Origin of the sequence: Paenibacillus thiaminolyticus (assembly GCF_003591545.1) — a bacterium.
Taxonomy (GTDB): domain Bacteria; phylum Bacillota; class Bacilli; order Paenibacillales; family Paenibacillaceae; genus Paenibacillus_B; species Paenibacillus_B thiaminolyticus_A.
The window spans coordinates 1-115,343 of the sequence record NZ_QYZD01000014.1; the positions used below are offsets into that span (position 1 = coordinate 1).

Here is a 115,343-nt window from a genome sequence, read left to right on the forward strand (position 1 = left end):
GATGGCCCGGGCCTGTCTATGTTTGCGTGGCAGCCCGCGCATGGACGGCAGGCCGCGCCCCTCTTGCAGGCTCCTCGATCTCCGTCTTGCAGCCAGTTATGAAAGCATGCAATAACGTCCATACTACCTCTATAGAGGAGGTCGAGAGGATGAACAGACATCAGCAGCCGAATGATGGCCTTCCCGGTACGCAACCATCAGCCCTGACGGCCGGCCCGGTCGCCCCGGTTAGCGGCTCGATCATGCGCTCTGCCGCGAATTCCTGGCCGCTCTCGTCGCGCGCCATGCCCGGATCGCTGTCTATCGTGACGGATCGCGACTGGCTGGAGGAGCTGTCGGCCCGCATCGACAAGAACGGTCCATGGGATGACTGGACGCTGTTCCAGCTCGCCTATGAGGCGGAGCAGGCCAAGCGCATTCGCGCGTTCGACGAGTTGCAATGCCTGACCCATATTACGAACGTAGAACCGCTCCCCCATCAAGTAGATACCGCCAAAAAGGTGCTTCACGAGATGCGCGGCCGCGCGATTCTCGCGGATGAGGTCGGTCTCGGCAAGACGATCGAAGCGGGACTCGTGCTGAAGGAATATTTGATTCGCGGGCTTGTCAAGCGCGCGCTTATTCTCGTCCCCGCCTCCCTGGTGCTGCAGTGGGTGCGTGAGCTGCATCACAAGTTCGGCATTGCGGCGGTAGCTCAGAAGAAAAAATATCAATGGCAATCTGACATCGTCGTCGCCTCGATGGATACCGCCAAGCGCGATCCGCATAAATCGATTCTGATGGAGCAGGAATACGACATGCTTATCGTCGACGAGGCGCATAAGCTCAAAAACCGCAAAACGACCAATTACCAGTTCATACAGCATTTGCGCAAAAAATATTGCCTGCTGCTGACGGCCACGCCGGTCCAGAACGATATGAACGAGCTATATAATCTGATCACCCTTCTGAAGCCCGGACAGCTCGGGGCGCAGGGCGAATTCAGCAGCAACTTCGTCGCCGACAAGCGCCTTCCGAAGAACGAGGGCCAGCTTCAAGGCGAGCTGTCCAAGGTGATGGTGCGCAATCGGCGCGGCGAGGGCAGCGTGCAATTCACGCGGCGAATCGTCCGCAACGTGCCCTTGACGCTGTCCTCGGACGAGCAGGCCTTGTACGAGGGAGTCACCCGCTTCATCAAGGAGCAGTATCAGATGAACGGCCGCGATATCGGCAGCATGTTCTCGCTCATTACGCTGCAGCGGGAAGTCTGCTCCAGCCGCGATGCGGTCTTCCTGACCCTCGTCAACCTCGCCAAGAAGCTGCCCGAGGATTCGCCGATCCGCGATCATATCTGGGACCTCGTCGATCTGATCAAAGCGATTACGTCCAACACGAAGGCGGAGGCCGCCATGGACATTATCCGGCAGACGAACGAGAAGGTGATCGTGTTCACCGAATACCGGGCAACGCAGGAATATTTGATGCAATATTTTCGTAAGGCCGGGATCGTGGCGGTACCGTACAGCGGCGGCATGAACCGGGGCAAGAAGGACTGGATGATGGATCTGTTCCGCGGCCGGGCCCAGGTGATGATCGCGACCGAAGCCGGCGGGGAGGGCATCAATCTGCAATTTTGCCACCATATGATCAATTTCGACCTGCCCTGGAACCCGATGCGCGTCGAGCAGAGAATTGGGCGGGTGCACCGCCTCGGCCAGACGAACGATGTGCGCATTTACAATTTGTCGACCTGCGGCACGATCGAGGAGCATATTTTGAACCTGCTGCATGAAAAAATCAATATGTTCGAAATGGTCATCGGCCGGCTGGATATGATTCTGGAACGGTTCGAGAAGCAGGACTCCCTGGAGAAGAGCCTGACCCGCATTCTGCTGGAAGCGGGCAGCGATGACGAGATCCGCCATCATGTCGAGCATCTCGGATCGTCGCTGAACGCCATCCGCGCGGAAGTGGAATCCGAAGCGGACGACGAGAAGAAGGCAGCGATCGGACAACTGCTGGACCAGATCAGTACGGAAGCGGAGGCTTGACATGATGAACACCGAGCAAGTGCGAGATTATGTCTTGCGCTATTTGGAGGCGACGGACTGCCATATTCTCGAGAAGTCGCCCGCCCATGTGACCGTGAAGCTGTCCGAGCGCGCCGATCGCGTGCTGACGAACCGCCCCTATTATTGGGGCTTCATCGATCGCACGGGAGCGGAGGCGGAGACGATGCGCTTCACGTTCGTGTTCGATCCGGCCGCGATGCCGCCGGAGCCGCCGCGCGCCGTCTCCTATGGATCGGCGCCTGCGCCCGCAGCCCCCGGGCCGGCCGCATCGGCTGGCGGAACCGGCCCGCTTGCCGCCGCCGGAGCCGCTCCGCAAGCGGCGCCCGGCGAGTCCGTGCTCGGGCGCTACTTCGGCGTGGCGCCCGCCTTCACCGGCGGCGGGGGCGGCCCTGGGCGCATCCCGCGCGACGACGTCACCTACGGGAGCAAGCGCCTTGAACAGATAATGCAGGCGGCCCATACCGAGGGCCGCTTCATTCAGCTGTTCGTGGAGCCGCCAGCCACCGGCCCCGTTCGCGGAGGGCGCGGCGTGAAGCAATCCGCCCCGTACGAGTCATGGCTGCTGCTGAACTTCAAGCTGGAGTTCGCCTGCGATCTGAAGCGCGAGGAGATCCATTCCTACGGCATCTCGCTCGTCAGCGGGAAGATGCGCCTCGATTATATGGAGGAGGTGCTGCGGATGGACGTGACACCGAAGCTCCCGCCCCATGTCCATGTTCTGCCGTGGCGGCTAACGCTGCACGCGGCCTTGTCCTATGTGGAGGAGCATCTCGCGGAGGTCATCTCGCGCCATGACGATGCTTGGGCGCGGGAAGCGCGCGTCCGGCTGGAGGAAGAATTGAGCCGCCTCGCCTCCTACTATGAGCCGCTTATCCGCGAGGAGAGCCAACAGCCGGGCCGCATGCGACAACAAGAAGCTCCCCCTCCGCCTTCGAACGGGGAGGATGGAGAGGAAGAGGCGCGGTCCATGACTATCGATGAGCAATATGAGGTGCGCCAGCAGGAAGTGCGATGGCAGTTCGAGCCGCGCATCGAAGTAAGTCTCATTAACGCCGGGCTCGTTCATGTGCCCATGCTCCAATAGAGCGGAGGCGGGAGGTTCTGTTGACCGGCCGACAAGGTGCTGATGATCTGCCGCCGATATACTGACAAGGCACCGACGAGGCAGCGGCAAGGTTCTGCACCGCCCGCTCCGCCCGGCCTTGTCAGATTGTCGGATCGAGATGTCCGTGACGGTCAGCTATATTGCGTGGCTAATTGCCATTTTGCGGCAAAAATAGAACCAGCTCTGCAAGGCGTCCCATCCCCTGTTCCGACAGCCTTTTTATAGCTTGTCCCTTACAATGAAATGGTTGAAACATGGAGCCGGATGGGTAGTAACGTATATATTACCGGACCGGTGCACGGCAGCAAGAGAAGGCAAGCATGTTGGAATGTCATAGCCAAGAGAGGTGTTGGAAATGCAAAAAACGCCTTGGTGGACAAGGTTCGCCAGTCTGATAACGACGGCGGCGCTGACCTCGCTCGCCGCGGGAGGGGTCACCTTCGCAGTGTTGGCCGCATCGGATTCGCTGTACCCGCTTCGCGGCGAACAGCCTCCCGTAACCTTGGCGAAGGCGCAGTCCGCTTATGTGGAAGCGGAACAAGCGCCAAAAAATGTCTATTCGCTGATGCTGGTTGCCGTGCGGAGCAGTTCGGATCTGCATCATCCGGAACGCAGCTTCGCCGGGAGCCTGCAGGGACGATCCGTCCAGGACATCGCGGATCGCTTCAAGCGGCAATTGGCGAAGAACGAACCGTTCACCGACTGGAGCGGGGCCCGGCTGGAGACGCTTCCCCTCGGTCCCGGCATGCACGGGTGGCTCGTTCGCGTCTTATCTGGCCAGGAACAGATAGGATATATGATTCTGGAATCGACCGAGCAGGGAGATATCCGGCTGGCGGAATACGGCCGCGGCAGCGCCATGCCGTACCAGGAGACCACGCTGCATCAAGCGCTTACCCATCGGCTCCAGGTTGAAGATGCAGCTTCTTCGGCGAGCCATGACATGTTGGCGGATGTCCAGCCGTATTTCATCGACCCGCTGGTCACGGTGTGGCGTCTGGAATGGAGTAGCGGAGCGGTGGAATGGCTTGATGCGCAGAGCGGAGAATGGCTGCCTCCTTCCTTCGAGCCGGATCGGCTGGCAGCGCCTTGGAGCACGGACGTTCGGGCCGTCATAGCCTCCAGCGCGGCCCAACCGAAGGGTACAGCCGCGGCTGTACTTCTGCTGGAGACCGTTCCCGGGCGCAAAGAGAGCCGCAGCCTGGCGGGCGGCGGAGAGAGCCGCGCTCCGGCGGACGGGGAAGGAGAAGACGCCGTCCCTGCCCCGAGCTCCTACCGGGATCCGTTCGACCCGTACCACAATATTTTGTGGATGGCCCGGCAGCCGCAGCTTCGCAAGCCGGAGGCCGGCGCCCCTGCCGATTACAAGACGAAGCGGTGGGTCTATGTGCAGCAGCGCGCCGGACTCGACATGAAGATGCCGTTCGCATATCTCGGAATGCAACGGTGGGAGCCAGCCGGAGAAGCGGACGAACAGGGGGTATCCAAGTACGTCATTATTTCCAGCAACGATATGGAAGCGATGCGCTGGATTCCAGCGGATGACGCGCTCGCGAACGGTTACTTCGTTCCGCAATCCTAATCTCGATTCGTCCTCAACATACCAAAAAGGCACCCTCTGCCCTCAGGAGTGTGCCTTTTCATCTTGGGGAGGCCGGGTCCTTAGCGCCAGCGCATCAGCTTCAGGCGAGACGCTCGGCGAAGGAGCGGCTGCCCCGTCCGTCTCCACTTCCCTGCCCACATCTGCATGCTGAACGGCACCATACCGAACCATTTGGTCTGCCACGGCTCCTTCACACGGCTTTTGCGCTCCAATCTGCGTTCGCGCCGGGCCTCCACAGGGGTATCGATATAAGTGACGACCCGCTGCGTAATATATTTGATCAGGTCTTGACCTTTGGCCATGACGGCCACCTCCTCCTGTCCCTGATGATGTTAGTCTGCCCTATTCCCCTTCTGGCCAAACGCGGCCGCCCCGGCTCGGAATGAAGCTTTGTCTTATTGCACACCATAAGAACAATTGATTCCATACAATGAAGGTGGTCACGCGATATGCCTAATCTCCTCTGGTCCCGGCGGACAAGGCGATGGCTGCACGCCATCATAGCGGTGCTCATAGGCGTGTCCTTCCTGCCCCTGTCCGTCTCCGCGCAGCAGGAAGCCTCTTGGAACACGCATCTTCCCGAACCAGCAAGCGCCAGGCCGGCTCCCAAGAGACCCCCGCTCTACAGGGGCGTGTTCCCTACCAGGCACGTGCTGATTGATGCGGGTCATGGCGGAATTGACGGCGGAACCAGCTACGGGGATATTTTGGAGAAAAACATCAATCTCGCCATTGCCCGCAAGCTCTATTTATTGCTCAAGGCCCGCGGCGTTCCGGTCATTCTCAACCGTACCGGCGATTACGCCCTGAGCGATGACAACCGCTGGTCAGGCGCCCGCTCTCGCCATTCCAAGGATTTGGCGCAGCGAAGGCAGTTGAGCAGAGAAGTGCCGGTGTCGATGTTCATCAGCCTTCATGTCAATTGGTCCAGGAGTCCGAGGGCGACCGGTCCGCTTATCCTGCATCAGAATGAAGGTCGGAGCCGCTTGCTGGCTTCCCTCCTCCAGGATTCATTGAATCCGCTTTTCTCTACACGCACGCTTCCCCAGCATGGGAAGACGTATTACCTGCTGAAGCACGTCGATCAACCGGCTGTCATCGTCGAGCTCGGTTATCTGAGCAACGCCAAGGATCGCCGCATGCTGACGGATCCCCGGTCGCAGACGGCAATTGCGGCCCGGCTCTGTGATGCGATCGTGCACTATCACGCCATATATTGACTGCACAACGCCGGAAGGAACGATTTCCTTCCGGCGCTTTGCACACGATATCGACGGCCGTATCCGACGCTCCACCATCCCTATTTGCATGTTGTTGGGCTCAGCGCTGGTGAATCTCCGCCGCATGCTGCGGCGCGGGAATATGTTCCTTACCGGTATCGGCCGACTGCGAACGCAGTTCTTCCCCCGCCGCCCATCCATGGGCGTCTCCAGCATATCCGGCTACCGGAATCATCAGCGCGAGGCCGATGGCAAGGCGTCTCATTCCTCTGCCCTGAAGCAATTTTCGCAATATTTCTTTAGCCCGTTTACCTATCCCCTTTTTCATCATCATCCCTCCATACCTTAGGCCAGATTCTGCATATCTTTACTATGCGTCATTTGCGCCAAGGCTATCCCGAAGCGGAGGTGAATGACTGGATGCCCATAAAAATAACCCCTGTAGGATGCGCTATCCTAAGGGGTTATCAGTATTCCTGAATCATGATTAAGTTCACCCAATCGTGTAAAATGAAATGCATGAACGGAGGGCTTACCCATCCGTGAGATGACAGGCTCATATCCAATTCTTCGAATTCCATGTACAGTGAATGACGTAAATCGCATAAATGTCCTTGTTATAAAAGACCGGTTGCATCACTTCAAGATCAACCGCGGTTACGCCGTGCGTTGATGAACACGATGCATAATGACGTAGCCTTCGACGATACGGTATTGTATCGTGCCTGCTTGCTCCATCGCCTGCAAGACGAGGGCCAAAGCGTCAACCGCATCCGAGATGACATCCAGTTCGATGCCGCGCGTATCCTGCAAGTACCGTTTGTTCAATACTTCCCGGTACGGAACAGGGAGTCGAGCGCAGGCTTCCTGGAAAATCATTTCTTGCTCCTTCGCACGAGAGATCGCATGACAAATGCGTTCTTGCTCCCGGCGCGTGCCTGGACGCTTGGCGTCCTGGATGTAGGACATCCGGTAGGTCAAGCGGCGTTCGTTAATCGCGCGGCTTGCCCGGTATCCGCCCAAATGGTTCAACCAATTGTGCACGAGTTGTGTATTCATTTGTATTACCTCCAAACCTTTCAACCTGCCGGACATTCTGCTGCCAGCAGGAAAGCTCAAATTATTGTCGTTGTGTACAGTCCCCTTTGTGATAGACTATATTCTTTGACTTCATTATAGTAACCGTAATCGAACACGGTGAAACAGACTCGCTTATCGTGAGCTTCAAGCGAGCGCAGCGGATATTGCTTACAACAATCTTGATGGCATGACAGACGGAATGGGCAGCAGATAAGGGTGATTCCGAAGTGAGATGTGGCAAGGTGTGTAAGATTCTAAAATGCGTAGGAGAGTGAAATTTACGATTATAAGTTATAATTATATACGTTCATTCATGAAATGTCAATAAATATAAATGAAAAAGAAAAAAAGGAAATCCGCTTCCTATTGCGGGGATTTCCTTGTTCTCCGATCCTGCTTCAGACACATATAAAGGCATATCCCACCCACGACAAACAGCGCCGCCGTCATGACCTGCTGCACAATAACCATTGGTTCCACCCCGGTTTCATCCTGATTTAACGCAAACACAATTAGAAATGATAATCATTATCATCATTATACAAAGGGATGCCCCTTTTTTCAAGTGACTTGCTCCGTTTTGATGTATTTTTCCCAGTTATGAGTTTGACATTCACCAGGCTCCAGCATATAGTTTTAGTATCAAACTATTTCATTATGAAACAATATAGACAACTCTGTCGTGCATACACTCATGAGGAGGAAAAACATTGAATACCAATGCCAATTCCAAGCAATGGATTGATCGTTATATCGCTGCCTACTTCGATGTAACGAAGCATCTGTTCGCCGATATTCGGGAAGCCATTCAAGAAGAATTGACCCCTGAACAATTCCAGATTCTTCTGTTCATCAGCGAATGCCGCCGCTGCAATCCCACCGAGCTGGCGGATGCTTTTCTCGTCGGCAAAAGCTCGATCACCGCGATTATTACGCGGATTGCCGATCGCGGGCTCATCGACCGGACCCGGGATGAATCCGATCGAAGGCAGGTATATCTGTCCCTCACCCCCCGCGGCGAATCCGTGCTGAAGGAAGCGGAGCAGAAAGTGCAGGATATGGTATCTTCCTATCTGGTTCACTTCGAAGAACAGGAGGTGGAAGCCTTCATCAGCACCTTCGAGAAATTAGCCTATCTGATAAGGAGAGAGGAGTAGCGCTTCATGAAATTCATACTGAAGGCAAGATGGGCGATTATCGCCGTCTGGATTATCGCTGCGGCAGGACTGATGGTAGCCGCCCCGTCCCTGAACGATCTGGTCAAGCAAAAAGGGACGATCACCGTCCCTGACGGCTACCCTTCGACGGAAGCACAAGCTATTCTGGATGAAGCCGCCGCACGGAACGGCGTCAAGGAACAATCTCAGATTGCGCTCGTCTTCCATAACCCGGACGGGCTGCAAGCCGGTGAGATCGCCGAAGTCAAGGAGACGATTCAGCGCCTGGAGCAGCATAAGGCCGATCTGGGCATCGAGTCGATCCTGAATCCGTTCGCGCAGCCTGAGCTGGAGAATAAGCTGGTCTCCCGCGACGGCAAGACCGTCATGACATCCATCGGGGTGGCGGCCGGAGAGAACTCTACCGACGATATCATCAGCCGCGTGAACAAGGATATGGAGTCCGTCAGCGTCGAGCATTATATTACCGGCAGACACTCCATTGACAAGGACACGATTCAGAGCTCCCAAGACGGTCTTAAGAAGTCGGAATATATTACGGTCGCCTTCATTCTTATTATTCTCATTCTCGTCTTCCGTTCCGTGATTGCCCCGCTCATCCCGTTAGTGGCCGTCGGCGTCAGTTATTTGATATCCCAGTCCATCGTTGCCTTCCTGGTTGATTCGGCGGACTTCCCCGTTTCTACCTTCACGCAGATCTTCATGGTCGCCGTCATGTTCGGGATCGGAACCGATTATTGCATTCTGCTCCTTAGCCGCTTCAAGGAGGAAGTGCCGCGGCATGAACATATCGGCGATGCGATTGCCGCCACGTACCGCACCGCCGGGAAGACGGTGTTATTCTCCGGGCTGGCCGTACTGGTTGGCTTCACCGCCATCGGTCTGTCCACATTCATTCTGTACCGGTCCGCGGTGGCCGTAGCCATCGGCATCGCAGTCATGCTGATCGCACTGGTCACGATCGTTCCGTTCTTCATGTTCGTAATGGGCACCCGCATCTTCTGGCCGAGCCGGAACAGCTCGCTCGAACATAAGGAGAGCCGCATCTGGGGAGCGGTCGGTTCCTTCTCGCTGAAGCGTCCATGGGCGGCCCTGCTCCTCGTGGCCGCGGTAACCATTCCGTTCCTGGCCACCTATGACGGGCAGCTCTCCTATAACAGTCTGGAAGAGATTGGCGACAAATACGATTCGGTCAAAGCCTTCAATATTATCGCTGACAGCTTCGAGCCGGGCGAATCGCTGCCGACCCAGATTGTCGTTCAGAATGGGAAGCCGCTCGACATTGCCGAGCATATGGCCTTGGCCGAAAAGATCAGCCGGGAGGTAGAGAAGGTTCCCGGAGTCGCGAGCGTACGGAGCCTGAGCCGGCCTTCCGGGGAGGCTATCCCCGATCTGAAGATTACGGAACAGGCCAAGACGCTGGAAAAAGGACTTGGCGAAGGGAACCAGGGTCTGACCGATATTAAGAGCGGACTATCCCAAGCGAGCAGCGCTTTGTCCGAGAATGCGCCGAAGCTCAAGGAAGCCGCTGACAGCGCCGGACAGCTCACCGCAGGCACGAAGGCGCTCAAGGAAGGCATCAGTGAGCTGAATGCCGGTCTGAGCCGAATCCAGCAAGGGATTGCGGACGGCTCGTCCGGCGCCGGACAGCTGAAGACCGGCTTGTCGCAGGCCAAGGCCAGTGCCCTGCAATTGGCGAACGCCAACGAGAAGCTGCTCGCTTCGTACAGAACGATCGGCGACGGCATTCAGCAGGCGGACGATGGCCTGAAGCAAATGCAGCAGCAGCTCGACAGCGTCGCGAAGGCGCTGCAGTCACTGGACAGCCGCTTCAGCCGCCTGGAAGAGAACTATCCCGATCTGCTGCGCGATGAAGATTACTTGACCATTCGCGGCACCGTCACCGAGACTGGCAAGGGAACCGCCCAGCTGGCAGGCGCTCTTGGCGAACTGAGCGGCCGCTTCGGCCCATTGTCCGCCGGATTGAGCCAGGCCAATGAGGGCTTCGCCCAAGCCGTTGCCGGGCAGAAGGCGCTCGCCTCCGGGCTGGATGAGCTCATTGCGGGCCTGAACGATCTGGAGAACGGGCTCACCCAGGCCGCTCATGGCCAAGGCCAGATTATTGGCAAGGTCCCTTCGGTTATCGAAGGCTTGACCCGAATCGAGGACGGCCAGCAGCAGATGGGCGATGGCTTCCAGCAACTGACGAGTCAATTGACGGAGCTGACCGATGGTCTTCAGCAGGGAATCGACGGACTGGAGCAAGTCTCCGGCGGCCTCAATTCCGCCTCCCGGTATTTAAGCGAGGTCGGCAGTACGGCAGACAGCGATTTCAGCGGCTGGTTCGTGCCGAAGGAAGTGCTGGAGAATCAAGACTTCCAGCAAGCCGTCGAACTGTATGTCTCCCCGGATCGCACCGTCATGACGCTCGACGTCGTATTCTCGGTCAACCCGTACGGCATCGAGGCGATCGAGCAAATGCCGCATGTGCAAGCGGCGGCAGAGCGGGCAGTAGCCGATACCGCTTGGGAACAGGCAGATATCGCCATCGGCGGCGTATCAAGCACCTTCGCCGATCTTAAGCAGATCTCAGGGGAAGACTATACCCGCACTGTCATCTTCATGATGGCCGGCATTCTGATCATTCTCATTCTTCTGCTGCGCTCCATCATTATGCCGCTATATTTGATCGCCTCGCTCATCTTGACGTACTACACGTCTCTGGGCGTAACCGAGCTCATATTCGTTGATATGCTTGGATATTCGGGCATCAGTTGGCCGACGCCGTTCTTCAGCTTCGTCATGCTTGTCGCGCTCGGTGTCGACTACAGCATCTTCTTGATGGACCGCTTCAACGAGAATAAGCATATGGATGCCAGCGCAGCCATTCTGCATGCGATGAAGAATATGGGGACCGTCATAATATCGGCCGTAATCATTCTTGGAGGAACCTTCGCCTCCTTCTATCCGTCTGGCGTGCTAAGCATGCTGCAGATTGCGACCGTCGTTCTGTCCGGCCTGCTGCTCTATGCCATTCTGCTGCTGCCGTTCTTCGTGCCCGTCATGGTCAAATTGTTCGGTTCGGCCAACTGGTGGCCGTTCCGGGCAAGCCAGGCAGACGAGGCCAAACGGGATCGGATCGCGATGTGACGCCTCAATACGTTCTCCCCTCCCCGTCCGGAATCGATTGTTCCGGACGGTTTTTTCATGCATACCCTCTCTTCCATCAGGCAATCGTAGTTCCTAGGAGGCGATATATGTGAAAATCGTACTGGTCGCTGCGTTCATCGCCGTTCCATTCGTGATGGCGGGGCTTGCCCATCGGTATCGTGTGCTTGGCACGGTGTTCCATCTGTTGGCTGTGCTGGGCTTCTTCGTCGCCGGCTCTATCTTCGTGTCCGTCATCTATGACGTGATTAAGCAGGGCGCCGAGTTAACGACGCAAGTGCATGCCGTTTTTTTATATCCGTCATTTCGGATTGCAGGAGCTTATGCAGGACTGTATTTTCCTTACCGGCTGCTGCGGGAACTCTTGCTCCATCTGGACAATAAGGGGAGGCGTCCGATCTAGGGAAGCTTGCCGAACCCGGCACGCTTCCTCCGATTATTCCACCTATATCCTTAGATTGACAGCAAAGCATCATACGCATACCGGGTTGAAAAAGCACTTAGCCATTCTAGTTGAAGTGGCGGCCGGCACGCCAGCCGACGGGATCCTAGCCGTGGGCGACATCATTACTGACATCAATGGGATGCCCGTGCACAGCTACGATGACCTCGAAGCGGTGGTCACCCGGACCGGGACAGGTGGTGAAGATGGGGCTCTTGCGGGACGGCAAGCGGCAAGAGGTGCGGCTGACTACGGTTCCGTTCGGCGCCAAGCGGAACTCCTCCATCCCTTCGTGATCAGCGTCAATACTCCCCTCGCTGCCGGCTGGAAGATCCGTAAGCTCATCCCTTGCGGATCTCCCCGGCGCCCGTTATGCCTTATTTTTCTTCCGATATGACCGTCGCATTGTAAATGACAATCCGCTTCCCGTCCAAATCAAACAGCACTTTATTGCCATATTCCGTATCCTTAATGTCAATCTTGCCCTCATACTCATGAATCAATGTTCCGTCACTGCTGTAGACCTTCACCGTTCTCTCCAATCCCCCGGCATTATTCGACTGAAAATTTTTAAGCGACCGCTGTCCAGCCGCCGTGTTGAAGTACCAGACAATCATCAACCCAATAAACGCCACGATGGCTGCCGCTATGCCAAGTCCGATCTTGGTCCCTTTGCTCATCCGATTCCCTCCTTTTTCTCCTGTTAGTTCATACGTAATTCCCCTATCCCGGTTTCTCTCCTCTCTTTCCATGGCACTCGAATAAAATCGTTCCCAGTGAGCCAGACTTCTCACATATGAACAATCGTGAGGGTGAGCAAGGATGTCAGCACAACAAGGAAAAGTGAATGAACAGATGTCGGTCAATGTGCAGCGGCTGCAATCCATCTTCTCGCAAGCTCCCGACCTGATCTTCCGGAGCATCGATTCGCCGAACGGGCCTGAAGCCATGCTTGTCTATTTCGAGGGCTTGGTCGATAAGAATTCCATCAACAATCATATTCTGCAACCGCTGATTGAAGCCCTGTCCAGTGTGGAAGATACCCTGCCTGTCACGGTCGGCAATCTAGAATCGACATCCGACATGAACCAGGTGGAGAAGATGCTTCTTAACGGCAACAGCGTGCTCTTCCTGCCAGGTGCAACCGTGGCCTACATATTCGATACGAGCGGATGGCCGCAGCGGTCGATTACCGATCCGTCGATCGAGGCATCCGTCAAAGGCTCCCACCAAGGATTCGTCGAGACCGCAAGCCAGAATATAGCTCTTATTCGTCGCTATATCCCGAACCGGGAGCTCAAAATCAAGCAGTTGAAGGTTGGGACAAGAGGAGAAAACACCTTATCCATCATGTACCTTCGCGATGTGGCCGATCCGGAAGTGCTGCAGGAGCTCACAAACCGAATCGAGGGACTGGATGTTGATAATGTGATCAATACGGGCGAGCTCTCCGAGCTGATCGAAGACGATGCCTACTCGCCTTTTCCGCAGCTGTTGATGACGGAACGGCCCGATTCGGCGGCCTCTCATATTTTGCAGGGCCGCTATGTTGTCGTGGTCGATCGTTCGCCGAGCGTCCTTATCGGTCCGGTATCGTTCGTGTCGTTCTTCCAGAGCGTGGATGACTACAGCATGCGCTGGATCAATGCTTCCTTCATTCGGCTGCTGCGTTTTTTTGCGTTTTTCATCGCCCTGTTTTTGCCTGCGCTGTATATCGCGTTCATTACGTTCAATTTCGAGGTCATTCCGATCCAGCTTATTTTATCCGTGGCGGAGTCAAGAGAGCGCGTTCCGTTCCATCCGTTCTTGGAGGCGTTCATTATGGAAGTGACCTTGGAGATGATGCGTGAAGCGGGAATCCGGCTGCCGGCGCCTATCGGCCAGACGGTCGGACTCGTTGGCGGCATTATTATCGGGCAGACCGCAGTTCAGGCGGGCATCGTCAGCAACATCATGGTTATCGTCGTCGCCTCCACCGCGATCGCTTCCTTCATCATCCCGAACATCGATATGGGGACAGCAATCCGCTTTCTACGCTTCCCGATGATGCTGATTGCATTTCTGTACGGCTTCGTTGGCATCGTATGCGGCGCGATGCTTCTTATCTCTCACCTCTGCTCGCTGACATCGCTCGGGGCCGCTTACGGAAGCCCATTGGCTCCCGTCCGCTTTGCCGATCTGAAGGATACGTTCCTTCGCTTCCCGCTGTGGTCGATGAAGACGCGCCCTACCGGGCCGGGGTCACAGCAGCTCAAGCGGCAAGGGGAGAGTACACCTGAAGGAGGCGGGTCGAATTGAATTCATACCGCATTACCTTCATGCAGTTCGCCTTGTTGGTTCATTGCATTCAAGTAGCGACAAGCGTTCTGTCTCTCCCCCGCCAGCTCGCGGAGATCGCATCGACGGACGGATGGATTTCGATTATATTGGCGTGGCTGATCAACCTGTTTTTCAGCGTGCTTATCGTTATCGTCATGAGGAAATATCCGGAAGATACGCTGCCGGAATTGCTGGAGCGGCTGTTCGGAGGGGTGATCAGCAAGCTCGTGCTGGCGCTGGTAGGCTTGCATCTTGCCTTTATGTTCTGGTCGACATTTGTCGCGACGATGCTGTACATTAAATCGTGGTTCCTGGTGATGACACCGGTTCCGTACATTTTGCTCCTGTTCGTCATACCGGCCTATATGACAGCGCGGAAGCATATTACCCATATCGCCAGATATTGTGAAGTCGTGTTTTATTTGACGATTTGGATGGCCCCGGTGCTTTTGCTTCCATTGCGAGAAGGGTATCTCATCCATTTCCTGCCGGTTCTCAAGGAAGGCTGGGGACCCGTCATTCAGGCGATCCCGACCACGACTACGGCCTATCTCGGGTTCGAGATCATATTCTTCGTCTATCCATTCTTAACGCGCAAGGATCTGGCCATCCAAGGCGTCGTGCTCGGGAATGCATTGACCATGCTGGTTTATACATTTACCACGATTATCTGCTTCGGTTTTTTTAGCCCGGACGAGATCATTCAATACAATCAACCGATTTTGAACCTGTTGAAAGTGATCGAATTCCGGTTCCTGGAACGGTTCGACATCATTTTCCTGGCCATCTATTTAGTCGTCATTTCGACGTCGCTGGTTCCGTTTTTGTACGTAGCTTCCATCAGCGGCGCGAAGCTGTTCGGGACGAAGAACCATGGCCCGTATGCGCTCTTGATTTGCGCGGGTACGTTATTGATAGCGACTTGGATTAAGCCTTCCTGGCTGGAGTCCCTTCGCTATAAGGAATGGGCCAGTTATTCCGGCACGGTCATCTCGTATCTGTTGCCGCTTCTCTTATATCTGTCTATCAAAGTTTATCAGAAGCTGACACCGAAGGAGGCGAGCCATTAATGCGGCGTGCCGTTACCATTGTTATCCTGCTGCTAGTTGTGCTCCCGCTTCATGGGTGCGCAACCTATACAACCATTGAGAACATGACGCTGTCGCTGCTGATCGGCCTCGATCTGGATGAAGAAGGCAATCTGTTGCTGGTGATGTCGAGTCCCGTCTTCTCGAAGGAGGCGAAGGAGAATGAAGAAGATTTCGAGGTCCGCTCAACCACCCTGCGCCATTCCCGCGAAGAGTTCGACAAGCGGGCTCTGGGAATAACTACGGCAGGCAAGACACAGAGTATTGTCATCGGCAAGCGGCTTGCCGCGCAGGAGAATTGGTCATCATTGCTTGATTCGTTTTATCGGGACACAAAGAGCACCGCATCCGCTCGGGTCGTATACTTCGACGGCGACCTTAGCGACCTGATTCAATTTTCAGCCAAGGACAAGCCGCGCCTGCCCTTACATCTATCGAAGCTAGTGGATTCGGGTCTGCTTCGGAATGAGACGACCAAAACGACCGTCCAGGAATTCCACCGTCATCTGCATGAGAAAGGGATGACGCCAAGCATAACCGGCCTGAGCAAAGAGGATGGCCTAGCCTTGACAGGCACCGCGCTGCTGGATAAATCGTCGCGCTTCAAAATGATGGCCAATTCCGACGAGACGAAGTTGATCTACATACTAAGAAATAAAACGAAGGGCGAATTTCCCTTTACGCTCCATCTTCCGATGTCGCCAGGGAAGGGACCCGATAAAGTAGACATGAAGCAGGTCAGCATCAATCTTCAGAGGATTAAGCCAAAGATTCATGCACGGTACGCCCAAGGACGCTTCGTATTCGATGTGAACGTTCGCTCCATCGTATATGTGACGGAACGTCTATTCCCATATGATGTGATGCAGCCGTACGATGAGCTTGAGCAGAAAATTGCCGCTAATCTGGAGCAGCAGTTCAACACTCTGATTCGCAAGCTGCAAAAAGCGCGCATCGATCCGGCGGGGTTCGGCATGTACGCAAGGGCCTACGCTTATCCACACTGGAAAAAGGCTCAAGACCATTGGGCGGATTATTTCGAAGACGCAATTGTGGATGTGAAGGTCAAAGTGAAAATTATCGGAATGGGATCCACAAAATAAGCGGCACTGAAGGAATACAGGGCTGATTCGCCGCACCGTCTAACGTTCGGCGGCGAATCAGCCCTGCCTTAGATCAACTACATATTTACACTGTTTTTCTGCTCCGCGTGCATCTCGTCGGACCTCTTGAACAGCATCTTCAGCATCGGCGGAGTGACAAGCGTCGTAATAATGACCATGATGATAATCTCCGTGAAATATTCCGGCTGGAGCAACCCGGACTGCAAGCCTGTGGCCGCAATAATGAGCGCCACCTCGCCGCGTGAGATCATGCCTGCGCCAATCGCAAGCGAAGAGCGGCTGTCGAACCCGGTTACGCGTGCGCCCAGCCAACCCCCGGCCAGCTTCGTTACGATCGCCATGATTGTAATGACAGCGAGCATACCCAGATTGCTCCCGATGCCGTCGAACGACACGTTCAGCCCGATGCTGACGAAGAACACCGGAACGAAGAGCGAATATGCAATCGGCTCGACCTTATGCTCGACATCATGCTTGTATGGGGTCAGGGACACGGCGATACCGGCGGCGAAGGCGCCGATTATACCGGCCATCTGCATCCATTCGGCAAAATAGGCAAAGGCAAAACAAATAATTAACGCTGCGCTGATAACCGCTTCGGTAACTTTGAGCGGAGCCAGCCACTTCATTACACGAGGCACGACAAGCCAACCAGCAACGAAAATAATGACAAAGAACAAAACCTTCTTTCCAATAAGCAACCCGAGGTTGACGTCTCCGCCTTGACCGATGATGCTCATAATGAACGCCAGCAGGATGACGACCAGCACATCGTCGACGACGGCGGCGCCAAGTATCGTCGTCCCTTCTCTCGAATTGAGCTTGTTCATTTCTTTAAGCACCTGGACGGAGATGCTGACGGAAGTCGCGCAAAAGATAACGCCGAAGAACAGCGCATAATTCGGAGAAAAACCAAACGCGATCGCTGCGCTGTATCCTCCAATGAAAGGCAGAATAATGCCGCCAACGGCAACCGCAAACGCTGATTTCCAATTTTTGCGAAGCTGATCGACATCCGTCTCCAGGCCAGCAATGAACATCAGCAGCAAGACGCCGATTTCAGATACATGGGTGATAAAGCTGTCCTTCTCAATCCAGCCCAGCACAGCCGGACCGATCAGGATACCGACGATCAGCTTCCCCAATACGGCAGGTTGTCCCAAGCGGACCGAGATATCACCGGCTACCTTGGTGCATAGCAGAATCAGAGCTAGATACAGAATAAATTCCATTGTTAATTCCACAACCCTTCCATAATTTATCATTTCTAAAAAAAGACAAAGAGGAGCCCTAAGTTGTCAGGCTCCTCCAAAATAAAACATATTTTTTTAGACGAATAATGTCTATTATACTCCACTTTCTCGTAAGTTGCAAACCATTTCTCAGTAAAGGATTTAAAAAGGCTGTCCTTCGTCAATCGACGACAGGACAGCCCCAAAACAAAAGCGGATAAAATGGGTGAAAATGAAACTTGTTACTTGAACAACGAGAGGCGTTGGGACGGGATGATGGTTGAGACAGCCGATTTGTTAATAAGGCTATACTTGGAATCGATTTTGAGCACAATCGTATAGACATCGAATGACGTAATCATGCCCTTCATCTGGATTCCATTTTTCGTAATAAGCGTGACGGGCACTTCCTGCTGTATCGCTTCCGTAAGAAACTGCTCTTGCAAGCTTCGATCGGTCGATTTCTTCAAGTGCAATCATCCCCTTCCTTATAAAGTCAACCTACTGCTAAGTTTACCAGATTTCAGACGGATAGAAAAATAGTTCACAAGATGTCTTTCTGTTCTACGCCAAAACGTTACTGTATCCTATATCGACAGATTCGGCAAAATCGTTTGGCGGAAATCCATTTTATTTCTCTGGCTTACTGATTTCCCCATACATAATCTCCGTATACACTCTCATACTAAGTGAGGGGGGTGAATACAAAGTGGAAACAAGAAGTCTGGGCGCGCACGAGACGTTGGAGCTTCATGAGCTCCTCACTTTTAAAAATGCATGCATGACCAAAACGGCAACGATGTACAACCTGGTGTCCTGCCAGGAGCTAAAAGGGCTAATGCAGCAAGACATTCAACAATCGTCCCAAGCGATTAAAGACTATCAAGGACTGCTGTCCAGAGCTTACAGCTAATGATGAAAGGAGGCCAACGATGAATACGATTATTGAAAATGTGACCGGCATGGCAGGCATGACCGATCAGGTCGTGGCGACGGACATGCTGATTGCAGCCAAGTCCGGAATTAAAGATCTGGCTACCGCGCTAACCGAAGCAGCAACTCCAGAGGTGCGGACGGTCTTGCGCAATCACCTCGATACCGCCATTCAGGCCCATGAGCAATTAACCGCGTACATGATGAAGAATGGCTATTACCACCCCTATAACCTGCAGGAACAGCTTCAGATCGATATGAACAATGCCAATACGGCACTAAACATGGTACAGCGGAACGGTTAACGCCCGTTCGAGATTGGGGATCGGTCCTGTCGCATCGGGGCTCTGTTCCCCTTTTTCCTTTCTTTTGCCAAGTAGCCGGCATGCCTACAGATATTCAAGTCCTCCCCTCTCTTTAAAATTAGTACCGTCATTCGTAACTGAGCTGGCACCCGTCACGATCCGGAATTCGGTATATTCATCCAATTATTATACGAAAAGGCAATGATCGTCAACCTCAACATGATTTTGGCAGAGACGGATACTCAATTTCTCCTGTCTTGTCCGCACTTGTTGCCGCATAGAATAAGAACAAAGCTGAAGTGCGTGGAGGTGATGAATGCTATGCTGTCTGCCACAAGAGGCTGCCTCTTCTTGATTGCCGTAGCCTTGTTCATACTCATGCTGGCCATTCTGGCGAGCAGCGCTCTCTTCCTGTCCTTATTCTTCGTGCTTCCGCTCTTATTCCTCGCCATCTGGAAAGCGTCCCGTCGAAGATGATAAGCGAGCCTTAATTCAACCGAATCAGATCCTGGATTCTGCCCAGGGCTATAAATTGGTGAAAGGCGCCAATCGCCCGAAACTTGTTCTGCTCGGTCACTTTCGTCTCACACAGGCTGAGCCCCACATAAATTGTCGCAAGACGACGTGCTTCTGATAAGACGCTCCCCCCACCAGCTCGACTCCCCAGTCCATCAGCACATTGTCGGCTTCCTGCTTGATTCGATTTTTATCCAAGAAGCGTAATCATCCTGCTTCGGCACCGTAAGCACGGCCAGCACCACTACGAGGACAAGTGCAATTGCTATGTATTTCTTCATTGGCCTCCCCTTCCTTGAATGAGATTCTCAGGAAATTATACCCAGGTATAGACGGGATTGCTATGGAATGTTTCATGCTGCCATCGCCAGGATCGGGACAGCATCGCGTCCATCCGGGTCAAGGTGCTGCTCCTGGCGGCGGAATCTCGAAGGTGAGGGAGCGTTAACATAAATAAGAGGCTGGTGAACTCTCCAGCCCCTCTTCATGTAGAAATATGGAAGTATCCGCATAAACGATTCAGTGTGAGCAAGGAATGATTTGCTGTGGGATTAAGCTTGTTGGTATGCGCCTTTTACCGCTTTTACGTCGTAGACGGCATGCTCCGATTTAATAATATGTTCCGGCTTTGGCTTCCCCCGACTCTGTCGATGCCCTTCCAAATGCACTTCGCTCGTCTCCCAATTTTTCCACGCTTCTTCGGATTCCCAGCGAATCATGACGATGACTTCCTCGTCACCTCTTCTCACTTTTTTGACGAGAACGCTCAAGTCGATAAATCCTTCAAATTTTTCGATCGCGCCTTCTCCCGAGAATCGCTGCACAACCAAGTCGGACGTGCCTTCTTTCACGGTAATCGTTTTTGTTTCAATAAACATTTATTTTCCTCTCCTTCTAAATAAATCATATCACGCTTCTTCCATTATAATTGATGATGATTATTATTTTCAATTAAGTTTCCTATGCAGACGCTCTCTTGACCGTTGGAGATAGCGCGAGAATACACTAAAAGCCCTTTGCATCTACGCGCAAAAGGCTTCTCGACTGAGGAATCATCTCATATTATTCATGGGCATGCTTGATCATTCTTCGCAAATCCAAGTTCAGGATGTAGTTGTATTTGTCGGCATGCTTTAATTCGTCCGTCAAAATCTCGAATACCATGTCACGGTAATAACGGTTCGGCAAACCGGCACGGATATCGCGGTAACGCTCCATCGCGGCGAGTTCTCCGAACAGCGCCCGCCGCACTCCATCGATATATGATTTTGGCTTCTCGAAGCTCTCGCCTCCATCGGCCATAATCGTCTGTCCGGTCAGGTCCTTGTATATTTTACGGAACATGCGGTTATGCTTCCGTTCATCCTCCCGAATGCTAGCAATGATAGTCTTATCTTCGGCAGACGGTGCGATGCTAATCAAGTAGCTGTAAAATAATTCATCCTCCCGTTCCCCCGAGACAGCTTGCTTAATGAGCTCAAGCGCCTCCTGGAGCGACTTATAAGATGGAATCTGATCCCTCATCTGCTCATAAGGATACAGATTCGGCATGTGCTCACGGAAATGAGGCAGCAGCGGCATACCAGGCATGATACCGTACAAATTATCCCCTCCGATTGAGTTGTTCTTCTGTATCTTATTTCAGAGGGGGGGCATTTGTACCATGTCTATAGGTGATAGCCGTTCCCGCACCTTGTCCGCCTACAGCCGCGACCGGCATTCGGATTGGAACTGCGGGACGGGTCAACAGAGGATGTGGAGGCGGGAAAAACGGCAGCCGGCATAGCGACAGAAGATAGATCAGGGAGTGTAATCCTGCGTTAATGCATCAATTTACGTTAATTAGGCCGCTATTTGATGAAATTCCTGCAAAAGTACATTATTTTCATCGATTTTGTCTTTTATATATTGGATAGTCTGATAATTGATGCAGTTTTACAGGATTCCCTGTAACGGAGTGCACGTGATCAAGGAAAGCTGCATATTTGCAGTTTTTCGGCAAATCAAGCTTTGAGAATCAGGGGGACTGTCACATTGTAGCTATGTACTACTTTTGGGCCCCCTTCTACCTACTCTAAAATCAGGCATTAAGCGCAGAATGTCTGCTGAATATCCGCCTCGCTGACCGGCAGCGAGATGGCCAGCTTCGCCGGGGCGTTCGGGGAATAAGTAACGTTGAGCACTTGCCCTTGCTGGACGCGCGGCAGGGCGGAAGGAAGCATTTCCTTCTCTACCGTCACGTCGAATGTTTCCCCGTTCGGCTTCGTGACGGCCAGGGTCAAGCTCTTTGCGGGTGATGTCTTTTTTTCGGCAAGGGTATATGGGCCCGTTTTCGGTGAGCCGCTGGACCTGTTGTCTCCCCTGCCCCGACGCGATATACTTTGGGATTGAGAAGAGACGGACGCCCAGTTGATGCGGAACGTCCAGACTGAGGACAAGGGGGCACGACGATGAACTACATATACCTCAAGATCGATGATCCTGACAATGGGTTCACCTATTATTTTGAAGTGGACGGCGATCGAGTCGCCTACAGACAGATCGAGCTGTCGGAGAACAACGGATGCAGACTGTCGATCGCGCCTGACTTCCATTTGAGCGAAGTGCTTATCGATTACGAAGAACAAGACCTTATCGCAAGGGAAGAATTCGAACAGGCATGGACGGCGGCCGTGCTGCCCTATCAATCCGCCTGGGAGCAGACGAAGCGGGAATACGGCATAGGGGATGCGGTCACCGGCGGAATTGCGATGTTCTATCCGCAGGGGGTCATCATCCAGATAGGCCCGGGACGGTACGGCGCCGCCCGCCGCGAAGACCTCGTTCCCGCTCTCCTGCCGGAATACTTGTATCCCGGCCACCGCGCCGACGGTATCGTGCTCGGGTACGATGAAGACAACTTCTGGCTCGTACTGGGGGATGTCCGAGTATCGGAAGAAAACATCGCCATCGAATGGGGTTAATCCGAGGCCTACAGCACCAGCCACTCAGCTGATGATCAGGCATCGCTCCAGTACCTTGCAAAAACGTAATGTGCTCGTCACCTAATTGCATTCCGCATGGAAGCGGCATGGCTTATGATGAATGTACCGCATAAGCATACGAAATTGAAGGTGAGGCATTATGAAGAAATTTACAATCATCATCGTCTCCATTGTCGTTGTCGCATCGATAGTAGTGGCAGGCTTTCTTATTTTCGGAGTCGATGCAGCCAAAATGAAGGCTGAGTGGGGCACAACCAAAATGTATGTACATATTACCGAAAACGGCAAGGAAGAAACGATCGGCGCGGACACAAAAGATCCGTTTTCGCGTTACTACTACACACTGACCGCCTATGACGAGCATGGCAATGAAGCGACGGTTTCCTTCAGCGCCCATAAAAATTTGCGGCTCGATTCGTTCCTCCTCGTGTATGTCAAGGATGGCGAAGACGGCAGCGGGATTCGGGACATCGGACGATATGACGAAGTAACGAAGGAGGACATTCCGGTCAAGGCGAGAGAGCAACTGGGTGTGGAATAAAAAGAACCAAGCCCTGCCGGGTGCGGCAGGGCTTACGTCGTCACTCCACGTTCAGCCATTCCCCGCAATGCTGCGCCAAGTCTTCCAACTCATTCAGAAAAACGCTGGCATGATATCCATCACCAACAGCATGGAAGCTGGAGGCGCTGAATCTGAGAGGTGTTAATGATTTGAACCCCTGGCTCATCTGAAGAAGCTGCGCAGTCTGGAGCTGAGAAGATCGTCCGGAACCAACGATCTGCGCCCGCTCTCCGGACTTACCCGATTGGAGGATCTGTCGCTCGTCGACAATGTCGGCGGAATTGACGAGGCCGGCTCTATTTTCAAGCTGAGCAAGCTCAAGCGGCTGCGGCTCATGGACAGCAACGTATATGGCGACATGTCCGGCATCAGCTACTTGCGGGAGCTGGAGGAGCTGCGCATCCAGATTGACAGTGCACAAGCAACAGGGTTATTATAGAGCTGCGAAGTCTTTAAATTGGAGCGGCTTTTTACGACTCCCCCGAGCCCTGTTCCATCACTCTAATTAGACCCTTCACCCCACTTTTATTCTTGCACATCGCTCCACAACAACCTGAGTTCCCGGGATCATGAGAATAAATGAATTACAGGAGGCTGGTATGGATGACAAGCTCATGGCATGAGCGTTTTCATTCAGAGGACTATTATTATGGAGAAGAAGCGAATGTATTTATTCAACAACAGGCCTTTCGGTTAGACGCAGGCAAGAAGATCATCGCATTGGCAGAAGGAGAAGGCAGGAATGCGGTGTTTTTGGCAACACGAGGGCATGATGTGACCGCCCTCGATTATGCGGAAAGCGGTTTGCTCAAAACGAAAAAGCTGGCCCAGAAGCATGCGGCCCACGTTCATACCGAAAAGGTGGATCTCTTGACAGAAAGCGTGCCTCACGAGGAATACGATGCAGCCATCATGGTATTTGGACATTTTCATCAAGAGGACCAGAAAACGGTGCTAGCGAAGCTAAAACAATCGGTAAAACCCGGCGGGATGATCATGCTGGAAGTATACTCCAAGGAGCAATTGCATTATGGAACGGGCGGCCCCCGGGATCCGGGCATGCTATACGAGCCGCAAGATCTGCTTGGATGGTGCGAAGGTCATAAAGTCATCCATTTCTTCTATGGAGAACAAGAGCGGGTGGAAGGAAAGGGACACACCGGTCTGGCCCATGTCATTCAGCTTGTAGTAAGGAAATAAGGTGCGAACCTTTACCCTATCCTTCCATATCATCATAATGCAAGGTGCAGAAAGGCGGCTTATGCTGCCTTTCTTTTTTATGCACTTCAGCCAAGACCAAGACATCAACGGCTGAACAGCTCGTCTTCCGTCTTGCATAGGGGCAGTCCGATCCGGGCGTGCAGCTTGACGAGCCAAGGCTGGGTCAGTCCGGCCGCTTGCACCAGGGCTGCCTCGGTGAATACCTCGGTCTCCGCTCCCTCCTGCAGGACGCGCCCTTGCTTCAATATATACACGTAATTGCAAATTTCATAAATCAAATCAATATCATGACTCGAAATCAATATTTTTTTCCCTGCTTCGGCCAAATCCCGAATCAGCTCCATCATCATCTGTCTGCCCTCCGGATCGAGCCCCGCCGTAGGCTCATCAAGCAGCAGCCATTGCGTATCGAGCACCAGCGCCCCGGCAATCGCTACCCGCTTCTTCTGCCCGTAGCTCAAATACTGCACCGGCTTATCCCGGAAGCCCGCTGCGCCAACCGTCGCCAACGCTTGATTGACCCGTTCCGCGATCTCCTCTTCTCCCCTCCCCAGATTCCGGAGAGCAAAAGCGACATCATCCGCCACGCTCGAATAAAAAATTTGTTGATCCGGATCCTGAAAAACAATTCCCACTTCGGTGCGCAAAGACAACAGATCCTTCTTGCCGTAGCGGAGCGGCCGCCCATGGAACAGCACTTCCCCGCTTGACGGCTTCAACAGACCGAGCAGCAGCTTGAACAGCGTCGATTTCCCCGAGCCATTGGCGCCGACGAGCCCGAGAATATTTCCTTTCGCCAGATCAATCGAGACATCATCGAGCGCCCGCTGGCCGTCTTCATATTCATAGCAGAGATGATTCGTGGATAACATCCGTCCACCCTCTTTCATAATCGAGGCAACTCCAGTGTCCAAAAAGGCCGGTTGTCAGCGCCAAGAAGGTTGCTTGAATTGCCTCTTACACGTGGAAGTCGCCTTGGAACAGCTTCACATCAAGCACAACCGACATGTCGCGATAGCGTAACATCACGCGCTGGAATAATATATTCACCAGCATGGCCAGCGATCTGTAGCTGTTTTTGAGCCCATGATAGCCGAACCGGAGCTGCTGCGCGTGGCGAATGGCCGCCGCTTCCTCGATAAAAATAAAGATAAAACGGTAAATCAGAACCATTAATTCGATCAGAAGAACGGGAATATGGATGCTTCTCATCACCTTGATCAGCTGCTGCACCGGAACAGTTAAGACAAAAAAGAGGGTGCAAGCCAGACAAGCTGTGCTTCTGAACAATACATGCGCAGCCGCTTGCATGGTCGCATCTGAAATGCCCAAATATAAGGACCCGGCCTGCACCTTCCATAACAGTCCATCCACAGATGGCGACACGGATATGAGAATCGAGATAATGCTGAAGAGTAAAAAAGAAAACGGCAGCATAAACCATTTTATATAGTGGCGGCACTTCATTTTGGCGACATACATGGTTAGCGGAACAAGCAGCAGACAGATGGCAGCCTGCAACACAGCCGGACCGCTCAAGGACAGAATCAGCAGCAGCATATACCCGGATGTTTTGATGTAGGGAGATACGCCGATCCAGCGGTTGTGATAGGCATATTTATCAATGGTCAGCATGTTCCTGCTTCCGCTTGCCTCGCTGCACTCCGATGACGTAGGCGATAATCCCGGTTCCGATACAGCCTTGCAGCGTGAACAGCAAGCTTTCGATCTCGCCGCTCTTCGGCTCATATACGGGAGTGAACCATGGTTCATAGTCCGGATGGAGTTCCGAGATTGCCGCTTCCGCCTCCCCGTCCGATCCTTCATACGCGGCATCTCGATTCAGGATAAAAGGACTTACGATTAAAATAACGACCAGCAGCAAGAGAACGAGATTGATATTGATTTTTTTCATTGCCATTGCGCCGCCTTTGCCGGGAGATTTTTCTGAATCAGATTGTACATCATGGTCGTGAGCAAGCCTTCCGCAATCGCGATCGGCACCTGAGTAGTGCAGAAAATGGCCATGAACTTGAAAATCGAGGCCATCATGCCGGAGGCCGGGTCCGGGAAAACGATCCCAAGCTGCACCGAAGTCACCAAATAAGTGGCAAGATCGGCGATGAATGCACACAGGAAGATGGCCAACCCTTGACGGCAGCCCATTTTCCGGGCCAGTCGATAGACGAGAAACCCGACGATAGGTCCGACGACAGCCATCGACACCGCGTTGGCTCCCAGGGTAGTGATGCCTCCATGGGCAAGCAGCAACGCCTGGAACAGCAGCACAATCGCGCCAAATACGCTGACGACAAGGGGCCCGAACAGCACGGTTGCCAGACCTACGCCGGTCGGATGCGAGCAGGAGCCCGTCACGGACGGAATTTTGAGAGCAGACAGGACAAAAATAAAGGCGCCGCATAAGGCAAGCAGCAATTTATTATGGGGATCGGCGGCCACCAGCTTGCGAATGCGGAACAAGCCGGCAATCAGGAACGGAATAAACGCGACGCTCCAAAGGATGGACCACGTTGGGGGCAGGAAGCCTTCCATAATATGCATCGCATGCGCCGTCTGCGGATTCGTGATGGCAAAATAAATAACAGCAACGAGTACAAACGGGATAAATTTGAAATATTTAGCCGATAACCGGGTTCGCATTTCATGTCCCTACCTTTCTTTTTTCACAATAATTGTAGAAAAATAAGAAAGCTTTTCATCGTCATGCAGTTCGTTCAAGCCAAATGTTATCTTTTCGGAAGCCATCGATGCATCGCTGACAAGCACCGCCTGCTCCAGCAATTGGTGCTGATCCAGAAGCCGGAGCACCAGCGGTAGATTACTGGCTGCCTTCATTAATACAATCGTGTCAAAGCTAGTCAACGCCTGCTGAAGCGCCTCCTCCCCGGAAGTGACCGGAATGACCGCCAGCGATTCCTCATCCATGACAAGCGGCCAGCCGACACGCGAGGCCATATACGAGAAGGAGGAGATCCCCGCAATCGTTTCCGCCTCGATCTTTGATCTCAGCAGCTCCAGCAAGTAGCTGTACGTGCTATAGACCATAGGATCGCCGAGCGTAATAAAGCCGGCATTTTGGCCCGCTAGCACATCCGCTTGAATCTCCGCCGCGATGCGTTCCCAGGCCTGCTCCTTTTCCTCCTTGTTGTAGGTCATGGGAAAATGGCGCTGCTTCACCGTCAGCCTCTCCGGCAAATACGGCGCCACAATCTTGAGCCCGAGGCTGGCTCCGCCCTTTTTCGCTTCCGGCGTATAGAGCACATCCAACTTCCCAAGCGTATGAACGGCTTTCATCGTCAATAGCTCGCTGTCTCCCGGACCTGTCCCGATGCCATAAAACTTAGCCATGCGCTGCCATCTCCTTCTCCATCGCCATGCGGATATGCTCGATAAATTGCGCCTGAATAAGCGGGTTCTCGCCCAGTCCCTGCAAATAAGCGGCCGCTTCGAAGCCGTGCTGCGTCAATTGCGATTTCCAGGAGTCCTCTTCGTCCGATGCCATATCGTTGATCGCATGATCTCCGGCCACCAGCATGAACGGCATCAAATGGACCTTCCGGACCTTCGCCGCCTTGAGTTGTTCGATGACGCGCTCCAGCGGGGGATAACCTTCCACGGTGCCCAAGTAAATGGGCTCGCCGTCCAGCATATGGTCGAGACAAGCGTATGCGCTGAACGCATGATGCTCCGACCCATGCCCCATCAGCACCAGCGCTTCATCCGCGGCCAGGCGCGGCGCTTGCTCCTTGACGGCCTGAATCGCTTTGCCGTAATCTTCATAGCTGTCGAGCAAAGGCTTGCTAATCAGCAATTGTTCAAATTGGTCCCGGTATGGCAGAGCCTGAGAAACGATTTTCTCGAACTCTTCGCCGTTAATGAGATGCAGGGATTGGATAATGACCTTCGCATAACCGGCCGCTTTCAATTTTTCGAGCGCCTGCGCGGGCGCGTCGATATACAGCCCATCGCGCACCGCCAGTTTTTTCCTAATTTTGTTAGACGTAAAAGCTCGGAACACATCGTAGTCGGGAAACATGTCCCTGATCTTGTTTTCGCAAGCTTCGATTGTTTTGGCGCGCGTCTCCGGATAGCTTGTTCCGAAGCTGACGACCAGTATCGCTTGTGTCTGATTCATGTCGGCATAACCTCCCCGGCTTCTTCTAACAGCAACGTAATCAGCGAATCCGGCTGCGCCGCTTCCGCCTCCCGATAGACCTCCAGGCCCTGCTCGCGTATCGTCCGGCTCGTCATCGGGCCGATGGACACCAATTTCATCGAGCGGAGCAAGTCTTGTTCTTCCGCGCTCAATACGGAGAGCAGATGCTCTACCGAAGCTGAACTGGAAAAGCAAACGGCATCAAACTTGCGCAAATCAAACGGCCGCTCTGTCTCCAACACTTCCCGATACAGCGGCAAAGCAGCGAACTCGGCTGCTCCGCCCAGCTCAGCGGCCAACTGAGCCGTATGCTTCTCGCTTCCGGCGAGCAGTACCTTCGTCCCCGGCCGCCAATTCCCGGCGCAGGCTTGGCGGATGAGGTCCGCCGATCGTCTCGACACGAGGATGTCAGCGGCAAGTCCGTAGTTGCGCAGCTTCTCCTTCGTCTGCTTGCCAATCGCCGTCAGCCGGATCCCTCTCAGCGCACGGTTATCCTTCCCGGACTCCAACATCGTCTCGATGAACAAGGAGACGGCTTCCGCCGAAGAAAACAGGATTTCTTCGCACTCCGGCAAATAAGCCGCCACGGTGTTCGTGAGCGCCAAATTATTGAGTTTTTCAATTCGAATACCCGGATAAAGAGTCACCTCTCCGCCCAAGGCCGTAATCTTAGCGGCCAGTTCGCTTCGCCCGGCACGCGCGCGCGGAAGGAGAATATGCTTCCGGAACAGCGGAGTATTCTCGAAAAAGTTCAATTTATCCCGCAGCTTCACCACATCGCCGACCACGATTAAGCCCGGCGCCCCGATGTTGGCTTCCGCCACCCTGGCGCAGATTGTCTTCAGATCTCCCGTAACCGTCCGCTGACGGGAACGGGATGCCCATTCAACCACGGCTGCAGCCGTGTCGGGGCGGCGTCCATGCTGGATCAAGTTCGCGCAGATCGACGGAAGCTGGGTCATCCCCATCAGGAAGATCAAGGTGCCGTCCAGCCGGGCCAAGCTCGTCCAATCGAGCGGATCTCTGCCTTCCTTCAAGTGTCCGGTGATCACGTGGAAGCTGGAGGCGCAATCCCGGTGCGTCACCGGGATGCCGGCATAGGCCAGCCCGCCGATCGCCGAGGTGACACCGGGGACGACTTCGAAGGGAATGCCTGCCGCATGCAGGGTCTCGCCTTCCTCGCCTCCGCGCCCGAACACATAAGGATCGCCGCTTTTTAGGCGAATGACCAATTTGTTCTGTCTCGCCTGAGTCACGAGAATTTGCTCGATTTCCGCTTGCGGAATCGGATGGTGAGAAGGCTCTTTGCCTACGTAAATCAGATCGCAGTCTGGTTTGCGCTCCTTCAGCAGCGCCGGATTCACGAGGCGGTCGTAGACGATCACATCCGCCTGCCGTATGAACTCCGTTGCTTTCACGGTTAACAGACCGGCTTCACCGGGTCCGGCTCCGACAAGAACCACCTTGCCGCTCATCGGTGTTCCCCCTTTATTTCATATATATTGTGTGTTGTGTTAACTCGCCGATGTCTGTAATGACGTTCGGATATTGCAGCGGCGGCCGCCGAATGACGACGCAAGGGATGCCAAGCTCCTGGCATGCGGCGATTTTCTCGGCAAAGCCGCCCTTCGGCCCGCTTTCCTTCGTAATCATCACTTCCGCGCCGGTCTGACGAAAAAGCTCTGTATTCAATGCTTGGGAGAACGGTCCCTTCATCGCGATAATCTGGTCGGCCAGCAGACCGATCTGTTCGCAGGCCGCGATGACTTCCGCCACAGGCAGCACTCTCGCGATGACATGCTTGCCGGAGAGCTTGGCCACATACTCCGGCAAGTTTTTGCTCCCGGTCGTCAGAAAAATCCGGTCGCCCAACGCCGCTGCGGCGCGGCACGCTTCATCAATGTCGCGGACGAGATGAAGATGGTTGGCCTCACTCGATGACCTCTCATATCGAACATAAGGTATATTCATGCTGCCAGCGGCGTTCATCGCATTCGCGGACACTTCCACCGCGAACGGATGGGTCGCGTCGATGACCAGGGAGACCGCCTTCTCGCGCATCACCCGGCGCATGCCGGCTTCATCCAGCCGCTGGCAGATGACCTGCTCGGCATGCTGCTTCGCCAGTTGTTCCCCATATTCGGTGGCCACGGACACGATATATTGATGCCCGCGGGCATGCAGCCAATCGCAAATATCGAGACTATCCGAGGTCCCGCCGAATATCAGAATCATAGCGTATAGCCCCGCGGCGTGATCATGCGGCCATTGGAGACATAGGTTTCCTTGTTGCCGACGATCACCATCGTCGTCATATCCACCTCTTCATAGTCGATGTCCGCCATCGTCGTCAGTATTTGTCGCTCTTCCTTGCGGCCAACGTCCTTCACGATGCCGACCGGAGTGGAAGGCGATTTATAGGCCATCATCAATTCCAGGGCATACTCCAGATGATTCGCCCGGCCCTTACTTCTCGGATTGTAGAAGCAGACGACAAAATCGGCTTCCGCCGCCAGCTTCACCCGCTTCTCGATGACCTCCCAAGGCGTCATCAGATCGCTCAAGCTGATATGGCAAAAATCATGCATCAGGGGCGCTCCCAGTCTTGCCGCCGCGCCGATGCTCGCCGTGACGCCAGCCACGATTTCGACTTCGATCGGTGCTTGCTCTTTGTCCACAATCTCGATAATGAGGCCGGCCATGCCGTAAATCCCGGCATCTCCGCTCGATACGACCGCCACCGTCTTGCCGGTCTTCGCAATATCGACGGCTTCCTGGCAGCGGTCGATTTCCTTCCGCATTCCCGTTTTGACGACTTCTTTCCCCTGGATCAGCTCTTCAATCAGCCGGATATACGTAATGTAGCCCACGATCACATCCGCTTTTTGAATGGCGGCGAGCGCCTCTCCGGTCATCATGTCTCTCTCGCCCGGCCCAATTCCTACCACATAAATCATGCCTTCACCCCATCGTTTCGTGTCGTTCTCTCTCCCATCGCCATCGTGATCCCATCAACGGCGAACCTTGACGTCAGCACCCGGCCCCCGCTGGCCAGATCGGCCGCGGATAACGCGACGCTGCCTACCTGCACGGTTTGTCTGACGAACTCGGATACCGGATATTTACCTTCCACTACACGCAGTTGATCGGCCGTATACGTGATGAAGGGACAATTCCATTGCTCCGCCAATTGCTTGATCGCCGGTTCATCCTTTTTGACATCGATACTGGCCATGACCGCAAAGGAATGCGGATCGGTATCATACTGGATGCAAAATTCAGTAAACGCCTGCCTCATCTGTTCAGGCTCCGTTCGCTTGCGGCATCCGACTCCAAGCACGCGAGTCTTCGGAACCAGCTTCACCGAGTGCATACTCAATTCCGGCAGGCGGTACCGATGCGTGACCCACACCAGGGCTTCTGCCTGTTCCGGAAGCTCGTGCGGATTCGTGACCGGCGTGAAGCCCCGCCGATCGATCTCGATCGGCACTTCCTCATACAAGCACACGGTTTTCCCGGCGGCCAGCAGCCCGTTGATTCGCTTGCAGTTCTCGCGAAAATCCGGGATCCACCCCGGCACGGACGGCACGATCATATCGAGCGCCGCCACCTGCTGAACATCCGTTGCTGTCGTGATAACGGCTGCAGCTCCCGTCAGCTCCGCCAGCCTGCGGGCCAAGTCATTGGCTCCGCCCACATGTCCGGACAATAGGCTGATGGCGTGGAGTGCTTTCTCATCCATCACGACCACCGCCGGATCATACAGCTTGTCCGAGATGACGGGAGCCAGCGTCCGAACGGCAATCCCTGTCGCCATAATGCAGACCAGCGCATCATACTGCTGGAAAAGACGGCGCATCCCCGTCGCGAAATCCGGTTGAAGGGCAGCAAACCCTTCGGATTGCAGCTTCGCTGGCACATAGCAATCAGCCGCCAGCGCCTCCTTGATGGAGGCGGCAAGCGCTTTGCCGATGGCCGTAACTGCAATAATGGCAGTGTTGTTATCTGTACTCATGCGAGAATTCCTTGTCGTACAGCTTGGAGTAATAATAGGTCTCGCCCAGAAAATCCCCTACCATAATCAACGCCGTTTTCGTGATGCCCTGCTCCTTGACTTTGGCGGCAATATTCCGCAGGGTTCCGGTCACTTGCTTTTCATCCGCCCAGGTCGCTTTGTAGATGACGGCCGCCGGCGTATCCTCCGGATATCCGCCTGCCACCAGCTCTGCCACCACGTCCTCGACCGCTTGCACCGACAGGAAGATAACCATCGAAGTGCGGTGCGCGGCGAAGGATCGCAGCGACTCTCTGTCCGGAACCGGCGTTCTTCCTTCCATGCGCGTTATAATCACGCTTTGGCTCACTTCCGGCACGGTATACTCAACGCCAAGCTGCGAGGCAGCCCCGAGGAATGAACTTACCCCAGGCGTGCAGGTGAACTCGATATCCCGCTTTTTCATTTCCTCGATTTGTTCCCGGATCGACCCGTAGATCGAGAAGTCTCCGGTCTGGAGACGAACAACTTCCTTCCCGGCCTTCACACTTTGTTCCATGCAATCGATAATCTCCATCAAATCCATCATGGCGCTGTTGTAGATTTCGCAGCCTTCTTTGCAGTAGTCCAGCAAATCCGGGTTCACCAGCGAACCGGCATAAATGACGACATCCGCCTCTTTAAGGAGATTGTACCCTCGCAATGTAATAAGTTCTGTATGTCCGGGTCCCGCCCCGACAAAATGCACTTTCGTCATGCTGTCCCGCCCCTTTCTTTATGGCAAGCGATGATGAATGTCGGATTTTGAGGCTTAAAATAATGCCCTTGTCCAAGCTCCTGCCACTTCGACACCTGCATTTGAATGATCTCGACTTCCTGCCAAGGTCCTTGTTCGAGATAGGCTGCCGCTTCGAGAGCATTTTCCATCAAGATGAAATTGAGTACAAGCTGACCGCCCGGCTTCAGCAAGGCATAGCTCCAATCGATAACCTCCGTTAATTGCCCCCCGCTCCCGCCGACAAAAATAGCGTCGAACACGGTATTGTCGAGCCGGATAGGAGCCTCTGCCGCCACAATTTCCACATTGTCCAGCCCGAACTGCCGCCGGTTCTGTTCGATTAGGGCCAGCGCCTCTTCGTTCCGTTCTATCGCGGTTACCGCCACATGGGGGAACATCTTCGCGACCTGCAGCGCGACGCTGCCCGTTCCGGCTCCAACGTCGAGAACACGGCGGCTTGTCTCGTCCAAGGCCAATTTGTCAATAGATACGGCGCGGACCTCCGCCTTGGTCATCGGTGTCTTGCCGCGAATAAATGCTTCATCCTTCATCCAAAATCACCACTACATTCATCTCATAGTGAGCCGCAACTTGCTCCGGCTTCAACCGATGCAGCCGTTCCTCGGGATAGCTGAGGTTTTCTCCGATAATGAGCGTTTTACGCAGCTGCCGCCGCACAATTTCCCGGGCAATTTCGGCCGGTCCAATTTTGCTGTCCGTGACCATCGCCACTTTCGAGTGCGCGAGCAGAAAGTCGAAGTCAGGCTGCTTGCCGTGGCTGCTCGTAATGTATAGGTCGTTCATGGCAATGCCACAGCGGCTGCATAAATATTGAATCGAGCTGATCCCGGGCACAATCTGAAGCTGTTCCTGTGAAAATCGGTCCAACGCCCATTTTCCGATGCCATACATTAACGGGTCACCGGAGGCAAGCAGCACGATCTCCTGGCCGATCCTCTCGCGCAAAAAGGCTTCCAGCTCCGCGAGCTGCGAGGGCAGCAGCTTGCGTTCGGCCGGGTTGTCCGGCGGGATCTCGCTAAGCTGCCGCTTCGAGCCGGCAATCACGTCCGCTTTCTGGATAAGCAAGGCGCCCGCACCGGTCAGCAGCTCCGGACTGCCTGGACCAATTCCGACAATATGAATCATGGCCATGCCTCCTTGATGGTTGAGATGTCACAGGTGGAAGCCAGCATTCCGCGATCCGTCGAGAACGTGATGACGTCGATATCCACCGCCGGTTTGCTATATTTCAAAAACTGTTCTGCCCGTTGTTTCACTTTGTCCGTGATGGTCTGAAAAACCTCGCCATACCCTTCCGCCACCATAATTTCTCCTGCCGCTTCCGTCGTCGCGCAGGCCGCAATTTGCTGGAGCAGGGGAAGGGGCGCGCCAGCCAGCGCCAGATTCGCCACCAGGATTTCTGCCCGCGCATCCGCGTCTTTGCTGTACGTGGTGAAAATGCCGGCGGACACTTTAATTAACTTGCCGAAATGGCCCACCATCAGCACATGCTCGAACGCGAGGCGCTGCGTCTCCTTGAGCATGTAGCCGACGAAGTTGCTCATCGAGACCACGTATTTGCCGTCGATGCCAAGCTGCTCCTCGACGAAGCGCTCCCCGTAGTTCCCGGGAACGAGAATGATTTTGCGGAAGCCCTGCGCTTTTTTCATTTCCAGCTCGATGGACAGCGACTGCTTCCACCCTTCATCGGACATCGGCGTTACGATTCCGGTCGTTCCCAGAATAGATATTCCGCCGATAATCCCGAGGCGGCTGTTCATGGTGCGCTCGGCGCGCTCTTCGCCTTCCGGCGCGAAAATCACCACGTCCGCACCGCGGTCCAGGCCAATCTCTTCCCGTACGGCCGCAGTAATCATTCGGCGCGGCACCGGATTGATCGCCGCTTCCCCGATCGGGACCGCGATGCCCCTCTGCGTCACGCGCCCGATGCCTTGCCCGCCATCGATGCGGATCTCCCCGCTGGCATTCAAGGTGACCTGCGCGAAAATCCACATGCCATGCGTCGCATCGATATCATCGCCGCCGTCTTTTTGCACCGCGGCTGTGGCCGTATGCCGATCGAACTGCTGCTTATCCACCGGAAGCTGCAGGGTTGTTCCGTTCGGCGTGATGATCGTCACCCCGGCGCTCTTCTCCTGCGTGACGATCATGGCCGCTGCCGCCTTCGCTGCCGCTGCCGCGCAAGTTCCTGTCGTATAGCCCTTGCGCAATTTTTTCCCCTCATAGTACACGTAATCTGCCATCGGGCCACCTCTTCTTACATCGCGTACAGCACGGCATTCATGATGGCTGCCGCCAGATTGCTTCCGCCCTTCCGTCCGCGGGCCACGACCGCCGGAATGTCGCTTTCATAGAGCGCTTTTTTCGATTCGGCCGCCCCGACGAATCCAACAGGCACGCCGACGACAGCCTCCACATCCAACTCACCGGCAGCCGCCCTCTCCAGAATTTGATAGACGGCGGTAGGCGCATTGCCGATGACAAACAATTTCTTGCCTTCTTCTGTGGCGGCAAGCTGTATCCCGGCCATCGAGCGGGTGATGCCTTGCTGTTGGGCCACCTCGGCCGTTTCCGGCTCATTGACGTAGCAGCGGTAGCGACAGCCGTATTGCTCCAGCAGCTTTTTATTCATACCGCTCAGGGCCATATTCGTATCGGTAAAAATGATGCCGCCCTGCCGGATCGTCTCGCGTATTTTCGTCAAGGCATCATGCGTGAACACGAGATTATCCAAATAATCAAAATCCGCCGTCGTATGAATCGCCCGCTTCATGACCAGCTCCTCTTCCCGGTTGCGGAACGTATAGTCCGGTCTTGTTTCCGTAATGATGTCCTGTATGATTTCAAAGCTTTTTTCTTCAATCCGCTTGGGGTTTTTGATGTAGTCCATCTTTCCCTCTCCTTTTCGTGGGTTTCAATACAACCTCTAAAAGGGAACAAAAAAACACGAGACCTAAAGGTCCCGTGTCCATACGAAGAAAAAGGCAGTATCCAAGTGTGTTCGCCAAATGAACATACTGGTGCCTGGGTTCTCTGCAATAGACAACTGTTCCCTTAGAAGTTGCTGCAAGGCTGAACAGAGGAGGTCTCCTGACTTGACATCATTCTACTTTCCCGCCTTCCCAGAAATAATTCCAGTGACATGAATGGGATTTCGTCCGCTTTACAGTAGCTAGGGCCTGTAGAGGAATCGCACCTCTTTCCCTGATCTCCGCTCAGTTTTCTATTCAATTTTTATCAAGATTAATTTTTTCCAATTGAATTGCGTGAATCTCTTAGATGAATCATAGCTTGACTTCCATCATGCCGCCTGTGACAGAACTCACTGCATATCGATTTCCCGGACAATAAAAAGAGCGCTTCAAGCCTGCTGACTGGCTCGAACGCTCTTTTTGAATATTCTATGCGATAGGAATGTTGTCCAACCTTCGTTATACCATTACACTCAATGTTTTCGCCTGCGTATCCAGATTCTCCGCTGCCTTGCCGATTTTGGCAAATTCCTCAGTAGCTAAGTTAATTTGATGCTGACATTCGACGATTGCATTCCGAGAATTCTTCGTCCCCCCGCCGACATGTCCTACCTTATCGGCGATTCCCTCGATGGCGGCTTGGACTTCCTTGGCCGCCTTTTGGACATGAGACTTGTACTCATCCTCCAATTGCCGCAGGAGGGTTAAGTTGTCTTCACTGTCCGTCACCGCGCGCTGAATGGATGCAGCAACCTGCTGGTTGCGCTCCACGCCTTCTTCCGTCCGCTTCAGCAAATCTTCCGCCATCAGCCGCAGCTCGTCCTTCATTCGGGAGGCAGCGTTTTCCCTTGGCGTGATGTCGGTCGCCATCTTCAAGACAGCTACCATGTGACCGGTATCATCCAAAACCGGCATATATGTTGCTTCAAGCCACACTAGGTCGCCATTTTTCGCTACCCGGACGATTTTCTGTTGAAACTTGATACCGTTCCGTAAATCCTCCCAAAATGCATCATACTCTGCACTGCCGATAAACTGTTGCGTGCAAAACATCCGGTGATGTTTTCCGGCAAGTTCTCCCGCCGTATACCCCATTGTCTGGGCAAACAGATGGTTCGCCCAAAGTACTTCACCCTCGATGTTAAACTCGATCATAGCGAGCGACTGCTCCACTGCGGCGAGCACCGCTTTCTCCTCCAGCACTTGTGTACTTTTCTGGCTCATCCCACTTTTCATTCATGTGCATCTCCCTTTTTTCATGCCATTGCAGCAGGCGTGCCATCCCTACCTGCTTGCCCCCGGTTGATTTCGACCTCTATATCCCTGCCCATGAGATGGCGCAACCGCTGGCTGATGGCCAAGCCCCAGTCCGGCACCTCGATATTTGCACATTAATGAATGATCAGCTCGCGCGAATAAGATCTACCAATTTTTATGTTAATAACACTCTATTTTTATGAATTGGCATTACTTTCTTTCTGTTTTCTAAGCTGATGTTCAATATGCGTGAGGACCTTTTTATTATATAACATAGATCTCCACCATTTTTGAAACAAAAAATTCCCCGCCTGCTTGGCAGAAGAGGAGCGTCATAGGGTTTGTAGTAGATAATCTGGCTTTTGTGGCCTATCGCGGAACCGCTTTGAAGGAACAGCAAGGCTCCAGATCCGGTTACTGTTGAAGCTTATGTATCTACGCATCCGGGTAGGATGCGACGTTGGATGTTCTCATAAACCAGTACGAGTATTTAAAAATTTCAATCCACGCATCCGCGTAGGATGCGACTTGTTCGGTGCCTTGTTCACGTTATATCTCCTAACGATTTCAATCCACGCATCCGCGTAGGATGCGACGGTAATCCTCCAGCGCCTCCGATACCTCACTATATTTCAATCCACGCATCCGCGTAGGATGCGACCGGATTACGGACGGCGAAACAGCCCTCCTTCTGATTTCAATCCACGCATCCGCGTAGGATGCGACGTCGATGAGAGCCTGAAGGGCTTTTTTTTAGGCCATTTCAATCCACGCATCCGCGTAGGATGCGACGAGATGTTTTACATATGGAAACCCGGTATTATCTCATTTCAATCCACGCATCCGCGTAGGATGCGACTGTACATATGTTCTTGCATAATCAGTATATATCGATTTCAATCCACGCATCCGCGTAGGATGCGACGAGCGGCAACCGCGTCATACTCCGCCTTGTTAAGTTCATTTCAATCCACGCATCCGCGTAGGATGCGACGATCGCGGGCAATGATGGTATAGCTGCCGTCGCCCGATTTCAATCCACGCATCCGCGTAGGATGCGACGCTGGCATGCTGAGCGCTCCAAATTTACAAGTATTTCAATCCACGCATCCGCGTAGGATGCGACGATCTCTTCTTCTGTTTGATCCTGTAAATATACCGATTTCAATCCACGCATCCGCGTAGGATGCGACTTTTTGTTTTTGAGTTGCCGGGTACGGCAGACGTGATTTCAATCCACGCATCCGCGTAGGATGCGACGATCGTCGGTCTCGTTGGACTATCCATCCTTGGTGATTTCAATCCACGCATCCGCGTAGGATGCGACCAAAGTTGATGAGTATATAATAGATTTACTTAGATTTCAATCCACGCATCCGCGTAGGATGCGACGGGGCGACCTGCCCCTTCTCGTTTACCACCTCGTATTTCAATCCACGCATCCGCGTAGGATGCGACGCCTCCATTTGGATTATTCTTGTGTATTTTCCTAATTTCAATCCACGCATCCGCGTAGGATGCGACACATTAAAACGCCAAGGGGAGACGATGCAAAATGATTTCAATCCACGCATCCGCGTAGGATGCGACAGCGAAAAATAACATAAAATATAACAATGCAATCAGTTTTTTCCTAAAATCACGAAGCAAATGAGAGATTTAGCTCAAAATAATCATAAAACAATTAACTTTCATGAACTTAAATGGATAATATTTCAATAATTTTGGTGCGAATCCCCCAGGGATTTCATGTGCACTTCACATTCGCACCGATTTTTCATTTATTTTTCAGTCCATTTCAAACGGGTTCTAAACTCCTTTTTTCAGTATACCACAGAGGGATCTAAATGATGGATAATTTCAAGCTATTCTGAACAAGCACAGAGTTAGATCGCCCGCGACAAAAAAAGAATCAGAAAAATCGGAAACTCCTGTGGAATGGATGTAACACCATAGACTCGACTAGATTCCCACCCTATTCCCCACCACTTATAATCAGGTATAATTAAGGAAAAGATGGTAGGAAGGAGAGGCATGTATGGGGACGGAAACCGATGAACACCATACGGTACACCACCGCCACGATACGTCATACCGCTTCCTGTTGTCCAGCAAAAAACTCTTTGTAGAGTTACTTCGCTCCTTTGTTCAAAAAGAGTGGGTAGAGCGCATCGATGAAACGAATGTACAGGAAATCCCCCACTCGTTTGTTCTTCAAGACTTCAAGCGCAAGGAAGCCGATTTGGTGTACCGGGTGAAGCTGAATGGACAGGATGTCGTGTTTTATTTACTACTGGAAATGCAGTCCAAAGTGGACTTCCTCATGCCATACCGCCTTCTGCTTTATCAGGTGGAGATCTGGCGGTATCTTATGAAAGATCAGGAACAAGCGAAGGGAAAGCCTAAAACATTCCGGCTACCTCCCATTGTGCCGATTGTGCTGTACAATGGGAAGAGACGCTGGACCGCCAGTCGCCAATTTCGCCAGTTGTTAGCCAATGAAACGATGTTCGGCTCGGAACTCCTGAATTTTGAATATGTCCTTATTGATGTTGCTCGATATACAGAAGAAGAGTTGTTGGCTCTTTCCAATACGATCGGTTCAGTCTTTTTGCTTGATCAGACAGCGGATCGGCTCGGCAAGCTGATGCATAGGACAGCCATCAGCAATTAATCGCCTGGATGGCGAATATATTAAGTCAGAAATTGCCGGAAAATGAACCGCAGGTGCGCGAGCTTATTCAAAACGTAAAAGGAGGCGTATCGGTTATGGGGCTTGAAAAAACCTTGGATGCCATTAAGCGCGAGGGAAGACGCGAAGGCAGAAGAGAAGGTTTACGGGAAGGTTTACGAGAAGGTGTATTAGAAGGGAAACAAGAAGGCAAGCGAGAAGCAAAAGAAGAAGTTGTTAAGCAAATGATTGCCGAAAATCTGGATCCTGACTTGATCGCCAGAGTCACGGGTTTTCCATTAGATATTATCACGCAGTTAAGGGAAAAATCCCACTGATTTATATTACGGGCCATTTCATTTCGAAACGGCTCTTTATTTTGTTCCTTGGCACTTGAAACCTTCTGAACCGCAGTTGCGCGAGCTTATTCAAAACGTAAAAGGAGGCGTATCGGTTATGGGGCTTGAAAAAACCTTGGATGCCATTAAGCGCGAGGGAAGACGCGAAGGCAGAAGAGAAGGGTTACGAGAAGGTATATTAGAAGGCAAACAAGAAGGTAAACGCGAAGGTATATTAGAAGGCAAACAAGAAGGCAAGCGAGAAGCAAAAGAAGAAGTTGTTAAGCAAATGATTGCCGAAAATCTGGATCCTGACTTGATCGCCAGAGTCACGGGTTTTCCATTAGATATTATCACGCAGTTAAGGGAAAAATCCCACTGATTTATATTACGGGCCATTTCATTTCGAAACGGCTCTTTATTTTGTTCCTTGGCACTTGAAACCTTCAGGACAAAATCAAACTCCTATTGTCGATGTCAGAAAACTGTTTACTTTGAAAGATGAAGCCGACACGTTACAATATTATGGTAAGGGAGAGGAGAGGATGTAATGACAGCCCAACAACAGGCGGCACTGCAATCTATGATAGAATGGCTGGCTGATGAACATGAACTCGGCCGCAATCCTAGCAAGATTGAGATCGCAGGTGAATTTGATCTGCACAACATGCACTACTCTACATATTCAAGTACAAAAAGACAATGCTCGGAAAATGGCTTCTTGCCGTCTGCGGTGGCTATGAAAGTCCATCTGACACGGAGCATTGCGGCCATGTGTTCAGTGAGATGCAGCCCTATGATCCGGCTACTGCGGAGCAGGAAGCGATTGCGATGGTCGAAATGATCCGCGAGTATTGGATGAAGCAAGCGGCAGCACTTGAAGCAGAGCAAGCGCAATCTGACCCTTCCGAGCCGAAAAAGGAATCATCCGGCATTTTTAACGGTTTCGTGCTGCTGAATTCTTCGGAATGCGATCTTCAACAGATCAAGGCGAACCTGCTGCAGGACTGGAACATCTCCTGTTCGCCGGCAGAGGAAGAAGGTCAGAATTCCGAGGAAGAAAAGGAGGGAATCCTGGTCTGTGAGGTAGAGGGCTTCACCTTGGCCGTAAGCTTTGTCGATGCTCCCATACCGGACGGCGAAGCCGAGCATTACGCGCAAGGCAACTACCTCTGGAAAGAGGCCGCCGAGATCACCAAAACGCATGTGGCCCAGATCATATTGGCTGTATTTACCCGCTCCGGTTCCCCGCTGGACAGCGGAAGAATGTATACCAAGCTGGCAGCCAGTTGCTTGAAGCTCCCGAATGCAATCGGGCTTTATTCATCCGGCACCGTCTTTCAGCCTGAACTCTTTGTGGAGCTGGCCGAGATGATGAAGTCGGACGACGAATTTCCTTTACTAAATCTGGTTTATTTTGGCCTTGTCGGAACGGAAACTGGGTTGTGCGGATATACAGTCGGGCTGGAGCATTTCGGCAAGGATGAAATCGAAGTGCTGGACAGTCAGGCAACCCCTGCCGAGCTGCGCAACTTCCTGATTGATATTTCCGCTTATGTCGTAGAACAGGACGTCAGTTTACGAGATGGCGAAACGATTGGTTTCACGGCTGAACAAAAGCTGCCGATCACCCGTTCTGAGGGCGTTTATGTCAGCGGAGACAGCCTTAAAATCGAATTCTAAGACAGAAAAAAGAGCAGTGAAGCGAGAGGCTTCCTGCTCTTTGTTGTGGTCCCGATGTGTCTGTTTCAATCCACGCATCCGCATAGGATGCGACGTGCTGCAGATGATAACCCGGACGACGGTGAATCGATTTCAATCCACGCATCCGCATAGGATGCGACGATATGGGTCGGTGGAGTCACACCGCCCAATCTGATTTCAATCCACGCATCCGCATAGGATGCGACGTCGGATATGATATCCAGCCGATTCGAGACCTGAAATTTCAATCCACGCATCCGCATAGGATGCGACGAGCCTTGAAGCTCATTCCAATTTCCGGGGCGATAATTTCAATCCACGCATCCGCATAGGATGCGACCGTGCGGGTCCCCCATGGTTCTACCCCCTCAAAAATTTCAATCCACGCATCCGCATAGGATGCGACCCCAACCGCAAACGGGGCTGGGGATGGAATCCACATTTCAATCCACGCATCCGCATAGGATGCGACGTCCGCTTTTCGTACAACTCCTTATCATCCAGGATATTTCAATCCACGCATCCGCATAGGATGCGACTTATCCGGTTATTTGTCTGGTCGATTGGATGACAATTTCAATCCACGCATCCGCATAGGATGCGACTTGAGGAAAGAATCCCACGGCTCTTTTCACATTATATTTCAATCCACGCATCCGCATAGGATGCGACCAATTAGAGCTTTAAACGATGTATATCAAGACGTATTTCAATCCACGCATCCGCATAGGATGCGACATGTTTTCATGGCCAAGGATATCGGCCACTCGCTATTTCAATCCACGCATCCGCATAGGATGCGACAACGAAAAATAACACAAGATATAACAATTCAATCAGTTTTTCACTGAAAATTCATAGGAACCGAGTAAATTAGATTGAAATAAGCTTCAACTTATCAGTTTCCACTAACTTAATTGGATAATATTTCAATAAAATTGGTGCGAATCCCCCTGGGTTTTCATGTGAGCTTCACATTCGCACCTGTTTTTTTCAGTATTTTTATTCTATTTTTAATATATTGATACTCCCTCGTTTACTCATGCCACGAGTTTATCTCTTTTTCAGTATATCACAAGCAACTATTTTTAAAATATGTGGCCACACAACATCTAAATCAGGAAGCTGGACTTTCAGAATGGGAGGTAAGTGATGAAAAGAGGAACGGAACGGCCCCTACCTGTCTCCGTTCCCCACTCAACGAAACGCCGCTAAACCGCCGTACCCTACGAAGCCAGGAACGATCCCATAATCTCTTCCATATCGAACGGAGTGATTCCGCGCTGGACCGAAAATACGGTCTGCGCCTCCCCTTCCCGCTCGACAAGCTGTCCACGCGCCAGCGCATGCAGCCGGAACAACTCATACAGATTCGGCTTGGCTATCGTTGTCATAGCCTTACCCATGGCAACAATTCCCGACTGATGTCCTTCCACATTGTTATTGAATTGAGGATTGCGGGTCAACGCCAGATCACACCAAATGACGGTGCGCTCCGCCAAATCCAGTATAGCCGGAATGGCTATCTGCATGTTGGCCGTCAAATCAAGGCGATCAACTACGGTCTCCGGCTCGAACAGCTCGCCCGAATTCGGATGCTGACGCATCATCCAGCCAGCGAAGCATTCCGGCAGCTCGCTATATGCTTGCCCCGTGAAGGAATGCAGCGTGGCCACAATATACCGTCCGCCGTACTGGAGGACAGAGGGAATGTCGATATCGATGAACTCGCAGGCGCCATGCGGTGCCGATACGATATCGCCGCTATGGGCCGCCTTATAGCGCGCAGACCTCAAATTCGTATACGAGATATGCTCCTTGTAGTTCCAGGCATCATCATACAAGGCGGCAGAGAGATCGATATCGGTGCGGCCTGTCGCCTTTCCATCGATTACCCCTTCTTTCCACCACAGGAAAAAGCGAATCGTCTCCCCTGCCGGCATGGCCAGCTTGCTGCCTCGCACGAGCGTACGCAAGGACTTGCTGGCGGAGCGCTGGGAGAAAGGCACCATATAGTTCTGCAATTGCGGATCAAGATAGACCTTGCCGAGATCAGGCTGCTTGGCGAAGCGATCGATTAGCGCCTTTTCACATGTCTCCACTACGGTAGCGCAAGCATCCGGTGCGACGGGAGGCCGCGTATCCGGTGAAGAGAACGCTTTGGCCACATTGCCTTTCGGGAAAAACAGCCGCAGTTCATTGGCATACTGGCGATACTTGAAATGCGTCATCACCTGCAGCAAGACCGGGGTCGCCACCCGATCTGCCACCGATGCAAAAAACGAGGCAATCCAGGCCGCCGCCCCTTCCAGGCGCAACAGGTGATCCAAGCGCCGGGCAAACTCGCCCGGCCGCTCCAATAGCTGCTCCACGGCCTGATCGGTATCGAAATAGCGCAGCGACTCCTCAAGACGATGGCCAAAGCTCGCATAAGGCCGATTGTTGCGCAGTACATCGAACGCTTCCTGGCTGCGCGGATAACGGCTCTTATATTCCGAAGGATGCAAGATCTCGCCCAGACGCACCCAGCGGTCGCGGTAGCGCAGCATATCTTCGATAGAATTCTGGCATTGCTCCAACAGGCCAAGCAGCAACCTCCGTTCTGCCCGCGTGAACTTGCGGAAGGGCGTGCTCGCGGCCAGGCTGACATCGCCATCCGACCAGGCAACCGCCAGACGCAGCACATCTGTCGCCGTCCGCACATAGCGTTGAATGCGAGTCACGTCCGCCTTGCCGGCGCGCAGCAAAGCAGCGGCGATAAAGCCGACCTGCTCCTTATGCGGGATCACATCCGGCAATAATGCGTCAATGTCATGATCATGCTCAATAACCCAGGCCAGATCCTGTTTGTCCGTGTCTGAGATGGACGTATTCGCCTGCATCAGCTCACGCATGACTTGGCGGAAGTGCTCCTCGCTGCCGAGCTCGATGATTTCCAGCTTCGTCTTGCCCCGAAAAATTTCCCGAGTGATCGACTCTATCTCCGGCACTTCATTCGTCACATAGTGATACCATGCATTCAAATACAGCTCAGCATCGCTTGCGTCCATGACTTGCTCAGGGAAATTCGGATACATCGGCGGATAGGCAACATGCGCGCCGACGAGCTTTTTCAAGCTATGGATCAATGCTTTGTACCATCTGAAAAAAGAAACCTCCGACAGCGTGCGAAGAGCCGCAAGCAGCGCGGGAGAGCAGGTGAAGCCGAGTGCCGCTATATTTTTCATTGCCGTCGCCAACTGCGCGTCCGGAAGCTTGGATTGTTCCGGGACCACGATTACTTTTCGGCTTCTGCGCAAATAAATCTCTTTCTGCATCATGTCATACCCCTTTTCATGGAACTGCATCGCCAGGAAAGCCGCCCCTCTAATCACCCAAGTTGTCGTAGAAGGAAGAAAGACGATAGCCTGGCGACTGCAGTCTGGTCTCTTCCGGAAAGCTGCTACCCTAAATCCAGGGTAAAGGTAGTAGAAGGAAGGTTAGCAATAGCCGGAAGACGGGAGCGCCGCTCAAGCTGTTGCCCGCTCGGCCTCTTGGTTATTATCTTCGCATCATTGGGAACTCGCGAACAGGGCGCAAGTATGGCGAACTTGGAAAAATGATGCATGGATAGGTTTTCCCTTCATTTGCCAGTGGCGATCCGCAACTGCTATACTGAAGGCATAATGAACAAAGGAGTGAAGGGGAATGACGCAGAAGACGCGCATCGGCAAGACGGACTTATGGGTTAATCCGATTGGGCTTGGCGCCAACGCGGTCGGGGGACATAACATTCACCCGAACTTGAAAGATGAGACAGGCAAGGAGGTCGTCCGTACGGCCTTCGATCAGGGCATCGACTTTGTGGATACGGCGTTCATCTATGGGCCGGAGCGCTCCGAGCAGCTCATCGGCGAAGTGATCAAGGAGAGGGGCAACCGTTCGGACATCGTAATCGCCACCAAGGGTGCGCACAAGCTCGTGGACGGCAAGATGGAGCTCGACAACTCTCCCGCCTTCCTGACCGCCGCTGTAGAGAACAGCCTGCGGCGTCTTCAGACCGACTACATCGACTTGTTCTACATTCACTTTCCAGACGAACAGACGCCGAAGGACGAGGCCGTGGGTACGCTGAAGAAGCTGAAGGACGAGGGGAAAATTCGGGCAATCGGCGTATCCAACTTCACCATCGAGCAATTGCGGGAAGCGAATAAGGACGGCTACGTCGACGTCATCCAGGACGAATACAACCTGATCAAGCGCGACAAAGAGCGTGATCTTCTTCCTTATGCGGCGGAGAAAGGCATTTCATTCATCCCTTATTTCCCTTTGGCTTCAGGCTTGCTGGGCGGCAAGTATACGAAGGATTCGCAATTCATGGATGGACGCGCCAACAGCCCGATGTTCCAGGGCGCGGCGTTCGCCGAGAATCTGGAGAAGGTGGAGCAAGTCCGGCAGATCGCGGAGGCGAAGCAGGCAGAAGTGGCCCATGTCGTGCTGGCTTGGTATTTGACGCGGGACGTTATCGACGCGCTCATCCCGGGCGCCAAGCGGCCGGATCAGGTGCTGAACAACCTGAAGACCTTATCCGTCCGGCTGACTCCGGAGGAGATCGAGCGGATCGATCAAATTTTCAAAGCATAATTGCATATTGATCTCCGAGGGCTGTCCCACAAGTCATAGAAAATGACGAAGGGCAGCCCTTTTTGACAGGATTCGCAGCAGCTCTGCTCTCATTCGTCTCCAGTCTTCCAACCACCAACTGTCATCATTGTAGAGTGGTTTACATTAAATAGTTATTTTGTCATGTCCTGTTTACAAAATGAGAAGGTGATGGTTAATTATAGGTGATATATTATTGAAATGGGGAGAAGGTACTTATCGGATAGCACAAATATTGTCCATTGGTGAATTAATACAATGTCACAGATATGATAGAGGCATGACGTTAGCGCAATTGTCAGAGTTGACAGGCATACATAAGGGGACCATCTCCAAAATTGAAAACGGTGACGTGAAAAGACCGGAATACAAGACCATCCGTCCGCTTGCAGACTCACTGCAGATCCCGCTAGAGACTTTAGTTGAACTGCATATCACCGTGGACAAGAGGGCAGACACCCTACTATTTGTGTTGCAGGACGTGATTCAGCATTCGGGCACTGCCGAGTTGGTAACCAAAGTAGGCAGAAAATTTTTAGAATCACCCAGTGACGATAGTCACGCCTTGGTGGAACGGCTTTATGACTTCGCGGGCCACGTAGAAAATAAGGAGATTCAATTCGCCCTATATCAACTCATTGTTGATAGCTGGATTTGAAGGAATTGGTCCTGCCTCTGGTCGTTATCGACAAGTCCAAAGAAGCGGAAGCGAACCATGACTATGCGCTCGGCGTAGAAGACATTTTGCAATTTGAAGCAGAGCACGGCACCATCGTGGTGGGCTCCTACGTCGCACTGCGAACTGATTGGAGTTAGCCGAGTATTACGTCCTCGAACAAGACGCCTACCAAGTCGAGCTTATGAAGAATCTCGATAAAGTGCCGGCCACAGGCGCCATCATCTTTAACATTGTGCCCAAGCCGGAGAAAGCATCCGGATTTCCGGTGCGCTCCTTCGCCATCTTGCCCTAATCGAGTAAGGATACTGGACGGGCTTCCGCAAGTTATAATAGCAATGCGGCCGCCAATTATACCTGTAAGCAGATGTCACCGGTATATACCATGTAATGCTTGGAGTATCTCTTGACCTCGGTTTACTTTATTTGACAAGCCAGCTTTCCGCGTCTTCTCTGGTTGCAAAAACCCCAAAATGATTGCTGCGGTTGGATTCGGCCACCATTTCCTGGAACCTGCCTTTGTTCACCGATGGATCGGGAATGACGACGGCCGTTTTTACACCGTAGTTGATTAATTTCTGCATCATTCTTCCTGCTACGCCTGTTCTCAGATTGAAAAAGTCCTCCGACAGCGCCTCCCCATGCAGCATCAGAACATCGATAGCATGTTCTCCGCACAGCGCAACCAGATCTACGGCATCCTGCTCTGTACTTAGCGGGGTTTGGCTAGAGAGCAATTCGATATACTGTTTCGTTCCGTTCTCCACAATTTTATAGTTCACTGTCGTTCTCTCCTCCATTTGTGTTCTGTCATCGAGTTCCTTGCGAATTCCTTGCACCCATTTTAGTTCGTTGTGATAGAAGGACAACTGGTTTTCGGCAATTTTATCCCACAAAAAGATTTCCCGCTCGTTTCGATTGGGCGCCTGAACTCCGCGCTTTATTTTTTCCTGCTGGTATAAAAGCTGCATGTTGATCCTGCTTTCATATCGATCCAGCAGTTCATGCAATTCCTCGTCGCTCAGTTGATCCGCCCACGCCAATTGAATAAGGAATGTGTTCTTGAGCTCGGGAACTTCCGTTTCTTCAAGAACCCATTCTTTCAATCTCGCTAGCCCTTCCTCGGTAATACTGTAAATTTTCTTGGATGGAGATCTTTCCTGATGCTTAATCTCGTTCGTCACCAAGCCTTCATTCAAGAGCTGAACAAGGGACTTGTAGATCTGATTGTTGTTGCCGGACCAATACATTGCGGAAGAGTCTTCAAAAATCTTTTTTAGCTCATATCCGGTACCAGGCTTCCAGCTAAGAAGTCCAAGTATGGCATATTTGATCGACATAAAAGCCACCTCATTAGGTTACTTGTAACATAGGTTAATGGTAACCTATATAGCTCGTCATGTAAACATGGAATATGTAATGGCAATATGCAATATGCAATATGCAATATGCAAGTTATGAGTATAGCTTTAACGTCTCGTAAACGGCATCTTCAAATTTTGCGAAATCCAGCTTCACCGCCACCTCTGCATTGGGTTTTTCCCCTGTAATGCCAAAGTAATCGCACAGTGTTCGCCCATAGCATGCCTCGCTTCTCAGTTCAACCGCCACATGCATAGGCTTGGTTTGAATAATGGATGGGTCCACCAGGTAGATCAATGTCGTTGGATCATGCAGCGGCGGGCCCTCCCAGCCGTATATTTCCTTCTGCCTTACCCCCACCCAAGACATGATGTCAACGAAAAGCTTAGAGGCTTTATTATTCAGACTGGCAATGCGGTCCCTCATGCTGTTGACAACCAACGCTTGGCGGGTAAGGTCAAGCCCAATCATAACGATCGGTCTGCCGCATGTAACAACAACATGTGCCGCATCCGGGTCCGCATAAATATTGAACTCTGCCGCCGGGGTTACGTTTCCAAGCTGATATGCGCCGCCCATCAATACGATTTCATTAATTTTAGGTACGATTCTCGGTTCTCTCCGAATAGCCATTCCGATATTCGTTAACGGTCCGGTCGGTACTAATGTTATATCCCCTTCCGAGTTCATAAGCAGCTCAATGATCAGATCTACCGCATGCCGCGTATCCAATTCAAGAGTGGGTTCGCCAAAGCTCGGACCATCCAACCCTGTTTCACCATGAATCGCATCGGCTATTACCTGCTTTCTAATCATCGGCTCAGCCATGCCGGCCGCAATAGGCACATCGCTAATATCAAGATAGGAGCAGATATTTACAGCATTCCTGGCCGTTTTCTCCAGGGTTTGATTTCCCGCCACAATCGTTATGGCCAGCAAGTCAAAAATGGGGTGCTTGGCAGCCAGCATAATGGCAATCGCATCATCGTGTCCCGGATCACAGTCAAGAATAATCTTCTTTTTCATACCTTCTGCCATAGTTTATTCACTCTCCCATTGTTTGTTTATAAAACACCTCTTTGCGAATTATTATCTTATGAATGATATATCTACCCCTTCAGGACGGTATAGTATAATATGCAGGCTTACAAATGGATATCAAGAAAGCGAGAGTGAAAATTGTGAATATTCGAGCAGCCACGGAAAGAGATTACCCTGATTTGAGAATAATATATCTGGAGTCGCGCCGTAGAACTTTTCATTGGGCGGAGACAGAAAAAATGACCATAGACGATTTTGACAGGGATACGGTAGACGAGTATATCCTGTTAGCCGAGGAGGATAATCATATCCTTGGGTTCGCTTCCTTGTACTTGCCCGATAACTTTATTCACAATTTATTTGTTCATCCTGATTTCTTAGGCAAGGGTATCGGCGGTCTGCTGCTGGATGCCTCCATAGCACAAATGAATCCCCCCATACGATTGAAGTGCGTATCGGAAAATCACAACGCGATGAAGTTCTATGAGAAGAACGGATGGAAAAAAGTTGTGGAAGAAGGGACGCTGGGGGAAAAATATTGGGTTCTGGTGTATGAATGGGGGAGCAGCTTGACATAAAAAATACAAAGATGAAATAATTTAATCACTTTCCTTTTTTATCTAATTAGTGCTACAATAATTTACAGATAGTGACAAAATCAAACTACGGAGGGGAGAAAAGGCGGAACTCATATTCTTGTTGCTATCAGTAATGAACGATATATCTATGAAGGAGGATGTTCACATGAAGAAAAGATTTTTTGCCGTATCGTTGTCTCTGATTTTTGCTCTTGCTGTCATTGTCTTTCCTTTCTCCGCCTCGAATGTAGAAGCTAAGGGTGTAAGCGGCACGATCAAAATCAATAACGAAACCTATAAATATATCGAAGAATCGTTCGGAAAAAACCGGGGCATTACATTCAATCCGGGTAATCACACGTATACAATATCTCCAAATCCACACAATAATCCTAAATATAATAAAAAACAAGTTCAGTTCTATGCCGAGATTGCAAATGGCGTTAAAGCCCAGGTGGAAAGATCCGGGTGGAAAAACTCCTTTACCGGCATTCAAGCGTTAGGGGAAACCTATACATTAAGCCCGCGTTAAATAAAGCGCTATAACAGCAACCTGAACTGTGACCTTTAACGTAGACAGTACCGCATTTTCAGACTCCGTTCTCTATTAATAAATTTAATTGTAAACGCAAAGAACCCGAGAGAGGGCACTTCGTATTATCAGGTCAGCCAGAGACTTCTGGTTGGCCTATTTTCATAGGTGTCTTATATCTGGCAGTCCAATATGGATTAAGACGTGGCACGAACCCGAAGCTAAAGGGATATTACGATAAAAAAAGACAAGAGGGCAAACCCTACAAGGTGACGGTGATTGCTTGCGCCAACAAGCTATTGCATCACATTTACGCCATCCTGAGAAAGGGCCAGCCCTACCAAACATAAACCATAATTAGCCAAAATCCTCCACGCCAATGGAGGTTATTTGGTGTGCTGCCTCGGATCACAGTTCACTTCAGACTTCGGGGTATTGATTTATTCAGCTCCTTTTTCAATGTAGCTAGTGTCATTAAATGTAAGAATTTCAAACTTCCCGTCTACATACTTGATTTTGGTCACTGCGGCGTTGGCAATTGGGACTGTCTTTTGCCCGGGATTGATATTTTTCACAATAGCGTTGATAGTAAGGCCATGCGCCACCACAAGAACATTGCCGCCGCCGTTTTCACTCACCTCTTGCGCAATCGCCCGAAATCCTGCATCGGTGCGTCCGGAAATTTGTTCCCAATTTTCGGCCGCGCCCGTTTCGTCGGCTTTTGCAATCGCATCTGCAAGTTCCGAGAGATCAAGGGCGGACCGGACATCTTCTTCGCCCTTGTAGCCGGTCACTTCGATAACCGCGTCAATCATATGGTCGTTCAGGTCACCCTCAAAGATCCCAAAGTTCCATTCCCGCAGTTCTTTCATTTGGTTCAATTCAAGCTGGCCGAACTGCCCGCCTTGCTCTAACACGATATTGGCGGTTTCGATTGCCCTGCCGCTGTCGCTGCTGTAAGCCGCCACAAATCGCACACCTTCCAAATTCAAACCTCTGCCAAGCTGCTGCGCAACCTCCACGCCGGCTTCGGTAAGCGGAGAATCCGCCCATCCTTGTACCCGCTCGGTGGTATTGAGCATGGTTTTTCCGTGGCGGGTGAGGTAGATCACAACCTCGCCCGCTTCGTTTACGGCAGATTCATCCGGCCGTGTCTTTTCATCCGGTGGGATGGCAGGGCTACAAGCGGTCAATAGTAATGTGAACACCAACAGGATACTAATTATCTTTTTCATTTTACAGCACCTCTCCATGACAGATAATAACATCCTTATACCAGAAAACGATTTCTTTCCAACGTACCGCCGCCGCCACAAGGTGGCTTTGCATATAGGCGATACGGTAATCATCCCGAATGCTTCCGTAGGTGAATAGTTTGAAGACACACTCTAGCCTACGCTGTTAAGCGTGTTTGACTCAAATCCAATTTCGGGGCTTAAAAGTCTTAACCCTTCTTAATTTTATCTTCATATCCCAAAACGACCGTAAGAAGAGTTGCACCCACAAAAGCTACCCCCACACCAATAACATATAATCCCATAGGGGTAAAAGCAGGGATTGCCAAGACGCTTGGAAATGCGAATGCAGTAGCTTTTGCTCCAAATAAACCGTTAATTGCACCCCCAACGGCACCGGCGATAATGACATAAATAATCGTTCGCTTAAAACGGACCAGCAACCCATAAATAATTGGCTCTGTTACACCGGACAACAGACCTGGCAACAATGTGGAGCCGCCTAATGTTTTCAAATTTTTGTCTTTTGCTTTTAAGAATATGCCAAGTGCCACCCCCATCTGTGCAAAAGGAGCCGCAGCGAGCATTCCGGAAAGCGGATCTCCGCCGCTTCCTAAATTGGAAATAATAATAGGCACAACTCCCCAATGGAGGCCGAACAATGTCAGAAAAGTCCATCCCGCTCCCATAACAGCACCCGTTAAAATCCCGCTTTTTGAACTCAAGAAGCCGATTCCCGCACCAATCGCATCTCCGACATATACGCCGAACGGGCCAAATATTAATACAGTCATAGGTACAATGATTATTAAAGAAAGCAGCGGCAGCATAAACAGATGCAGGTCCTTATGAATGATCTTCTTCAGTAAATTATTAAGAGCGGCGTAAATACAAACTGCTATAAATACCGGAAAAACAGTGGATGAATAATCCATCAATAATACAGGGATGCCTAAAAAATCAGATCTGTCACCGTTTTCTAATAATCCTGCAAAGTTAGGTTCAAGTAGTGCAGCGCCTATCGTACCCCCAACATATGGGTTCGCCCCAAGCTTCGTTGCCAACGTAATCCCAAGGAAAATGGGAAGAAAATAAAAGACGGCATTTGCAGCAGCAGACAGAATAAAATATGTGCCGCTCTCTGTAGATAACCATCCAACCATTGTCAGTACCGTTAACAGCGCTTTCAGCATTCCGGCTCCGGCAAGGGCTCCCAACAACGGCGAAAAGCTGCGAGAGATGACTTCAAAAATTCGGTTTCCCAGGGAAGCCTTTGGTTCATCTACCGGCTCAGCAGTTTCAGTTGAGCTGATCACTTTTTCTATTTCTTTATAAGCGTCCTCTACATGTTTTCCTACGATAATTTGAAATTGTCCACCGCTTTCAACAACACCCAGAACGCCCTCCAATTTTTCGATCGCCGGCTTATCTGTTTTTGCAGAATCATGCAAATTAAAGCGTAACCGTGTTGCGCAATGCACAAGACTGGATATATTTTGTTTCCCTCCGAGTAATTTGACTACATCTTTGGCAAAGCTTCTGTAGTTCATGTCTTCCTCCTCAAAGATGATTTTCTAAAGCGTTTACATACATAATATTAAGGAATTCATTTTCACATTTCCTACCCTTTCTTAGCTAAATTCCGGTCAAATACTGAACTTTTTTCGGGACTAAGACAAAACAAAGAGGCCTTCTGCACTTTGAAGGGATAGATGGCCTGCACGGTTATTATTCTGCTCCGTTTTTCGTCAGTTTAAACGTCATCGGCATTTTTCTTATACGCTTGAAGCTTTCCTTCTCGTCCCTTGTTCTCTTTACGATACTGGCTGGGAGTGACATGATACGCAGCTTTAAAGACTCTATTAAATGATTTCTCGTTTGGAAAACCGTTTTCCAATGCAATTTGCAATATGGATAGATCCGTGTTCATAAGAAAATGATAAGATCGTTCAAGTCGAATAGCGTTGATATAATCAAATACAGTGGTTCCAATATATTTCATAAAAAGGCGTGAAAGATAGGTTGGGGATAACCCAAATTCAGAGGAAATGATATCAATGGATAGCTTCTGCTTATAATTTTCTTTTATAAAATTTGTAATCCGCGTTAGCCGTTCCAAATATTTAGTTGACTTAATGACACCAACGTATTTTTTTTCTTTTTTAAAATAGGTTAGCAAAATGTATATCAACTCATAAGATAAGCTTGTTATTTTTATAGGAGCCAGATGATCACTTTCTTTATTTATGAACACACTTACGATTTCGTCTAAATTCTCCCTCATCTGATCAAATTGCATGATTTTTTGTTCATTCTTTTCATTTATTGAGATACAATCAAATGCATATTGATCAATGTTGTAAAAATTAGCCTTAAAAAAATCGTAAGGAATTAAAATCGTAACATCCTTCCGTTCCTTTCCCGGGTCCAGAGAAAAAGAATGGGTGGCATTCGAATTAATGACGACGATATCGCCTTGGTTGGCTGTATGTTCAATGCCATCTATAAAGATTTTATCAACTCTTCCGGAGAGTACATATAAAATTTCTACACTATTATGCCAGTGCCTTGGTATAAATTTTCTGTTGTTCGTGCTACGAACGATTATTTTGATAGGCAGATTTTCATCTCTTGTAATAAGTTCATGCTTGTATTTCATCATGCTATCGCCCCCCATCCTATTATCGGTCATTTCTCTGCTCATTATTTTACCCCTAGCCTGACAAATGAAAAAGGCTCACAAATCGCCACAGGAGCAATTTACAAGCCTGTTCCAACCAGCTTAATCGCCTTTTGCTAATGACTCAACGCTTTAGGCTTTTTCCGTTAGTGGCAATAACCTCCTTGTACCAATAAAAAGATTTTTTGCGATAACGCTCAAGCGTGCCGGAGCCATCGTCATGGCGGTCTACATAAATAAAGCCGTATCGCTTCTTGAGCTGAGCCGTCGAAGCGCTGACAAGGTCAATACAGCCCCAGGTCGTATACCCCATCACTTCCACGCCATCTGCAATGGCCTCCGCAACCTGAACGAGGTGATCGTTCAAATACTGAATGCGGTAGTCGTCTTCAACCGTTTTTTCTCCCGCTTCGTTTACAATCAACTCATCAACCGCTCCCAGTCCGTTTTCAACGATAAACAGCGGCTTTTGATAACGGTCATAGAAAGCGTTCAAGACTACCCGCAGTCCTTGAGGATCAATTTGCCAGCCCCATTCGCTGGCCGGCAGATAAGGGTTGGGCACGCCCCCGAACAAATTTCCCTGACCGGCTACGTTTTTCTCCGGATCAGCCGTCTGGCAAACGCTCATATAATAGCTAAATGAGATAAAATCAACGGTATGAAGCAATGTTTCTTCATCGCCGGGCTCAAATTTAATTTCGATCCCGTTCTCTCTAAAGTAACGCTTCATGTATCCCGGATAGACGCCTCTTGCATGTACATCCCCAAAGAAATAGTTCTGATGTTCGAACTCCATCACTTTAATAACATCATCCGGATGCGGCGTCAGCGGATAGGCAGGCATACTCAGAATCATGCATCCGATTTTGGCCTGCGGATCAATCTCATGGCAGAGCTTGACCGCCGCCGCACTGGCCACGAGCTCATGGTGAACGGCTTGATACAGATCCTGTTTGCTGAGTTTGTCTTTCGGTGTATAGATGCCTCCGCTCATAAACGGAGCCTCCAGAATGGAGTTGATCTCATTAAAGGTTAGCCAGTATTTCACTTTTCCTTTGTAACGATGAAAGACCGTGGTGACATAGTGTTTATAGAAGTCCACCAGCTTCCGGTTAACCCAGCCATCGTATTCTTTCGCAAGGTGCAAAGGGGTTTCATAGTGGGATAAAGTCACTAGCGGCTCAATCCCGTATTTCAGGCATTCATCAAACAAATCGTCGTAAAATTGCAGACCTTTTTCATTCGGTTCCGCCTCATCGCCTTTTGGAAAAATCCGCGACCAGGCGATGGAAGTGCGAAACACTTTAAAACCCATTTCCGCGAACATCTTGATATCTTCCTTGTAACGGTGGTAAAAATCAATCCCTGCCAGCTTCAGATTGTCAGGTGTAGGAGCTTCCGTTATCGGGCCGGCAAGTCCATTTGGGCTCACGTCCTGCGTAGATAATCCTTTGCCGTCTTCGTTATAGGCGCCCTCCAGTTGGTTGGCCGCAACAGCCCCTCCCCACAAAAAATCTTTTGGGAAATTGATCTCGATCCCGCTGCTCTTGTTCATTTGCTACACTCCGTTCCATCTATGATTTTATGGTACACTAGATAAAGCCTTGACTTAAATCAAATAAATCATAAGTGTTGGAACGGGTTACATGTCAACTTTAACTTTTTAGAAAGGGAAACTTACATGTCAAAGTTTGAACAGATCATGTTACTCTCCGGCTATTCCAGGGCAACGGTGTCAAGAGTCATCAATAATTCGCCAAATGTAAACAAAGAGACGCGAGAAAAAATTTTACAAATCATGGAACAACTTGACTACGCCCCCAACCGGAATGCTGTAGCGCTGTCGATAGGCCGAACCAATCAAATCGGGATTGTCATCGTATCCCTTATTGAGATTACCATTTCCTTTTTGAACCATTTTATAGAAGCTGCTTTGCGTTATGGATTCCAGACGATTATCTATACTTCTCAAGGGGATAAAGCCAAAGAGATGCAGGCCTTCGAAGATCTGCGGAGCAAGCGGGTAGATGGCTTATTGATTATTACCTGCGTAAATGATCCCGGGAAACTATCCGCTTACAGCCGCTATGGGCCGATCATTTCTTGGCAACGTATGCGTAAAGGGCAGATTCCTTCCATATCAATGGATCAAGGTGAAGGATACAGGCTTGGTCTGGAGCACTTGCTGGCTAAAGGATTTACGCGCATTGCGAATATTTTTGGCAGATCCGGCAGTTTGAACACCAGAAGTCGAAGGCTGGCGTATGAATCGACCATGAAGCAACAGAGCTTGCCGGTCAGATCCGATTGGTATCGGTATGAAGTTTATGGCATGCTTGACGGCGAGGAAGCTTGGCGTTCCCTCTCCGCTATGAAAGAGGTTCCCGAGGCAATCCTATGCTCTAATGATTACGTGGCCGCAGGCATTTTGAATGAAGCTCACCGCCAAAATCTGGACATCCCGGAGCAGTTAGCCATTATTGGCTTTGACGATACCGAGTTGTCCGCCTCTCTGGGGATAACGACCATTCATAATCCGATCAAGGAGCAAGCATGGAATGCTTTCTATCATTTATGGAATCAAATTGGAGGGGAAGCCTTGGAACAGTCAAAGTTAAGTTTTCAGCTTGTTGAGCGTCAAACAACCTGAACAATATGGCAGGACTTGCAACTCCCTTCATGATAGTGTGAACGAATGCAAGACCAAGTCAAACAATAATCGAGCTATCGAACCTTGCCGCTTGTTCCCGTCTTCCTGGAACTGCTGCTGCGGCTTCCGGAAGAGCGAGCGGGTTAAAGGGATTTTCGTGTTAATAGGTCAACCAGAGATTTCTGGTTGGCCTATTTTTCTGGTCGTATTACGATGGCGATAGCCGGGAGAACGTAGGGGTCTTAGGGGCAAGGACACCGTCAAAAAAACTGTTCTCCCACGATCACCAATGACCATGTGTGAGCTGGCGTAATACAAATTCCAGACTTACAGATTATTACGTTGTCATTGTGTTGACAGACATATATTAGAATAAGTATATTGTATTTACCGACTATGTAGTCGGTAAATACAATGAGAAATGGGTGCATTTCATGGAAAAGAATTATGGGCTCCAACCGCCGATACCATTCAGCTTCAAATCTTTAGCAGGGTTTATCGTCATTTTCATTATTTGGCAAGGAGGCACTTTATTATGGTTAAATCTAATTCATGCTTTAATTCCCGCTACTCGCTCAGGATTACCTAGTTTGATCACGCTATATTTGTCCTTTTTTTTCCTAATTCTCGGAGTCTGCATCGTCACCAGATATTTTTTCAAAATTCGTTTTAGAGCATTTTTGTTTGAAAGTAAAAGGCCTAATTACCGAAAATTTGCGATTTATTTTTCACTGTACGTATTGGCACTTATCCTGTATTTACTTGTCGATATCGCTGTGCATCCTCAAGCCTTTACGCTTCATTTCAATCCGCTTCCGTGGGTAGGTGTACTCATTGTTACCGCACCTTTGATTTTGATTCAAAGTGCTGCTGAAGAGATTTTGTTCAGAGGGTATATGTACCGTATGTTCAGATCATTAAGAGGCGGTGTATTCTGGTCCATCCTCCTCACTTCCCTGACATTTGCCCTGGTCCATGGACTTAACCCCGAAATGCTAAACTACGGAATTTTTGGACCGTTGTATTACCTGCAAGGAGCATTCTTTCTGGGAATCGTTGCTTACCACACCAATGGATTGGCGGCTCCCATCGGGATTCATTTTGCCACGAACATTTTCAATACATCTATTTGGGGATATGGATCATCGGCTTTGGAAAACATGGGGCTGCAAAGTATTGTTTACCGCCACACGTTAGATATGAGGTTTGCATTCTTTGGGATTTTTGCTATCGTTATCTCATATAGCACTTTTCAATTTTTCAAACATAAAAGGAACCGTTTGTAAGGTTCCCTGGAGGATCTTATGAGCAGAAGGCGATTGCCGGCAGAAGAAGCAAAAACGATTATTTTAAACCATGCCAAGTTGTTATTTATTGAAAAAGGTTATGATCGAGCTACAATGGACGACTTATGTGCCTTGACACAGATGAGTAAAGGCAATTTGTATCATCATTTTAAAAACAAAGAGGTGCTCTTTCTCCAATTGCTTACCCAGCATTCGGAACAAATGTCACAAAAGTGGCTTCTTTTGGCCGAGCAATCCAAGTCTCCCAGCCAGCAGTTGCTTGAAATGGCTGATTTATTCGGAAGAGATTGTGAAAGTCCATTACTCCAAGCGCTCGAAGAGTATGCCAGAACACTTTCCAGCGAATCCGAAGCATTGGCTACATTGAGAGAGATCACAGATGTAGCCTACCGTGCAATAAAACAGGTGCTACAAAAAGGGATCGACCAGGGCGTTTTCATTAATGAAGATATCGAAACGTTGAGTTTCGGTGTAATGTCCACATTGGCTGGCGCAACTCAGCTCTGCCTAACGATGCCAAAATTAAGCGGGGAAGAATATGCAGCCCTGCATGTCAAGGCGATCAGACTGCTTTTGAAGGGAATATCGATTGATGATCCCAACTAAAAAATGAGAAGATACTTACTTTAGTACAACGTATCAGATGACAAGTACATGATCCCATTCCCGGATCTCAGAGCATATCAAAAACCATCGCTAGGTTAGCGATGGTTTTTCACAACGATTGCACCTGGTTAGCTGGCCAGGATGGTTGATTAACGGTTTCTATTGCCGGCATCTACAAGATTACACGTTCAACAATAGGTTTTCGTCGTTCACCCCGATGTCCTCCCGCTTCAGGACCTGCTGCCAGATCGTCAACAAGCCAGTGAATCATGTGACTCCTTCACCTGTGACAGCGAATGGCGGTTAATCTTACCCTTCCCCTCAGCGACAGATACTTCGTCGCTAGCAAGCTAGGTAGTTTACAGTCTGGCAGCTTTCGCGCCAGGACTGCGCCGTATCGCTTCCAAATCAGGCACGCTGCCCGCCGGCACATAACGGCCGATGTCGCCCATCCGGTACATTGTTTACTCATGCTCCAAAATACATGGGTACAGAATAACCAAACTTGGCAAGTAATCCGCGCACCTGCCGGGAGTATGCCACGCTAGCTCAATCATCTTATCGGCCAAGTATAAGTCCTTGACATTGGGGTACGACAAATCTTTATTATCTAGTCGTTCAACGTCTGTCTGTTTACCGGATGCTCCTTCTAAGTCATTAATCCATTTACTTCTCTATCCATTCCGACTTCTGCAGCAGGTTCAGAACGATCACGGCGACTTCGTCGCGAGTAATCGCCTCTTCGGAAGATTCGTAAAACCTCCGATTCACGGGTTCGCGCTCCCGCTGTATGCTGGGTTCTTATAGCAACGAATATAAAAATTACATTTATTTAGATTCCAAGCTTTCTTCTGCCCAGGTAATGAGCCCCAGCTTAAAGATATTGAATAATAAAAAGGTTCCTGCTCTGCCAGAAACAGCAGATCAGAAACCTATCATTGTTAAGTATGGTGCGGTCAAGAGGACTCGAACCTCCACGGGTGTTACCCCACTAGAACCTGAATCTAGCGCGTCTGCCAATTCCGCCATGACCGCATATGCATGTTATGTAATGTTACTGTCAAAGCCGTTATCATCGCCTCAACAATCATTAGTATATCCTATCTAACATCTGATGTCAAGCATTTGAACACGTAAAAATTATTTCCCTGTCAAAATGTCACCCTGTGGACAGCAGGGAAGAACCACGCCTGGAGAACGTGGTTCTTCGTCATTGAGCGGAAGCTCTTCATGCGCTCATCCTGCCCGCTTCTCCCCAGCGAATTGCTGTCCGTTCATTGGAGAGACATCCGGTTCAATGATACACTGCCTTCATACGCAGACGTCACGAACCGGCAACAATGGGGAATAGCGCGCCCAGAACCATGGCGCCAATAATCGCGCCGCCGGCAATCGGCTTTTTGAAGTAATAAAAAATGCCTGCTCCGATCGTCGCGCCGATCCCGACCGGAATCGAGGCCATGACGGCCGATATGACGATGAGCGGCCCCAAGTAACGGCCTGCGGCGTTGCCTGCTCCCATCATCACGTCCGCGCCGAATGTTGAATTCGCCGCGTTGATCGTAAATTTGCGGATCATAATAATGACCGAACCGACGAGGGCGCCCAGCCCGGCTCCCGTTAATAGCGCGAGCGGGAACGAAGTAAGCGGAGCGGTAATTCCAGCCCCGAGCATCAATGCCGGGACGCCGATGCCGAGACCCGTCTGCAAGGCGCCGCCGATATCCAAAATGCCAACGAGCGGGCCCTCAAGAATGCGGGCGAACAAGAAGCTGGCGCCGAAGGCTGCGGCCGCGCCATAACTGCCGCCCTTCATGCCCGCCTCCAGCAGCGCCACAATCGCAATATCGTTGAATGCGCCCACATGATAGACATAATATAAATGCGTCCCCGCAAAAATACCGGAAGACAAGCAGGCGACAAACCATACGAACGCCCATTCCGAATACCAAAAGCCTTGTTTTGCCGTCTCCATGCTAACGAACCTCCGATCCGAAAAATGCGTGCAGATCAATGAGCCATTGCGGAATGTTCTCCACATGCAAGCTGCGGAGGAGTTGAATATCGAAGCCGCGGAAGAAGGCGCTCAATGTGAATAATAGCACAATCGCCGCAACAAGCGTCTTCGTAATGCGGTTCCAGCCGCTGTCGTCCAAGCCTTTGCCGACCAGTATCCCCAGAACAAGCCCCGGCACGGCATTGCCCATAATCATATGAGCGAATCCGCCAAGCACAGTTGCCCATAAGCCCGGACGCTTGCCAGCGTCCATTGCCGCGGTCCAGAACACGATCGGCATGATCGGATTAATGAGCCAATTCGCCGCCGGTACCAGAACTTGCGTCGCAACGGATTGCAACGATGCCGGTATGGCTGCGGCCGTGGAATTCAACAGAGGCACAAGGATAGCGCCGACCAGCGCTCCGGCATACGCCATTTTTTTCGGATTGTGCAGCGTATCCTCCACATTTTTATTGCGAATCATCAGGAGCGCGGCCGACCAGTTCGGAATGATGCGGTGATCCACATCCTGGGTCAGTCCGCCGGCACCGACAACGGATGCCCATGCGTTGAACAGAAAGCCGAGTCCGAAGGAGAAATGTGCCACTGGATACCCTTCGCATGCATTCAACTCGCCGAAAGTGCGGAACGCTCCCATTCCTTGCACCTTCGGGGCGTGGAACATGCGCGCCGCCCCGGCCCCAACGCCATACCCGACCAACAGACCGATAATGATAGATTCCACAATAATCGTAACGGTTTCCATCGGAATCCTCCCCACTCGGATGTAATGCTTGCAAGCCGCTTACCATACTACCGCAAATGAAGAATGCGCTGGGGCGGGGACAAAGATTCCGTCTGCTGCTCGAACGCAATTTCGTCCAGCTTTACGGCGCGGATTTTGATATGGATGCGAACTCGAATCTCGTAACGCGCCCTCACTCTCGGAAAAAACAGCCCGAGAAACCGTTCCGTATAACGTGCCTCCTTCGCCGACAGCACTTCGACATTTTGCGGCTCAATCTGCAGCAGCACATCGGGAATCTCCTGCGCGAGCTTCTTCTTTATGCCGGAGAGCGCCTGCTGGAAGGCTGCGGCCTTCGAATCTCCCTTCCCTTCGATCTCGATCTTCTGCTCCCATACGTGAAACATGACGTCTCACCCCCTATATTGCTGAATATAGGCTTCCGTCAGCCTTCGGCCCAGTTCCTCCACATCCATGAAGCCGAAGCCAATCACCTTCTTGCCTTCCCGAATAGCCGTGATACCCGCATCAATGGAACGCAGGCCGAACTCCATCGGAAACTTATATTTCGTATTGGCCGTAACCGCTCCGGCTCCCCCGCTGCCGCAGAACGAAATGCCGAAGTCCGCCTGCTCCGCGTGCATCACGTCGCCGACCTTCATATCCGCCCCTACGCCCGGGATGAGGATCGCTTCCCCGCCGGCCGCCTCTACTCCCTTCGCCACTTGCTGTCCTTTGCCCAGACGATCTCCAATCACGACTTTCACTTTGTTCTCCATCGTATTCACCCTTTCTTATTGATTCCTGGCAGCTTCGAAATGAACCGTCAAATAAAAAACTTCCGCATCATCAATTGCTTCCTCTGCGAGCTCCCCGTAACTTCGCAGCGTGCGGTGACTCAGCTGTACCAGTTGCGGACTAACCTCGTCCAACATCGATTCCTCCAGCTCGGGCAGCGGCTCTCCTTGCTTCAGCCTGCGCGCGAACCCGAGCAAATGGATGGCAATGACGAGCAGGCGGTCATCCGTCAGCGGCAAGCCGATCCGTTCACTATCTGCCAGCAGGCAGTACAGCATGGGCCGCAGCTCTCCCAGTTCGTCTTGGTCTGCCTTCGTCTTGGCGGGAATTTCCTGAAGTATTCGTTCGACTCTATCCATCTGCTGATCGCTCTCCATCATTCAAGTTGTCGTTACACGGTTCCAAATATCTCAATATGGCAAAAATCTCTTCCTCTGAAGCGCTTACATTTCGTTCTTTAAGCATCTGTTCAATCTCAACCTTCATCGTCCGTTGCGCTTCATCCAATATCGGAAGCTCCCTGCTAACCGCGAAGGAGCGCCCGCATGCCGCGCGGTTCACCATTAACATAAGGTGAAGCCGCAGTCCTTCCTCCCGCTCCCGCGACAGATAGCGCTTGAAGCGCGCGATGACAGCTATTGACAATTCATAGCCCGCATAGATCACATCGCGAATGCGGCTTTCCAGCCTCGCATCACACGAAGGGTGCGCCTTCGCATCGCCGAAGATATGCCCACCGCGCTCCGTGCGTGCCGTGCCGCGATTCAATCGGCCAAGCTGCATTCGAATCGCCTCGACATCCCTGGTTCCCGGAATCGAATGAACGACGACGACCGGAACTTCGGCCGCAACGGGCAAGTTGCTAATGATCAAATCGACTTCAATGTTCTGCAGCACCTTGTTGACATCCATTACCGAGCAAGTGGCGACGAATCGGATATGCTTCAACTCGCTCTCGATAACGGTGGTGAGCAGCTCGGCCGTTCCCCTTCCTGTACCGCACACTGCCAGCGCTCTCCACCTGTGCTGATCGATTCGGCGCTCATACGCCGTCTGGAAATGCAGCACGATGAACGCAATATCCCCATCGGTAAGAAAGATCTGATGCTCGCGGAGCACGTTCGTGCACGCCGCCTTGACATGCCGGAACATCGTCTTGTACTTCAACATCACATCCTTCGTCAACGGATTCGGATCGGCAACCCCTAGGCTATGCTTTGAGATGCGGCTCGACATATGTGCGAACAGACTGTTCAACAAATCCGGATTGTCTTGGAGCGGGAATTGCATCTCTCGCTCTACATGCCGAATCAACTCCATCGTGAGCATATACACATCGGGAAGCGGCTTTTGTTGTCCCGCTTGAGCTTGCGGAGCGGCAAGCCCTTCCGCTTGCAAGCCGATGAACCACAAATCGCCGTCCGTAAAGGATATCGGATACCGTTCCGATAATGGCTTCAGTCTCGTTCGAATAATAGAATGAATCATCAGTCTGATCTGCGGGGCGTCGGCGCAATCCGCAGGAAGCGGGTAAGCTGAACCGCTTGCCGATCGGCATCTCTGAATCGCAATGCACAGCCGGATAAAAACCCCGATCATGACACGATCAGACAATGTTGCCCCAAGCTCCCGCTCGATATCCCGCACGATGTTCGCTACCATCACGAATAGCATATTCACGTCGACAACGGACTCAAGCAAGCGATCCAACACATAGACGGCGAACGTGTCCGGCTTTCTCCGCAGCGCAACGCCCTGAACGATCTGCAGCATATCGGCTTGATCCAGTTGCACATAAATAACGCTTTCCAATACAGCACGCCGCTCTTGCTCGCCAGCCTTCAGCTTGATGCCCCGCCGCGTACGCTCGATCGCAAGTCGATGTTCCGCGAGGAGGCTCTCTGCCAGCGCCACATCCGACACAATTGTATTGCGGGTGACATCATACCGTGTGCAGAACCGCCCAATAGGGATTGGTTCATCGCCGAGCAGCAAATCAAGCATGAGACAGGCCATCCGCTCCTCTTGACTAATGAAGACGCCTTCACCCGCTTCATCCAGCCTATGAAGCAGCGCCGTCTGCGCCGCATGGCCGCATTCCAGCCATATCCCTTTGCTTGGACTTGAATGCAGCGACATCCCCTGATCCTTCAGCCACATGCGAATCGCTTCCAGATCGTACTTGATCGAGCGCTCGCTCACCTCATACATGGCGGCCAATTCTTTAATGTGGAGCGGCGTATTCACGAACATCAACTTCTTAAGCAAGCTGCGAGAACGCGTTGACAGTGCGATACCGCATCACTCCTTATCGCCTGCTAGCGGCACGAATCCATCATGCCTCCAATATCGACTCCAGCACGGCCGCGAGCGCCTCTACCGCTTCTGCTTCTTGCTCGCCATTCGCTTCGACAATGACCTGATCGCCCTGCTGGAGCGATAATGACAAAATGCCGACAATGCTCTTGGCGTTGGCCGCCTTCTCGCCTTTAAGGAGCCGAATATCGCATGGAAACGCTTTTGCTTGTTTCATTAACGCTCCGGCTGGCCTGGAATGAATCCCCAGCGGATTCACGATCGTGACCTGCTTATCCATTATGTGTCCCTCCTGTGCGCAGTCTTGATCTGTCAATGAGTTCGCAACCGCCACGATATGTTCTTCTTCCCTGCTTTAACGGTATCGCACATCCAAGCCGCTGCCAAGATTCAACCTTTTGCACTGTTCATCGGGAGGCAAATTGAACATCTCCGGAGAGGCGCGGATGAAGCGCTGGAGCGTGAAGAGGAAGATCCCGGGACGGACAACAAAAAGACAGAAGCCGCTCCGTCCCGCTGCCCGATGCCAGCAAGTTGAGCGGCTTCTGCCTGACTCCATCATCCACCTCAAGGCGTGCAACGCCAAGCCCTATTAGCCGTCGTAATTCACGACATAAGAATGAAGAGCCGTATGATAATACCCTACGCTATATTCGATTAGCGTACCGTTCACATCATAAGAATACCGGGAGCGCCGCAAGAGCGGCACGTCCGCTCCTACGCTTAGCACCGCCCTGGCCGCGGGCGGGGCCGTCGCCACGGCGAACTCGTCCTTATACTGGCCGAGTTCGGTATCCTGCTCCTCCAGCCATTCATACAGCGACTGCCCGTCCAGTTCCGACAGATCGAGCGCTCCGGCCTGATGCGACAAATAATGAGTGAAGTGGATATACGGCGAACCGTCAAGATCATAGACCCGCTCGATGCATAGGCAGCTTGCCCCGAACAAGCGGCAAGGATCGGTTCCCTCCTCTGCGTGGATGACTTCCGCCCTCACGACCCGCTTATGAATCCGGTGGCCCTCCTCGACCAAAATTTCCGTAAACCGCTTCCATTTGGACAGCTTTGAGGCGGACGTATTGCGAATGACCTTGGTGCCTTTTCCGCTGCTTTTCTCTACATACCCTTCCTGCACCAGTTCAATGATGGCGTTGCGTACCGTTATTTTACTGACCTGGAATTCTTTTTCCAGCTGAGGCTCTGACGGAATATTCGTGCCGAGCGGATAGACGCCGTGCAAAATGCGCTCGCGTAAAATATTTCTTACTTGTACATACAAAGGACGTTTGTTCCGTGACAGTTTCAAGACTACGGCCTGCCTTTCCCTTACTTGCTGTGCTTCCCCTTACCTCTCGACGTCGATCCCGGACTCTTCCATCGCCCGCATCACTTCCTGCTCGGCCGCCATCGGCGTGTCGCCTTCGATCGTATGCGCAAGCATGCTGGAGGCGGCGGCGAACCTTACCGTCTGCTCCGGCGGGAAGCCGCGGAATTCTCCATGCATGATGCCGCATGTATAGGCATCCCCCGCGCCAATCCGATCATGTACCGCGAAGGTTAACGGTTCCGAATAATAAAATGAGTCCCGCTTATACAAAAAGCCCTGCAGCGAATGCGTGTGACTGTCCACAATCGTGCGATGGGTGCCTGCGATGACGGAAATATTATACTGCTTGGCCACCTGGGGAATCAATTCCTCCACCTGTTCCCGCCGCCCGGTCTTCCCGCTCTTCATATTCAGCGTCAGCATCGCATCCTTTTCGTTCATCATGACGATATCCGCAAGCTGCAGCATCTCCTCATAATGGGGCTTGGCCTTCACATGCCCGCCTTCCCCCCAATGCGCCGGGCGGTAGTTGCAATCGAAGATGACGAGCCCTCCCGCAGCTTTGACGGCGGCTGCCAATGCCTTCATATGGCGGCGGACGCCATCGTTCATCGCCAAGGCAATGCCGCAGAAATGAACGGCGTCGATCCCGTTCGCGATATCGGCATACGGATACGCATCTTCCGGAGCGGTATTGAAGCTGCTTCCGAGCCGATCCGTATACGTGACGCGCCCCGGGCGCGCCCCGAACCCCTTTTCGAAGAAGTACATTCCTATATATTTCCCGCCGCGGGCAAGATAAGCCGTGCCGATGCCGAGCTTCCGCAGTTGAGACTCTGCCGCTTCGCCCAGCGGATTTTCCGGCAGCCTGGATACCAGATTGGCCTCATGCCCGAAGCGGGCAAGCTGCGAACTGACATTGACGCCCGTGCCCGAGAACGAATAATCGAGCCGGCTGGCTTGGCTTAACCGCTCCACTCCAGGCACGCTCAACCGCATCATCACCTCTCCGAAGGCCGCGATCTTTTTGGGCGTCCAATCAGGCATAATAATCGACCCATTTCTTCATTGTCGTATACAAGACGCGCATATCCTCAACCTTCGTCTTGCCGGTTGCCTTATCGATGATGGAAGAGTAGACATGCGGAATGACGATCGGCACGTTCGCTTCCAGACCGATGCGGAGAATCGCTTCGAAGTTGTCCAGATCGATTCCGCCGGTCGGCTCCAGCGCAAAGCGTTCTTCACCGCATGCCTTCGCCACGGCGCGCAGTTCGTCCTCGCAAGCAAGGCCATTCATCGGAAAATATTTAAGCGCATTGCCGCCCATATCACGCACCAGAGCAATAGCGCTCTTGATCGGGACGACCGCTTGATCCGCTTGCTCGGCACTTACAGGACCTGTTGAAATATTGACGTAACCGACCTGCCCGGCAGGCGAAACCAAGCTGTTGATCCAGGAGTTCTTGCCATCGAGATTGGCGCGGGTTGCGCCTACCGAAGGGAATACCTGATTAATGTGCGTCCCCCCGTAATGCTTCGCGATCTCCGCGACTACTGCCGCTTGGCGATTGTCGCCGGCTCCGAGTCCAATCGATACGGCCTCGTCAATCGCTGCACCGTACTCCTTCATCGCCTCGACGGCCGCTTCGACAGTCGAATAGTTTTTGGACAGGACGCCGACCAGCACATGTCCTTCCGCCGCATCGAACACTTCCTTCGCATTCTCTACGCTGTTGGCGAGCACATTCAGCGCCGCGCGTCCTTTGTACAACCGTTTATCCATCTTAGACATGAGCAGTTCCTCCCGCTAATTTACGAATTTGTGACGCGATTACGTCGATGTCGTCCCCCATGAGCGGGCGCGGATCGATATCGAAATAGCCTTGTCTTGCCCCGTAGTCGCGCGTATAGATCGCAATCTCTCCCAATTTCAAGCCTTCTACGACGTCTGCAGCCGTCGTGCCGGCAAGAGCGGAATCGATCTGAATTCGCGCACGGTATATGGCCCGGCCCGCTTCGTCTTGAACGATCGTACACGTGACGCCTTCGAGTTTATTCAGCGGCATCAGCTTAGCAAGCATCTCTTTCTCCTGCTCGCTCTTGTCTTCCTTCACCATATACTCGTCTAATGCCTGCAGCAATCCGAATACCGACTCTTTGCCGACCTTCATGCTCCGTCCGATGCCGTGCAGTTGGGCCTTCACCCATTCCACGGCCTGCCGCTTGCCCGCCACGATGCCCGTCGTCGGTCCCTCGATCGCCTTCGAACCGCTGTAGATCGCCAGATCGGATACCTTCACATATTTCTGCAAATCTTCCTCTGCAGCCGCATCGACGACGAGCGGCACCCGGTTGCGCTGCGCCACTTCCCACGCTTCTTCGACCGAAATCATATTTTTTTGCACAGCATGATGGGATTTCACATAGAGAATAGCCGCCGTCTTCTCATGAATCGCGTCCTCGATATGTTCGGCCCTGCCTTCATTCGCATAACCGACTTCCACCAGCTTGCCGCCACCCAGATAGACCATGGTCTCTATGGGAGCGCCGTATTGCACATTGTGGCCTTTCAGAATAATAATCTCGTTCTTCTCGATCGGATCCTGATGCAGGCGAAGGCTGCGGCGGCGCTCCCCTTGCGTCACGATGCCCGCAACCGACAGCGCGATTCCGCTCGATGCCGAATTCACAATAACGGCCGCTTCGGAACCGATGAGCCTAGCGGCATAGCTGCCTGCCTTATCGACGAGATCGGCAATTTCTACATAGCTCTGCGCGCCGATCTTCATCGCCTCCATCACCGTGTCCGTCGCCGCAGACACGCCTAGAATACTCATGCGGCCGCTGGCATTAATGACGCGCTTCAGTCCGTACTTCACATGCAACGTACTTGCCATTTGCAAACACTCCCTTAGCTACAAGATATTGCTGTCCGATGCGGACATCGCCATCCGAATCCGTCAACTCAACCGGTTCGTTACGCACTTGGAATAGCGTCAGATTGGCCTGATCCCCTACCTGTATCCGGCCCAGCTCCGGCTTTTTGAGCCAATCCGCCGCATTAACCGTCACAGACGCGACGACCTCTGCCAGGGAATAACCCAGATACAGGAACTTCGACATGACGCGGGCCAAGCTGTATACTGGGCCATTCAGCCGGTTGCTGCGGTAAATGTCCGAGCTGATCGTATGGAACGGAATACGATGCCGCTTGGCGGATTCTGCTACCATGAACGAGAAGCTGGCTGTCCCATGCCCAACGTCAAGATGCACGCCGCGTGCTATCGCGTCGGTCAGCACCCGAAGCGGCTCTCCATTATCCCGGAACAAATTATTCGCTTTGCCGTTCAAGTAATGGGTAATCACGTCATCCCGCTGTAAATAAGGAATTATATCTTCAATGCCAGGAGGGGCCGACCCGATATGTACCATGACGGGAAGTCCTGTATCGTCCGACAAGGCGCGCGCTTGCTTGAGCGGTTCTATGCCGCAATCACGCACGACGCTCCGGCTTATTCGCGCTTTAAGCCCGACGATAAAATCATTATGTTCCGCTATGGCTTCCCGCACCGCAACCGGATCGATCCAGGCAAGGTCAGACAGCTCATCCGTGCGTTTCAGCCCGATTTTGGAAATATTCAGCAGCGCCAACACATTCGTAGCAGCCTGTTCCGCCTTCGCCCTCAAATCTCCAATCCGATCCGCCCCCATGCTTCCGGCATCGACGACAGTCGTAACGCCCTGCTCCACGCCAATCTTGTCAATCGCATCGCCATAAGGATCGAACTCTTCAAAGGCATGGACATGCAGATCGATCCAGCCGCTGGATACATAAGTTTCCGTATTCGTATAATCAATAATATCGCCGCCGTGACTGGCGCCCGCTTCCGTAATGCCGGCAATGATCCCGTCCTCGACGACCAGATCCATATACGTCCCATCCACGCGTTTGAGGCCGCGCAGGACGATCCGCTCGGTCAAGTTGTTCACCTCATTTCAAATAATGAAGGAAATAATTACTTATCGTCGATAAGCCAAACATTATAATGTTTGGTCTCATCGTAGCACTGCACTTCGCCTTCGTCAATATAACGTTATAATGTTTGAATTTCCGTCAACATGCCGCCCTGTAACTGCCCCAAGCCACAATATCGTCAAAAAACCCTTGCGCGGCGCACAAGGGCTAAGGGACGAAACGGCTTATCAAGCGAGCACCTCGACGGTGAACCCACCCGGGGCCTTCACATAAAATGTCCAGCCATGCAATCTTTTCGGTTGCGCGACATTGAAGCCGTCTTCCTTCAGCCGCCGGTTCATCTCGTTCACCTTCTCTTCGCTCTCCTGGATGAAGCCGATATGGAACGTCGGTGACCGTGAGATTGAGATGATTCAGTTTCACAAGGCACACATCCTTTTCTGGATATTTGTTCCTTGTTTATCGTAACACATTCATGCAAGCGATAACTTTTGCGCGGAGACTCGTTGCCCTGTCCTTTTCAACCCGTCACGTCGCTTGAATCCCGATGCGCAACCCTGCATGCGGTGCCGGCCATATTGCTGATGTTTCCCACTGCATTCATAATGAATATATAGCCCTGAAGGCATCTCTGCCTCGTATAGCGTCCAGTAAAATATCCCGATTTCGGTTGTCGCTAATAGGGTAACTAAAATCCTCCATCATCTCGTATTCATTCATATTTGTGTTGGAAACTCAAGGTACTCCCGCTTCACTTTCTTCGAAATAGCTTAGTCACAAACCCGTATTGCCTCTAACATCAAGCTTGCTTCCTTCGATTTCCTGATGATTATAATCTTCCTAGTTGGCGAATAGCTTTTAGCTTCTCTATAATTCCGGCTCGTTTATCCCTTCGAAAATTCCAGCCGTACTTGAGAAATTCCCAATCGATGGACTCCGGGCAGCCTGCAGGCGAATGTCTAACGTACTTCCGTAATAGCCATCAATAATCCATTCCTCTTGCATCACTAAAGATCTAGTGAAGTCCGCTCTTTTGGGGATGGATATCAGTATGAAATTGAGAACACTGTAAATGAGATCGGTAAAGACGAAGTGACTTTATCTATAAAAAATGCTGTACGCGGAGCAGAGAACTACGTGCTGCTGGTTAACGGCATGGAGGATAAAGAATTGTCCGCCGAAACAAGGCAGTTCACGGTAACTTCATTGGAACCCGGAAGTCGCTACATCTTTGAGGTCTATGCTGAAAATCGGAGCGGAGCTGGTATGACCGGTAAGGTTGAAATCAGCACACTGCCGGACAAACCGCAAGGTTTGGTGATCAGCGATATAGAGGAAAATAGTGCAAAACTCAGTTGGAATCCAGTTCCGGGAGCGGACAAGTACCAAATGACAGTAACTGACGCAGTATATTTTGAGATATCCGGAACCGAAATTGTTCTTACTAACTTGAATGCCGGTACTCTCTATCAGCCGGAAGTGATTGCCGGTAATGCGTCTGGGTATGGTGAGGCCATCAAGGGAGCGTTCTTAACGCTTCCGGCTCAGCCAGGCAATTTACACCTTGCGGATATCAAATCCGATCAATTCACACTGGCATGGGACGAAGTTATCAGTGCAAATAAATATGCGATATACGATAATAACGGTGAACAAATTGGCGAGACGGAAAAAACCAGCTATACGGTTACAGATTTAAAGCCTGGGGAAACAATTAAAGTCTTTGTGGCTGCTGAAAACGATACAGGTGAAGGTAAAAAATCCGGCTTTACGCAGCGTACCCTTCCGGCGGACTTCAGCGTTGATCCAGACGATCCGGACGGTCAGTCGGTTACGATTGGTGATCGCGGCGAGCACTTCGTAGTGATCAACATTAAACCAGTGGATGGAGCGGACTGGTACAAAGTAATTGATGGGGAAGGCAATGTAGTCGGAATCATTACTGCTCCAGAAACGGAGAAAGAGATCGGCGGACTGGAGAGTGCGAAGGAATATGATGACTGGACAATCATCCCGGTCAATGATGTAGGTGAAGGTAAGGCCACGCCGGTTCCTTCATTCGTCACGTTACCATCCTCTATTTTTGAGGTATCGGTTATTGATTCTACGCAGCACACGTTAACGGTTAAGGTTGACAGCCCGCTTACTAACGAAATTTTTGTTTATGCAAGTGGCGGCAAAGAGCTGCATCGAAGTAAGGAAAAGGTGTTCACAGCACGCAATTTGAAAGAGGATCAATCTTACAAATTCGAGGTTTGGATGGAAAACAGTGTCGGTGATAAGACAGAGCCTAAGACTGCTATTGGCCAAACTTTGCGTGTGCCGTCGTCGGGGGGATCGGGCAATGGTGGAATTATCCCTGCGCAGCCGGGTCTGCCAGATGAGGAAATAGTACCGTCTATAGATAATGAAACTCCTGATGCTAGTGGTAGTGGCAATAAGCCTGGGTTTAGTGACATCGACAAATCCTTTGCCAAAAATGAAATCCTTGCATTGTACGAACGGGGAATCGTCAAGGGCGTGTCTGAATCTAAATTTGAGCCAGACCGGGAAGTGACTCGCGTTGAATTTACCTCCATGCTTGTCCGGGCTTTAGAGTTAGAGAAAGCCTCGGATGTATTTCTTACTTTTGAGGATATACAGCGTACATCGTGGTATGTTCCAGAGCTTGGAACGGCCGTGTTAAATGGTATAGCTCATGGTTTCAGTGACAAAGAATTCCGGCCACAAGATCCCGTTACTCGGGAACAAGCGGCTAAGATGATTGCTAATGCAGCTTACAAAGGAAATATTCCTATTGTTGATATTAACTTTAAGGATGCCAAGCAAATTGCTACCTGGGCTAAGCCGGAAGTGGCCGCCCTATCCGCTGAGAAAGTGATCACCGGATATCCAAATAATACATTTAAACCTAAGCGATATTTGACACGTGCGGAATGTGCTGCGCTGATTTATCGGTCGCTTCATTTATTTAGTAATTACACTAATTGACGACTGAAAGCCCACGGTTTTCATCGTGGGATTAAAGACGGATGTGCCCTGCCCATCCCTTTAAGGGATGGGCAGGGCACACAGTCAACATCTGTCCGAGTGTGTTTCTTTTTGTTTAGTCTGAACAACTCCGGCGTTACTGACCGCCAGAATCGTGGAGCAAGTATATTTCTATTTTCCCACCAAGCGATGCGATTACTGATGACTTTATTGAAACACTAGTAAGAGACTATAACAGATTGAGATTGAGTAAAGCATATAAAGATGAATGGTTTGAAGGCGAAGGAATAAAACGTTGTTTGTTTGTGGGGAGGAAGTTGATACAGGTGGTTTGTGGTATGGTAGAAATGCTAATCCAAAAAATAATACTCAAGAAGATCAGTCTACTGTAGTTTGTGGAGGATATTGTCTGGAGAAGGTTATGCAACTTGTAATGGATTCATTGATTGACACGAGAGAAATACTACACAGATGATATCCCTGATAATGATGCTGATGATGAATTGTTAATGCGTCAACTAAGAGCGGATATGATGCAAATTCTAGAGTTATCTCTAACAAAAAAACTGTCAAATATCAGGATGAGAAGGAACAACAAATTATCAATTAATGATTCAGATAGATAAATTTAATTTACTTTTATCGCAAGCACCCTAACCGGTGCTTTTTTATTATGATCAGAAAGGGTGAAACCAATGAACGAACGCAAAAGAGAAGATTTGATTGGGCAACAGGGCAGCGTGACGCGGCGTATTGAGATTATCGACGCAAAGGAAGGGCCATTCGGCGTTGATATCCGTGTATGTGACAGCATGGGTGATGAGTATTGGACAGAGATGGATGAAGATATATCGCTATACTGATTGATTAAAAGTAAATAAAATATCCCCCATTAGGTATGCTAACGGGGGATTGCAGTTTCAATATTTTATTTAACGTAATCGTAATAAACAAAACCATTACCTTCTACAGAAGTTTTACCATATGTTTCTTGTTCAATATAAACATGATAAGTACCTGGATCAATGTTTTTAGTATATTTAGTAGTGTAGTCTCTATCTCCTATTTCAGAGAAAATTAATGTTTTGTACTGAAAAACAGTTTTTCCGTCTTTTGTTTCGAGTCGAAATTTTACTCTTTCCGGGAATTTAACCCTATAAGCGTCGTCTAAGACGGCACCAAAGTGTACATTTTTTGCTGGTTTATCAAATGTGATTTTGAATTTACGTCCTTTTGAATTTTCTGCATAACCCTCCTCATGGATTTTGAATTCGAAATTTTCACTTGCTTTTGCAAAACTTGTTTGTGGCGTAAAGAGCACCACTGTAAATGCAAGAACTAAGAAAGCTGCTAATGAATTACGAAGAACTTTTTTCAAACGGTAAAACTCCCTTCTGATGTAATATATTAGGAGTATATCACATGGAGAGATATTTGTGTGTAAGATAATGGTATGTATGCTTATTAAACCAAAGGTTTAAACAATGGCGACAACTTTGATGTTAATGTTATCGGATGGGGCACAAAGATTTTTAGTAATACAATAACGTTTCACTTCCATATCAATGGAGTCATTATCCGCTTCAAATTTATAGTGGTCTTTTGCCCCGATGTCATAACGCCATAAAATCAAATCGCCAGCCGCAGCATCTCTTACTTCAGCGTACTTGCTTCCCCAAATTTCTTTGACCTGATCTTTGGAAAGAGGCAAATTCATGGGCTGCTTTTGATAAAAATCAGTTCCGAACTTAGGTTCCGTCTTCTTGTCCGATGCTGTGCCTAATAATCCGCGATACGACAAATTTCGGAGAATGGTTGCCATTTCTCCGCGGGTCAGAGGCTCGTCGCCGCCGAACCGGTTGTCGGAAATGCCGCTCATCAACCCGTTATCCTTGGCCCATTCCGCATGTTCAGACCACCAGCCGCGGTCTTTAAAATAACCTTTTAATGCTTGCCCGCTTGCTTCAACCATGCCTGACGCATGAATGAGTACGGCTGCAAAGACACCAATCCCTACGCCTTTAAGCATGTTTTTATTCATTTTCACGACTCCTTCCTCGGAAAAATGACATCTTTGAAATTCCACGGCATTCGTTCATAACGTCCATCCTATTTACGAACTAAAGAACCCGATTTCCCGTTTAGACCGACCGCCAGCCCCGCTTCGAGAAGTAACGGTCTCAGCCAGGCTCAGCCCTTTACACAAGAGCGATTAGCATTTTTTCACCTCTCATCATTGATTTAACCATCATATGTTAGGGAGCGCTCCAATAATTCGTTCAGTTCGCTCTCAGGGAGTACCTTGTTTGCGCAGTAGACTAGGCTGGAGTGAAAGCCCCATTCTCCATATGCAACTAGACTGCTCTTCTTGCTGCGCTATCTCACTAAAGCCCAAATTCCTAAATCTCCTTGGGCGCCTGCGTCAAACAGAATCCAATCTTTGTACTTCATCACATAAGACTCTCCAAACATTGCACTTTTTTCATTTCGCCTTTACTTGGTGTCGTTATTGTCCTTTGCCATATTTGCTCGTCCTGAAATATTGAGCCGCTTATAATGATATTATAGTTAAGATCACGGCATGCGAAAGCGAAAGCTCTGCTGAACTTCCGCTTTTTTGGACTCACCACTGTATAGAACTAACTGAGGCTTCACGCCGAGCTACCACGCACTATCAAACGCGGCTTCCATTTGAGCCGCCCCCTTAGAGACCGCGAAAAAGACAAAGCGGCCTTTCGTTTTCAGCACATGCTTTTCGATGAGAAAGTGCTCGACCGGACGATAGTCTTTAAACTTTACCGTCTGGGCATCGATTCTCTGCAATATGTTTTGTTTGACGCGTTCGGCTTGATCCGCATCTTTTACTTTGATGATCGCCAATTCGTCCGCCTTCACATTCGACGCAGCCGTATAGAGCATAAAATCCTCCACTTCATCGGCCTCGATATGATACAGCTTGGCCAGTTTCTTGATATCCCCCTGCTTCATCTCATCCAGGTTCACCGCCCGTTGGATTCGCTCCCCCACCGCCGCCGAGAGCTTCTCCCCGGCTTGCTGGCTGGAACATCCGGCCAATGCGCCAATGACAACGGCTAACATCATGAAAAAGGCGAAAGACTTCCAAACCCCTTGTCTATATGGTTTCATTCGATCAACTCCGATAGATTCTGAATAGATGGATCTTCAAAGAACGTATTGACATTATAGAGCAGCAGCATGTCACGGATACCGTGCTGCCGCACGAGCGCCGCCAAGTCTTCCCCGTAATACCGGAGATCGACGACATAAATTTCGCTAAAATGCTCCGTTAAGAAGGGCAGCAAGCTATTGGCGTACGAATCTTTGACCACCATCAGCTTCCTCTTTCCCTCCGGGTGGGCCGTCGTGATTTTAATAAGCGCATGATTGCCGTTAAAAAACACTGTATACTTGTCCTTCTGTGCGAGATTGCCCATCTCGTACAAGGAATCCGCCGTTCGCTGTTCATCGACGTACTCCACCTTATAGCTCGCTTCCTTCTTCGGCAGATAGAGCTCGATCCGGTCCGGCCGGATATGCCGGAATCCGCTCTTCGAATAGAGCGAGCCGTAAAATTGATCCGTTACTTGCTGAATGCGAAAATCTTCCTTCTCCAGCGGGATGAGCCCCATGTGCATGCACAGCTCCCGATAGGCGTAATAGGCGCCGGTCGTGGTCCAATGATGATCGGTTCGGTAAAAAATAGGCTGTTCCCGTTCTGCAGACAGCGCGGGATGCACATCGACGAAGCGAATAGTGCCAGGAAGCTTCTGCCGGACCTTGTCCACATAAGGCGCTTCGTCTCCCGCTGCGGCATACGCCGGGAGCTTATCCTGAAGCACCATGGCAGCAGTAGGCACGAGCATCATATATTTGCGAACGCCGGGAGTGGCATGGTCGAACGCACGAATGGCCTGCATCTTATCCTCCACATCCCTGTCTTCCGGCGGGTTGAAGCGTTGAATAAGGAAGCCGTCCTTACCCAAATACACCCCGTTGCTCTCCTTTTTCCCCATCGCCCGATCCGCATCGGTTTTCACTCCGATCCAGGCATCACGGAAGACGAAGTGATCGGACACATACTTCTCGTAGCTGGACGTAAATTTTCCCGCCGCCAGCGACTGCAGCGTAAAGTCAGGCCACTTCTCCAACACCCGATTTTCCGCTTCCGAAAATTCATGTTCCGCCGTCAGAAGATTCAGCACGGCGAGCGCGCCTATAAAGAGGAGCAGCAGTACGGCCATTACATATTTATAGATTTTATCGTATCTGTTCATCGGCGCCGCCTCCTTCAAAAGCGAAAATATAGGAATGGGTTGTACGTTTCCGTGACCAGATAGGCCGTCGACAGCAACAGGAACAGAAAATACATCGCCGGAACGAGGATAGCTCCTGCCATCTTCCCTTTTTCCCTGAAGAACGATAACGCCTTCCGGGGAAGCGGCGTCGCGCACAACGTCAACACGAGCATCAAGACAACATTCGCAGACAGATCATAGAGTGCTTGACGGTCGACCAATCCATGCGTGCCGTACCCGAACATCGCCCCGATGAATTCCGTGACGGAACCCAGATTTTCGTATTCGAACAAGACCCAGCCGATGATCACAATCAGAAGCGTATAGACATGTCCAACGACGCGAGGACTGCGCTGCAGCCATTTCAACAGGAACAGCTTCTCGGCCGTAACGAAAACACCGAAATACAAGCCCCACAGAATAAAGTTCCAGCTCGCTCCGTGCCACAAGCCGGTGGCGAGCCAGACGGCGAACAGATTGCGGAACTGGATCAGCAGACCAGACCGGTTGCCGCCGAGCGGAATATAGATATATTCGCGGAACCAGGCGCCCAATGAAATATGCCACCTGCGCCAGAACTCCGTAACGCTTTTCGATATATAGGGATAATTGAAGTTTTCCACAAAATCGAACCCGAACATCTTCCCAAGTCCGCGCGCCATATCCGAATATCCGCGAAAATCGAAATAGATCTGGAAGGTAAAGGCTATAATGCCAAGCCAAGCCGACAATACGCTTAGCTCTTCTGCCGGCGCCGTCTTCACGCTCGTCCACAGCAAGCCGATATGATTGGCCAGCAGCACTTTTTTGGCAAGTCCTCTGATGAATAATTCCGCCCCCTCGCCGAACCGGTCCAGCGTCATCGTTCGGGAGACCAGTTGTCTCGCGATATCGCCATACTTGACGATCGGTCCCGCGACAAGCTGCGGGAACATCGTGACATAAGCGCCGAAGGAGATTATATTCCTCTGTACGGGCACTTTGTCCCGGTAGACGTCCACGATATAAGACATCGTCTGGAACGTATAGAAGGATATGCCTACCGGCAGCGGCAGATCGGCCGCCTGGATATGAAAATGGAATAGTTGATTGATCGTGTCGATGACAAATCCGGCATATTTGAAAAAGCAGAGAATGCCTAAGCTGCCGGCGATCGAGCCGATAAAGACCGCTCTGGCGATGGGCTTGCGGTGCCTGTACTTCTCGATCAACAGTCCGTTAACATAATCGAATACGGTCGAGAAGATCATGATGAAAATATAGATTGGCTCGCCCCACGCATAGAAGATCAGGCTTGCGGCGAGAAGAACCGCATTTCTAAGCCTCTTCGGCGATATATAGTAAATCAGAATCGTTGCCGGCAAAAAGAGGAACAGAAACAGGAGGCTGCTAAAAACCACGTTCTGTCACCTCGCATAATCGAACGATAGGCATGTTATTTCACTGCATCCTTCAGCGCATCCAGCATGAACGGATAGAACTCGGCTTGAAAATGGATGCCGTCCTCCTCATACAGATCAGAATGATCGGCAACGATCGGAGACAAATCGACGAATCCGACTTGCTCCTTATCAGCCAGCTCTTTCAAGCCTTGATTATAATCGCTTATATTTTTATAACGGGACTCTTCCTTCTCCTGCTCAGCCGTAACCGGGGTTACCGATAAGAGCGTGATTTTGGCCTGCGGAAGCTTTTCCTTAATCGAGCCGATCAAGGTGGCGTAATGCGCCAACGAGTAGGCCTTCGGATCGTCCGTAGGCCATAGGATGTCATCCGACCCCTATTGAATAAAAATATGTTTCGGGCTTCGTCTCGTCAACTCGTCGATATCCTCCAGCGCGAATTCGGCTGTTTTGCCCGCGCCTGCCAACACATTCGCCTCATCGAGCACATCATGGAAGGACATCGCCTCGGTAATCGAATCCCCCAGAAATACGCTGTCTTGAAAAATCGATGGATACGAAGCCTCGGTCGACTTGGCAGATCCGCCTTCCTGTTGTTGCGCTTGAAGCGGCGGGTCTTGCGGTTGTTGGCTGCTGGACTCCTTACCGCATGCGGCCAAGGTGAATACGATGCTCCCGATCAACAATGTAGAGATTAATCTTTTTGTCATGTTCCTCTCCCTTTCTTCATTTCAGGTCGTCTTGCATGGCGTCCGGAACGGAGCCGGCATGCGGTTCCGTCCGTTCCCCTTACAAGCGATGATCCTTTTGGAAATTCAGATGAAAATGCTTGGCATCATCATACACGCCGAAGCTGTACCCTCCTTGTTGATAAAAGGCGATGATCTCCGGGAGAACCTGCAGCGTTTGCGGCTTCTCATGCATGAGCACGACTTCCAGATCGTCAATCGTCGCTTTTTTTATGTTCTCGACTATCTGCTCCGGGTGATCCTTCAGGTCCCAGTCGTTCGAGTCAATGAAGCAAAAGACGAGCAGCAAAACGGCCGCCAGTCCTGCGATGAATCGGCCTCGTTTCTTCTTTCTCGACCTTCCTTCCCTCGTACTTCGTTCAAGGTTTGTTCGTGCTGTCATGTTCCATCCATCCCCTCTCACACTAGACAGAATAATAGAGAGAGATAAAGATAAAATGCAGATGAAATAAAGATTGCTTTATAAAACACAGGCCGGTACTCCGGCTCGGAGGCTCTTGAACACGACAAAAAAGCGCAGAACCGAAGTTCTGCGCTCCCTACCTACTACCTTTTTTATGCACATGGAAATAGAACATCACGCCTTCTGCCGTATTGGTTACGCCATACGGCACGCCGTGCAGATCCAGGATCTTCTTGGAGATCGCCAGACCAAGTCCAGTTCCACCGGTCGAGCGTTGACGGGAAGGCTCGCCGCGATAGAAACGATCCCATATCTTCTCCAACTGCTCAGCGGGAATATGGGCACCTTTGTTTTCGATGCAAACTTGTACGGTATCCCGCTCCTCCATGGTCGACACGATAATGGCCTGCCGTTCCGGCGTGTAGCGAATCGCATTCGTTAGGAAATTGACGATCACTTGCTCGATCCGGCGTTGATTGGCCACCACTTCGAACGGCTGAAGCTGAGTGTGCAGCTCCAATTTCTTGCCCGCGATGTCGGATGCGAATTTCGCGCACATCCGCTCCAGGACAGCAGCGATATCGAACGAGTCCAGATCCAGCTTGTACGTCCCGGACTCGTATTTCGCCAGCTCCAGCATATCCGCGATCAGCAGATCCATCCGTCGCACTTCATCTTCCATCGCCGCAAAATAATAATCCCGCTTATGGCTAGCCACCCCGTCCTTCAGAATGGACAGGCAGCTTTGAATAACGCTCAGCGGCGTTTTCAATTCATGCGATACCCCGGATATAAATTCCTTGCGTGTATTTTCGAGCAGCTTTTCTTTCTCAATGTCCTCCTCCAGCCGGGCGATATGGGAATGCAGCCGCGCGGACAGCTCATTAATGTTGCGGGACAGCTCCCCGATCTCATCCTTGGTCGTGACCGGAATTTTCTCAGAAAAGTCCAGGCCGGCCATTTTTTGCGTCGTCTCGTTCATGCGAAGCAGCGGCCGGGCGATGCGGCGGGAGAAATAGAACGAGGCCAGCAGCACAAGCAGCAGCGTGGCGATGATGATGTACACATAATAATCCTGCATCATCCCCGCAGCTTCGTTCACAGGTTGCAGCGACGTCATCGCGAACAGATAGGCGGCCTTTCCGTTGCGCTCGTCGATGCGGTCCACGAAGATTTTGTAAGTCACATGGTTTTCTTCAAAATCGATGATCTGACTCGGATTCGCGCCGCTGTCGTAGTCGCCGTACAGCAGATCCGCCTGAAACGCTTTGATCCGGTCCAGAAATAAATGGTATTGTAGCGTGAGACGCCCGCCCCTACCGGTGTCCGGATAGCCGTAATCGTACCCTTTTCAAGGAAAGAGTGATACTTTTCAAAATATTCCGTTGGATTCTCGAACCGGGGAACGACTTCGTATTCCTTGTTCACCATCTGGTGGTTTTCCAGACGGTTCTCCTCCCTCAGATTGGAGACCGTCCTTCCCATCCGCTGCACGACGAGCTGATTCTTCATGATTAGGCCTTCCAACGCAATCGGTTCCCCCTCTTCAATCCAGGGAACCAAAAACGGATTGTCGCTGCTGAAGTCCTCGACCTTCATGACGGTGTACAGCGGAACGGTAAGCGTGCTGCCTCCTAAGCCGGAGTTGCCGCCGACCCGATCCAATAAGATCTCCATTTGAAAATCATCGGTATACAGCAGATTGCCCATCGCATCCAATGGCGCGATCCAGGTGCCATGCTTCTGATAAAAATCTTGTTCAAGCCTGACCATTGCCTGGGCATTCCCAGTATGCTTCAGGTATTCCTGTTCATAGGCTTCAAGAGCAGACTTTACACTGGCCACCTTTTGATGCACATACATTTGTTTGAAAAATAGGGTTTGTCCCGCAAAAACGATCGCAAGGATGAACAGGCAGAGCGCGGTCGTTAATAGAAACAGCTTGAATACGATGCCCTTTTTCATGGCTGTTCCTCGAATTTATAGCCTGATCGAACGACAGTGACAATGGACTTCGCATGTTCCCCCAGCTTGGAGCGCAGATTGCGAATATGACTGTTGACCGTGCGATCGTCCCCGACGAAATCATAGCCCCATATTTTAGTAATCAGCTGCTCTCTCGTGATGATGAGCCCTTTGTTTTTCATCAGATACGCTAAGATTTCAAATTCCGTATACGTCAAGCTGCAGCTCGCCCCGTCTATCGTCACTGTTCGGGATGGGTAATGAACCGTAATGCCGCCGCCGGATAAGGTGCCGGCCTCCTGATCGCGGACATGCCGGCTTTCCAGCAGCCGCTTCGCCCGGGCGAGCAAGATGGGCGGACTGTACGGCTTCGTTACATAGTCGTCCGCGCCCAGCTCGAATCCGAGCAGCGTATCGTCCTCATCCGCGCGAGCCGTCAGCATAATAATCGGAACGTTCGACGCCTTGCGAATACGCTGGCACACCGACCATCCGTCCAACTCCGGCAGCATGATATCCAAAAAAATCAAATCCACTTCCTGCTCATGAAATATCGACAGCGCCTGCTTCCCGTCACTCGCCTCCAGCACTTGATAGCCTTCATTCAGCAAATAATCCTTCATAATTTCCCGTAAAATAGGCTCGTCTTCCACAATCAAAATCGTTCTTGACATATGATGACCTCACATCTTTTTGGAGCAGAGCCCCCCATATTGCTTGCCTGGGGAGCCTTGCTTGAGAACATAACATTATTGGATATCCTAACATGTTGGCGGAATGGAGACAAATTCTTACCAATGCCATAATTCCTGCTATAACATAGAATATGGCAGGAATGAATCCGAACACCCACGAGAACGAGAGAGCACTGAAAGGTTGGCCAAATTACTATATAAATTGCTTTCAAAGTAAATCTTCATTTAAATGCCGATTCCCTTTCAATAAGCTCCTTACTCTTGAAATCGTGCCTTTTCGGGTAGGCAGAAAAGCCATTCTGTGAAGCAAAATCCACCTCAAGCAAGCCATTGCCTCGAACAGTTCTAGTTCCCCGCTTGTATATGAAGTTTCTTTTAGAATCGCAGAAAGTAAATGGGAACTTGGCCTCGTGCCGCCATATATCTTCATCAACACCATTGACCAGGCCATATCGTATCTGGGGTCACCAAGCTGCCCGTTTGTCCAATCGATTATGGTGTACTTCCCCTCCGCTTCCAACACATTCCCCAAATTAAAATCTCCATGAATCATGCAATCTTGCTTCATATCCGCACATTCAACGAGTTGAACAAGCAAATCCCGTAGATCAACATGTTCTTCAATCCCGGGATAAAAATAAGAAATAAAATCATGCTTTGGAAGCGCGAATTCATCTATATCTTGGAGAGGAATTCTATGTACGCGAGTTAGCATCTCTGTAATCGCTTTAAACAAAGACTGATTTGCTTTCTTGATAGGACTTCCGTCGAAGCTGGTTAATAAGACAGAATTCTCGTCTCGATCAAGCCCCCAACCATACGGTTTGGAAACGGGCAACCCCCTATTATAAAGAGCTTCCAGCAGCTTATACTGAACACGAACATCGGGCTTAGAGTCCCGATTCCATACTTTGAGCACAAAATGAAGCTCGTCCATGCTGATTCTCGTTACCTCTGCTTCCAGGCCAGGTTTCATGGGATGAATGGTGACGCAAGAGCCCCCTTGGTCAAGCAGTGAACGTACCTCGCTGCTGATTTCCAGCCAATCAATCTCTCGAATGAGATTAGTCAACATCTTTCTTCCTTTCCAGGTTCTTATCATCGTTATGTTAATTTATCCGTTCTCAAAATATTCGCCATCCAATTTTGCAATTTCGACCTACATTCGTTCGCAAGCATAGTCCTCTTCCGGTTCCGCCAACATTTATTGTAGAGTTCGATGCTACTCATAAATTTTCCCCATATACAGAATCTGAGCACACCTCTTCCAGGGATTATCGGATTTGTTATAATAAGAGAGACCTTCGGTGGACGTCCAACCCCATTTATAGGCGGCTTCCAAAAAGGCTTCGATCGACTCATTCTCCCACTCTTCTTCATGGCTTGTCCAGTCTTTTCTTAATTCATTCAAAAAGTGCAGAAAGGACTTTTCATCTGTCACTTCATCTACCAGTTCGAAAAGTATTTTTCTCATCTTTTCACCTTCAATCCTTTATTCTTTTCCTGCAGAGAGTGCAATCACGTAATAGATCCTTTATGTTCTATTCATTACCTGGTCCAATAGCTTTTATAAGCTGGGAATCACACACCAAGCTAATAAAAAAAAGCTACCCTAAAGGATAGCTTAACAACTCAACGAAGACCAAAACTCTTCGAAATTATCTTCTATGTACTCTATAATTAGTTCTCTGGCACCTTCTTCAGCTTCATCCTCGAGAAACTCTTCATCATCTAACCATTGGTAATAATGCTGCAATTCATGAGCTAAACTTTTTAAAGTCATTAAAATAGCGTCTCTACGTCCATGTTCTTGTTCCAAATCATAAAAATCGCCTGTAGCAATTCGAATATAAGGTTCATCCTGTTTATCATAGGGTGCAAAAAACGTAGCCGAGACCTGCTCTTTAGAACAGTGAGTTATAATATAATAACTTTCTTTTACATAAACAGGCACCCTTTTAGGGAAATTGTAATGGCATCGCAGCCACTTTGCAAAATGCACAAACGCTTTTTTTAAAACGACATCCACGTTTTTATCAGAGCGTATTCTTAGTCCGGTTCTTTCTTTATTCAAAATCGAAGTCCTCTCTATTTCCCGCCCTTATGCTTTTTACTAGGTGTATGCTTTTTCATAGGACGATCCGAACTTTTGTTAGGATTACTTTGCCAATTTCCCTGTTTTTTCTTTTCATTTACTTCCCGCCCTTGTTTTTTTCGATTAGCTTTTCCTACCGGACCAGACCTCTTTGCCTCCGCTTTCTTAACTTGAACACTAATGATGGAGTTACCATGTTGAGAAGGACTAAAATTACCAACTTCCAAACATAAGCCAGTACAGAACATAATAAAAACCAAACACAAAGATATTACTTTTTTAAACATTAACATCACCTTTCATTCAATTTTTTTAAATCCTTCCCAAATATACCACACAACAAGTGATAAAAAAAGAATATATTCCCATTATTTTTAATATATTTTATTCTATCCCCTTTTATGTAGAAAGACGTGGTGAAGCTTCTGAATGAACCTGCCTGAAACTAGATGGTTGGGGCTAAAGTTCGTGCAATGGAAGCCCACGAAACCTCCCTATAAAAGCAGCACCTCGCCATAATCAATCCCTTATTTTCAAATTCATCCACAAATTTTATGTAAATTAGGGATTTATAAGCAATGTAATAGATGAAGGGTTATATCTCATTCTACGAGATGCTTGTTCTCTTTCTATTACTATGGATGAATGAGACTTATCCCCCTCATACCATTATCAAAAAAGGAGATGTGATTCAAATGTTCAAAAAAGCTGCAATCTTGTCGTTGGCGATTGCCAGCACGGTCGTGATGACTCAAGGAGCCTATGCTGCGGAAAATAAAGTTCCAGCCAATGTGAACAATCAGCAACAAGCCGTGACAACCGAAGCCCCGCTCATACAAGAGGCCAATAAGGACTTGGAATATAGAAGGTGTAGGGGGCCCGTTCGAGGCTACTCATAAATCTTCCCCATATACAGAATCTGAGCACACCTCTTCCAGGGATTATTGGGTTTGTTGAAGTACGTTAGACCGTCAATTGACGTCAATCCCCCTTCATAGACGGCTTCCAGAAAGGCTTCTATTGATTCATTCTCCCACTCTTCCGTGATTTGTTTATTTTGATCATAAAGCGTATATGGATGTAAAAGCAACTTATCGCACTCTTTATACTCCTCCTCAACGTTTCCTTCGCAGTATCTAGGTATGGGTTTACTTCAGGAAGTTAGAGATGAAGCAACACCCGCGAGAAACCAACCCAACTAAAAGGGGCTGTATAAGCCGATTAGTGCCTTGATCTCACTAATTCTTCTTGAGATACAAAAGCTTTTGTTATTGGTGCAATAGCCTCCGCCCACTCTTTAAATGCGTCAGGAGTAATCATAATGTTAGGAGTATCTGTCTGCCAAACTGCATATCCTGCCATATTCTGTAATGCGTCTTCAGGAATTGTCTCATTCCAAATGTCTTCTCGACTTGGATCCCCTATGTAGACACCATTGACATCATACGTGTGGGTATCAGTCGCATGAAGGATGTTACCAGAAGCATCTGTAAGAAGAACAACAACAGACCCAGTAAATCCTTCCCAATGATCGGAAGTCCAGGTTTTTGTAGTAGCATCAATTCTTGCGTTTGCTGAAATCGTAAATCTTGTCTCCATTGCTCTATGCTCTCCCAATACATCGTGCTTAGAACCATGAACGGGAAAAGAAAGCATATTCATCAACCTTTCCTTATGGATGTTTTCGATATTAATGTTCACCAAATAAAAGAATAAAATTCTGTATTATTAATCCAAATTCGTATTGACCGGATAAATGCAGCTGCCTGCAACCCTGGTGTTGACCTGCAGCCGAAGACCCGGAATACCAGAAGCTGCGCCTCAGCATTCAAGAAATCGGCCTTGATATCCGTGCATTGTACGGGCGCCAGGATTTGAACCTATGACGACAATTTTCCACCTTTGGGCCTAACTTCGCCATATTTCATACCTTATTTTGAAAATTGTTCACAAATTTTATGTAATTTAGGGATTTATAAGCAATGTAATAGATGAAGGGTTATATCTCATTCTACAAGATGCTTGTTCTCTTTCTATTTCTATGGATTAGTGAGACTTATCCCCTTCATACCATTATCGAAAAAGGAGATGTGATTCAAATGTTCAAAAAAGCTGCAATCTTGTCGATAGCGATTGCTAGCACGGTCGTGATGACTCAAGGAGCCTATGCTGCGGAGAATAAAGTTCCAGCCAATGTGAACAATCAGCAACAAGCCGTGACATCCGGCAACGGAATGGTCCTTTTCGCTGCCTCGTATGAAGTAAATGCAGATGGGGTTAGATTGCGAACCAATCCTTCCTTATCCGGGACAACGCTCGGCTTGCTATATAAGGGCGATTTGGTGGCAGCAGGGCATGGTTTTGATCCTGTATACGCAGACGGCTATTACTGGCTCAGTGTCTACAGCCACAAACATAAAGCTTCGGGCTGGGTTGCAATCAATTATTTGACCGAAATCGGATGATTCCATGTTCAATCGCAATGGGGATGTCCATTGCGATTGAACTTTTCCCGAACAGCTGCGGCGGGATGATGTGCAGGACTTTCTCAAAAGTCAAGATTAACGACAAGATTCTGAACAAAGCTCCTGATTTTTTTATTAATCCGGTAGATTCTTGTCGTAATTGCATTACCCGATACCTCATATTTGCGAGTCAGATCCGCAATTTACATTTTCTGAATGTAATAATCCATATACAGTTCGTATTCGCTTGTACTCATCCCTCCACATTCGGGTAATTTTTCAGCTTAGTGATTTGCTTTCTTGCCTCCAAAAAGGTATTTTGCGTACATTCATCGGCAAAGTCCATAAGCTCCACCTGCGATTTTACTAATTTCCTGCAATCTGTATTGATTTGACCTGTCCTTTCTAAGCTCATTCATAAAGTGCAAATGGATTTTTCATCTGTCACTTCATCTACCAGTTCGAAAAGCTTTTTCATCTCTTACATTTTCAATCCTTTATCATTTTCCTTCAGGAACCGCACATCTCGTATTGGAAATGCACATTCCTTCATGTTCTATTCATTGCCTAGTCCAAAAGCTTTTATAATTCTCCAACCCGCATCTTCATCTTTCATGCAGTAACAGCATGGAAGGATATTCTATCTGAATTTATGTTCCCTTAATCTTACTAATTAAAATATTTTTTAAATTTTATGTAATTTAGAGGTTTATAAGCAATGTAATAGATGAAGGGTTATATCTCACTCTACGAGTTGCTTGTTCTCTTTTTATTTCCATGGACAAGTGAGACTTATCCCCTTCATACCATTATCAAAAAAGGAGTTGTGATTCAAATGTTCAAAAAAGCTGCAATCTTGTCGTTGGCGATTGCTAGCACGGTCGTGATGACTCAAGGAGCCTATGCTGCGGAGAATAAAGTTCCAGCCAATGTGAACAATCAGCAACAAGCCGTGACATCCGGCAACGGAATGGTCCTTTTCGAGCTCTGGTATGAAGTAAATGCAGATGGGGTTAGATTGCGAACCAGTCCTTCCTTATCCGGGACAACGCTCGGCTTGCTATATAAGGGCGATGTGGTGCTACCAGGGGATTATGGGATTACTTACGCAGACGGCTATTACTGGCAACATGTCTACAGCAAAAAACATAATGCTTCGGGCTGGGTTGCAATGGATTATTTGACCCGGATGTAAAACAACTTATCGCACACTTTATGTTCCCTTAATCTCATTCTACGAGATGCTTGTTCTCTTTTTATTTCCATGGATAAGTGAGACTTATCCCCTTCATACCATTATCGAAAAAGGAGATGTGATTCAAATGTTCAAAAAAGCTGCAATCTTGTCGTTGGCGATCGCCAGCACGGTCGTGATGACTCAAGGAGCATATGCTGCGGAGCATAAAGTTCCAGCCAATGTGAATAACCAGCAGCAAGCCGTGACATCCGAAAATGGAATTGTCCTTTTCTCTGCCACGTATAACGTAAATGCAGATGGGGTTAGATTGCGAACCAATCCTTCCTTATCCGGGACAACGCTCGGCTTGCTATATAAGGGCGATATGGTGAATGCAGGGCATGGTTTTGATCCTGTCTACGCGGACGGCTATTACTGGCTCAATGTCTACAGCTACAAACATAATGCTTGGGGCTGGGTTGCAACCAATTATTTGACCGAAATCGGATGATTCCATGTTCAATCGCAATGGGGCTGCCCATTGCGATTGAACTTTTCCCGAACAGCTGCGGCTGGAGGATTTGCAGGGCCTTATCCAATATCGAGACTCACGACAAGCGTCTGAACAATGCTCCTGATTTTTTTATTAATCCGGTAAATTCTTGTCGTAATTGCATTACCCGATACCTCATATTTGCGAGTCAGATCCACAATTGACATTTTCTGAATGTAATAATCCGTATACAGTTCATATTCGCTTGTACTCAAGTTCATTAACACTTGGTGATATAGTTCATCCACATCGACAGCGTTTTCAATAAGCTGATCGATTTCATTATTCCGCGATTCCAATTGGTTATGAATATCATCCGTCATGATTACTTCATACCTATTTTTGAGATACATCGCTCGAAATGATAGATTCACGAAATTCCTGGCCGTAGTGAATAGCCATCCTTCCACATTCGGGTGATTTTTCAGCTTGGAGATTTGCTTTCTCGCTTCCAAAAAGGTATTTTGCGTACATTCATCGGCAAAGTCGATAAGCTCCACCTGCGATTTTGCCAATTTCCTGCAATATTTATAAATTGGCTTGAAATAGGTATCACATAATTCATGAAAAAAAAGCTCATCACGTTCGCATCTTTCCCTCAACACAGTGCACCCCCTATATAATCTTGTTATTTATTTATATAAAACCCAATTAAAGCTAATAATGACTATAATAAATAATATGTATTATTAACCAGAAAGTAAAGGTAATATTTTACATTCCTAATCGAGCGTAGAGGCCATCAAAGAAACAAAAAGAGCCTCAGCATAACGCGCTGAAGCTCCGGATACATGGCAGGAGAATTCTCCCCCTCCAACTTAATTGCTATCCTTCTTTTCACTTTTCGACGTATGATTGCGCAGATGCAAATATACCGTATGCTTCGTAATCTTTAACGCGTTCGCCACAATCGTGACCGCGTCCCTCATGTTGAACACGCCCCGCTCATACAAGAGGCCGATAATATGCTTGTTCCGGTTCGCATACGAGATATCGGGAGAAGCGTCAACCGCTTCAATCGTCCGTTCGATCGTTTCATGAATCATATCCTCGACGGATGAGGCAAAATGCTCCGACTGCCCCCTCGATTCCAAATCCGGATGCGGCACAAAGGCTTGCAGCACCTGGGAAAACGGTTCATCCAGATTCATGTTGATGCACAGCAATCCGATAATTTTCCCGGACTCGCCCCGTATCGCGATCGTACTCGACTTCATCAGACGATTGTTCTTGCTCCTCGTAAAATAACTGATTGCCTGCTTCGAGTTGGACTGTTCGATCTCTTGCAGCATTTGAAGAGCCAGATTGGTGATCGGCGCTCCCAATTCCCTTCCCGTATGATGCCCGTTCGCAATCTTGATAACGGAATGCTGGTAATCTTCCAGACTATGCAGCACGATTTCGGAGGCATTCCCCAAGTAATCCGCCAAGCCTTCCACCACCGAATCATACGACTCCAATATAGAACGATCCTGTTCCGTAAATCTTGTGTTCATGGAATCAAATCCTTCCTTGGGCAACCTGTAGTTGAGCATTGCGGTCAATCAAAAAAATTTGATTATATCAAAATAAGTTAATTACATTAACGATTAGTAACATCATAACGCGAACGATAGGCACAATCAATCCCCCGATTCGGCCAAGTTCCCCCGATACACCGGCCAAATCGGCCACAATATTGACGGCTTCGCATAACTTGCGGCAAATTTTCAAACTCTATCAGAAGCGATATTGTATGTTCGAAACAAACTTGATATAATCAATTCCAGTTAATCTACTCAATTATTTTTGATTATATTAATAAATCCAAGATCAACTCAAACTTAATTGAGTCCCTAAAACAATGCATTAAATTTTAAATTTTGAAAGCGGTTACTAATTAACGTGCACACAAGGAGGATCATCAAGTATGGACATCGCAATCGGCACCTTATTGCTCTTACTGGTATTGTCCCTGTTCTCCCTCTTCAGCTTCAAAGCGCCGAACGGCATGAAGGCGATGGGCGCATTGGCCAATGCGGCGGTTGCCAGCTTTTTGGTGGAAGCGTTCCAAAGCTATGTAGGCGGAGACTTGTTCGGCTTCGAACTCGCGAAGGAAGTCGGGCTTGCTTCCGGCAGCATGGGCGGCGTAGCCGCCGCCGCGCTGGTCGCGCTCGCGATGGGCGTCTCCCCCGTCTACGCGCTGCTGCTTGGCGCAGCCTGTGCCGGCACAGGCTTGCTCCCTGGGTTTATCGCCGGTTACCTCGTCTCGTTCATCGTCAAGTTTATTGAGAAGAAGGTTCCGGACGGTCTCGATCTCATCGTCTGCATTATCGTCGCCGCACCGCTCGTCCGCTTCGCAGCCAATATCGCGACGCCGATCGTCGACGCCACGCTGCTCAATATCGGCGGCATCATTACGACGGCGGCGAACAATAATCCGATTATTATGGGCATCGTCCTGGGCGGAGTCATTACCGTCGTCGCGACTGCGCCGTTGAGCTCTATGGCGCTAACCGCGATGCTGGGTCTGACCGGGCTGCCGATGGCGATCGGAGCCTTGTCTGTCATGGGATCATCCTTCATGAACTTTGTGTTCTTCCACCGCATGAAGTTCGGCGACCGGAGCTCCACGATTGCCGTGGCTATCGAGCCGTTAACCCAGGCGGACGTCATCTCCGCCAACCCGATTCCGGTTTATGTGACCAATTTCCTGGGCGGGGCCATGGCCGGAATCGTCGTCGCTCTGTTCAATCTGACCAATAATGCGACCGGCACCGCGACCCCGATTGCCGGACTGATGGTCATGTATGGCTTCAACGATGCCAAGACCGTCACGATCGCAGCGGTCCTGTGCGCACTGTGCGGCATCGTGGCTGGCTTCATCGGCTCTATCGTCTTCAAGAACTTCAAAATCCGCACCGTCGCCGAAATCCGCGGAACCGCACCCGCGACCGGCAGCGAAGCGGCTTGAGCGAGTGATACATGAAGTCTTTTACGGGTAGTCACGCAGCATCAACAAATCTGTGCAGAGGAGAATCGAACCATGCCGTTTCACTCCGTTTTTGACATTATCGGCCCTATTATGATCGGTCCGTCCAGCTCGCATACGGCCGGAGCCAACCGCATCGGCCGCGTAGCGCGCAAGCTGTTCGGGCGCTTGCCCGAATCCGTTACGGTCACCCTGTATGGATCGTTCGCCAAAACTTACCGTGGCCATGGAACCGATGTCGCCATCGTAAGCGGAATTCTTGACTTCGACACTGCTGACGAGCGAATTCCTGACGCCCTTGACATCGCCGCGGAGCAAGGACTGGACGTACAGTTCGTGCTGTCGGATGACATCGTGGAGCATCCCAATACCGCACGTCTTACCCTGCGGGACAAGCGTGGCGCGCTGGAGGTCGTCGGCGTCTCGATTGGCGGCGGCAGCATGGAAATCCGTGAAGTCATCCAACTGGACGACAACCCGTCCGGCAGCCATCCAACGATGCTCGTCCTGCACGAGGATAAGCACGGCGCCGTGGCCCATGTGACATCGCTGCTCGCCGAGCATCATATCAACATCGGATATATGGAAGTATCCCGTTGGGGCAAAGGACAGAGCGCCTTGATGGCGATCGAGCTCGACGAATCGATCGACGACGCGGTCATCCATCATATGCACACGCTCCCCCATATTAAGGAGATATGGCAAGTGAAGACATATCAGCGCACCAGCTCCGAAGGAGGCAGACCATGTTCCATAGCGTAGCCGAGCTGCTCCAGCTTGCCGAAGAGAGACAGATCAACATATCGCGTATCATGCTGGAAAGAGAAATGAAGATTCGACAGCAATCGGAAGAAGAAATTATGCACATGATGGAAGCCAACCTGACTGTCATGGAGCAGGCGATCGAGAAAGGCCTGAAGGGGGTCGTCTCCCATTCCGGTCTGACCGGAGGAGATGCGGTCCTGCTCCAGCGCTACATTGCCGAGGGCCATTCCTTGGCCGGGCCCCTCATTCTCGATGCGGTCAGCAAGGCGGTCGCAACCAATGAAGTGAACGCAGCCATGGGCATCATCTGCGCCAACCCTACCGCAGGAGCGGCAGGCGTCGTGCCGGGGACGCTATTCGCGGTCAAGGAGAAGCTGAAGCCTACGCGGAAGCAGATGGTAGAGTTCCTGTTCACGGCGGGGGCATTCGGGTTCGTCATCGCCAATAATGCCTTCATCTCGGGCGCGGCGGGAGGCTGCCAAGCCGAGGTCGGATCCGCTACGGGAATGGCCGCGGCGGCGATTGTCGAGATGGCGGGCGGAACGCCGCGCCAGTCAGCCGAAGCGATGGCGATTGCGCTGAAAAACATGCTCGGATTAGTATGCGATCCGGTGGCTGGCCTGGTGGAGGTTCCTTGCGTGAAGCGCAACGGAGTCGGCGCCTCCGCAGCGGTTGTAGCGGCGGATATGGCATTGGCCGGGATCAAGAGCAAGATACCGCCCGACGAGGTCATCATGGCGATGTATGAAGTCGGCCTCTCCATGCCAAGCTCCCTTCGCGAGACTGCGGAAGGAGGACTGGCCAACACCCCTGCCGGCCGCAAGCTGGAAGCGATGGTGCTTGGCGGCAGTCAATAGCGGAACATGCCAAAGTCCCCGGGGAATAACGACGACGCCGGGGACTTTCAACGTTTAGTTTCCGCGCTTGGACGGGACACGCCTAAGGCCTAAGACAAATAAGCGCCGTTCAGCGCCTTCTGAACCCGCATCACGCCCTGGGACAGCGCATGACCGCCTCCGATAGCGGCCGCGACCGCCACGGCCTCCATAATTTCCGCATCGCCCGCTCCTTTATGTCTCGCCTCGTTCACATGGTATAACGTGCATACCTCATTGTTTGCGAACAAACCGATCCCAAGGGCGATCAGCTGCTTCGTCTTCGCATCCAGCGCCCCGTCGGCGAAGCAAGCGCCCGTAAAGGAATGATAAGCTTGCACGACGTCCGGCAAGGTCGATTCCAGCTCGGCAATCTCATTCTTATAAGCCTGCACTTTGTTATCCATTTCGGACATGATCGCTCCTTCTCTGCCGCCCCTGCTCCCACATCTCTTCTCAGGGGCAGTGGCCAATCTGCTTCGTTCCCTAGGATAACCAGGTCAAGCCGGCTTCATCCCTCCGGCTGGTCGGAGGGATGAGTCATCATCACTCGGGATTCCCGCTTTAGCTTCTTATACGCATTGATGAACGAAGCGGGATTATCGCGGACGAAATAAGTCTCCACCCCGCGATGAGTATGCAAATACAGAAATCCGATCTCATCCGATTCGCCATGCTTGCGATGGCAAGACATATCATAGATGTGCGACATGGAGATCCGCTTGTCCCGGATTCGGACCTCATGTGCGTGCAGCTCGATGTGGAACGAGGTCTCCGTAATCCGTGCCTCGTTGCAATCTATGGTCCTCGTAATCTCCACGCATGTCTGTACCGCCAATACACTCATCGCTATACCCCCTTAATCCGTAAAAGAGCTTTCCCTTTCCGACCATTATAAAGGAAAAGCAGGGGCCTTCGCCAATTCTCCTCCGTTCCTCAGCCTGGTGCGCTATGCCGAATTTAAGGCCCGAACCATCTCAGGCGGGAGCGGGAAGCTGTCGCCTGTGCTTACATCAGCTTAAGTCACGTAATAATGAAGGGGATAAGTCCGATATTGAGACGGAGCCATTTTCTCGGTAGTGTAGAAGCCGGCCGGGGCCTGCAGCAGATCCGGAATCCGGTTGACGACCGTCGCGCATGTCAGCTCGACCGTCGCCGGGCAGGAGATGTTGACCTCGGTCATTGGCTCGCCCTTAATGACCCAATCGTTATGGTCGACTTCATCCTCGGCATACACTTTGCCGATGCATTCCGTCACGATAACCGGACCTTGATGGGACACCGTCGTGACGACGGCGGACATGCCGGTGGCATCGCCTGCCGGGATGGTGCGGCCGAGCGTCGTGGAATGCAGATCTTGATCATGCGTCATCGGTACGAGCTTCTGATCCATCGATTTGATCGTCCACCCGAACTGCGAGCAGAGCCATTCGTTCGCATTTCTCATGAAGGACGGGAGGTCGTTGTTGCTGGCGATCTTCTCCTCGAATTCCTGCAGGGTCAATCCGGCCCCGTGCACCTCGGCAAGCGTAATGCCATACTCCTCGACGTTGTAGCTCGACTTGCCTTCGATTCTCGTAATCTGATGCGTCGCTCCGGCCAATACGGTGATTAGATTGCCCCAGAATACGTCCTGATACCCGGATCCCGCCAAGGTGCAACCGTTGTCCTTCGCGAGCCTGTCAAGACGGCTCGTCAAAGCCGGGGAGGTTGTCCATGGATAGAAGGCTTCTTCACAGGTGCTGATTGCGTTCACGCCGTGACGGGCCGCCAGCTCGAATGCTGCGTACGTATCCGACAGCAGGCTTGTCGTCGCGATAATGCAAACTTGCGCATCACATTCCTTGAACACTTGCTCGGCATCCGCACGGACAGGCACATTCAGCTTGAGGCCCAGCCCCGCCACCTCGCCTGCGTCCTTGCCGATGACATTTGGATTCACATCGATGGCCCCGACGATTTCTGCGCCCTTCTCATGCAGATATCTTAGAAAATATAAACCCATTTTTCCGCAGCCGTACTGAATGACTCTAATTTTCTCTTTCATGATGGACAACCTCCCATAGGTATTGTTACTTTTTTCACAATCCATTATGCCATCGTCTTGCAGGAGCTCCTATGTCCTTATCATAAACTCTATAGCAACTATAGAGTCAACCCTGTTTTATCGGAACCTGCAGCTTCATGAACATATTTCGTTCATCGGTATGGAAGACCGGCAGCTCCACCACGACTTCGCAGATATAATCGCCGGCCACCTCGCAGCCCTTTGCCTTCACATGGTCAAGCAGACGCCCCGCATAGTCCCGCTCCTGAAAAAAACTGCTGCAATAAATGCAAGCATACTCATGCTCCGGAATAATCTCTACCCCGGCCTGCATCTCGAAATCGTCATCGACGAACAGAAATACTTCGGTCGAGATGAATTGTCCCTGCTTCAGATTTGCTTGGCGGATAATCGAGCCGACATTGCAAAAATACGCCATCGGCAGATGCTTGACGATCGCCTGAGCCCGCAGCTCCCGCAAAATATATTCATAGCTCTCCAGCGGATGGTCATAAATGTTGACCTTGCTGTCATAGCAATAGATTTTCCGCGCAGGTATATGCTGCAGCACAAGCTGTCCGTCCTGCGGCGCGTTCATATACGTATCGTAATTTTGGATGCTGACCTGGATCGCCTTATCCATCTGCTCCAGTTCCTTGCGCTTACGCTCGATAAGCTCGGCCTGCTCCCGAAGCATCGCCGGAATCGAGGCCATATCCTCGCTATCGAACCAGGCCATAATATTGTCCAGCGACATGCCCAAATATTTCATATAATTGATTAAGTCCAGTCTGGCGCACTGCTTGATCGAATAATAGCGGTAACCGGTAGTCTCATCGATGAACTCCGGCTTCAACAGTCCCAGCTTGTCATAATAGCGCAGCGTCTGAACCGAGGTATGGTTCAGCTCCGCCATGCGGCCGATCGATAGCTTGTCCATGAAGCTCCCCCGCTCCTTCACATCGAAAAGAGTAATCCATTCACCAAATAATCATACAACAAGTTGGTCATTAGCGAAGAAGATACTTATGTATTAGCCTGCAAGGGAACCCAGTGAGGAACCTTACGCAGCAGACCCATCTGCCGCGCAAGGCTCCTGTCATTTATCGACCTGTCTTCATCTTATCCAGACTTATTCAGCATCTGAGCGGCAGGGGGACGGTTCAACTCCTGCATGCACCGTGTCTGCATGCCCGAAGTGAGTTCAGCGTACAACTCCCCGAACTCGCCCGGTGACAGAACCGAGTATACCCGGCAGCGTCCGCTCTCGCTCAGCTCCAGGAAAAAATGGGCCCGATCGGACGGATGAAGCTCCTGGAAATCTTTGCGGAAAACCTCGGCCTCCCCATTCTTCAGTGATTGAAGCAAATGATATGTGTACTCCTCTTTATACCGGTATTCATTCAGACGGATCATCATATTTTCGCTCCTTTCCCCTTCCCGTTTATAACTGCTCCACTTCTACACTGAGCACATGATCAATTTTTTTGATGTAATAATAGATCTCGGTCAAATAATGATGCTCCGGAACAGAGAGCACCAGATCTATCCGCTGCCGTCCGCTGTCGAGATCTTTGAGCTTAAAGTGCCGGATTTTGAATTCTGCCTTATCCTTGGATGTCCTCTCCTCCGGGGCAGGCATATGATTCCGTTGAATCCGGCGGATGAGCTCGGTCATGCGAGGGTTGGATTCCACTACGATCTTCAGCGACACATCATAGCGGTTCAATCTCGCCGACCCAAGCGACTTCAAAAGAACGGGAACCAGATTGACGGCAGCAATCAGCAGCAGGACGCCGCAGATCGCCTCCGCATAAAATCCGGCCCCGATAGCGACCCCAAGGGCCGATGCCGACCAGATCAGCGCCGCGGAAGTGAGACCGGAGATCACCTCATTGCTTCTGCGCAAAATAACACCGGCCCCAATAAAGCCGACACCGCTAACTATCTGGGCGGCCAGCCGCATCGGATCCATATTCGGATGATCTGCGCCCCCGAATTTGCCGAATGCTTCGATCGACACAATCGTCAGCAGACAACTGGCAATGCAGATCACCATGCTGGGCCGCATCCCCAGTTGCTTCTGCTTCATTTGCCGGTCAAGTCCGATCAACAACCCGAACAACAGGGCCAGTGCCAGCTTCATCATCATCACTATCATTGCGATCACCTCTCGGATACAAGCTCATGTTGGAACACCAAAAAGCCCTCCCGCAAAGAGAGAGCCGACGTTATCCGATAAGCTGAGCGCAGATCAAATCAACCTGCCGCGGCACCCCGTCCGCGCATCGCGAATCCAACCGCAGGGAACGGGGGTGAAGGCCAGGTGAAGATCGGAGAGCACACCGAACAACACTCTTTCTCTTTGCAGAACATACACGACATAAAAACGCCATTGCTCCGACTCGGACTGCCATCCATATCTGCTCTCCCCTTTCCATACAAAATAAAAACCCTCTGAACATGCCAGAGGGTTAGATCACGCACAAATAGGCCTGCTCCCCCTGGTCGAGTTTTGGCACTATACAACGTAAAGCAAACTGCATTCGTTTCCTTAGCCACCTTATGAAAAGCCTTAATCCGGCAATTCCTGTTCTACCCATGGGCATCTTTCGATATTTCTGGGCAGTGGCCTATGTTTGTATAGGAGCCTCACCTAACGAGGAATATATGATACGCACGAAGTATACCCCGATACGGTTGATCCTGTCAATGGGACGGTATCTCCCGGATGATCATCAACTACAAAGATAAGAACAGCAAGGTATGTGAAGAAAGGCTGCAAGCCGAAACTTTCATGTGAGTATCCCAGTAACTATAGCACAATCATTTAAAGCAATCTCTCATATTATAATATAGAAAGGAGGTGATTTGAATGAGTCGTAGAGCAATCAAAATTATTCTTAGACGAGGTCAAAAAGTCTTGGTAGAGTGCAGAAGACGTCGCATCCGTTAACGCCCTAGTTCTAACCTTTCGTCATCTTCAAATGGAGTGCAGCTTTCTGTCCCTATTTGGTGCTCCTCCCCGTGTTATACCCGTAAGAAAAAAAGCCTCGGAGTAATCCGGGGCTTTTACCGTATTCTAGCCCATCAAAGCCGCACATTAACTTGGAAATACAAAAGAGCCCCGCCAGCACAAAGCCAGCGGAGCTCCTTTTCACCGGTGCAAACCGTATTTATAAAAATAAAAACCCTTATGCGACAAGGGTTTCAACGTTTCATATGTATGGTGCGGTCAAGAGGACTCGAACCTCCACGGGTGTTACCCCACTAGAACCTGAATCTAGCGCGTCTGCCAATTCCGCCATGACCGCATATTTAGTATCTTACATTTCGTAATTTAATTTTCTTAGCGACAAGAAATATAATATCATGGATTAGGATATGCGTCAACACTTTTTCGAAAAAATAATTTGAACCCCATTTCGTAACGTTACCTCATGCCCCCATTGCCGCGATCAGGACAAAAGAACAGGACTGTCCCAACAACTCGGCAGTCCTTCCATATCGCTCTTCGAATTAGGCCTCGTCTTCGGATACCTCGGCTATCGGGCCCGAGTTCTATTCCTCAAGCTCCGGCCGCGGGTCGCTGAAGGGTTGGATCAAATAGTTCCGGCTCAGCTTCACGATGCGCCGATTACGCTTGCGAATCATCACCTCGTCCTCGCTCCAGGCGACGACGATGCCGATCACATCATTCGCTTCGAGCATATCCCGTACGACACGCACCTTCGTGCCCTCCTGGCGGAACTGGTCAAGTATAGTCTCGTCCATCATGGCCGCATCTCCTTTCTCATCTCGACTGCACCCAGCAAGTCTGGCTCATACTGCAATAGGGAACAAGGCCTGCCGGCTGACGCTGACAGGCCTTGCTTCCTCCGTCACGTGAAGGTCATCCGCCGACATGCTCTCTGGAATCGTTCGTCTCGAACCAATAATCCAGCACTTTCGCCGACATGACGCGTTTTTGTATATATTCGACTTGCTGCGGGGTGAATTGCTCGTGCCAAGCCACCTGCAGCTGTTCGCACAGTTTGACGATAGTCAGTAATTCGGACCAGGCCACGTAACGTTTGTACCAGAAAAATTGAGGGTGTTCAATCATATAGGGGTACAAATCATCGAACTCCGTATGCTTACAATCGAGAGCCCGTTCAAAATGCACCTTAGCTTCCGATACCTTCTCCTGCAAAAAACGAGCTGTTGGTTGATCAATCATCTTCGTCGCCCCCTCTCACCAACTTATCTTTTATTATATGCCAAACAGGTGAATGGAGAAAAGCAGGCAATTTCATACATCGACTGCAACTTCTTGGAGTGAGTGCCGTCTATATAAATGAGAGTGTCCTAAGTCCCGCTCTCCTTAGCTCCAAGTAACCTGTTACGGTTCAGATGAAAACCGATCCTATATCTATCGTCATACCCGCCGCGAGACGGCGAAGGAGGAACCGCACTGATGACCCGTGCCCCGATTACCCGAATGATATATATGGTTGCGGCTGCTGCCGCGCTTGGCGCTTTACTGTCCGGCTGTTCGGCGCAGGCCGGCAGCGTGCCCCCGGCCAACCCGAAGACGACGTCTGCGGCCAAGACAGGCCCGGCGGAAGAGACTCCGGCCGCAGGCAAGGATAAGACGCAAGAACGTACCGAGATCGCTTCGAACAAGGATAATTCACGTCCCTCCTCCGCCACAGGCGAGGAAGCCGAATTCAACCGGAAGCAGCCGAAGCTGAAGGGGATTGGGCTAACCGATACCGAAGAGAAGGTGCGGCAGCTCTGGGGGGCGCCCGTCTCCCAATTCATGATGGATGATGAAGAGCCGATTCATGTGCTGGAGTATGACGGATTTTCGTTCGGCTGTCATGATAACGACGAGGTCGTCTTCGTCGAGGTCTCGGGCGACAGCTTGTCCACCGGCATCAAGGGCCTGCACATCGGGGGCAAAAGCGATACGGCCGTGAAGTCTCTCGGCAATCCGGATCAAGATACCGGCTATGCTTGGAGCTACCAAGCGGTGAACGCCCTGCTCCGGCTTGATCTCGATCCGAAGACAGGCAAGATTCAGTCCGTCAAGCTCTTCCCGATGGAGGAGAACGCGTTGAAGGCTTAACTTGCAAAATGGTTGTGGCGCTGCCTAAATAGCTTTGCCCGATCCGCCCCATCCTCGCACTCTAATTGTGTTATTCCACTGAACTGATAAAGAAACTGATAAAGGCAACCTCCTATGCTAAGGGGTTGCCTTTATTTTCTCAAAATTGCCGGAGTGGTGAATGTGTTCCCCGTTCAACGCTTCTCATTTATTTAGAAAATGGCAAGATCACAACCGTTTCCAACCTCTGTGAACATTATCCCCCTTTTTTATTTGTTGCGCTTGAATACTCTAATTCTCTTTCAACATGGTGTTCCCTTATTTGAGTGAGCACACGTTTTATGAGTCCAACATTTTGGTCAATAAATTGACGATTCAGAAGTTCGTTATGTTTTCCAAATCCTTGGTATTCTATATATCTTTTCCGTGTCGCATATGACCAATTCGATTTGTCCAGACCTTTTACTACCAAATTGTGAATGTTAGCATCAACTACTCCAGAGGTAGTCAGTTGTTTCATATAGCATTCATAACGTAATGATTTATTTTTTACGGAAGGAATATCCTGTACCTGTTCGAACCACTCCGAGATATTTTCGTTATAATCAAGAGCTTGTTGTAATAATTCCTCTCGTTTTTTCTGTATCTCAGAATTCAAAAACGATGAATCCAACATAATGATATCGGATATTTCGTAACCCTTTTGCTCCATGACTTTCGTAATTTCAAACGCAAGATTACCTCCTGCAGAGTAACCAAGGAAAATGTAAGGTCCTTGAGCCTGAATACGAATGATTGAATCGACATACTCCTTGATCATCTCTGTATAGTTTGAGTGATGATCAATAAAATCATACGCGTAGAGGACACATTCATTTTCAAGTCTTTTCGCCATTTCATAATACTCCATCCCGAGTCCTGAAATCGTAGAAGGAAAACAGAAAACATTTACCTGTCCTTTTTCGTTCAACTTCAAGAAATGGGACTCGCTCTTCAATTCCAACTGATATCTCACGATTTGTTGCGCCATTGTCTCAATAGTAGGTGCATCAAATACTACACGATATGGGAGATTCATCCTCATTCTTTTACTTATTTCCCGAATCAATTGCAGCACTTTTAAGGAATGACCACCCAGATCGAAGAAATTGTTTGTTACCCCTACATTCTCTAAACCAAGTATTTCTTCCCATATGGTAGCTAATTCTATTTCCACTATAGTTCGCGGTGTTACGTAGTCAATACCAGTTTGCATACATTTTTCCGGTGCAGGCAACGCCTTACGGTCGATCTTCCCGTTTGGAGTTAATGGCATTTGCTCAAGCTTAATAAATTGCGATGGTATCATATAGCTTGGAAGTTCTTGCAACAATGCGTATCTGATCTGTTCGACCGTTAGTGAGTCTTTTCCAACGACATACGCACACAATTGACTGAACCCATCTTCGCCTTCATGTGCAATGACTGTCGCTTCCAGGACCGGCTCTACTTTCATGAGCGCTGATTCTACCTCGCCCAATTCAATTCGATAACCTCGAATTTTGACTTGATGATCGATCCGTCCTAAATATTCGATGTTGCCATCTGGTGACCATCTTGCTAAGTCTCCTGTTCTGTAAATCTTCGCCCCTGGAACAAAGGGGTTATCTACGAACTTCTCTGATGTCAAATCGGGACGATTCAAATAGCCTCTCGCTAATCCTACTCCCGCTAGACAGAGTTCTCCCGGCACGCCGATAGGAAGTAAGTGCCCTGCCTTGTCCGTAATGAACACATGATGATTATCAATAGGCCGTCCGATTGACACAGAGTGACTATCAATGGATTCACCACGATTTATCCAAAGCGTCGAACAAACAGAATCCTCAGTAGGTCCGTATGCATTTACATATATTACATGGTCCTTCCATTTTTCCACTAACGGAATGGTGGAAGAAGATCCTGCAGTAATAAGCCTCTTCATGAACGGCATCTGCTCGGGCTCCAAGTATGTAGCATAACTCGGCGGTAAGGTAGCAGTCGTAATCTTGTTGTCATTCATAAAACGGGTAAATAATTGAAAATCTAAAATCACCGACTTCGAAGGCAGATACAGGCTTGCGCCGCAGAATAACGCATTCAGTATCTCCCAAATCGAAGCATCAAACGATAAACTAGCAAATTGAACAACCCTGTCTTGCTCGTCCATTTGTAACGAATCATTCCAAACCGTTTTTAGATTAGCTAGACCGCGATGCTCAACCATTACCCCTTTGGGCTTGCCCGTTGTGCCTGACGTGTAGATCACATAGGCCAATTGGTTTGCTCCAACCGATAGGTCTAAGTTGGAACCATCTTCGTTGTACGCTCTTTCATCATCAAGCTTGATTATCTTGCCTTTAAATGAAATTCGATCGTGTAAATGTTCCTGCAGCAACAATGTCTGCGCTCCTGAATCATTCAATATATAGCGGATGCGTTCCTCAGGGTATTCAGGATCGATCGGCAGATAGGCGCCTCCAGCCTTTAAAATAGCTAGAATGCCAATAACCATCTCCGGAGTTCGTTCTGTCATAATGCCGATCAACTGCTCTTCCGTTCCCCCCTCGGCTCGTATCGTTCGAGCCAGCTGATTCGCTCTTTCATTCACCTCGCTGTAAGTCAACTCTTGCGTGTCGAACACGATTGCAATGTGGTTTGGTGTCTGTTCTGCCCGCTCTTCGAACAGTTGGTGAATCGTCTTATCTCGGGAGTATTCGACTGCTGTATCATTAAACACTTCTAAGATCTGGTTCTTCTCTTTTGCCGTAATCATTTCTAGCGTAGAGAGCTTCGCTAGCGGTTGTTCTATTATTGCATCAATCAATTGGATCAAATGCTCGCTCATACGTTTGATAGTTCCGGGCTTGTACAGCGCTGTCGCGTATTCCATCGTGCATGTAATTTCCGGCCCTGACTCCACCGCAATGAACGTCAAATCAAACTTCGATACCGTATATTTAGTTCTATAAGGCTGAAACTGCAATCCATTAATGCGTCTGTCCTCTTGTTCCAGATTCTGCAGCACGAACATCGTGTCAAATAAGGGATTTCGACTCATATCTCTGTTTACATGTATCTTTTCCACTAATTCTTCAAATGGATAATCCTGATTTTCATACGCTTTTAACGCATGTTCTTTTACTTCCTGCACGTACGCGGTGAACGATTTTTCTCCTGCTGGATAATTGCGCATCGCTAATGTATTTACAAACATACCGATAATTGGCTGCACATCTGCATGAGCTCTGCCCGCAATAGGACTTCCTATGACAATATCTTCTTGTCCGCTGTATTTGGAGAGCAAGGTGGAATAGACCGCAAGTAATACCATATATAACGTTGAGCCCGTTTGGGCAGCGATTTGTCGTAATCCTTCACTTCTTTGCTCAGTAATCACAAATTCAATCGTATCGCCCGCGAAGCTTCTTGTAGATGGTCTGGCATAGTCTGTTGGCATGTCTAGCAAAGGAATCTCTTCGCGAAATACATCCAGCCAATAGGCTTCCTGTTTTTTCATCTGTTCTTGTTGCATTTCTGCTTGCTGCCATACGGAGTAGTCTTTGTACCCAATTCGAAGAGGAGGCAGTTCTTCTCCTTCGTACAGTTGGGCCCATTCCTTCATAAGAATATTCATCGATACGCCATCTGAGATGATATGATGCAGATCCAGCAGCAAAAGAAAACGTTCGGGTTGGAGTTCAATGACTCCGACTCGTATAAGCGGAGCTTGGCTCAGGTCAAAAGCTCGCACAAATTGGCGAATATGATGATCCGCTTCCTCTTCCCTTGCTCTCACATACTCAACAGTAAATTCCACCTCAGGATGCACATGCTGCATTAGCTCCCCATTCATTATTTCGAAGCCAGTTCGCAGCGACTCGTGACGTTGAATCAACTTTTGAAATGCCTCTTCCAGAAGTAATCGCTCCAATCCTCCTTCGATTAGAATAGCGAGCGGCATGTTATATCCTATCTTCTGTCCGTTTTCCAGTTGATTCAGAATATATATACGCTTTTGCGCAAATGAAACAGGATAGTAGTCCCTTTTTTCTACCATTGGGATAGATTCAAACCTGCGTTCTTCCAATTCATGAATGAACGCAGCCATCTGTTCAATTGTGGGAAGTTTGAATACATCTCTTAAAGAAACACTGACATTCATTTTTTTGTGAATGGTGGATACCAGTTCAGTTGCCCTTAAGGAGTGTCCTCCAAGATCGAAGAAATTATCTTTTACCCCTACCTTCTTTTGTCCTAATATTTCTTTCCAGATATTTTCCAGTTGTCTTTCTATTTCTGTGCGAGGAGCCACGTATTCCATCCCTGTTGGCAAACTGCCTTCTATGACAGGCAATGCGTTACGGTCAATTTTTCCACTTGAATTCAGCGGCATTTTCTCTATTTGGACAAAGTAAGACGGTATCATAAATGAAGGAATCGCCTGTGATAATGCCCTTCTCAGCTGTCTCACTGTTAACGACTTATCGCCAACAAAGTATGCATACAAATGCTTTATGTTATCTTCGCCTTCACGTGCAATGACTACAGCTTCATGAACCGATTTTATTTTTAAGAGGGCTGCTTCCACCTCGCCTAATTCAATTCGATAACCACGAATTTTGACTTGATGATCGATCCGTCCTAGATATTCGATATTTCCATCTGGCAACCATCTTGCCAAGTCTCCGGTTCTATACATCTTCTTTCCGGGAACGAAGGGGTTATTTAAGAACTTTTCTAAGGTCAAATCTTGGCGATTCAAATAACCTCGTGCCAGCCCTGCTCCCCCTATATATAACTCCCCTACAACGCCAATCGGTTGTAATTGAGCAGTGTTCGCTACGATATACATTTGTATATTCCCGAATGGTTTTCCAATAGGTATATGTGCTAGTACTTCTCTTCTAGAGCTTGTACTATACCTCGTTGCATATATCGTTGATTCCGTTGGTCCGTATATATTTTCGAGCTTGGCCCTTAATGGCAAGGAATGAAATTGTGTGATCAATTTTGCCGATAAAGCTTCTCCTGCTACAAATACATATTTTAATGAGTTTGTATTAACATAATTCGTTTCTTTCAATCCATGCAAAAACATTTGCAGCATAGAAGGGGCGAAGTTGATATGAGTAATTTGTTGTTCGTGTATCGTATTTAATAAAGACAAGGGATCTTTTTCTAACCCTGGTTTCAAAACAATCAATCTTCCCAGACCGAAAAACCAACCAAACAATTCAGTTACGGATACATCAAATGTATAGTTCGTTTTTAATACATACGAATCCGTCCTTGCTAACGGGTACTTTTTTTCCATCTCGGATAGAATGTTGATCACGGACTGGTGTTCAACCATTACTCCCTTGGGCTTGCCCGTTGTGCCTGACGTGTAGATCACATAGGCCAATTGGTTTGCTCCAACCGATAGGTCTAAGTTGGAACCATCTTCGTTGTACGCTCTTTCATCATCAAGCTTGATTATCTTGCCTTTAAATGAAATTCGATCGTGTAAATGTTCCTGCAGCAACAATGTCTGCGCTCCTGAATCATTCAATATATAGCGGATGCGTTCCTCAGGGTATTCAGGATCGATCGGCAGATAGGCGCCTCCAGCCTTTAAAATAGCTAGAATGCCAATAACCATCTCCGGAGTTCGTTCTGTCATAATGCCGATCAACTGCTCTTCCGTTCCCCCCTCGGCTCGTATCGTTCGAGCCAGCTGATTCGCTCTTTCATTCACCTCGCTGTAAGTCAACTCTTGCGTGTCGAACACGATTGCAATGTGGTTTGGTGTCTGTTCTGCCCGCTCTTCGAACAGTTGGTGAATCGTCTTATCTCGGGAGTATTCGACTGCTGTATCATTAAACACTTCTAAGATCTGGTTCTTCTCTTTTGCCGTAATCATTTCTAGCGTAGAGAGCTTCGCTAGCGGTTGTTCTATTATTGCATCAATCAATTGGATCAAATGCTCGCTCATACGTTTGATAGTTCCGGGCTTGTACAGCGCTGTCGCGTATTCCATCGTGCATGTAATTTCCGGCCCTGACTCCACCGCAATGAACGTCAAATCAAACTTCGATACCGTATATTTAGTTCTATAAGGCTGAAACTGCAATCCATTAATGCGTCTGTCCTCTTGTTCCAGATTCTGCAGCACGAACATCGTGTCAAATAAGGGATTTCGACTCATATCTCTGTTTACATGTATCTTTTCCACTAATTCTTCAAATGGATAATCCTGATTTTCATACGCTTTTAACGCATGTTCTTTTACTTCCTGCACGTACGCGGTGAACGATTTTTCTCCTGCTGGATAATTGCGCATCGCTAATGTATTTACAAACATACCGATAATTGGCTGCACATCTGCATGAGCTCTGCCCGCAATAGGACTTCCTATGACAATATCTTCTTGTCCGCTGTATTTGGAGAGCAAGGTGGAATAGACCGCAAGTAATACCATATATAACGTTGAGCCCGTTTGGGCAGCGATTTGTCGTAATCCTTCACTTCTTTGCTCAGTAATCACAAATTCAATCGTATCGCCCGCGAAGCTTCTTGTAGATGGTCTGGCATAGTCTGTTGGCATGTCTAGCAAAGGAATCTCTTCGCGAAATACATCCAGCCAATAGGCTTCCTGTTTTTTCATCTGTTCTTGTTGCATTTCTGCTTGCTGCCATACGGAGTAGTCTTTGTACCCAATTCGAAGAGGAGGCAGTTCTTCTCCTTCGTACAGTTGGGCCCATTCCTTCATAAGAATATTCATCGATACGCCATCTGAGATGATATGATGCAGATCCAGCAGCAAAAGAAAACGTTCGGGTTGGAGTTCAATGACTCCGACTCGTATAAGCGGAGCTTGGCTCAGGTCAAAAGCTCGCACAAATTGGCGAATATGATGATCCGCTTCCTCTTCCCTTGCTCTCACATACTCAACGGTAAATTCCACCTCAGGATGCACATGCTGCACTAGGTCCCCATTCATTATTTCGAAGCCAGTTCGCAGCGACTCGTGACGTTGAATCAATTGTCGAAATGCTTCTTCCAGAAGGGGACGATGAAGCACACCATTCACATTTATAATGTTTGTAACGTTATAACTGAATTCTGCCCCTTCGAGTTGACTTAAAATGTACATACGTTTTTGCTGAGAAGAAACAGGATAGTATTCTCTCTTCTCCGTGTTAGGAATAGGGATATATGTATGCTGTTCCTCACCTGTAATGATCGCAGCTATTTTTTCAATTGTCGGATATTGGAATAGATCACGTAAAGCAACGCGAATATCCATTTCTTTATGAATTTTGGATACCAAGGTCGTTGCGCGTAGAGAGTGCCCTCCAAGATCGAAAAAGTTGTCTTGAATCCCTACCTTCCCTCGTCCCAGCACGTCTTGCCAAATCGCCGTTAATTGTTTTTCTATCGGAGTTCGCGGTGCTAAGTACTCAGTACCTGACTGCATGTCTTCATTAGGGGCAGGTAATGCTTTGCGATCAATCTTGCCATTGGGTGTTAAGGGCATTTGCTCTAGTTGTACAAAATACGATGGTATCATATAGCTTGGAAGCTCTTGTGATAACGCGTTTCTGAGATGCCCGACTGTGAGTGGGCCGTTACCAACGATGTATGCGCACAAGTGCTTTAACTCGTCTTCGCCTTCATGTGCAATGACTGCCGCTTCTTGGACCGATTCTATATTCAAGAGAGCTGATTCCACCTCGCCCAATTCAATTCGATAGCCACGAATTTTGACTTGATGATCGATCCTCCCTAGATATTCGATATTTCCATCTGGCAGCCATCTTGCTAAATCCCCTGTTCTGTACACTTTCTCTCCAGGAACAAAGGCGCTATCTACGAACTTCTCTGTTGTTAACTCAGGGCGATTCAAATACCCTCGCGCTATTCCTACTCCTGCTATACACAGTTCACCTGGCACACCGATAGGGAGTAAATGGCCGGCTTTATCCATAATATACACACGATGATTATGAATCGGGCGGCCGATGGGGATACAATCATATTCAATGCATTCCCGTGATCCACTCCAAAGCGTTGTAATAATAGAATCCTCTGTTGGTCCATAGGCATTAATATACTCTACTTTATCCCTCCACACATCCAATAACTGGAACGACGAAGCACTTCCTCCTGTCACCAGCTTGCTTAAAAATGGCATGTGGATCGGATCCAGATAAATTGCATATGAAGGAGGTAAAAGGGCTGTCGTGATCTTATTGTCGTTCATAAAACGAGTAAATAACTGATAGTCTATAATCACAGACCTGGAAGGCACATATAAAGTTGCTCCAAAAAATAATGCGGTGAAGATTTCCCAAACGGAAGCATCAAACGATAAACTAGCAAATTGAACTACTTTGTCTTGCTCGTTCATTTGCAATATATCCTTTAAAACAACTTTTAAGTTGCACAATCCATGATGTTCTACCATAACCCCTTTCGGTTTACCTGTTGTTCCGGATGTGTAAATTACATATGCTAATTGATTGGGCCTTACGAACAACTCCAAATTTGATCCATCGTTATGATATGATTGGTCATCATCCAAATGAAGAAGTTTTCCTTCAAATAAGGGTATACGGTCAAGTAAATCGTGCTGTGTTAACAACAACTGTGATCCAGAATCCTCTAGGATATACAGAATACGATCCTCAGGGTATTCTGGATCAATTGGCACATAAGCTCCACCTGCTTTTAATATGCCTAGTATCCCAATGATCATTTCCGCAGAGCGTTCTGCCATAATTCCAACCAATTGGTTTTCCTGTAATCCTTCAGCTTGTAACGTTCGTGCCAACTGATTAGCTCGTTCATTGAGCTCACGATAAGTTAATTGCTCCCCTTCAAATACAACTGCCGGGCGGTCAGGTAAAAACTTCGCCTGCTCTTCAAACAATTGATGAATACCCATCTCGGGGTATGCTGTTTCCGTATCGTTAAAAACTTCCAATATTTTTACTTTCTCATCTTCTGTCAATACCTCTATTTCCTCTATGCTTAATTGCGGGTTGTTTAGTACTTGTTTCATAATATGGAGCAGATGTCCCTGGACTCGCTCGATACTTGCCTTATTATATACACTCGCATTGTACTGGAACTGAATCTGGAGCTCTTCCCCAGGCATAACAATTAAATTAAAATCATAGTTTGTATGCTCTTCGACTTGTAAATTCGTAAGTTCTAGTTGACTGGTTCCACATATCCCCACACCCTCAAACTGCTGTTCGATCGGATAATTTTCAAACACCATAATATGACTAAGCAATCCCTGTTTTTGTTCGGTTTTTGCCTGTATCTCATACAACGGATACGTGTCATATCCATGTGATGATAGGGCCAATTCCTGATTCTTTCTCAACGCTTCTACAAACTGTACTTCTTTCTCTATACGAACACGCACAGGAATTGTATTGATAAATAAACCGATCATTTTTTCTATACCGGGTATTTCTTCCGGCCTGCCCGATACAACACTCCCGAACACAACATCCTCACTGTTGTTATATTTTTGCAGAAGCACACCCCATGCAGTTTGTATAAACGTATTAATTGTAACTTGATTGGCACCTGCTAACTGTTTCATCTGCTGTGTCAGTTCTTTCCCAAGATTACAAATCACCTTATTTGAAATGTAGCTATTTTGCTTGCTTGGTGACTTCACAAAAGGAAGTATTGTTTGCCCTTCATAACTATCTAAATAAGCACTCCAATAATTCGATGCTTTTTCGAGATCTTGGGTGTCCAACCACTCGATATAACGGCTATACGGGATTATGGCTGGAAGCTTAGGGTGTCTTTGCTCTTGAATGGCGTTGTAGATTTCAAACAATTCTTTAAAAATAACAGGCAAGCACCAACCATCCATTAAGATATGGTGAAAACTAAAAATGACATGGTATCCGTTTTCTTTATAATGCAAAAGGGACATGCGAATTAACATATCTTTAGCAAGGTCAAATCCTCTTGTCTTGTCTTCTCTCGTAAAAGTGGTAATGAAGCTTTTTCTTTGTTCTTCTTTCATCTTTCGCAGATCTTTATAAATAAATTCTGCATCCCTATTCTTGTACACAACTTGTAGAGGCTGGTCTCGTAATCCGCTATAAAAATTTGTTCGTAATATAGCATGTCTTTTGATTAGAGCAGTAACACTCTTTTCGAAATCTGTTATATTCAAATTTCCGCGCAGATCAAATTTCACTTGTTCAAAATAGGCACCTGAGTGCGGTTCAAGCATGCTGTGAAACAGCATTCCCTTTTGCATCGGCGATAACGGATATACATTCTCGACTTCTCTGCTCATTTATACTCTCTCCCGCTTATTGGATTTGACTCATCAAGCTTTCTAGTTCTTCTAGAGTCAAGCCCTTTAATGAAATATCACTAGGTGTTAACTCCGTTTTATCTTTACTTAAGCAATGTTCAATGATTTCCTGAAGACTTGTTCGCATTAATTCAGAAAATTGCTCTATCGTCTGTCTCCGGTATTGCTTGGAGCTATAGTTAATGTAAAGCAGCATTCTGCCTTCTGTAATTAAGCAATTGATGTCAAGTACATACGTTCTGTTCTGTTCCTCACTCATTAGTGAACCTGTTGAATAAGGGGATACCTTCATTCCGCTGTTTTGAAAATCTTGATCGAATTGTCCCAGATAATTAAAGCTGATTTCTGGTCGGGATCTAAGCAAGCGGTCATCTTCCGTCCCAGATAAATACCGCAATATACCGTAACCGATTCCTTTGTTTGGAATACGGTGTATTTCTTCTTTAACTGTTTTAATATGTTTGGAAATATCTTTTCCAGTCTCGATCTGAAGAATAATCGGATACTGCGTTGTAAACCATCCAACCGTACGAGTGATATCGATTTCGGAGATAATCTGTTCCCTGCCATGTCCTTCAAGGCTTACAACTACTTTTTCCATTCCCGTCCATTTGTGAATCGCCCTACCTAACGCAGTTAACAACAGATCGTTTATTTCCGTGTTGTACGCTCGATGCACATGTTTTAGTAAATCCTCGGTTTCCTGCTCCGTCCATTGGATGCAGATGTTTTCGCTATCCTTATTAAGCCCGTTGTCACTTTCAAAATCTTTGGGCAGAGACTTGATTACAAACTGGTCGACTTGTTGCCAATACTTACGTTCACGCTCTATTTCTTGACCGCTCGCATAGAGAACTAATTTTTCTGCCCACAATTTGAATGAATCAGACTTTTGCGTGAGCCGAATGCGTTCTCCATTCAGCGCTTGTTCATAACCTGTATTGATATCTTCAAACAACACCCGCCACGAAACCGTATCTATTACCAAATGATGAATAGCAATCAGCAAATGGTCTCCATCAGCACATCGGAACAAGCCAAGTTTCATTAATGGACCTTCGCTGATATGAATCCTGCTTTGAATCTGATTCGCTATGGTTTCGATCCTGTGGCCAATGTTTGCTTCTCCCCTCAGATCAAACACCTCAAGCGAGTATAATTCACCTTCTGTGACTCCACGATTCCAAGCTTCAAATCCCTGTTCACGCTTTAGGAATACCGTACGGAGCACGTCATGATGCTCAACAATTTCGTCTATTACTCTACGCAGCAATGATTCATCAAATCCTTGCTCCCGAACTAACATAAATGCTTGGTTATAGTGATCCGGAGCCACTGCCTTTTCTTCAAAAAACCATTTCTGAATCGGTGTTAACATTATCTTTCCAGTTACTTCACCTTGCTCAGCCATCCTGCTTATCGGTTTAATATATAGACTTAATTCAGTTATGGATGGAAATTTGAATAATTCTTTCATCCCTACTTTATAGCCTGCTTGGTGCAGTCTGGACGACACTTGGATGGACTTGATCGAGTCACCTCCAAGATCAAAGAAGTTATCTAATATTCCAATCGGTTCAGTCCCTAATACGCTCTCCCAGATAGAAACCAGGATTTCCTCTTCCTTTGTTCGAGGTGGCACATATTCCGATCCTGTTTGCATCCTTCCTTCTATAGCAGATAACGATTTACGATCAATCTTGCCATTTGGGGTTAGCGGCATTTTATCCAATTGCACGAAGTTGGAAGGAAGCATATAGGCAGGCAGCTCTAGTGACAGTTCTTCTCTAAGTTGGCGAACAGTCAAGGTATGGTTTCCGACAAAGTAGGCATATAATTGGTTTATTCTATCTTCGTTTTCTTTTGCAATCACGATTGCTTCTTGAACAGATTCTACTTTCAGAAGTGCAGCTTCCACCTCGCCAAGTTCAATTCTGTATCCTCGAATTTTCACTTGATGATCGATTCGTCCCAAATATTCGATATCCCCATCTGGTAACCATCGTGCTAGGTCTCCAGTTCTGTACATTTTCTCTCCAGGGATGAATGGGTTGTCTACGAACTTCTCTGCTGTTAAGTCCGGTCTGTTTATGTAGCCTCTCGCCAAACCAGCCCCCGAAACATACAATTCCCCTTCCACCCCAACAGGTTGTAGACGTTGATATCGGTCGAGTATATACGTTTGCAAAGTTGGTATTGGTTTTCCAATATTACATTTTCCTTTTGTAATCTCATATTCCGTTATTTCTTTAAACGTAACATGAACAGTTGTCTCCGTTATCCCATACATGTTAATCAACTGTGTTGATGGGTATTTTATCTTCCATTCTTTCAATAACGAAGGACTAAGCGCTTCTCCTCCGAAAATAATTTTCCTTAACTTTAGTTCTGCTCTCTTATCTTTCATTTCTTCCTGGAGCAATTGATAAAAATAGGTTGGTGTTTGATTTAATATCGTAACGCTTTGAGATTTCAATAATTGCAGGAATTGTTCAGGGTTTTTCGCAGTGAGTTGGGGGACGATAATTAATTTTCCGCCATAGAGAAGTGCACCGTACATTTCCCACACTGAAAAATCAAAACAAAACGAGTGGAAAAACGTCCATGTATCCGCATTATTAAAATCAAACAAATTTTTACTATTAAATAACAAACGGACAACGTTTTTATGCTCAATTAGTGTACCTTTAGGTTTTCCTGTCGTACCGGAAGTATAAATCACATACGCCAGGTTGGTTGGCCCTGCTATGGACTCCAGATTTGAACCATCCTCATGATAAGAGTTATCATCATCCAACAGAATGCAGTGACCGTCAAAAGTTACGCTTTCATTTAAATGACGTTGCACTAATAAGACCTGTACTCCCGAATCCTGTATCATATATTGAATTCGTTCTTCTGGATATTCAGGATCGATCGGCACATAAGCTCCCCCAGCTTTTAATACAGCCAGCATACCAATGATCATCTCGAACGAGCGTTCCGCCATAATTCCGATTAATTGATCAGCCCGTACTCCTTTCATTCTTAATGATCGTGCTAACTGATTGGCCAGTTCATTAAGTTTTCTAAAGGAGAGTTCATTATCTTCAAATACTAATGCCACTTTTTCCGGTGTGCGTTCCGCTTGTTCTTCCAATATGCGATGAATGGTTTTCTCATTTGGATAATCGGCCCTTGTGTCATTAAAATCAATCAACAGCAATTGCTTTTCCTTTTCACTGAGCAGGGATATCTTATAAATGTATTCGTCAGGACATTCGATAATTTGTTGCATTATATCAGTGAGGTTTTCAAGTAATTTTTCCATTTCTGTATCATTAAATAATTGAGCACGATATTCGAGAAATATTTCTATATAATTATCATCTATCTGTTCAACTATCCGTAGAAGCAAGTCATTCTCAAGATCCCCACAAAAATTATGTTCGAGCTTGATTTTTATCTCTTCTAAGTTCCTCAGACTCACTGACCGATATTCCATTGCAATCCCAAAAAGTCTGTGTAAATACTGGTTTTTATGTACTTCCTTCAAACGTTGAATTAATTCGTTATAGGGATATTTTTGATGAAGCATCATAACAGACTGTTCCTTTGAGACACGTTGAAGAAATGAAAGCACTTCTTCTTCTGGATCAATAAAAGTTCTAACAGCAACAGTACTGGCAAACATCCCCATCGTATCTTTTTCTTTTTTTGTCATCCTGTTCGAATAATTGGTTCCAATTACAAGATCTTGTTCACTAGTAATCTTGTTCATGTAAATATAAAAAGCAGATAAAAAGAAGGTAAATATATTGATCTTGTTTTGCTGACAAAATACTTTAATCTTATTGTAGAAACTATCACTGAGAACTAAGCATTTTCTTTCACCGTTCGTACTCGTTACTAAAGGATCATTAGGCT

General features: G+C 49.5%; 106 protein-coding genes, 2 tRNA genes, 8 pseudogenes, 2 CRISPR repeat arrays and 2 riboswitches (1 of these 120 running past the window's edge). Of the genes and pseudogenes, 41 read left to right on the plus strand and 75 right to left on the minus strand.

What is annotated here, in order from left to right:
* Positions 1-149 precede the first annotated feature (149 nt).
* From DQX05_RS15860 to DQX05_RS15870, 3 genes are all read left to right on the plus strand, one after another.
* A complete protein-coding gene (locus tag DQX05_RS15860) occupies positions 150-2,030 on the plus strand; it encodes a DEAD/DEAH box helicase (RefSeq protein WP_119794530.1) in 1,881 nt (626 codons plus the stop codon).
* Position 2,031: 1 nt separating this feature from the next.
* Positions 2,032-3,135 (plus strand): YqhG family protein, encoded by a 1,104-nt coding sequence (locus DQX05_RS15865; protein WP_472924371.1) that lies wholly within the window; start codon positions 2,032-2,034, stop codon positions 3,133-3,135.
* 376 nt (positions 3,136-3,511) lie between these two features.
* Positions 3,512-4,738 (plus strand): phospholipid phosphatase, encoded by a 1,227-nt coding sequence (locus DQX05_RS15870; protein WP_119794531.1) that lies wholly within the window; start codon positions 3,512-3,514, stop codon positions 4,736-4,738.
* Positions 4,739-4,818: 80 nt separating this feature from the next.
* Here DQX05_RS15870 and DQX05_RS15875 read toward each other — a convergent pair whose 3' ends face one another.
* The gene (locus tag DQX05_RS15875; RefSeq protein WP_119794532.1) at positions 4,819-5,061 is read right to left on the minus strand and encodes a YqzE family protein; all 243 of its coding nucleotides are present in this window, start codon (positions 5,059-5,061) and stop codon (positions 4,819-4,821) included.
* 204 nt (positions 5,062-5,265) lie between these two features.
* Between DQX05_RS15875 and DQX05_RS15880 the strand changes: the two genes are divergently transcribed.
* A complete protein-coding gene (locus DQX05_RS15880) occupies positions 5,266-5,979 on the plus strand; it encodes an N-acetylmuramoyl-L-alanine amidase (protein ID WP_119794639.1) in 714 nt (237 codons plus the stop codon).
* Positions 5,980-6,079: 100 nt separating this feature from the next.
* Here the strand turns inward: DQX05_RS15880 and DQX05_RS15885 are convergent, their stop codons facing one another.
* Positions 6,080-6,307 carry an ATPase gene (locus tag DQX05_RS15885; RefSeq protein WP_259392033.1) on the minus strand — a complete coding sequence of 76 codons (228 nt, stop codon included), beginning with the start codon at positions 6,305-6,307 and terminating at the stop codon, positions 6,080-6,082.
* Between the two features lie 329 nt (positions 6,308-6,636).
* Entirely contained in the window at positions 6,637-7,038 is a 402-nt protein-coding gene (locus tag DQX05_RS15890) for a DNA-directed RNA polymerase (RefSeq protein ID WP_119794534.1), read from the minus strand.
* A 731-nt stretch (positions 7,039-7,769) separates the two neighbouring features.
* On the opposite strand from DQX05_RS15890, the gene DQX05_RS15895 reads away from it, so the two are divergent.
* From DQX05_RS15895 to DQX05_RS33200, 4 genes and pseudogenes are all read left to right on the plus strand, one after another.
* Positions 7,770-8,216: a MarR family winged helix-turn-helix transcriptional regulator gene (locus DQX05_RS15895; protein WP_119794535.1), complete on the plus strand. Its 447-nt coding sequence runs from the start codon at positions 7,770-7,772 to the stop codon at positions 8,214-8,216.
* A gap of 6 nt (positions 8,217-8,222) precedes the next feature.
* On the plus strand, positions 8,223-11,387 hold the full coding sequence (locus DQX05_RS15900; RefSeq protein ID WP_119794536.1) for an MMPL family transporter: 3,165 nt from the start codon (positions 8,223-8,225) through the stop codon (positions 11,385-11,387).
* 109 nt (positions 11,388-11,496) lie between these two features.
* Positions 11,497-11,808, plus strand: coding sequence for a transposase (locus DQX05_RS15905; protein ID WP_119794537.1), 312 nt, complete (start codon positions 11,497-11,499; stop codon positions 11,806-11,808).
* A pseudogene (locus DQX05_RS33200) lies at positions 11,729-12,013 on the plus strand (hypothetical protein); the annotation flags it as partial. The gene DQX05_RS15905 and the pseudogene DQX05_RS33200, both read left to right, overlap by 80 nt.
* Before the next feature lie 211 nt (positions 12,014-12,224).
* Here DQX05_RS33200 and DQX05_RS15910 read toward each other — a convergent pair.
* On the minus strand, positions 12,225-12,527 hold the full coding sequence (locus DQX05_RS15910) for a hypothetical protein (RefSeq protein WP_119794538.1): 303 nt from the start codon (positions 12,525-12,527) through the stop codon (positions 12,225-12,227).
* A 142-nt stretch (positions 12,528-12,669) separates the two neighbouring features.
* Between DQX05_RS15910 and DQX05_RS15915 the strand changes: the two genes are divergently transcribed.
* The 3 genes from DQX05_RS15915 to DQX05_RS15925 are packed head-to-tail and all read left to right on the plus strand — an operon-like array spanning position 12,670 to position 16,357.
* The gene (locus DQX05_RS15915; protein ID WP_119794539.1) at positions 12,670-14,145 is read left to right on the plus strand and encodes a spore germination protein; all 1,476 of its coding nucleotides are present in this window, start codon (positions 12,670-12,672) and stop codon (positions 14,143-14,145) included.
* Positions 14,142-15,236: a GerAB/ArcD/ProY family transporter gene (locus DQX05_RS15920; RefSeq protein WP_259392034.1), complete on the plus strand. Its 1,095-nt coding sequence runs from the start codon at positions 14,142-14,144 to the stop codon at positions 15,234-15,236. Before DQX05_RS15915 ends, DQX05_RS15920 begins: the two co-directional genes overlap by 4 nt.
* Positions 15,236-16,357 (plus strand): Ger(x)C family spore germination protein, encoded by a 1,122-nt coding sequence (locus tag DQX05_RS15925; protein WP_119794540.1) that lies wholly within the window; start codon positions 15,236-15,238, stop codon positions 16,355-16,357. Before DQX05_RS15920 ends, DQX05_RS15925 begins: the two co-directional genes overlap by 1 nt.
* A 77-nt stretch (positions 16,358-16,434) precedes the next feature.
* Here DQX05_RS15925 and DQX05_RS15930 read toward each other — a convergent pair whose 3' ends face one another.
* Both DQX05_RS15930 and hfq read right to left on the minus strand, forming a co-directional pair.
* Complete coding sequence (locus tag DQX05_RS15930) at positions 16,435-17,610, minus strand: cation:proton antiporter (RefSeq protein WP_119794541.1); 1,176 nt, start codon at positions 17,608-17,610, stop codon at positions 16,435-16,437.
* 242 nt (positions 17,611-17,852) lie between these two features.
* Positions 17,853-18,080 carry an RNA chaperone Hfq gene (gene hfq / locus DQX05_RS15935; RefSeq protein WP_087442306.1) on the minus strand — a complete coding sequence of 76 codons (228 nt, stop codon included), beginning with the start codon at positions 18,078-18,080 and terminating at the stop codon, positions 17,853-17,855.
* 239 nt (positions 18,081-18,319) lie between these two features.
* On the opposite strand from hfq, the gene DQX05_RS15940 reads away from it, so the two are divergent.
* The 3 genes from DQX05_RS15940 (at position 18,320) to DQX05_RS30870 (ending at position 19,325) form a co-directional block, all read left to right on the plus strand.
* Positions 18,320-18,523, plus strand: coding sequence for a spore coat protein (locus tag DQX05_RS15940; RefSeq protein ID WP_119794542.1), 204 nt, complete (start codon positions 18,320-18,322; stop codon positions 18,521-18,523).
* 19 nt (positions 18,524-18,542) lie between these two features.
* Complete coding sequence (locus tag DQX05_RS15945) at positions 18,543-18,848, plus strand: spore coat protein (protein WP_119794543.1); 306 nt, start codon at positions 18,543-18,545, stop codon at positions 18,846-18,848.
* A gap of 321 nt (positions 18,849-19,169) precedes the next feature.
* Positions 19,170-19,325, plus strand: coding sequence for a hypothetical protein (locus DQX05_RS30870; RefSeq protein ID WP_182914781.1), 156 nt, complete (start codon positions 19,170-19,172; stop codon positions 19,323-19,325).
* A gap of 194 nt (positions 19,326-19,519) precedes the next feature.
* Here DQX05_RS30870 and DQX05_RS32185 read toward each other — a convergent pair whose 3' ends face one another.
* The 4 genes from DQX05_RS32185 to DQX05_RS15965 form a co-directional block, all read right to left on the minus strand.
* Positions 19,520-19,645 (minus strand): hypothetical protein, encoded by a 126-nt coding sequence (locus DQX05_RS32185; RefSeq protein ID WP_259392036.1) that lies wholly within the window; start codon positions 19,643-19,645, stop codon positions 19,520-19,522.
* 270 nt (positions 19,646-19,915) lie between these two features.
* Positions 19,916-20,242, minus strand: a complete 327-nt coding sequence (locus DQX05_RS15955; protein WP_119794545.1) for an antibiotic biosynthesis monooxygenase family protein — start codon at positions 20,240-20,242, stop codon at positions 19,916-19,918.
* Between the two features lie 184 nt (positions 20,243-20,426).
* On the minus strand, positions 20,427-20,966 hold the full coding sequence (locus DQX05_RS15960; RefSeq protein WP_259392037.1) for a ferritin-like domain-containing protein: 540 nt from the start codon (positions 20,964-20,966) through the stop codon (positions 20,427-20,429).
* A gap of 485 nt (positions 20,967-21,451) precedes the next feature.
* Positions 21,452-21,646 (minus strand): hypothetical protein, encoded by a 195-nt coding sequence (locus DQX05_RS15965; RefSeq protein WP_119794546.1) that lies wholly within the window; start codon positions 21,644-21,646, stop codon positions 21,452-21,454.
* A gap of 168 nt (positions 21,647-21,814) precedes the next feature.
* Here DQX05_RS15965 and DQX05_RS15970 point away from each other — a divergent pair, with 168 nt between their 5' ends.
* From DQX05_RS15970 to DQX05_RS15990, 4 genes are all read left to right on the plus strand, one after another.
* A complete protein-coding gene (locus DQX05_RS15970; RefSeq protein WP_119794547.1) occupies positions 21,815-22,327 on the plus strand; it encodes a hypothetical protein in 513 nt (170 codons plus the stop codon).
* A 160-nt stretch (positions 22,328-22,487) separates the two neighbouring features.
* Positions 22,488-22,889 (plus strand): YxeA family protein, encoded by a 402-nt coding sequence (locus DQX05_RS15975; RefSeq protein WP_119794548.1) that lies wholly within the window; start codon positions 22,488-22,490, stop codon positions 22,887-22,889.
* Between the two features lie 265 nt (positions 22,890-23,154).
* A complete protein-coding gene (locus DQX05_RS15985) occupies positions 23,155-23,349 on the plus strand; it encodes a hypothetical protein (RefSeq protein WP_119794549.1) in 195 nt (64 codons plus the stop codon).
* Positions 23,350-23,513: 164 nt separating this feature from the next.
* Positions 23,514-24,110, plus strand: coding sequence for a class I SAM-dependent methyltransferase (locus tag DQX05_RS15990; protein ID WP_119794550.1), 597 nt, complete (start codon positions 23,514-23,516; stop codon positions 24,108-24,110).
* 104 nt (positions 24,111-24,214) lie between these two features.
* Here DQX05_RS15990 and DQX05_RS15995 read toward each other — a convergent pair whose 3' ends face one another.
* The 16 genes from DQX05_RS15995 to DQX05_RS16070 form a co-directional block, all read right to left on the minus strand.
* Complete coding sequence (locus DQX05_RS15995; RefSeq protein WP_119794551.1) at positions 24,215-25,003, minus strand: ATP-binding cassette domain-containing protein; 789 nt, start codon at positions 25,001-25,003, stop codon at positions 24,215-24,217.
* Positions 25,004-25,088: 85 nt separating this feature from the next.
* Positions 25,089-25,766, minus strand: a complete 678-nt coding sequence (locus tag DQX05_RS16000) for an energy-coupling factor ABC transporter transmembrane protein (protein WP_119794552.1) — start codon at positions 25,764-25,766, stop codon at positions 25,089-25,091.
* Positions 25,753-26,046, minus strand: coding sequence for an energy-coupling factor ABC transporter substrate-binding protein (locus DQX05_RS16005; protein ID WP_087442297.1), 294 nt, complete (start codon positions 26,044-26,046; stop codon positions 25,753-25,755). Before DQX05_RS16005 ends, DQX05_RS16000 begins: the two co-directional genes overlap by 14 nt.
* The gene (locus tag DQX05_RS16010; protein ID WP_119794642.1) at positions 26,043-26,693 is read right to left on the minus strand and encodes an energy-coupling factor ABC transporter permease; all 651 of its coding nucleotides are present in this window, start codon (positions 26,691-26,693) and stop codon (positions 26,043-26,045) included. Before DQX05_RS16010 ends, DQX05_RS16005 begins: the two co-directional genes overlap by 4 nt.
* A 108-nt stretch (positions 26,694-26,801) precedes the next feature.
* Entirely contained in the window at positions 26,802-27,500 is a 699-nt protein-coding gene (locus DQX05_RS16015; RefSeq protein ID WP_119794553.1) for a cobalt-factor II C(20)-methyltransferase, read from the minus strand.
* Positions 27,493-28,287 carry a sirohydrochlorin cobaltochelatase gene (locus tag DQX05_RS16020; RefSeq protein ID WP_119794554.1) on the minus strand — a complete coding sequence of 265 codons (795 nt, stop codon included), beginning with the start codon at positions 28,285-28,287 and terminating at the stop codon, positions 27,493-27,495. Before DQX05_RS16020 ends, DQX05_RS16015 begins: the two co-directional genes overlap by 8 nt.
* Positions 28,284-29,783, minus strand: coding sequence for a uroporphyrinogen-III C-methyltransferase (cobA, locus tag DQX05_RS16025; RefSeq protein ID WP_119794555.1), 1,500 nt, complete (start codon positions 29,781-29,783; stop codon positions 28,284-28,286). Before cobA ends, DQX05_RS16020 begins: the two co-directional genes overlap by 4 nt.
* 13 nt (positions 29,784-29,796) lie before the next feature.
* Complete coding sequence (cobK, locus tag DQX05_RS16030) at positions 29,797-30,543, minus strand: precorrin-6A reductase (RefSeq protein ID WP_119794556.1); 747 nt, start codon at positions 30,541-30,543, stop codon at positions 29,797-29,799.
* The gene (cobJ, locus tag DQX05_RS16035; protein ID WP_119794557.1) at positions 30,540-31,265 is read right to left on the minus strand and encodes a precorrin-3B C(17)-methyltransferase; all 726 of its coding nucleotides are present in this window, start codon (positions 31,263-31,265) and stop codon (positions 30,540-30,542) included. Before cobJ ends, cobK begins: the two co-directional genes overlap by 4 nt.
* Positions 31,262-32,323, minus strand: a complete 1,062-nt coding sequence (locus DQX05_RS16040) for a cobalt-precorrin 5A hydrolase (RefSeq protein ID WP_119794558.1) — start codon at positions 32,321-32,323, stop codon at positions 31,262-31,264. The genes cobJ and DQX05_RS16040 overlap by 4 nt, the downstream gene beginning before the upstream one ends.
* Entirely contained in the window at positions 32,310-33,059 is a 750-nt protein-coding gene (locus DQX05_RS16045) for a cobalt-precorrin-4 methyltransferase (RefSeq protein WP_119794559.1), read from the minus strand. Before DQX05_RS16045 ends, DQX05_RS16040 begins: the two co-directional genes overlap by 14 nt.
* On the minus strand, positions 33,056-33,631 hold the full coding sequence (locus tag DQX05_RS16050; RefSeq protein ID WP_119794560.1) for a decarboxylating cobalt-precorrin-6B (C(15))-methyltransferase: 576 nt from the start codon (positions 33,629-33,631) through the stop codon (positions 33,056-33,058). The genes DQX05_RS16045 and DQX05_RS16050 overlap by 4 nt, the downstream gene beginning before the upstream one ends.
* Complete coding sequence (locus tag DQX05_RS16055) at positions 33,621-34,226, minus strand: cobalt-precorrin-7 (C(5))-methyltransferase (protein ID WP_119794561.1); 606 nt, start codon at positions 34,224-34,226, stop codon at positions 33,621-33,623. The genes DQX05_RS16050 and DQX05_RS16055 overlap by 11 nt, the downstream gene beginning before the upstream one ends.
* Positions 34,223-35,344 (minus strand): cobalt-precorrin-5B (C(1))-methyltransferase CbiD, encoded by a 1,122-nt coding sequence (gene cbiD, locus DQX05_RS16060; RefSeq protein WP_119794562.1) that lies wholly within the window; start codon positions 35,342-35,344, stop codon positions 34,223-34,225. The genes DQX05_RS16055 and cbiD overlap by 4 nt, the downstream gene beginning before the upstream one ends.
* 14 nt (positions 35,345-35,358) lie before the next feature.
* Positions 35,359-35,991, minus strand: a complete 633-nt coding sequence (locus DQX05_RS16065; protein ID WP_119794563.1) for a cobalt-precorrin-8 methylmutase — start codon at positions 35,989-35,991, stop codon at positions 35,359-35,361.
* A 176-nt stretch (positions 35,992-36,167) separates the two neighbouring features.
* Positions 36,168-36,339: riboswitch (cobalamin riboswitch) on the minus strand.
* A gap of 193 nt (positions 36,340-36,532) precedes the next feature.
* Positions 36,533-37,309, minus strand: a complete 777-nt coding sequence (locus DQX05_RS16070; protein ID WP_119794564.1) for a PAS domain-containing protein — start codon at positions 37,307-37,309, stop codon at positions 36,533-36,535.
* A gap of 448 nt (positions 37,310-37,757) precedes the next feature.
* Positions 37,758-38,920: direct repeats of the CRISPR family, unit length 32 nt; unit sequence ATTTCAATCCACGCATCCGCGTAGGATGCGAC.
* A gap of 448 nt (positions 38,921-39,368) precedes the next feature.
* Here DQX05_RS16070 and DQX05_RS16075 point away from each other — a divergent pair.
* The 4 genes and pseudogenes from DQX05_RS16075 to DQX05_RS16085 all read left to right on the plus strand — a co-directional run bounded on the left by DQX05_RS16075 (position 39,369) and on the right by DQX05_RS16085 (position 42,022).
* Positions 39,369-40,004, plus strand: coding sequence for an Rpn family recombination-promoting nuclease/putative transposase (locus DQX05_RS16075; protein ID WP_259392039.1), 636 nt, complete (start codon positions 39,369-39,371; stop codon positions 40,002-40,004).
* Positions 40,005-40,012: 8 nt separating this feature from the next.
* Positions 40,013-40,339: a hypothetical protein gene (locus DQX05_RS32190; RefSeq protein WP_259392040.1), complete on the plus strand. Its 327-nt coding sequence runs from the start codon at positions 40,013-40,015 to the stop codon at positions 40,337-40,339.
* 118 nt (positions 40,340-40,457) lie between these two features.
* Positions 40,458-40,721, plus strand: coding sequence for a hypothetical protein (locus tag DQX05_RS16080; RefSeq protein WP_182914782.1), 264 nt, complete (start codon positions 40,458-40,460; stop codon positions 40,719-40,721).
* A 168-nt stretch (positions 40,722-40,889) separates the two neighbouring features.
* A pseudogene (locus tag DQX05_RS16085) lies at positions 40,890-42,022 on the plus strand (DUF4261 domain-containing protein).
* Positions 42,023-42,084: 62 nt separating this feature from the next.
* A CRISPR array of direct repeats spans positions 42,085-42,847; the repeat unit is 32 nt; unit sequence ATTTCAATCCACGCATCCGCATAGGATGCGAC.
* A gap of 422 nt (positions 42,848-43,269) precedes the next feature.
* On the opposite strand, the gene DQX05_RS16090 reads toward DQX05_RS16085, so the two are convergent.
* Positions 43,270-45,363: a TerD family protein gene (locus tag DQX05_RS16090; RefSeq protein ID WP_119794643.1), complete on the minus strand. Its 2,094-nt coding sequence runs from the start codon at positions 45,361-45,363 to the stop codon at positions 43,270-43,272.
* 367 nt (positions 45,364-45,730) lie between these two features.
* Here DQX05_RS16090 and DQX05_RS16095 point away from each other — a divergent pair, with 367 nt between their 5' ends.
* From DQX05_RS16095 to DQX05_RS30880, 3 genes and pseudogenes are all read left to right on the plus strand, one after another.
* Positions 45,731-46,666 carry an aldo/keto reductase gene (locus DQX05_RS16095; RefSeq protein WP_119794565.1) on the plus strand — a complete coding sequence of 312 codons (936 nt, stop codon included), beginning with the start codon at positions 45,731-45,733 and terminating at the stop codon, positions 46,664-46,666.
* 253 nt (positions 46,667-46,919) lie between these two features.
* Complete coding sequence (locus DQX05_RS33205) at positions 46,920-47,342, plus strand: helix-turn-helix domain-containing protein (protein WP_397335581.1); 423 nt, start codon at positions 46,920-46,922, stop codon at positions 47,340-47,342.
* Positions 47,333-47,655: pseudogene (locus tag DQX05_RS30880) on the plus strand (cyclase family protein); the annotation flags it as partial. The gene DQX05_RS33205 and the pseudogene DQX05_RS30880, both read left to right, overlap by 10 nt.
* Positions 47,656-47,782: 127 nt before the next feature.
* Here DQX05_RS30880 and DQX05_RS16105 read toward each other — a convergent pair.
* Both DQX05_RS16105 and DQX05_RS16110 read right to left on the minus strand, forming a co-directional pair.
* Positions 47,783-48,700 carry a PadR family transcriptional regulator gene (locus DQX05_RS16105; RefSeq protein WP_119794566.1) on the minus strand — a complete coding sequence of 306 codons (918 nt, stop codon included), beginning with the start codon at positions 48,698-48,700 and terminating at the stop codon, positions 47,783-47,785.
* Positions 48,701-48,815: 115 nt separating this feature from the next.
* Positions 48,816-49,760 carry a nucleoside hydrolase gene (locus DQX05_RS16110; protein WP_119794567.1) on the minus strand — a complete coding sequence of 315 codons (945 nt, stop codon included), beginning with the start codon at positions 49,758-49,760 and terminating at the stop codon, positions 48,816-48,818.
* A gap of 143 nt (positions 49,761-49,903) precedes the next feature.
* On the opposite strand from DQX05_RS16110, the gene DQX05_RS16115 reads away from it, so the two are divergent.
* The 3 genes and pseudogenes from DQX05_RS16115 to DQX05_RS16125 all read left to right on the plus strand — a co-directional run.
* Entirely contained in the window at positions 49,904-50,341 is a 438-nt protein-coding gene (locus DQX05_RS16115) for a GNAT family N-acetyltransferase (RefSeq protein ID WP_119794644.1), read from the plus strand.
* 166 nt (positions 50,342-50,507) lie between these two features.
* Positions 50,508-50,873 (plus strand): hypothetical protein, encoded by a 366-nt coding sequence (locus DQX05_RS16120; protein ID WP_119794568.1) that lies wholly within the window; start codon positions 50,508-50,510, stop codon positions 50,871-50,873.
* A gap of 173 nt (positions 50,874-51,046) precedes the next feature.
* Positions 51,047-51,223, plus strand: a pseudogene (locus DQX05_RS16125) (IS110 family RNA-guided transposase); the annotation flags it as partial.
* Between the two features lie 90 nt (positions 51,224-51,313).
* Here DQX05_RS16125 and DQX05_RS16130 read toward each other — a convergent pair.
* From DQX05_RS16130 to DQX05_RS16145, 4 genes are all read right to left on the minus strand, one after another.
* Positions 51,314-52,108: a histidine phosphatase family protein gene (locus DQX05_RS16130; protein ID WP_119794569.1), complete on the minus strand. Its 795-nt coding sequence runs from the start codon at positions 52,106-52,108 to the stop codon at positions 51,314-51,316.
* A gap of 209 nt (positions 52,109-52,317) precedes the next feature.
* On the minus strand, positions 52,318-53,658 hold the full coding sequence (locus DQX05_RS16135; RefSeq protein WP_119794570.1) for a PTS transporter subunit EIIC: 1,341 nt from the start codon (positions 53,656-53,658) through the stop codon (positions 52,318-52,320).
* Positions 53,659-53,861: 203 nt separating this feature from the next.
* On the minus strand, positions 53,862-54,812 hold the full coding sequence (locus DQX05_RS16140) for a helix-turn-helix domain-containing protein (RefSeq protein ID WP_259392041.1): 951 nt from the start codon (positions 54,810-54,812) through the stop codon (positions 53,862-53,864).
* A gap of 100 nt (positions 54,813-54,912) precedes the next feature.
* Positions 54,913-56,346 carry a glycoside hydrolase family 1 protein gene (locus DQX05_RS16145; RefSeq protein ID WP_182914783.1) on the minus strand — a complete coding sequence of 478 codons (1,434 nt, stop codon included), beginning with the start codon at positions 56,344-56,346 and terminating at the stop codon, positions 54,913-54,915.
* 126 nt (positions 56,347-56,472) lie between these two features.
* On the opposite strand from DQX05_RS16145, the gene DQX05_RS16150 reads away from it, so the two are divergent.
* From DQX05_RS16150 to DQX05_RS16160, 3 genes are all read left to right on the plus strand, one after another.
* The gene (locus DQX05_RS16150; protein ID WP_119794571.1) at positions 56,473-57,441 is read left to right on the plus strand and encodes a LacI family DNA-binding transcriptional regulator; all 969 of its coding nucleotides are present in this window, start codon (positions 56,473-56,475) and stop codon (positions 57,439-57,441) included.
* Positions 57,442-57,875: 434 nt separating this feature from the next.
* Complete coding sequence (locus DQX05_RS16155) at positions 57,876-58,727, plus strand: CPBP family intramembrane glutamic endopeptidase (protein ID WP_259392042.1); 852 nt, start codon at positions 57,876-57,878, stop codon at positions 58,725-58,727.
* Positions 58,728-58,745: 18 nt separating this feature from the next.
* On the plus strand, positions 58,746-59,354 hold the full coding sequence (locus DQX05_RS16160; protein ID WP_119794572.1) for a TetR/AcrR family transcriptional regulator: 609 nt from the start codon (positions 58,746-58,748) through the stop codon (positions 59,352-59,354).
* A 948-nt stretch (positions 59,355-60,302) separates the two neighbouring features.
* Here DQX05_RS16160 and DQX05_RS16165 read toward each other — a convergent pair.
* The 14 genes and pseudogenes from DQX05_RS16165 to DQX05_RS16235 all read right to left on the minus strand — a co-directional run.
* Positions 60,303-60,389, minus strand: a tRNA-Leu gene (locus DQX05_RS16165).
* Between the two features lie 289 nt (positions 60,390-60,678).
* The gene (locus DQX05_RS16170; RefSeq protein WP_119794573.1) at positions 60,679-61,329 is read right to left on the minus strand and encodes a DUF4310 family protein; all 651 of its coding nucleotides are present in this window, start codon (positions 61,327-61,329) and stop codon (positions 60,679-60,681) included.
* A 1-nt stretch (position 61,330) separates the two neighbouring features.
* Positions 61,331-62,119 carry a DUF4311 domain-containing protein gene (locus tag DQX05_RS16175; RefSeq protein WP_119794574.1) on the minus strand — a complete coding sequence of 263 codons (789 nt, stop codon included), beginning with the start codon at positions 62,117-62,119 and terminating at the stop codon, positions 61,331-61,333.
* A gap of 47 nt (positions 62,120-62,166) precedes the next feature.
* Entirely contained in the window at positions 62,167-62,505 is a 339-nt protein-coding gene (locus DQX05_RS16180) for a DUF4312 family protein (protein WP_119794575.1), read from the minus strand.
* Positions 62,506-62,511: 6 nt separating this feature from the next.
* Positions 62,512-62,877, minus strand: coding sequence for an SFCGS family glycine-rich protein (locus DQX05_RS16185; RefSeq protein ID WP_119794576.1), 366 nt, complete (start codon positions 62,875-62,877; stop codon positions 62,512-62,514).
* A gap of 15 nt (positions 62,878-62,892) precedes the next feature.
* Entirely contained in the window at positions 62,893-63,255 is a 363-nt protein-coding gene (locus DQX05_RS16190) for a PRD domain-containing protein (RefSeq protein WP_182914784.1), read from the minus strand.
* Positions 63,248-65,143, minus strand: a complete 1,896-nt coding sequence (locus DQX05_RS16195; protein WP_182914785.1) for a BglG family transcription antiterminator — start codon at positions 65,141-65,143, stop codon at positions 63,248-63,250. The genes DQX05_RS16190 and DQX05_RS16195 overlap by 8 nt, the downstream gene beginning before the upstream one ends.
* An 88-nt stretch (positions 65,144-65,231) precedes the next feature.
* Complete coding sequence (locus DQX05_RS16200) at positions 65,232-65,492, minus strand: HPr family phosphocarrier protein (RefSeq protein WP_119794579.1); 261 nt, start codon at positions 65,490-65,492, stop codon at positions 65,232-65,234.
* A gap of 312 nt (positions 65,493-65,804) precedes the next feature.
* A complete protein-coding gene (locus tag DQX05_RS16210) occupies positions 65,805-66,518 on the minus strand; it encodes a GntR family transcriptional regulator (protein ID WP_119794581.1) in 714 nt (237 codons plus the stop codon).
* Between the two features lie 39 nt (positions 66,519-66,557).
* On the minus strand, positions 66,558-67,586 hold the full coding sequence (locus tag DQX05_RS16215; protein ID WP_119794582.1) for a sugar kinase: 1,029 nt from the start codon (positions 67,584-67,586) through the stop codon (positions 66,558-66,560).
* Entirely contained in the window at positions 67,579-68,334 is a 756-nt protein-coding gene (gene dagF / locus DQX05_RS16220; protein ID WP_119794583.1) for a 2-dehydro-3-deoxy-phosphogluconate aldolase, read from the minus strand. Before dagF ends, DQX05_RS16215 begins: the two co-directional genes overlap by 8 nt.
* Entirely contained in the window at positions 68,327-69,439 is a 1,113-nt protein-coding gene (locus tag DQX05_RS16225; protein WP_119794584.1) for a DgaE family pyridoxal phosphate-dependent ammonia lyase, read from the minus strand. The genes dagF and DQX05_RS16225 overlap by 8 nt, the downstream gene beginning before the upstream one ends.
* A complete protein-coding gene (locus DQX05_RS16230) occupies positions 69,393-70,523 on the minus strand; it encodes an amidohydrolase/deacetylase family metallohydrolase (RefSeq protein ID WP_119794585.1) in 1,131 nt (376 codons plus the stop codon). The genes DQX05_RS16225 and DQX05_RS16230 overlap by 47 nt, the downstream gene beginning before the upstream one ends.
* Positions 70,524-70,745: 222 nt before the next feature.
* Positions 70,746-70,907 (minus strand): annotated as a pseudogene (locus DQX05_RS16235) (VOC family protein); the annotation flags it as partial.
* Between the two features lie 688 nt (positions 70,908-71,595).
* Between DQX05_RS16235 and DQX05_RS16240 the strand changes: the two are divergent.
* Together DQX05_RS16240 and DQX05_RS30890 are read left to right on the plus strand one after the other, a co-directional pair.
* The gene (locus DQX05_RS16240) at positions 71,596-73,509 is read left to right on the plus strand and encodes an S-layer homology domain-containing protein (protein WP_397335583.1); all 1,914 of its coding nucleotides are present in this window, start codon (positions 71,596-71,598) and stop codon (positions 73,507-73,509) included.
* 695 nt (positions 73,510-74,204) lie between these two features.
* Positions 74,205-74,372, plus strand: coding sequence for a hypothetical protein (locus DQX05_RS30890; RefSeq protein ID WP_182914787.1), 168 nt, complete (start codon positions 74,205-74,207; stop codon positions 74,370-74,372).
* A gap of 65 nt (positions 74,373-74,437) precedes the next feature.
* Here DQX05_RS30890 and DQX05_RS16245 read toward each other — a convergent pair whose 3' ends face one another.
* The 13 genes and pseudogenes from DQX05_RS16245 to DQX05_RS31430 all read right to left on the minus strand — a co-directional run bounded on the left by DQX05_RS16245 (position 74,438) and on the right by DQX05_RS31430 (position 85,422).
* The gene (locus DQX05_RS16245; RefSeq protein WP_119794587.1) at positions 74,438-74,887 is read right to left on the minus strand and encodes a hypothetical protein; all 450 of its coding nucleotides are present in this window, start codon (positions 74,885-74,887) and stop codon (positions 74,438-74,440) included.
* Positions 74,888-74,986: 99 nt separating this feature from the next.
* Positions 74,987-75,550 carry an S-layer homology domain-containing protein gene (locus tag DQX05_RS16250; RefSeq protein WP_119794588.1) on the minus strand — a complete coding sequence of 188 codons (564 nt, stop codon included), beginning with the start codon at positions 75,548-75,550 and terminating at the stop codon, positions 74,987-74,989.
* A 620-nt stretch (positions 75,551-76,170) separates the two neighbouring features.
* Positions 76,171-76,656 carry a DUF4358 domain-containing protein gene (locus DQX05_RS16255; protein ID WP_119794589.1) on the minus strand — a complete coding sequence of 162 codons (486 nt, stop codon included), beginning with the start codon at positions 76,654-76,656 and terminating at the stop codon, positions 76,171-76,173.
* Entirely contained in the window at positions 76,653-77,804 is a 1,152-nt protein-coding gene (locus DQX05_RS16260; protein WP_119794590.1) for a DHHW family protein, read from the minus strand. The genes DQX05_RS16255 and DQX05_RS16260 overlap by 4 nt, the downstream gene beginning before the upstream one ends.
* A 14-nt stretch (positions 77,805-77,818) precedes the next feature.
* On the minus strand, positions 77,819-79,225 hold the full coding sequence (locus DQX05_RS16265; RefSeq protein WP_119794591.1) for an MBOAT family O-acyltransferase: 1,407 nt from the start codon (positions 79,223-79,225) through the stop codon (positions 77,819-77,821).
* A gap of 35 nt (positions 79,226-79,260) precedes the next feature.
* Positions 79,261-79,938, minus strand: a pseudogene (locus DQX05_RS16270) (GDSL-type esterase/lipase family protein).
* A 79-nt stretch (positions 79,939-80,017) separates the two neighbouring features.
* Positions 80,018-80,245: pseudogene (locus tag DQX05_RS16275) on the minus strand (polysaccharide deacetylase family protein); the annotation flags it as partial.
* A gap of 271 nt (positions 80,246-80,516) precedes the next feature.
* Positions 80,517-82,345: pseudogene (locus DQX05_RS16280) on the minus strand (sensor histidine kinase).
* On the minus strand, positions 82,342-83,019 hold the full coding sequence (locus tag DQX05_RS16285) for a response regulator transcription factor (protein ID WP_119794592.1): 678 nt from the start codon (positions 83,017-83,019) through the stop codon (positions 82,342-82,344). Before DQX05_RS16285 ends, DQX05_RS16280 begins: the two are co-directional and overlap by 4 nt.
* Before the next feature lie 229 nt (positions 83,020-83,248).
* Complete coding sequence (locus DQX05_RS16290) at positions 83,249-84,112, minus strand: phosphotransferase family protein (RefSeq protein ID WP_119794648.1); 864 nt, start codon at positions 84,110-84,112, stop codon at positions 83,249-83,251.
* A 150-nt stretch (positions 84,113-84,262) separates the two neighbouring features.
* The gene (locus DQX05_RS16295) at positions 84,263-84,514 is read right to left on the minus strand and encodes a DUF7660 family protein (protein ID WP_119794593.1); all 252 of its coding nucleotides are present in this window, start codon (positions 84,512-84,514) and stop codon (positions 84,263-84,265) included.
* Positions 84,515-84,664: 150 nt separating this feature from the next.
* Complete coding sequence (locus DQX05_RS16300) at positions 84,665-85,114, minus strand: hypothetical protein (protein WP_119794594.1); 450 nt, start codon at positions 85,112-85,114, stop codon at positions 84,665-84,667.
* 14 nt (positions 85,115-85,128) lie between these two features.
* On the minus strand, positions 85,129-85,422 hold the full coding sequence (locus tag DQX05_RS31430; protein ID WP_220483183.1) for a hypothetical protein: 294 nt from the start codon (positions 85,420-85,422) through the stop codon (positions 85,129-85,131).
* 300 nt (positions 85,423-85,722) lie between these two features.
* Here DQX05_RS31430 and DQX05_RS16310 point away from each other — a divergent pair, with 300 nt between their 5' ends.
* A complete protein-coding gene (locus DQX05_RS16310; RefSeq protein ID WP_119794595.1) occupies positions 85,723-86,034 on the plus strand; it encodes a hypothetical protein in 312 nt (103 codons plus the stop codon).
* On the opposite strand, the gene DQX05_RS33435 is transcribed toward DQX05_RS16310, so the two are convergent.
* Together DQX05_RS33435 and DQX05_RS16320 are read right to left on the minus strand one after the other, a co-directional pair.
* On the minus strand, positions 86,025-86,225 hold the full coding sequence (locus DQX05_RS33435) for a DUF7660 family protein (RefSeq protein ID WP_119794596.1): 201 nt from the start codon (positions 86,223-86,225) through the stop codon (positions 86,025-86,027). The genes DQX05_RS16310 and DQX05_RS33435 overlap by 10 nt on opposite strands.
* 131 nt (positions 86,226-86,356) lie before the next feature.
* Positions 86,357-86,734 carry a hypothetical protein gene (locus DQX05_RS16320; RefSeq protein WP_119794597.1) on the minus strand — a complete coding sequence of 126 codons (378 nt, stop codon included), beginning with the start codon at positions 86,732-86,734 and terminating at the stop codon, positions 86,357-86,359.
* A 392-nt stretch (positions 86,735-87,126) separates the two neighbouring features.
* Here DQX05_RS16320 and DQX05_RS16325 point away from each other — a divergent pair, with 392 nt between their 5' ends.
* The 3 genes from DQX05_RS16325 to DQX05_RS16340 all read left to right on the plus strand — a co-directional run bounded on the left by DQX05_RS16325 (position 87,127) and on the right by DQX05_RS16340 (position 89,288).
* Positions 87,127-87,600: an SH3 domain-containing protein gene (locus DQX05_RS16325; protein WP_259392044.1), complete on the plus strand. Its 474-nt coding sequence runs from the start codon at positions 87,127-87,129 to the stop codon at positions 87,598-87,600.
* Between the two features lie 727 nt (positions 87,601-88,327).
* A complete protein-coding gene (locus DQX05_RS16335; RefSeq protein ID WP_259392045.1) occupies positions 88,328-88,795 on the plus strand; it encodes an SH3 domain-containing protein in 468 nt (155 codons plus the stop codon).
* 127 nt (positions 88,796-88,922) lie between these two features.
* Entirely contained in the window at positions 88,923-89,288 is a 366-nt protein-coding gene (locus DQX05_RS16340) for an SH3 domain-containing protein (RefSeq protein ID WP_119794599.1), read from the plus strand.
* 80 nt (positions 89,289-89,368) lie between these two features.
* Here DQX05_RS16340 and DQX05_RS16345 read toward each other — a convergent pair whose 3' ends face one another.
* On the minus strand, positions 89,369-89,935 hold the full coding sequence (locus DQX05_RS16345; RefSeq protein ID WP_259392046.1) for an RNA polymerase sigma factor: 567 nt from the start codon (positions 89,933-89,935) through the stop codon (positions 89,369-89,371).
* 213 nt (positions 89,936-90,148) lie between these two features.
* Positions 90,149-90,826, minus strand: coding sequence for a helix-turn-helix transcriptional regulator (locus DQX05_RS16350; protein ID WP_119794601.1), 678 nt, complete (start codon positions 90,824-90,826; stop codon positions 90,149-90,151).
* Positions 90,827-91,239: 413 nt separating this feature from the next.
* Between DQX05_RS16350 and DQX05_RS16355 the strand changes: the two genes are divergently transcribed.
* From DQX05_RS16355 to sdaAA, 3 genes are all read left to right on the plus strand, one after another.
* A complete protein-coding gene (locus tag DQX05_RS16355) occupies positions 91,240-92,283 on the plus strand; it encodes a PTS sugar transporter subunit IIC (RefSeq protein ID WP_119794602.1) in 1,044 nt (347 codons plus the stop codon).
* Positions 92,284-92,355: 72 nt separating this feature from the next.
* Positions 92,356-93,063, plus strand: coding sequence for an L-serine ammonia-lyase, iron-sulfur-dependent subunit beta (sdaAB, locus tag DQX05_RS16360; protein ID WP_119794603.1), 708 nt, complete (start codon positions 92,356-92,358; stop codon positions 93,061-93,063).
* Positions 93,048-93,923: an L-serine ammonia-lyase, iron-sulfur-dependent, subunit alpha gene (sdaAA, locus tag DQX05_RS16365; protein ID WP_119794604.1), complete on the plus strand. Its 876-nt coding sequence runs from the start codon at positions 93,048-93,050 to the stop codon at positions 93,921-93,923. Before sdaAB ends, sdaAA begins: the two co-directional genes overlap by 16 nt.
* A gap of 89 nt (positions 93,924-94,012) precedes the next feature.
* On the opposite strand, the gene DQX05_RS16370 is transcribed toward sdaAA, so the two are convergent.
* From DQX05_RS16370 to DQX05_RS16410, 9 genes are all read right to left on the minus strand, one after another.
* Positions 94,013-94,357, minus strand: coding sequence for a carboxymuconolactone decarboxylase family protein (locus DQX05_RS16370; protein WP_119794605.1), 345 nt, complete (start codon positions 94,355-94,357; stop codon positions 94,013-94,015).
* Between the two features lie 95 nt (positions 94,358-94,452).
* Complete coding sequence (locus tag DQX05_RS16375; protein WP_119794606.1) at positions 94,453-94,788, minus strand: hypothetical protein; 336 nt, start codon at positions 94,786-94,788, stop codon at positions 94,453-94,455.
* A 171-nt stretch (positions 94,789-94,959) separates the two neighbouring features.
* Positions 94,960-95,988, minus strand: a complete 1,029-nt coding sequence (locus DQX05_RS16380) for an NAD(P)H-dependent amine dehydrogenase family protein (protein ID WP_119794607.1) — start codon at positions 95,986-95,988, stop codon at positions 94,960-94,962.
* Positions 95,989-96,094: 106 nt separating this feature from the next.
* Positions 96,095-96,928: a MerR family transcriptional regulator gene (locus DQX05_RS16385; protein WP_119794608.1), complete on the minus strand. Its 834-nt coding sequence runs from the start codon at positions 96,926-96,928 to the stop codon at positions 96,095-96,097.
* Positions 96,929-97,110: 182 nt separating this feature from the next.
* Entirely contained in the window at positions 97,111-97,407 is a 297-nt protein-coding gene (locus DQX05_RS16390) for a hypothetical protein (RefSeq protein WP_119794609.1), read from the minus strand.
* Between the two features lie 25 nt (positions 97,408-97,432).
* Positions 97,433-98,149 carry an MgtC/SapB family protein gene (locus DQX05_RS16395; RefSeq protein WP_119794610.1) on the minus strand — a complete coding sequence of 239 codons (717 nt, stop codon included), beginning with the start codon at positions 98,147-98,149 and terminating at the stop codon, positions 97,433-97,435.
* A 333-nt stretch (positions 98,150-98,482) separates the two neighbouring features.
* Positions 98,483-98,659: riboswitch (M-box (ykoK) riboswitch) on the minus strand.
* 556 nt (positions 98,660-99,215) lie between these two features.
* Positions 99,216-99,302: transfer RNA gene (locus tag DQX05_RS16400), tRNA-Leu, on the minus strand.
* A gap of 247 nt (positions 99,303-99,549) precedes the next feature.
* Positions 99,550-99,765, minus strand: coding sequence for a hypothetical protein (locus tag DQX05_RS16405; RefSeq protein ID WP_119794611.1), 216 nt, complete (start codon positions 99,763-99,765; stop codon positions 99,550-99,552).
* A gap of 115 nt (positions 99,766-99,880) precedes the next feature.
* Entirely contained in the window at positions 99,881-100,207 is a 327-nt protein-coding gene (locus DQX05_RS16410) for a hypothetical protein (protein WP_119794612.1), read from the minus strand.
* 237 nt (positions 100,208-100,444) lie between these two features.
* Here DQX05_RS16410 and DQX05_RS16415 point away from each other — a divergent pair, with 237 nt between their 5' ends.
* A complete protein-coding gene (locus DQX05_RS16415; protein WP_119794613.1) occupies positions 100,445-101,098 on the plus strand; it encodes a DNA uptake lipoprotein in 654 nt (217 codons plus the stop codon).
* Positions 101,099-101,333: 235 nt separating this feature from the next.
* On the opposite strand, the gene DQX05_RS16420 is transcribed toward DQX05_RS16415, so the two are convergent.
* Positions 101,334-111,416 (minus strand): non-ribosomal peptide synthetase, encoded by a 10,083-nt coding sequence (locus DQX05_RS16420; protein WP_119794614.1) that lies wholly within the window; start codon positions 111,414-111,416, stop codon positions 101,334-101,336.
* Positions 111,417-111,432: 16 nt separating this feature from the next.
* Positions 111,433-115,343 carry the 3' portion of a non-ribosomal peptide synthetase gene (locus DQX05_RS16425; protein WP_119794615.1) on the minus strand. Its footprint extends 625 nt past the window's final position, so the window shows 3,911 of its 4,536 coding nt (coding positions 626-4,536); its start codon lies off the right edge, out of view — the gene reads right to left on this strand; the stop codon is at positions 111,433-111,435.

Coding starts and splice junctions, on each gene's coding strand:
- DQX05_RS15870 (WP_119794531.1), top strand. CDS start 3,512: ATGCAAAAAACGCCTTGGTGGACAAGGTTCGCCAGTCTGATAACGACG.
- DQX05_RS16055 (WP_119794561.1), bottom strand. CDS start 34,226: ATGATTCATATTGTCGGAATTGGTCCAGGCAGTCCGGAGCTGCTGACC.
- DQX05_RS16120 (WP_119794568.1), top strand. CDS start 50,508: ATGAAGAAAAGATTTTTTGCCGTATCGTTGTCTCTGATTTTTGCTCTT.
- DQX05_RS16135 (WP_119794570.1), bottom strand. CDS start 53,658: ATGAACTACAGAAGCTTTGCCAAAGATGTAGTCAAATTACTCGGAGGG.
- DQX05_RS16390 (WP_119794609.1), bottom strand. CDS start 97,407: ATGATGATCCGTCTGAATGAATACCGGTATAAAGAGGAGTACACATAT.
- DQX05_RS16130 (WP_119794569.1), bottom strand. CDS start 52,108: ATGAAAAAGATAATTAGTATCCTGTTGGTGTTCACATTACTATTGACC.
- DQX05_RS16190 (WP_182914784.1), bottom strand. CDS start 63,255: ATGGATAGAGTCGAACGAATACTTCAGGAAATTCCCGCCAAGACGAAG.
- DQX05_RS16320 (WP_119794597.1), bottom strand. CDS start 86,734: ATGGAGACAAGATTTACGATTTCAGCAAACGCAAGAATTGATGCTACT.
- DQX05_RS16015 (WP_119794553.1), bottom strand. CDS start 27,500: ATGGCTAAGTTTTATGGCATCGGGACAGGTCCGGGAGACAGCGAGCTA.
- sdaAB (WP_119794603.1), top strand. CDS start 92,356: ATGCCGTTTCACTCCGTTTTTGACATTATCGGCCCTATTATGATCGGT.
- cobK (WP_119794556.1), bottom strand. CDS start 30,543: ATGATTCTGATATTCGGCGGGACCTCGGATAGTCTCGATATTTGCGAT.
- DQX05_RS15925 (WP_119794540.1), top strand. CDS start 15,236: ATGCGGCGTGCCGTTACCATTGTTATCCTGCTGCTAGTTGTGCTCCCG.
- DQX05_RS16005 (WP_087442297.1), bottom strand. CDS start 26,046: ATGAAAAAAATCAATATCAATCTCGTTCTCTTGCTGCTGGTCGTTATT.
- DQX05_RS16020 (WP_119794554.1), bottom strand. CDS start 28,287: ATGAATCAGACACAAGCGATACTGGTCGTCAGCTTCGGAACAAGCTAT.
- DQX05_RS30870 (WP_182914781.1), top strand. CDS start 19,170: ATGCTGTCTGCCACAAGAGGCTGCCTCTTCTTGATTGCCGTAGCCTTG.
- DQX05_RS16225 (WP_119794584.1), bottom strand. CDS start 69,439: ATGGCAAGTACGTTGCATGTGAAGTACGGACTGAAGCGCGTCATTAAT.
- DQX05_RS16145 (WP_182914783.1), bottom strand. CDS start 56,346: ATGAACAAGAGCAGCGGGATCGAGATCAATTTCCCAAAAGATTTTTTG.
- DQX05_RS16260 (WP_119794590.1), bottom strand. CDS start 77,804: ATGAACAGATACGATAAAATCTATAAATATGTAATGGCCGTACTGCTG.
- DQX05_RS16395 (WP_119794610.1), bottom strand. CDS start 98,149: ATGATAGTGATGATGATGAAGCTGGCACTGGCCCTGTTGTTCGGGTTG.
- DQX05_RS16405 (WP_119794611.1), bottom strand. CDS start 99,765: ATGATGGACGAGACTATACTTGACCAGTTCCGCCAGGAGGGCACGAAG.
- DQX05_RS16090 (WP_119794643.1), bottom strand. CDS start 45,363: ATGATGCAGAAAGAGATTTATTTGCGCAGAAGCCGAAAAGTAATCGTG.
- DQX05_RS16040 (WP_119794558.1), bottom strand. CDS start 32,323: ATGAGTACAGATAACAACACTGCCATTATTGCAGTTACGGCCATCGGC.
- DQX05_RS15995 (WP_119794551.1), bottom strand. CDS start 25,003: ATGTTATCCACGAATCATCTCTGCTATGAATATGAAGACGGCCAGCGG.
- DQX05_RS16370 (WP_119794605.1), bottom strand. CDS start 94,357: ATGTCCGAAATGGATAACAAAGTGCAGGCTTATAAGAATGAGATTGCC.
- DQX05_RS16215 (WP_119794582.1), bottom strand. CDS start 67,586: ATGCCTGATTGGACGCCCAAAAAGATCGCGGCCTTCGGAGAGGTGATG.
- DQX05_RS15875 (WP_119794532.1), bottom strand. CDS start 5,061: ATGGCCAAAGGTCAAGACCTGATCAAATATATTACGCAGCGGGTCGTC.
- DQX05_RS16415 (WP_119794613.1), top strand. CDS start 100,445: ATGACCCGTGCCCCGATTACCCGAATGATATATATGGTTGCGGCTGCT.
- DQX05_RS16375 (WP_119794606.1), bottom strand. CDS start 94,788: ATGAGTGTATTGGCGGTACAGACATGCGTGGAGATTACGAGGACCATA.
- DQX05_RS16200 (WP_119794579.1), bottom strand. CDS start 65,492: ATGGATAAGCAGGTCACGATCGTGAATCCGCTGGGGATTCATTCCAGG.
- DQX05_RS16155 (WP_259392042.1), top strand. CDS start 57,876: ATGGAAAAGAATTATGGGCTCCAACCGCCGATACCATTCAGCTTCAAA.
- DQX05_RS15900 (WP_119794536.1), top strand. CDS start 8,223: ATGAAATTCATACTGAAGGCAAGATGGGCGATTATCGCCGTCTGGATT.
- DQX05_RS16070 (WP_119794564.1), bottom strand. CDS start 37,309: ATGAAAAGTGGGATGAGCCAGAAAAGTACACAAGTGCTGGAGGAGAAA.
- DQX05_RS16150 (WP_119794571.1), top strand. CDS start 56,473: ATGTCAAAGTTTGAACAGATCATGTTACTCTCCGGCTATTCCAGGGCA.
- DQX05_RS16065 (WP_119794563.1), bottom strand. CDS start 35,991: ATGGACTACATCAAAAACCCCAAGCGGATTGAAGAAAAAAGCTTTGAA.
- cbiD (WP_119794562.1), bottom strand. CDS start 35,344: ATGGCAGATTACGTGTACTATGAGGGGAAAAAATTGCGCAAGGGCTAT.
- DQX05_RS32185 (WP_259392036.1), bottom strand. CDS start 19,645: ATGAAGAAATACATAGCAATTGCACTTGTCCTCGTAGTGGTGCTGGCC.
- DQX05_RS15865 (WP_472924371.1), top strand. CDS start 2,032: ATGATGAACACCGAGCAAGTGCGAGATTATGTCTTGCGCTATTTGGAG.
- DQX05_RS16075 (WP_259392039.1), top strand. CDS start 39,369: ATGGGGACGGAAACCGATGAACACCATACGGTACACCACCGCCACGAT.
- DQX05_RS16335 (WP_259392045.1), top strand. CDS start 88,328: ATGAAGGGTTATATCTCACTCTACGAGTTGCTTGTTCTCTTTTTATTT.
- DQX05_RS16410 (WP_119794612.1), bottom strand. CDS start 100,207: ATGATTGATCAACCAACAGCTCGTTTTTTGCAGGAGAAGGTATCGGAA.
- DQX05_RS16080 (WP_182914782.1), top strand. CDS start 40,458: ATGGGGCTTGAAAAAACCTTGGATGCCATTAAGCGCGAGGGAAGACGC.
- DQX05_RS16050 (WP_119794560.1), bottom strand. CDS start 33,631: ATGAAGGATGAAGCATTTATTCGCGGCAAGACACCGATGACCAAGGCG.
- DQX05_RS16325 (WP_259392044.1), top strand. CDS start 87,127: ATGAAGGGTTATATCTCATTCTACAAGATGCTTGTTCTCTTTCTATTT.
- DQX05_RS31430 (WP_220483183.1), bottom strand. CDS start 85,422: ATGTTTAAAAAAGTAATATCTTTGTGTTTGGTTTTTATTATGTTCTGT.
- cobA (WP_119794555.1), bottom strand. CDS start 29,783: ATGAGCGGCAAGGTGGTTCTTGTCGGAGCCGGACCCGGTGAAGCCGGT.
- DQX05_RS16010 (WP_119794642.1), bottom strand. CDS start 26,693: ATGCATATTATGGAAGGCTTCCTGCCCCCAACGTGGTCCATCCTTTGG.
- DQX05_RS15970 (WP_119794547.1), top strand. CDS start 21,815: ATGAACTACATATACCTCAAGATCGATGATCCTGACAATGGGTTCACC.
- DQX05_RS32190 (WP_259392040.1), top strand. CDS start 40,013: ATGGCGAATATATTAAGTCAGAAATTGCCGGAAAATGAACCGCAGGTG.
- DQX05_RS16380 (WP_119794607.1), bottom strand. CDS start 95,988: ATGAAAGAGAAAATTAGAGTCATTCAGTACGGCTGCGGAAAAATGGGT.
- DQX05_RS15885 (WP_259392033.1), bottom strand. CDS start 6,307: ATGAAAAAGGGGATAGGTAAACGGGCTAAAGAAATATTGCGAAAATTG.
- DQX05_RS15890 (WP_119794534.1), bottom strand. CDS start 7,038: ATGAATACACAACTCGTGCACAATTGGTTGAACCATTTGGGCGGATAC.
- DQX05_RS16180 (WP_119794575.1), bottom strand. CDS start 62,505: ATGTTTCACGTATGGGAGCAGAAGATCGAGATCGAAGGGAAGGGAGAT.
- DQX05_RS16170 (WP_119794573.1), bottom strand. CDS start 61,329: ATGGAGACGGCAAAACAAGGCTTTTGGTATTCGGAATGGGCGTTCGTA.
- DQX05_RS16350 (WP_119794601.1), bottom strand. CDS start 90,826: ATGAACACAAGATTTACGGAACAGGATCGTTCTATATTGGAGTCGTAT.
- DQX05_RS15945 (WP_119794543.1), top strand. CDS start 18,543: ATGAATACGATTATTGAAAATGTGACCGGCATGGCAGGCATGACCGAT.
- DQX05_RS16385 (WP_119794608.1), bottom strand. CDS start 96,928: ATGGACAAGCTATCGATCGGCCGCATGGCGGAGCTGAACCATACCTCG.
- DQX05_RS16255 (WP_119794589.1), bottom strand. CDS start 76,656: ATGAAACCATATAGACAAGGGGTTTGGAAGTCTTTCGCCTTTTTCATG.
- DQX05_RS16340 (WP_119794599.1), top strand. CDS start 88,923: ATGTTCAAAAAAGCTGCAATCTTGTCGTTGGCGATCGCCAGCACGGTC.
- DQX05_RS15930 (WP_119794541.1), bottom strand. CDS start 17,610: ATGGAATTTATTCTGTATCTAGCTCTGATTCTGCTATGCACCAAGGTA.
- DQX05_RS15990 (WP_119794550.1), top strand. CDS start 23,514: ATGACAAGCTCATGGCATGAGCGTTTTCATTCAGAGGACTATTATTAT.
- DQX05_RS16295 (WP_119794593.1), bottom strand. CDS start 84,514: ATGAGAAAAATACTTTTCGAACTGGTAGATGAAGTGACAGATGAAAAG.
- DQX05_RS16310 (WP_119794595.1), top strand. CDS start 85,723: ATGAAGGGTTATATCTCATTCTACGAGATGCTTGTTCTCTTTCTATTA.
- DQX05_RS16175 (WP_119794574.1), bottom strand. CDS start 62,119: ATGGAAACCGTTACGATTATTGTGGAATCTATCATTATCGGTCTGTTG.
- DQX05_RS16110 (WP_119794567.1), bottom strand. CDS start 49,760: ATGGCAGAAGGTATGAAAAAGAAGATTATTCTTGACTGTGATCCGGGA.
- DQX05_RS15910 (WP_119794538.1), bottom strand. CDS start 12,527: ATGAGCAAAGGGACCAAGATCGGACTTGGCATAGCGGCAGCCATCGTG.
- DQX05_RS16185 (WP_119794576.1), bottom strand. CDS start 62,877: ATGGAGAACAAAGTGAAAGTCGTGATTGGAGATCGTCTGGGCAAAGGA.
- DQX05_RS16000 (WP_119794552.1), bottom strand. CDS start 25,766: ATGCTGACCATTGATAAATATGCCTATCACAACCGCTGGATCGGCGTA.
- DQX05_RS15955 (WP_119794545.1), bottom strand. CDS start 20,242: ATGTTTATTGAAACAAAAACGATTACCGTGAAAGAAGGCACGTCCGAC.
- DQX05_RS16355 (WP_119794602.1), top strand. CDS start 91,240: ATGGACATCGCAATCGGCACCTTATTGCTCTTACTGGTATTGTCCCTG.
- DQX05_RS16095 (WP_119794565.1), top strand. CDS start 45,731: ATGACGCAGAAGACGCGCATCGGCAAGACGGACTTATGGGTTAATCCG.
- DQX05_RS16160 (WP_119794572.1), top strand. CDS start 58,746: ATGAGCAGAAGGCGATTGCCGGCAGAAGAAGCAAAAACGATTATTTTA.
- DQX05_RS15915 (WP_119794539.1), top strand. CDS start 12,670: ATGTCAGCACAACAAGGAAAAGTGAATGAACAGATGTCGGTCAATGTG.
- DQX05_RS15860 (WP_119794530.1), top strand. CDS start 150: ATGAACAGACATCAGCAGCCGAATGATGGCCTTCCCGGTACGCAACCA.
- DQX05_RS16105 (WP_119794566.1), bottom strand. CDS start 48,700: ATGTCGATCAAATATGCCATACTTGGACTTCTTAGCTGGAAGCCTGGT.
- DQX05_RS16250 (WP_119794588.1), bottom strand. CDS start 75,550: ATGAATAAAAACATGCTTAAAGGCGTAGGGATTGGTGTCTTTGCAGCC.
- cobJ (WP_119794557.1), bottom strand. CDS start 31,265: ATGATTTATGTGGTAGGAATTGGGCCGGGCGAGAGAGACATGATGACC.
- DQX05_RS16140 (WP_259392041.1), bottom strand. CDS start 54,812: ATGAGCAGAGAAATGACCGATAATAGGATGGGGGGCGATAGCATGATG.
- DQX05_RS16420 (WP_119794614.1), bottom strand. CDS start 111,416: ATGAGCAGAGAAGTCGAGAATGTATATCCGTTATCGCCGATGCAAAAG.
- DQX05_RS16285 (WP_119794592.1), bottom strand. CDS start 83,019: ATGTCAAGAACGATTTTGATTGTGGAAGACGAGCCTATTTTACGGGAA.
- DQX05_RS16045 (WP_119794559.1), bottom strand. CDS start 33,059: ATGACGAAAGTGCATTTTGTCGGGGCGGGACCCGGACATACAGAACTT.
- DQX05_RS30890 (WP_182914787.1), top strand. CDS start 74,205: ATGAACGAACGCAAAAGAGAAGATTTGATTGGGCAACAGGGCAGCGTG.
- dagF (WP_119794583.1), bottom strand. CDS start 68,334: ATGTCTAAGATGGATAAACGGTTGTACAAAGGACGCGCGGCGCTGAAT.
- sdaAA (WP_119794604.1), top strand. CDS start 93,048: ATGTTCCATAGCGTAGCCGAGCTGCTCCAGCTTGCCGAAGAGAGACAG.
- DQX05_RS15975 (WP_119794548.1), top strand. CDS start 22,488: ATGAAGAAATTTACAATCATCATCGTCTCCATTGTCGTTGTCGCATCG.